112 protein-coding genes and 1 tRNA gene (2 of these 113 only partly in view) are annotated in these 114870 nt (G+C 68.6%); 75 read left to right on the top strand and 38 right to left on the bottom strand.

Features of this window, described 5'->3' with window-relative positions; translation table 11 throughout:
- The 9 genes from steA to AB0J62_RS30805 all read left to right on the top strand — a co-directional run.
- Positions 1 to 1162: the 3' portion of a putative cytokinetic ring protein SteA gene (gene steA, locus AB0J62_RS30845; RefSeq protein WP_363878361.1), read on the top strand. It extends 20 nt beyond the left edge of the window; 1162 of the gene's 1182 nt are visible here — the last part of the coding sequence; the start codon falls outside the window, past its left edge; the stop codon is at positions 1160 to 1162.
- Positions 1159 to 2106 carry a copper transporter gene (locus tag AB0J62_RS30840; protein WP_363878359.1) on the top strand — a complete coding sequence of 316 codons (948 nt, stop codon included), beginning with the start codon at positions 1159 to 1161 and terminating at the stop codon, positions 2104 to 2106. The genes steA and AB0J62_RS30840 overlap by 4 nt, the downstream gene beginning before the upstream one ends.
- Position 2107: 1 nt before the next feature.
- A complete protein-coding gene (locus AB0J62_RS30835; RefSeq protein WP_363878357.1) occupies positions 2108 to 2917 on the top strand; it encodes a hypothetical protein in 810 nt (269 codons plus the stop codon).
- A complete protein-coding gene (locus tag AB0J62_RS30830; protein ID WP_363878355.1) occupies positions 2896 to 4473 on the top strand; it encodes a lipid II flippase MurJ in 1578 nt (525 codons plus the stop codon). Before AB0J62_RS30835 ends, AB0J62_RS30830 begins: the two co-directional genes overlap by 22 nt.
- Positions 4470 to 5495: a glycosyltransferase family 4 protein gene (locus AB0J62_RS30825; RefSeq protein ID WP_363878353.1), complete on the top strand. Its 1026-nt coding sequence runs from the start codon at positions 4470 to 4472 to the stop codon at positions 5493 to 5495. Before AB0J62_RS30830 ends, AB0J62_RS30825 begins: the two co-directional genes overlap by 4 nt.
- Before the next feature lie 21 nt (positions 5496 to 5516).
- On the top strand, positions 5517 to 7226 hold the full coding sequence (locus AB0J62_RS30820; protein WP_134111108.1) for a CTP synthase: 1710 nt from the start codon (positions 5517 to 5519) through the stop codon (positions 7224 to 7226).
- Positions 7223 to 7903: an NUDIX hydrolase gene (locus AB0J62_RS30815; RefSeq protein ID WP_363878350.1), complete on the top strand. Its 681-nt coding sequence runs from the start codon at positions 7223 to 7225 to the stop codon at positions 7901 to 7903. Before AB0J62_RS30820 ends, AB0J62_RS30815 begins: the two co-directional genes overlap by 4 nt.
- A gap of 111 nt (positions 7904 to 8014) precedes the next feature.
- Positions 8015 to 11383, top strand: coding sequence for a GH92 family glycosyl hydrolase (locus AB0J62_RS30810; RefSeq protein WP_363878348.1), 3369 nt, complete (start codon positions 8015 to 8017; stop codon positions 11381 to 11383).
- Positions 11384 to 11396: 13 nt separating this feature from the next.
- Positions 11397 to 12122 carry a peptidylprolyl isomerase gene (locus AB0J62_RS30805; protein ID WP_363878346.1) on the top strand — a complete coding sequence of 242 codons (726 nt, stop codon included), beginning with the start codon at positions 11397 to 11399 and terminating at the stop codon, positions 12120 to 12122.
- A gap of 16 nt (positions 12123 to 12138) precedes the next feature.
- On the opposite strand, the gene AB0J62_RS30800 is transcribed toward AB0J62_RS30805, so the two are convergent.
- Positions 12139 to 12729, bottom strand: coding sequence for a hypothetical protein (locus AB0J62_RS30800; protein ID WP_363878344.1), 591 nt, complete (start codon positions 12727 to 12729; stop codon positions 12139 to 12141).
- 27 nt (positions 12730 to 12756) lie between these two features.
- Between AB0J62_RS30800 and AB0J62_RS30795 the strand changes: the two genes are divergently transcribed.
- Positions 12757 to 13161, top strand: coding sequence for a cupin domain-containing protein (locus tag AB0J62_RS30795; RefSeq protein ID WP_363878342.1), 405 nt, complete (start codon positions 12757 to 12759; stop codon positions 13159 to 13161).
- A 41-nt stretch (positions 13162 to 13202) separates the two neighbouring features.
- Here the strand turns inward: AB0J62_RS30795 and AB0J62_RS30790 are convergent, their stop codons facing one another.
- Entirely contained in the window at positions 13203 to 13898 is a 696-nt protein-coding gene (locus tag AB0J62_RS30790; RefSeq protein ID WP_363878340.1) for a hypothetical protein, read from the bottom strand.
- 80 nt (positions 13899 to 13978) lie between these two features.
- Positions 13979 to 14809: an LLM class F420-dependent oxidoreductase gene (locus tag AB0J62_RS30785; RefSeq protein WP_363878338.1), complete on the bottom strand. Its 831-nt coding sequence runs from the start codon at positions 14807 to 14809 to the stop codon at positions 13979 to 13981.
- A gap of 389 nt (positions 14810 to 15198) precedes the next feature.
- On the opposite strand from AB0J62_RS30785, the gene ald reads away from it, so the two are divergent.
- The 8 genes from ald to AB0J62_RS30745 all read left to right on the top strand — a co-directional run bounded on the left by ald (position 15199) and on the right by AB0J62_RS30745 (position 22866).
- The gene (ald, locus tag AB0J62_RS30780) at positions 15199 to 16314 is read left to right on the top strand and encodes an alanine dehydrogenase (RefSeq protein ID WP_363878336.1); all 1116 of its coding nucleotides are present in this window, start codon (positions 15199 to 15201) and stop codon (positions 16312 to 16314) included.
- Between the two features lie 26 nt (positions 16315 to 16340).
- Positions 16341 to 17255, top strand: a complete 915-nt coding sequence (gene xerD, locus AB0J62_RS30775) for a site-specific tyrosine recombinase XerD (RefSeq protein WP_363878334.1) — start codon at positions 16341 to 16343, stop codon at positions 17253 to 17255.
- 194 nt (positions 17256 to 17449) lie between these two features.
- Positions 17450 to 18517, top strand: a complete 1068-nt coding sequence (locus AB0J62_RS30770; protein ID WP_238160730.1) for a ParA family protein — start codon at positions 17450 to 17452, stop codon at positions 18515 to 18517.
- A complete protein-coding gene (locus AB0J62_RS30765; protein WP_350861269.1) occupies positions 18502 to 18891 on the top strand; it encodes a hypothetical protein in 390 nt (129 codons plus the stop codon). The genes AB0J62_RS30770 and AB0J62_RS30765 overlap by 16 nt, the downstream gene beginning before the upstream one ends.
- A gap of 50 nt (positions 18892 to 18941) precedes the next feature.
- Positions 18942 to 19883, top strand: a complete 942-nt coding sequence (locus AB0J62_RS30760) for a segregation/condensation protein A (protein WP_363878400.1) — start codon at positions 18942 to 18944, stop codon at positions 19881 to 19883.
- Positions 19880 to 21769: an SMC-Scp complex subunit ScpB gene (scpB, locus tag AB0J62_RS30755; protein ID WP_363878331.1), complete on the top strand. Its 1890-nt coding sequence runs from the start codon at positions 19880 to 19882 to the stop codon at positions 21767 to 21769. Before AB0J62_RS30760 ends, scpB begins: the two co-directional genes overlap by 4 nt.
- Positions 21759 to 22493 carry a pseudouridine synthase gene (locus AB0J62_RS30750; RefSeq protein WP_363878329.1) on the top strand — a complete coding sequence of 245 codons (735 nt, stop codon included), beginning with the start codon at positions 21759 to 21761 and terminating at the stop codon, positions 22491 to 22493. The genes scpB and AB0J62_RS30750 overlap by 11 nt, the downstream gene beginning before the upstream one ends.
- 37 nt (positions 22494 to 22530) lie before the next feature.
- A complete protein-coding gene (locus tag AB0J62_RS30745) occupies positions 22531 to 22866 on the top strand; it encodes a hypothetical protein (protein ID WP_363878327.1) in 336 nt (111 codons plus the stop codon).
- Between the two features lie 6 nt (positions 22867 to 22872).
- Here the strand turns inward: AB0J62_RS30745 and AB0J62_RS30740 are convergent, their stop codons facing one another.
- The gene (locus AB0J62_RS30740; protein ID WP_363878325.1) at positions 22873 to 24519 is read right to left on the bottom strand and encodes an APC family permease; all 1647 of its coding nucleotides are present in this window, start codon (positions 24517 to 24519) and stop codon (positions 22873 to 22875) included.
- A 189-nt stretch (positions 24520 to 24708) separates the two neighbouring features.
- On the opposite strand from AB0J62_RS30740, the gene AB0J62_RS30735 reads away from it, so the two are divergent.
- The 3 genes from AB0J62_RS30735 to AB0J62_RS30725 are packed head-to-tail and all read left to right on the top strand — an operon-like array spanning position 24709 to position 27856.
- Positions 24709 to 25812 carry a substrate-binding domain-containing protein gene (locus AB0J62_RS30735; RefSeq protein WP_363878323.1) on the top strand — a complete coding sequence of 368 codons (1104 nt, stop codon included), beginning with the start codon at positions 24709 to 24711 and terminating at the stop codon, positions 25810 to 25812.
- Complete coding sequence (locus AB0J62_RS30730) at positions 25809 to 26582, top strand: ATP-binding cassette domain-containing protein (protein ID WP_363878321.1); 774 nt, start codon at positions 25809 to 25811, stop codon at positions 26580 to 26582. Before AB0J62_RS30735 ends, AB0J62_RS30730 begins: the two co-directional genes overlap by 4 nt.
- Positions 26579 to 27856: an ABC transporter permease gene (locus AB0J62_RS30725; protein WP_363878319.1), complete on the top strand. Its 1278-nt coding sequence runs from the start codon at positions 26579 to 26581 to the stop codon at positions 27854 to 27856. Before AB0J62_RS30730 ends, AB0J62_RS30725 begins: the two co-directional genes overlap by 4 nt.
- Here AB0J62_RS30725 and AB0J62_RS30720 read toward each other — a convergent pair.
- The 5 genes from AB0J62_RS30720 to AB0J62_RS30700 form a co-directional block, all read right to left on the bottom strand.
- A complete protein-coding gene (locus AB0J62_RS30720; protein ID WP_363878317.1) occupies positions 27853 to 28206 on the bottom strand; it encodes a response regulator in 354 nt (117 codons plus the stop codon). The genes AB0J62_RS30725 and AB0J62_RS30720 overlap by 4 nt on opposite strands.
- A gap of 49 nt (positions 28207 to 28255) precedes the next feature.
- A complete protein-coding gene (locus AB0J62_RS30715) occupies positions 28256 to 29632 on the bottom strand; it encodes a CHASE3 domain-containing protein (RefSeq protein WP_363878315.1) in 1377 nt (458 codons plus the stop codon).
- A complete protein-coding gene (locus AB0J62_RS30710) occupies positions 29629 to 30282 on the bottom strand; it encodes a response regulator transcription factor (protein WP_363878313.1) in 654 nt (217 codons plus the stop codon). The genes AB0J62_RS30715 and AB0J62_RS30710 overlap by 4 nt, the downstream gene beginning before the upstream one ends.
- 349 nt (positions 30283 to 30631) lie before the next feature.
- Positions 30632 to 31558 carry a hypothetical protein gene (locus AB0J62_RS30705; RefSeq protein ID WP_363878311.1) on the bottom strand — a complete coding sequence of 309 codons (927 nt, stop codon included), beginning with the start codon at positions 31556 to 31558 and terminating at the stop codon, positions 30632 to 30634.
- A 5-nt stretch (positions 31559 to 31563) separates the two neighbouring features.
- Positions 31564 to 32496, bottom strand: coding sequence for a hypothetical protein (locus tag AB0J62_RS30700; protein ID WP_363878309.1), 933 nt, complete (start codon positions 32494 to 32496; stop codon positions 31564 to 31566).
- A gap of 143 nt (positions 32497 to 32639) precedes the next feature.
- On the opposite strand from AB0J62_RS30700, the gene pafA reads away from it, so the two are divergent.
- The 3 genes from pafA (at position 32640) to AB0J62_RS30685 (ending at position 36451) form a co-directional block, all read left to right on the top strand.
- A complete protein-coding gene (gene pafA / locus AB0J62_RS30695) occupies positions 32640 to 34001 on the top strand; it encodes a Pup--protein ligase (protein ID WP_130439232.1) in 1362 nt (453 codons plus the stop codon).
- A 51-nt stretch (positions 34002 to 34052) separates the two neighbouring features.
- Positions 34053 to 35339 (top strand): GNAT family N-acetyltransferase, encoded by a 1287-nt coding sequence (locus AB0J62_RS30690; protein ID WP_363878306.1) that lies wholly within the window; start codon positions 34053 to 34055, stop codon positions 35337 to 35339.
- A gap of 140 nt (positions 35340 to 35479) precedes the next feature.
- A complete protein-coding gene (locus AB0J62_RS30685) occupies positions 35480 to 36451 on the top strand; it encodes an FKBP-type peptidyl-prolyl cis-trans isomerase (RefSeq protein ID WP_363878304.1) in 972 nt (323 codons plus the stop codon).
- A 31-nt stretch (positions 36452 to 36482) separates the two neighbouring features.
- On the opposite strand, the gene AB0J62_RS30680 is transcribed toward AB0J62_RS30685, so the two are convergent.
- Together AB0J62_RS30680 and AB0J62_RS30675 are read right to left on the bottom strand one after the other, a co-directional pair.
- Positions 36483 to 36947: a hypothetical protein gene (locus tag AB0J62_RS30680; RefSeq protein ID WP_363878302.1), complete on the bottom strand. Its 465-nt coding sequence runs from the start codon at positions 36945 to 36947 to the stop codon at positions 36483 to 36485.
- Between the two features lie 31 nt (positions 36948 to 36978).
- A complete protein-coding gene (locus tag AB0J62_RS30675) occupies positions 36979 to 38079 on the bottom strand; it encodes a DUF3866 family protein (RefSeq protein ID WP_363878300.1) in 1101 nt (366 codons plus the stop codon).
- 98 nt (positions 38080 to 38177) lie between these two features.
- On the opposite strand from AB0J62_RS30675, the gene AB0J62_RS30670 reads away from it, so the two are divergent.
- Entirely contained in the window at positions 38178 to 39134 is a 957-nt protein-coding gene (locus AB0J62_RS30670) for a WYL domain-containing protein (protein ID WP_363878298.1), read from the top strand.
- A complete protein-coding gene (locus AB0J62_RS30665; protein WP_363878296.1) occupies positions 39131 to 40102 on the top strand; it encodes a WYL domain-containing protein in 972 nt (323 codons plus the stop codon). Before AB0J62_RS30670 ends, AB0J62_RS30665 begins: the two co-directional genes overlap by 4 nt.
- Here the strand turns inward: AB0J62_RS30665 and AB0J62_RS30660 are convergent.
- Complete coding sequence (locus AB0J62_RS30660) at positions 40099 to 41289, bottom strand: winged helix DNA-binding domain-containing protein (RefSeq protein WP_363878294.1); 1191 nt, start codon at positions 41287 to 41289, stop codon at positions 40099 to 40101. The two genes, AB0J62_RS30665 and AB0J62_RS30660, sit on opposite strands and share 4 nt — an antisense overlap.
- A gap of 162 nt (positions 41290 to 41451) precedes the next feature.
- Here AB0J62_RS30660 and AB0J62_RS30655 point away from each other — a divergent pair, with 162 nt between their 5' ends.
- From AB0J62_RS30655 to AB0J62_RS30635, 5 genes are all read left to right on the top strand, one after another.
- Positions 41452 to 41643 (top strand): hypothetical protein, encoded by a 192-nt coding sequence (locus AB0J62_RS30655; RefSeq protein ID WP_363878292.1) that lies wholly within the window; start codon positions 41452 to 41454, stop codon positions 41641 to 41643.
- 57 nt (positions 41644 to 41700) lie between these two features.
- Entirely contained in the window at positions 41701 to 41991 is a 291-nt protein-coding gene (locus AB0J62_RS30650; protein WP_130439214.1) for a twin-arginine translocase TatA/TatE family subunit, read from the top strand.
- Positions 41992 to 42013: 22 nt separating this feature from the next.
- Positions 42014 to 42832, top strand: a complete 819-nt coding sequence (gene tatC / locus AB0J62_RS30645) for a twin-arginine translocase subunit TatC (protein WP_363878289.1) — start codon at positions 42014 to 42016, stop codon at positions 42830 to 42832.
- On the top strand, positions 42832 to 43704 hold the full coding sequence (locus tag AB0J62_RS30640; RefSeq protein ID WP_363878287.1) for a YegS/Rv2252/BmrU family lipid kinase: 873 nt from the start codon (positions 42832 to 42834) through the stop codon (positions 43702 to 43704). The genes tatC and AB0J62_RS30640 overlap by 1 nt, the downstream gene beginning before the upstream one ends.
- Positions 43705 to 43818: 114 nt before the next feature.
- Positions 43819 to 44643 carry a chitosanase gene (locus AB0J62_RS30635; RefSeq protein WP_363878285.1) on the top strand — a complete coding sequence of 275 codons (825 nt, stop codon included), beginning with the start codon at positions 43819 to 43821 and terminating at the stop codon, positions 44641 to 44643.
- Between the two features lie 58 nt (positions 44644 to 44701).
- Here AB0J62_RS30635 and AB0J62_RS30630 read toward each other — a convergent pair whose 3' ends face one another.
- Entirely contained in the window at positions 44702 to 45166 is a 465-nt protein-coding gene (locus AB0J62_RS30630) for a MarR family winged helix-turn-helix transcriptional regulator (protein WP_363878283.1), read from the bottom strand.
- 71 nt (positions 45167 to 45237) lie between these two features.
- On the opposite strand from AB0J62_RS30630, the gene AB0J62_RS30625 reads away from it, so the two are divergent.
- From AB0J62_RS30625 to AB0J62_RS30615, 3 genes are all read left to right on the top strand, one after another.
- Positions 45238 to 46137 carry an alpha/beta hydrolase gene (locus tag AB0J62_RS30625; RefSeq protein WP_363878281.1) on the top strand — a complete coding sequence of 300 codons (900 nt, stop codon included), beginning with the start codon at positions 45238 to 45240 and terminating at the stop codon, positions 46135 to 46137.
- A 10-nt stretch (positions 46138 to 46147) separates the two neighbouring features.
- On the top strand, positions 46148 to 48964 hold the full coding sequence (locus AB0J62_RS30620) for a DEAD/DEAH box helicase (RefSeq protein WP_363878279.1): 2817 nt from the start codon (positions 46148 to 46150) through the stop codon (positions 48962 to 48964).
- An 84-nt stretch (positions 48965 to 49048) separates the two neighbouring features.
- Positions 49049 to 50317, top strand: a complete 1269-nt coding sequence (locus tag AB0J62_RS30615) for a serine hydrolase (protein WP_363878277.1) — start codon at positions 49049 to 49051, stop codon at positions 50315 to 50317.
- 8 nt (positions 50318 to 50325) lie between these two features.
- Here the strand turns inward: AB0J62_RS30615 and AB0J62_RS30610 are convergent, their stop codons facing one another.
- Positions 50326 to 50790, bottom strand: coding sequence for a MarR family transcriptional regulator (locus AB0J62_RS30610; RefSeq protein WP_363878275.1), 465 nt, complete (start codon positions 50788 to 50790; stop codon positions 50326 to 50328).
- A 62-nt stretch (positions 50791 to 50852) separates the two neighbouring features.
- On the opposite strand from AB0J62_RS30610, the gene AB0J62_RS30605 reads away from it, so the two are divergent.
- Entirely contained in the window at positions 50853 to 51218 is a 366-nt protein-coding gene (locus AB0J62_RS30605; RefSeq protein WP_363878273.1) for a cupin domain-containing protein, read from the top strand.
- Positions 51219 to 51221: 3 nt separating this feature from the next.
- Here the strand turns inward: AB0J62_RS30605 and AB0J62_RS30600 are convergent, their stop codons facing one another.
- Complete coding sequence (locus tag AB0J62_RS30600; protein WP_363878271.1) at positions 51222 to 52502, bottom strand: glycoside hydrolase domain-containing protein; 1281 nt, start codon at positions 52500 to 52502, stop codon at positions 51222 to 51224.
- Positions 52503 to 52585: 83 nt separating this feature from the next.
- Here AB0J62_RS30600 and AB0J62_RS30595 point away from each other — a divergent pair, with 83 nt between their 5' ends.
- The 3 genes from AB0J62_RS30595 to AB0J62_RS30585 all read left to right on the top strand — a co-directional run bounded on the left by AB0J62_RS30595 (position 52586) and on the right by AB0J62_RS30585 (position 55415).
- A complete protein-coding gene (locus tag AB0J62_RS30595; RefSeq protein WP_363878269.1) occupies positions 52586 to 53059 on the top strand; it encodes a GyrI-like domain-containing protein in 474 nt (157 codons plus the stop codon).
- Between the two features lie 48 nt (positions 53060 to 53107).
- A complete protein-coding gene (locus AB0J62_RS30590; protein WP_363878267.1) occupies positions 53108 to 54142 on the top strand; it encodes a DUF5937 family protein in 1035 nt (344 codons plus the stop codon).
- A gap of 70 nt (positions 54143 to 54212) precedes the next feature.
- On the top strand, positions 54213 to 55415 hold the full coding sequence (locus tag AB0J62_RS30585) for an MFS transporter (protein WP_363878265.1): 1203 nt from the start codon (positions 54213 to 54215) through the stop codon (positions 55413 to 55415).
- Here the strand turns inward: AB0J62_RS30585 and AB0J62_RS30580 are convergent.
- The 9 genes from AB0J62_RS30580 to AB0J62_RS30540 form a co-directional block, all read right to left on the bottom strand.
- The gene (locus AB0J62_RS30580) at positions 55396 to 56484 is read right to left on the bottom strand and encodes an FAD-dependent oxidoreductase (RefSeq protein WP_363878263.1); all 1089 of its coding nucleotides are present in this window, start codon (positions 56482 to 56484) and stop codon (positions 55396 to 55398) included. The genes AB0J62_RS30585 and AB0J62_RS30580 overlap by 20 nt on opposite strands.
- Positions 56485 to 56525: 41 nt before the next feature.
- Complete coding sequence (locus AB0J62_RS30575) at positions 56526 to 57008, bottom strand: 2,4'-dihydroxyacetophenone dioxygenase family protein (protein ID WP_134111195.1); 483 nt, start codon at positions 57006 to 57008, stop codon at positions 56526 to 56528.
- A 9-nt stretch (positions 57009 to 57017) separates the two neighbouring features.
- Positions 57018 to 57767, bottom strand: coding sequence for an SDR family oxidoreductase (locus AB0J62_RS30570; protein ID WP_363878261.1), 750 nt, complete (start codon positions 57765 to 57767; stop codon positions 57018 to 57020).
- An 87-nt stretch (positions 57768 to 57854) separates the two neighbouring features.
- Positions 57855 to 58472, bottom strand: coding sequence for a hypothetical protein (locus AB0J62_RS30565; protein WP_363878259.1), 618 nt, complete (start codon positions 58470 to 58472; stop codon positions 57855 to 57857).
- A gap of 60 nt (positions 58473 to 58532) precedes the next feature.
- The gene (locus tag AB0J62_RS30560) at positions 58533 to 59243 is read right to left on the bottom strand and encodes a hypothetical protein (RefSeq protein ID WP_363878257.1); all 711 of its coding nucleotides are present in this window, start codon (positions 59241 to 59243) and stop codon (positions 58533 to 58535) included.
- 80 nt (positions 59244 to 59323) lie between these two features.
- The gene (locus tag AB0J62_RS30555) at positions 59324 to 60850 is read right to left on the bottom strand and encodes a precorrin-2 C(20)-methyltransferase (protein ID WP_363878255.1); all 1527 of its coding nucleotides are present in this window, start codon (positions 60848 to 60850) and stop codon (positions 59324 to 59326) included.
- A complete protein-coding gene (locus tag AB0J62_RS30550; RefSeq protein WP_363878253.1) occupies positions 60850 to 61479 on the bottom strand; it encodes a precorrin-8X methylmutase in 630 nt (209 codons plus the stop codon). Before AB0J62_RS30550 ends, AB0J62_RS30555 begins: the two co-directional genes overlap by 1 nt.
- Positions 61476 to 62567, bottom strand: a complete 1092-nt coding sequence (locus tag AB0J62_RS30545; protein ID WP_363878251.1) for a precorrin-3B synthase — start codon at positions 62565 to 62567, stop codon at positions 61476 to 61478. The genes AB0J62_RS30550 and AB0J62_RS30545 overlap by 4 nt, the downstream gene beginning before the upstream one ends.
- 10 nt (positions 62568 to 62577) lie before the next feature.
- Positions 62578 to 63744, bottom strand: a complete 1167-nt coding sequence (locus AB0J62_RS30540; RefSeq protein WP_363878249.1) for an MFS transporter — start codon at positions 63742 to 63744, stop codon at positions 62578 to 62580.
- Between the two features lie 200 nt (positions 63745 to 63944).
- Here AB0J62_RS30540 and AB0J62_RS30535 point away from each other — a divergent pair, with 200 nt between their 5' ends.
- Positions 63945 to 64427, top strand: coding sequence for a MarR family winged helix-turn-helix transcriptional regulator (locus AB0J62_RS30535; RefSeq protein WP_363878247.1), 483 nt, complete (start codon positions 63945 to 63947; stop codon positions 64425 to 64427).
- Position 64428: 1 nt separating this feature from the next.
- Here the strand turns inward: AB0J62_RS30535 and AB0J62_RS30530 are convergent, their stop codons facing one another.
- Positions 64429 to 65379 carry a phosphotransferase gene (locus tag AB0J62_RS30530; protein WP_363878245.1) on the bottom strand — a complete coding sequence of 317 codons (951 nt, stop codon included), beginning with the start codon at positions 65377 to 65379 and terminating at the stop codon, positions 64429 to 64431.
- Between the two features lie 123 nt (positions 65380 to 65502).
- Here AB0J62_RS30530 and AB0J62_RS30525 point away from each other — a divergent pair, with 123 nt between their 5' ends.
- Together AB0J62_RS30525 and AB0J62_RS30520 are read left to right on the top strand one after the other, a co-directional pair.
- Entirely contained in the window at positions 65503 to 66915 is a 1413-nt protein-coding gene (locus tag AB0J62_RS30525; RefSeq protein ID WP_363878243.1) for a DHA2 family efflux MFS transporter permease subunit, read from the top strand.
- Positions 66916 to 66932: 17 nt separating this feature from the next.
- Entirely contained in the window at positions 66933 to 67571 is a 639-nt protein-coding gene (locus tag AB0J62_RS30520) for a TMEM175 family protein (protein ID WP_363878241.1), read from the top strand.
- On the opposite strand, the gene AB0J62_RS30515 is transcribed toward AB0J62_RS30520, so the two are convergent.
- The 5 genes from AB0J62_RS30515 to AB0J62_RS30495 form a co-directional block, all read right to left on the bottom strand.
- Positions 67525 to 69096 (bottom strand): carboxylesterase family protein, encoded by a 1572-nt coding sequence (locus tag AB0J62_RS30515; protein WP_363878239.1) that lies wholly within the window; start codon positions 69094 to 69096, stop codon positions 67525 to 67527. The two genes, AB0J62_RS30520 and AB0J62_RS30515, sit on opposite strands and share 47 nt — an antisense overlap.
- 56 nt (positions 69097 to 69152) lie before the next feature.
- A complete protein-coding gene (cobF, locus tag AB0J62_RS30510; RefSeq protein ID WP_363878237.1) occupies positions 69153 to 69920 on the bottom strand; it encodes a precorrin-6A synthase (deacetylating) in 768 nt (255 codons plus the stop codon).
- Positions 69921 to 69946: 26 nt separating this feature from the next.
- Positions 69947 to 71434, bottom strand: coding sequence for a glucose-6-phosphate dehydrogenase (gene zwf, locus AB0J62_RS30505; RefSeq protein WP_363878235.1), 1488 nt, complete (start codon positions 71432 to 71434; stop codon positions 69947 to 69949).
- Positions 71435 to 71532: 98 nt separating this feature from the next.
- Positions 71533 to 72549 (bottom strand): L-idonate 5-dehydrogenase, encoded by a 1017-nt coding sequence (locus AB0J62_RS30500; RefSeq protein WP_363878233.1) that lies wholly within the window; start codon positions 72547 to 72549, stop codon positions 71533 to 71535.
- 36 nt (positions 72550 to 72585) lie between these two features.
- Complete coding sequence (locus AB0J62_RS30495) at positions 72586 to 72963, bottom strand: VOC family protein (RefSeq protein ID WP_363878231.1); 378 nt, start codon at positions 72961 to 72963, stop codon at positions 72586 to 72588.
- Between the two features lie 61 nt (positions 72964 to 73024).
- On the opposite strand from AB0J62_RS30495, the gene AB0J62_RS30490 reads away from it, so the two are divergent.
- The 7 genes from AB0J62_RS30490 (at position 73025) to AB0J62_RS30460 (ending at position 79663) form a co-directional block, all read left to right on the top strand.
- Positions 73025 to 73354 (top strand): YciI family protein, encoded by a 330-nt coding sequence (locus AB0J62_RS30490; RefSeq protein ID WP_363878229.1) that lies wholly within the window; start codon positions 73025 to 73027, stop codon positions 73352 to 73354.
- On the top strand, positions 73351 to 74538 hold the full coding sequence (locus AB0J62_RS30485; protein ID WP_363878227.1) for an RNA polymerase sigma factor: 1188 nt from the start codon (positions 73351 to 73353) through the stop codon (positions 74536 to 74538). Before AB0J62_RS30490 ends, AB0J62_RS30485 begins: the two co-directional genes overlap by 4 nt.
- 18 nt (positions 74539 to 74556) lie before the next feature.
- Positions 74557 to 75183, top strand: a complete 627-nt coding sequence (locus tag AB0J62_RS30480) for a maleylpyruvate isomerase family mycothiol-dependent enzyme (protein ID WP_363878225.1) — start codon at positions 74557 to 74559, stop codon at positions 75181 to 75183.
- On the top strand, positions 75183 to 75566 hold the full coding sequence (locus AB0J62_RS30475; protein ID WP_363878223.1) for a VOC family protein: 384 nt from the start codon (positions 75183 to 75185) through the stop codon (positions 75564 to 75566). The genes AB0J62_RS30480 and AB0J62_RS30475 overlap by 1 nt, the downstream gene beginning before the upstream one ends.
- A 374-nt stretch (positions 75567 to 75940) precedes the next feature.
- Entirely contained in the window at positions 75941 to 78511 is a 2571-nt protein-coding gene (locus AB0J62_RS30470) for an AAA family ATPase (protein WP_363878221.1), read from the top strand.
- 103 nt (positions 78512 to 78614) lie between these two features.
- The gene (locus tag AB0J62_RS30465) at positions 78615 to 78866 is read left to right on the top strand and encodes a DUF4242 domain-containing protein (protein WP_363878219.1); all 252 of its coding nucleotides are present in this window, start codon (positions 78615 to 78617) and stop codon (positions 78864 to 78866) included.
- A 2-nt stretch (positions 78867 to 78868) separates the two neighbouring features.
- Positions 78869 to 79663, top strand: coding sequence for an alpha/beta fold hydrolase (locus AB0J62_RS30460; RefSeq protein WP_363878217.1), 795 nt, complete (start codon positions 78869 to 78871; stop codon positions 79661 to 79663).
- On the opposite strand, the gene AB0J62_RS30455 is transcribed toward AB0J62_RS30460, so the two are convergent.
- Positions 79660 to 81183, bottom strand: coding sequence for a serine hydrolase domain-containing protein (locus AB0J62_RS30455; protein WP_363878215.1), 1524 nt, complete (start codon positions 81181 to 81183; stop codon positions 79660 to 79662). The genes AB0J62_RS30460 and AB0J62_RS30455 overlap by 4 nt on opposite strands.
- A 99-nt stretch (positions 81184 to 81282) precedes the next feature.
- Here AB0J62_RS30455 and AB0J62_RS30450 point away from each other — a divergent pair, with 99 nt between their 5' ends.
- Positions 81283 to 81819: a helix-turn-helix domain-containing protein gene (locus AB0J62_RS30450; RefSeq protein WP_363878213.1), complete on the top strand. Its 537-nt coding sequence runs from the start codon at positions 81283 to 81285 to the stop codon at positions 81817 to 81819.
- A gap of 14 nt (positions 81820 to 81833) precedes the next feature.
- On the opposite strand, the gene AB0J62_RS30445 is transcribed toward AB0J62_RS30450, so the two are convergent.
- The gene (locus AB0J62_RS30445) at positions 81834 to 82880 is read right to left on the bottom strand and encodes an aldo/keto reductase (protein ID WP_363878210.1); all 1047 of its coding nucleotides are present in this window, start codon (positions 82878 to 82880) and stop codon (positions 81834 to 81836) included.
- A 114-nt stretch (positions 82881 to 82994) separates the two neighbouring features.
- Here AB0J62_RS30445 and AB0J62_RS30440 point away from each other — a divergent pair, with 114 nt between their 5' ends.
- Complete coding sequence (locus AB0J62_RS30440) at positions 82995 to 83855, top strand: AraC family transcriptional regulator (RefSeq protein WP_363878208.1); 861 nt, start codon at positions 82995 to 82997, stop codon at positions 83853 to 83855.
- Here the strand turns inward: AB0J62_RS30440 and AB0J62_RS30435 are convergent.
- Positions 83797 to 85728: a DUF1365 family protein gene (locus tag AB0J62_RS30435; RefSeq protein ID WP_363878206.1), complete on the bottom strand. Its 1932-nt coding sequence runs from the start codon at positions 85726 to 85728 to the stop codon at positions 83797 to 83799. The genes AB0J62_RS30440 and AB0J62_RS30435 overlap by 59 nt on opposite strands.
- The gene (locus AB0J62_RS30430) at positions 85725 to 86972 is read right to left on the bottom strand and encodes an FAD-dependent oxidoreductase (RefSeq protein WP_363878204.1); all 1248 of its coding nucleotides are present in this window, start codon (positions 86970 to 86972) and stop codon (positions 85725 to 85727) included. The genes AB0J62_RS30435 and AB0J62_RS30430 overlap by 4 nt, the downstream gene beginning before the upstream one ends.
- Before the next feature lie 96 nt (positions 86973 to 87068).
- Here AB0J62_RS30430 and AB0J62_RS30425 point away from each other — a divergent pair, with 96 nt between their 5' ends.
- Genes AB0J62_RS30425 through AB0J62_RS30410 form a run of 4 tightly spaced genes read left to right on the top strand, consistent with a single transcriptional unit; the run spans position 87069 to position 90785 of the window.
- Positions 87069 to 87947 (top strand): MerR family transcriptional regulator, encoded by an 879-nt coding sequence (locus AB0J62_RS30425; protein ID WP_363878202.1) that lies wholly within the window; start codon positions 87069 to 87071, stop codon positions 87945 to 87947.
- Positions 87944 to 89416, top strand: a complete 1473-nt coding sequence (locus AB0J62_RS30420) for an SDR family oxidoreductase (protein WP_363878200.1) — start codon at positions 87944 to 87946, stop codon at positions 89414 to 89416. Before AB0J62_RS30425 ends, AB0J62_RS30420 begins: the two co-directional genes overlap by 4 nt.
- Positions 89413 to 89850, top strand: a complete 438-nt coding sequence (locus AB0J62_RS30415) for an SRPBCC family protein (RefSeq protein ID WP_363878198.1) — start codon at positions 89413 to 89415, stop codon at positions 89848 to 89850. Before AB0J62_RS30420 ends, AB0J62_RS30415 begins: the two co-directional genes overlap by 4 nt.
- Positions 89847 to 90785 (top strand): SDR family NAD(P)-dependent oxidoreductase, encoded by a 939-nt coding sequence (locus AB0J62_RS30410; protein ID WP_363878196.1) that lies wholly within the window; start codon positions 89847 to 89849, stop codon positions 90783 to 90785. The genes AB0J62_RS30415 and AB0J62_RS30410 overlap by 4 nt, the downstream gene beginning before the upstream one ends.
- A 161-nt stretch (positions 90786 to 90946) precedes the next feature.
- On the opposite strand, the gene AB0J62_RS30405 is transcribed toward AB0J62_RS30410, so the two are convergent.
- Positions 90947 to 91018, bottom strand: a tRNA-Arg gene (locus AB0J62_RS30405).
- A 201-nt stretch (positions 91019 to 91219) separates the two neighbouring features.
- Between AB0J62_RS30405 and AB0J62_RS30400 the strand changes: the two genes are divergently transcribed.
- The 12 genes from AB0J62_RS30400 (at position 91220) to prmC (ending at position 106194) form a co-directional block, all read left to right on the top strand.
- Entirely contained in the window at positions 91220 to 91405 is a 186-nt protein-coding gene (locus tag AB0J62_RS30400; RefSeq protein WP_130448604.1) for a PspC domain-containing protein, read from the top strand.
- A gap of 43 nt (positions 91406 to 91448) precedes the next feature.
- The gene (locus AB0J62_RS30395) at positions 91449 to 91976 is read left to right on the top strand and encodes a hypothetical protein (RefSeq protein ID WP_363878193.1); all 528 of its coding nucleotides are present in this window, start codon (positions 91449 to 91451) and stop codon (positions 91974 to 91976) included.
- Positions 91977 to 92038: 62 nt separating this feature from the next.
- Positions 92039 to 93697: an arginine--tRNA ligase gene (gene argS, locus AB0J62_RS30390; RefSeq protein ID WP_363878191.1), complete on the top strand. Its 1659-nt coding sequence runs from the start codon at positions 92039 to 92041 to the stop codon at positions 93695 to 93697.
- The gene (gene lysA / locus AB0J62_RS30385; RefSeq protein WP_363878189.1) at positions 93694 to 95100 is read left to right on the top strand and encodes a diaminopimelate decarboxylase; all 1407 of its coding nucleotides are present in this window, start codon (positions 93694 to 93696) and stop codon (positions 95098 to 95100) included. The genes argS and lysA overlap by 4 nt, the downstream gene beginning before the upstream one ends.
- Positions 95097 to 96404: a homoserine dehydrogenase gene (locus tag AB0J62_RS30380; protein WP_363878186.1), complete on the top strand. Its 1308-nt coding sequence runs from the start codon at positions 95097 to 95099 to the stop codon at positions 96402 to 96404. The genes lysA and AB0J62_RS30380 overlap by 4 nt, the downstream gene beginning before the upstream one ends.
- A 4-nt stretch (positions 96405 to 96408) precedes the next feature.
- The gene (gene thrC / locus AB0J62_RS30375; protein WP_363878184.1) at positions 96409 to 97473 is read left to right on the top strand and encodes a threonine synthase; all 1065 of its coding nucleotides are present in this window, start codon (positions 96409 to 96411) and stop codon (positions 97471 to 97473) included.
- Positions 97474 to 97481: 8 nt separating this feature from the next.
- On the top strand, positions 97482 to 98474 hold the full coding sequence (gene thrB, locus AB0J62_RS30370) for a homoserine kinase (protein ID WP_363878182.1): 993 nt from the start codon (positions 97482 to 97484) through the stop codon (positions 98472 to 98474).
- A gap of 326 nt (positions 98475 to 98800) precedes the next feature.
- Positions 98801 to 101017, top strand: a complete 2217-nt coding sequence (gene rho / locus AB0J62_RS30365) for a transcription termination factor Rho (protein WP_363878180.1) — start codon at positions 98801 to 98803, stop codon at positions 101015 to 101017.
- A gap of 163 nt (positions 101018 to 101180) precedes the next feature.
- Positions 101181 to 103610, top strand: coding sequence for a bifunctional YncE family protein/alkaline phosphatase family protein (locus AB0J62_RS30360; protein ID WP_363878178.1), 2430 nt, complete (start codon positions 101181 to 101183; stop codon positions 103608 to 103610).
- A 108-nt stretch (positions 103611 to 103718) separates the two neighbouring features.
- A complete protein-coding gene (rpmE, locus tag AB0J62_RS30355) occupies positions 103719 to 103925 on the top strand; it encodes a 50S ribosomal protein L31 (RefSeq protein WP_134111279.1) in 207 nt (68 codons plus the stop codon).
- Positions 103926 to 104086: 161 nt separating this feature from the next.
- Positions 104087 to 105163, top strand: a complete 1077-nt coding sequence (prfA, locus tag AB0J62_RS30350; protein WP_363878175.1) for a peptide chain release factor 1 — start codon at positions 104087 to 104089, stop codon at positions 105161 to 105163.
- A 218-nt stretch (positions 105164 to 105381) separates the two neighbouring features.
- A complete protein-coding gene (prmC, locus tag AB0J62_RS30345; RefSeq protein WP_363878173.1) occupies positions 105382 to 106194 on the top strand; it encodes a peptide chain release factor N(5)-glutamine methyltransferase in 813 nt (270 codons plus the stop codon).
- A 24-nt stretch (positions 106195 to 106218) separates the two neighbouring features.
- Here the strand turns inward: prmC and AB0J62_RS30340 are convergent, their stop codons facing one another.
- The 3 genes from AB0J62_RS30340 to AB0J62_RS30330 form a co-directional block, all read right to left on the bottom strand.
- Positions 106219 to 107100 carry an endonuclease/exonuclease/phosphatase family protein gene (locus AB0J62_RS30340; protein ID WP_363878171.1) on the bottom strand — a complete coding sequence of 294 codons (882 nt, stop codon included), beginning with the start codon at positions 107098 to 107100 and terminating at the stop codon, positions 106219 to 106221.
- The gene (locus AB0J62_RS30335; protein WP_363878169.1) at positions 107097 to 107864 is read right to left on the bottom strand and encodes a hypothetical protein; all 768 of its coding nucleotides are present in this window, start codon (positions 107862 to 107864) and stop codon (positions 107097 to 107099) included. The genes AB0J62_RS30340 and AB0J62_RS30335 overlap by 4 nt, the downstream gene beginning before the upstream one ends.
- 243 nt (positions 107865 to 108107) lie before the next feature.
- Positions 108108 to 109133, bottom strand: a complete 1026-nt coding sequence (locus AB0J62_RS30330) for an adenosine deaminase (RefSeq protein ID WP_363878167.1) — start codon at positions 109131 to 109133, stop codon at positions 108108 to 108110.
- A gap of 109 nt (positions 109134 to 109242) precedes the next feature.
- Between AB0J62_RS30330 and AB0J62_RS30325 the strand changes: the two genes are divergently transcribed.
- The 9 genes from AB0J62_RS30325 to atpA form a co-directional block, all read left to right on the top strand.
- Positions 109243 to 110046, top strand: coding sequence for an L-threonylcarbamoyladenylate synthase (locus AB0J62_RS30325; protein WP_363878165.1), 804 nt, complete (start codon positions 109243 to 109245; stop codon positions 110044 to 110046).
- A complete protein-coding gene (locus AB0J62_RS30320) occupies positions 110046 to 111164 on the top strand; it encodes an MraY family glycosyltransferase (protein WP_134111291.1) in 1119 nt (372 codons plus the stop codon). The genes AB0J62_RS30325 and AB0J62_RS30320 overlap by 1 nt, the downstream gene beginning before the upstream one ends.
- A 204-nt stretch (positions 111165 to 111368) precedes the next feature.
- The gene (locus tag AB0J62_RS30315) at positions 111369 to 111833 is read left to right on the top strand and encodes a hypothetical protein (protein ID WP_363878162.1); all 465 of its coding nucleotides are present in this window, start codon (positions 111369 to 111371) and stop codon (positions 111831 to 111833) included.
- A 90-nt stretch (positions 111834 to 111923) separates the two neighbouring features.
- Complete coding sequence (locus tag AB0J62_RS30310) at positions 111924 to 112139, top strand: hypothetical protein (RefSeq protein WP_363878160.1); 216 nt, start codon at positions 111924 to 111926, stop codon at positions 112137 to 112139.
- Between the two features lie 130 nt (positions 112140 to 112269).
- Positions 112270 to 113052, top strand: coding sequence for a F0F1 ATP synthase subunit A (gene atpB, locus AB0J62_RS30305; protein WP_363878158.1), 783 nt, complete (start codon positions 112270 to 112272; stop codon positions 113050 to 113052).
- Positions 113053 to 113129: 77 nt separating this feature from the next.
- On the top strand, positions 113130 to 113354 hold the full coding sequence (gene atpE / locus AB0J62_RS30300) for an ATP synthase F0 subunit C (protein WP_130448646.1): 225 nt from the start codon (positions 113130 to 113132) through the stop codon (positions 113352 to 113354).
- A 33-nt stretch (positions 113355 to 113387) separates the two neighbouring features.
- Entirely contained in the window at positions 113388 to 113963 is a 576-nt protein-coding gene (locus AB0J62_RS30295) for a F0F1 ATP synthase subunit B (protein ID WP_363878156.1), read from the top strand.
- Positions 113963 to 114760 carry a F0F1 ATP synthase subunit delta gene (locus AB0J62_RS30290; RefSeq protein WP_363878154.1) on the top strand — a complete coding sequence of 266 codons (798 nt, stop codon included), beginning with the start codon at positions 113963 to 113965 and terminating at the stop codon, positions 114758 to 114760. Before AB0J62_RS30295 ends, AB0J62_RS30290 begins: the two co-directional genes overlap by 1 nt.
- A 48-nt stretch (positions 114761 to 114808) precedes the next feature.
- Positions 114809 to 114870, top strand: the 5' end (the start) of a protein-coding gene (gene atpA / locus AB0J62_RS30285) for a F0F1 ATP synthase subunit alpha (protein ID WP_363878152.1). The gene runs 1576 nt beyond the window's last position; the window shows 62 of its 1638 coding nt (coding positions 1-62); the start codon lies at positions 114809 to 114811; its stop codon lies off the right edge, out of view.

Genomic DNA, 114870 nt, shown 5'->3' with positions numbered 1-114870 from the left:
GAGAGCACGACCCACTGAACTGCCCGGCGTCACCGGAGTGGTCCGGCTGGATCGACGTACCAAGAATCTCACCAAACGTCTCAAACCGGGCGAGATCGCGGTCATCGACCATGTCGATCTGGACCGGGTGAGCGCCGAGGCGCTGGTCGACTGCAAGGTCGCCGCGGTGGTCAACGTGGCCGACTCGATCAGCGGCCGGTACCCGAACCTCGGCCCGGAGATCCTGGTCGAGGCCGGCGTCCCGCTCGTCGACGGCGTCGGTCGCGAGGTGTTCTCGATCCTGCACGAGGGCGAGCAGGTCCGGCTCGACGACGGCACGCTGTACCGCGGTACCGAAGCGGTCGCGAAGGGCATGACCCAGGACAGCAAGTCGGTCGCGGAGCTGATGGACGACGCCCGCGCCGGGCTGTCGACCCAGCTCGAGGCATTCACCGCGAACACACTGGAGTACCTGCGGCGCGAGAAGGACCTGCTGCTCGACGGCGTCGGCGTACCGCATATCCACACGTCGATGGAGGGCAAGCACGTCCTGATCGTGGTCCGCGGGTACGACTACCGCGACGACCTGGTCGCGCTGAAGTCGTACATCCGCGAGTACCGGCCGGTCCTGATCGGCGTCGACGGCGGCGCGGACGCGCTGGTCGAGAACGGGTACGTCCCGGACCTGATCGTCGGCGACATGGACTCGGTCAAGGACGAGACGCTGAAGAGCGGCGCCGAAGTGGTTGTGCACGCGTACCGCGACGGCCGCGCGCCCGGTTCGGAGCGGCTTCAACGGCTCGGCGTGGACTCGATCGAGTTCCCGGCGACCGGCACCAGTGAGGACGTCGCGATGCTGCTGGCCGACTCCAAGGGCGCCTCGCTGATCGTCGCGGTCGGCACCCACAACTCGCTGGTGGAGTTCCTGGACAAGGGCCGCTCCGGGATGGCGAGCACCTTCATCACCCGGTTGCGGGTCGGTGCCAAGTTGGTGGACGCCAAGGGCGTCGGCCGGCTGTACCGCAGCCGGGTCTCTACTCTTCAGGTCGTCGCGCTCGCCGCGGCCGGCCTGTTCGCACTCGGCATGGCGCTGGTCGCGATCGGCGCCGACGACGTGCTTTGGTCGATCCTGCGGGCGCGCTGGAGCGACTTCGTCTATTGGATCCGGGAGCTGTTCACGTGATCGACTTTCGCTACCACATCGTCTCGATCGTGGCGATCTTCTTCGCCCTGGGCGCCGGTGTGGTGCTCGGCGCGGGCCCGCTGAAGGGCACCGCCAGCGAGGTCGTCGCGGCCCAGGCCGACAAGGACCGCCAGCAACTCGCCGACGCGCGGGACGAGCTGACCCAGATGAAGGCCCTGGACAAGTACCGCGACGACTACGTCGCCAAGGTCACCGCCGGGCTGACCCACGGCAAGCTGGCGAACAAGAAGATCGCGATCGTCACGATGCCGAACGCCGACAGCGACCTGAGCGACGGCGTGCAGGGCGAGCTGGAGAAGGCCGGCGGCGTGGTGAACACAAAGGTCGCGCTGGACGCGAAGCTGTTCGACACCGGCCAGCGCCAGCTGGTCGAGTCGCTGGTCAACCAGCTCGTCACCGCGGACATGGACTTCCCGAAGGACAGCACGACGTACCAGCGGGCCGGCCTGCTGCTGGCGCGCGGGATCGCGGCGAAGGAAGAGGGCAAGACAGCCGACGCGGACGCGACCAAGGTGATCAGCGGGCTCACCGGCGCGAAGCTGCTGTCGCTGAAGCCGTCGCAGCCCAAGGACCGGGCCAGCCTGATCGTTGTGATCGCCGCCAAGCCGCCGACACCGGCGCCGGACAACTCGACGTACGGCGACGCGGTCGACTTCATCAAGGGCCTGGACATCGGCAGCGGCGGGGTCGTCCTGGCGGGTACGCCGGCCAGCGCGAGCGACGGCGGACTGATCAAGGCCTTGCGGAGTGACTCCGAGGCCACCAAGATCGTTTCCTCGGTGGACGTGGCCGATCTCCCCGCCGGGCAGATGACGGTCGTCTTCGCGCTGGTCGAGCAGGCCGCGGGCAAGGCGGGGCAGTACGGCGCGATCAACGCGAAGGACGGCGTCGCGCCGTCGGCCGTACAGACGAAGGACAACTGACGTGGGAATTCTGAGCGCCGTCGCTGCGGCGGCCGCTACTGCCGGTCTCGAGCGCGCAGCGGAGAAGCTGCCCAAGGAGAACCGGGAGCCGTTCGAGCGCACCAACCACCGCGGTGAGTCGGTCACGCTGCTCGAGGGCCCGGTCGCGGTTCTCGGCGCGCTCGCCGGCGTCGCCGCGTCCCGGGGCAACGGCAAGGTGAAGACTGCCGCGCTGGTGGCCGGAGCCGTGTCGGGTGCGGTCGGTGCGTACGACGATCTGCGCGGGACTACGCAGGCCAAGGGTTTCCGCGGCCACCTCAGCGCGTTGAGGCGCGGCGAGGTGACGAGCGGCGCGGTGAAGATCCTCGGCGTCGGCGCCGCCGGCCTCGCGGCCGCTGCGCTGCTGCCGCGCAAGTCCCGTGGTGTGAAGGCCTTCGCCGGGGTCGTTGCCGACGGCGCCTTGATCGCGGGTACGGCGAACCTCACGAACCTGCTCGACCTGCGTCCGGGCCGCGCGCTCAAGGCGGTCACGGCGCTGAACGCTCCGCTCGCTGTCGTCAGCGGTCCGGCCGGTGCCGTCGTCGGCGCCGCCGGTGCGTCCGCACCCTCCGACCTCGGCGAGCGGTCGATGCTCGGCGACTGCGGCGCGAACGGCCTCGGCGCGATCACAGGTACGGCGTTGGCCGCGTCGCTGCCGCGCCCGCTGAAGACCCTCGTCCTGGCGGCGGTCGTCGGGCTGAACCTGGCGAGCGAGAAGGTCAGCTTCACCAAATTCATCGCCGACACTCCGGTCCTCGACAAGATCGACCAATGGGGCCGACGACCCAGGTGAGTCGGCTCGCCCGCGCCGCACTGGTTGTCGCGGCGATCACTGTTCTGGCGCGGGTGGTCGGGTTCGCCCGGTGGTTGGTGTTCTCGAAGACCGTCGGCGCCGGGTGCCTGGCAGAGGCTTACACGACGGCGAATCAGCTACCGAACATCCTCTTCGAAGTCGTCGCCGGCGGGGCGCTGGCCGGGGCGGTCATCCCGGTCCTCGCGGGACCGATCGCGCGGGGGGATCGGGCCGCGCAGGGACGGATCATCGGGGCGTTGCTGTCCTGGTCGTTCGTGCTGCTGACGCCGGTTGCCTTGCTGGCTTGGGTTCTGGCGGGCCGGTACACCGACGCGATGCTCGATCCCGGCGCCGACTGCGCCGGCACGACAGGGACCGCGACCCGGATGCTCGCGATCTTCGTGCCGCAGGTCTTCGGGTACGCCGTGGCGGTGATCGCGACCGCAGTTCTCCAATCCCACAAGCGATTCGCGGCCGGAGCGTTGGCACCTCTGATCTCGAGCCTCGTGGTCGTTGCCACCTACATCGTCTTCGCGGCCGCGGCACCGAACGCCGACGCGGCCGCGCGCGGAGCGACCGACCTGCTGGCCTGGGGTACGACGGCCGGCGTCGCTGCGCTCGCACTCACGGTGCTGATCCCGATGCTGTTCCTCCGTCTTCCGATCAGGCCGACGCTGCGCCTCGATCCCGGCGTCGGCCCGGTCCTGCGCAGGCTCGCGCTCGCGGGTCTCGCCGTACTGGTCGCTCAGCAGTTGACCTTCGTCGTGACGACGTACCTGGCCAACCATCGTGGTGTGGCAGGCAGCATCGCGGTCTACACGTGGGCCAACGCTGTCTACCTGTTGCCGTACGCGGTTCTGGCCGTTCCGATCACGACCGCTGTGTTCCCGCGGTTGGCGGCCGCGTTCGACGCGGGGGAGCGGTTCGAGCACTACGCGGCGACCTCCTCCCGCGCGGTGATGCTGGCGGGCGGCGCGGGTGCCGCGCTGCTGGTGGGCACCGCCGTACCGGTCGCGAGGATCTTCGCGTACGACGACGGCGTCGTACAGGAGGCCAGAGCCACCTTGCTCGTCAACGGTCTGATCTTCTTCGCTCCAGCGGCAATCGGCTTCGCAGTGCTCATGCATGTCGGCCGGGTCCTGTATGCACGGCACTGCGGTCGTGAGGTGGCCGTGGTGACGTCTGGGGCCTGGGTACTGGTGGCACTGGCCGGTGTGGCGCTGACCGCACGGTGGGCTGCAGTGCCCGCACTGGCGGCAGCGATGTCGGTCGGCATGGTGATCGGCGCGGTTGTGCTGCTCGGAGTACTCCGACGGGAGGCAGGACCCGCTGTGCTGGCTGGATTCGCGCGTGCGACCCTTGCTGCGTTGGTCGGTGCCGCTCTGGCAGGAGCGGCGGGCTGGCTGGTCTCGGTGCCGGCCGGCGACGCAGGACCCGCGAAGGCAGTCGTGTTCGCACTCCTCTCCGGCCTGGCCGTTGTCCTGGTGTACGCCGGTGTCGTGCTTGCCTTGGATCGCGCGGACGCCCGCGCACTCGTTCGACGGGAGAAGCCATGAGGATCGGGCTGCTGCTCGCGGAGTCGCGGGGCGGCATCGGGCAGCACGTCGCCTCGCTGGTGCCGCGGTTCGTGAGTGCTGGGCACGAGGTGATCGTGTGCGCGCCGCCCGGCACGGCCGAGCACTTCGAGTTCGGTCCGGCGACGGTCGTCACACAGGCGGCCGGCCTTCGCGGCTGCGACGTGATCCACGCACACGGCTACCGGGCCGCTATGACTGCGCTGCGGGACCGGTCGCGTCTACGCCCACTGGTCGTCACGTGGCACAACGCGGTGATCGCACCCGGACCACGCGGCCTGATGATGCGGATGGGGCAGCGGTTGGTCGCCCGGGGCGCGGATCTGACCCTGGGCGCCTCCAGCGACCTGGTGGAGTTGGCGAAGAGTCTGGGCGCTCGCAACGCACAGCTGGCTCCGGTAGCGGCGCCCGCGATGCCCACGATCCGTACGCCGCGCGCAGACGTCCGGCACGAGCTAGGTATCGGCAACCGGCCCATGGTGCTGACCGTCGGCCGGCTGGCGCCGCAGAAGGACTACCCGACACTGCTGTCGGTCGCTGCGCGGGTCCACGAGTCCACCCCGCACGCAGTCTTCGTCGTGGTCGGTGACGGACCACTACGGGACAACCTGCAGGCGCGGATCGACGCCGAGCAGCTGCCGGTCCGGTTGCTCGGTCACCGCAACGACGTGGCCGACCTGCTCGGTGCGGCCGACGTGTTCTTGCTCACCTCGCACTGGGAGGCCCGCGCGTTGGTCATCCAGGAGGCCATGCAGGTCGGCGTACCGGTCGTGGCGACCGCGGTCGGCGGCGTACCCGAGCTGGTCGGGGACAGCGCCGTACTCGCGTTCCCGGGCGACGCGGACGGGCTGGCGGACGGTGTCCGGGCGGTCCTGGCCGAGCCGGAGACCGCGAACGCTATGCGGACACGAGGCCGGGAGTTGTCCGCCCGGTGGATGGACGAGGACGCGGTGGCAAAGAATCTGCTCGACATCTACGCGGGTCTCGTCGCGACCGGTGGTTGACAAGAGGTAGGCTGGAGACCCGTGGACAGGGCTTCGACTTCCCAGCAGACCAAGCACGTATTCGTCACCGGTGGCGTGGCATCCAGTCTCGGCAAGGGACTGACAGCGTCCAGCCTCGGCAGTCTGCTGACGGCTCGGGGCATCCGCGTCACGATGCAGAAGCTGGATCCGTATCTGAATGTGGATCCCGGCACGATGAACCCGTTCCAGCACGGCGAGGTGTTCGTCACCAACGACGGCGCCGAGACCGACCTGGATATCGGGCATTACGAGCGTTTCCTCGACCGCGACCTCTCCCAGGTCGCCAACGTCACCACCGGACAGATCTACTCCAGCGTCATCGCCAAGGAGCGCCGCGGCGAGTACCTCGGTGACACCGTGCAGGTCATCCCGCACATCACCAACGAGATCAAGGAACGGATGCTCGCAATGGCGGGCCCCGACGTCGATGTCGTGCTGCACGAGATCGGCGGCACGGTCGGTGACATCGAGTCACTGCCGTTCCTCGAGGCCGCGCGGCAGGTCCGGCACGACGTCGGCCGCGACAACGTGTTCTTCCTGCACATCTCGCTGGTCCCGTACATGGCGCCGAGCGGTGAGCTCAAGACCAAGCCGACCCAGCACTCGGTCGCCGCGCTGCGGTCGATCGGTATCGCGCCGGACGCGGTCGTCTGCCGGGCGGACCGGCCGATCCCGGACAGCGTGAAGCGGAAGATCTCGCTGATGTGCGACGTCGACCAGGAGGCCGTGGTGGCCGCCCCGGACGCGCCGTCGATCTACGACATCCCGAAGGTGCTGCACGCCGAGGGCCTCGACGCGTACGTCGTGCGCCGGCTGAACCTCCCGTTCCGCGATGTCGACTGGACCCGCTGGGACGAGCTGCTGCGCGTCGTGCACCACCCGAAGGACGAGGTCACGGTCGCGCTGGTCGGCAAGTACATCGACCTGCCGGACGCGTACCTGTCGGTCGCCGAGGCGTTGCGCGCGGGCGGGTTCGACAACGACGCGCGGGTGAACCTGCGCTGGATCGCCTCCGACGAGTGCGCCACGCCAGAGGTCGCGGCCCGGCTGCTCGGCGACGTCGACGCGATCTGTATCCCCGGCGGCTTCGGGGTGCGCGGTATCGAGGGCAAGATCGGCGCGATCCGGTTCGCCCGCGAACAGGGTATCCCGATCCTCGGACTCTGCCTGGGCCTGCAGTGCATGGTGATCGAGGTGGCCCGGAACCTGGCCGGCCTGGTGGACGCGAACTCCAGCGAGTTCGACCCGGACGCCGAGCAGCCGGTGATCGCGACGATGGAGGAGCAGAAGCACATCGTCTCCGGCACCGGCGACATGGGCGGCACGATGCGGCTCGGGCTGTACCCGGCGAACCTGGCCGACGGTTCGATCGTCCGCGGCCTGTACGGCGCTCCGTCGATCCAGGAGCGGCACCGGCACCGCTACGAGGTGAACAACGCGTACCGGGACAAGCTGGAGACCGCGGGCCTGGTGTTCAGCGGCCTGTCGCCTGACCACGAGCTGGTCGAGTTCATCGAGCTGGACCGGTCCGTGCACCCGTACTTCGTGGCCACGCAGGCGCACCCGGAGCTGCGGTCGCGGCCGACCAAGCCGCACCCGCTGTTCTCCGGTCTGGTGGCGGCGGCGCTGGACCGGCAGCGCGAGTCGCGGCTCCCGGTCGAGGAGCCGAAGGTGGCGGCCGCCAAGAAGACCCCGGTCAAGACCCGATGACGGACCATCCCGAGCTGCGGTTCGGCGCCGGTCTCGCCGACCGGCCCGAACACTGGCCGGTCTCCTCGTCCGAGGTCGTGCACGAGACCGGCCGGGTGATCTCGGTACGCCGGGACACCATCGACCCGCCCGTCGGCGAGTCGTTCGTACGCGATGTCGTCGTACATCCCGGCGCTGTGGGCGTGGTTGCACTCGACGAGAACAACCGGATGCTGCTGGTGCGCCAGTACCGGCATCCGGTCGGCTACAAGCTGCTCGAGCCGCCGGCCGGGCTGCTGGACGTCCAGGGGGAGCAGTACCGCCTGGGTGCCGAGCGCGAGCTGTGGGAGGAGACCGCGACCAAGGCCGCCGACTGGCGGATCCTGGTCGACGCGTTCACCTCGCCCGGCCTCACCAACGAGGCGGTCCGGATCTTCCTGGCCCGTGATCTGTCGCCCGCCGACCAGTCCTTCGAACGCCTCCATGAGGAGGCCGACATGGAGACGGTCTGGGCGCCGCTGATCGACGTTGTCGGTGCCGTCCTGGCCGGCCAACTCCAGAACCCGATCCTCGTGATGGGCTCCCTGGCCACCTGGACCGCTCTCAACGGTCCCGGCTTCGACACCCTCCGCCCGGCCGACAGCCCCTGGCCGGCGAAGGATCTGCCGGCACAGGATCTGCAGGCAAAGGATCACTGAGCGGAGTTCCGGAACTCCGCTGCGCTCTTGACCCGCGGGGTCGGGAGGGGTATTTGTTGCTGACAACGATGTCACGCCGCCCCTGTTCCGACGTCGAAGGTGGGGAACCCCATGCGCACCGCCCGGCGCAGTACTGCCGCTTTGCTTGTCACCACGCTCACTGCCGCCCTGGCGCTGACCGCGACGGCGCAGGCCGCGCCGAGTCCGCCGTCGCCGGCCGGCCCGACAGGTCGACCGACTACCGCGACACCCCCTGATCCTGCGGTCGCAGGACTGCGGGCGCCGGAGTCGGTGGGCAGCAGCCGCGTCACCACGAGCTCTCTCGATCCGACCGAGCAGGTCGATCCGTTGATCGGTACGTCGAATGCCGGGAACGTCTTCCCCGGTGCCGTCCTGCCGTTCGGGATGTTCTCGTTCAGCCCGGAGACGAGCCGTGGGAACGCGTACCGGACCGCCGCGCCCGGTGGGTATCTGTACAGCGCGAGCAAGATCCGCGGCTTCAGTCTCACGCATATGAGCGGGACCGGGTGTGCGGGCGGTTCGGGGGATATCCCGATCTTCCCGTTGGCGGGTGAGGTGACGAGCTCGCCGCAGAGCGATGCGAAGGACGAGACCTACGCGTCGACCTTCAGCCACGCGAACGAGGTCGCCAAGCCGGGGTACTACAAGGTCGGACTCGACTCCGGCGTGACGGCCGAGTTGGCCGCAACGACGCGGACCGGTTCGGCGGCGTTCACCTTCCCGGCCGACAAAGCCAAGACGCTGATGTTCCGTACGTCGAACTCGGAGGTCGGCTCGAGCGACGCACAGGTCAGCATCGACCCGGCGCACCGCACGGTCAGCGGATCGGTGACGAGCGGCAACTTCTGCGGCTACCTGGCCAGCGTCGGGCAGCGCAGCTACTACACGCTGCACTTCGTCGCAGAGTTCGACCAGCCCTTCAAGAACCAGGGCACCTGGACCGACACCACGGTCACGCCAGGGAGCACCCAGGCAAGCGGCGGTACGACGTACGGCACGGATGGCTGGATGCCGCCGAACAAGGGGTCCGGTGGTTATGTCGGCTTCGACAGCGACAAGGTCACGATGCGGATCGGCATCTCCTACGTGAGCACTGCCAACGCGCTGGCGAACCTTCGCGCCGAGAACCCGCGCGGTACGTCGGTCGCGATGAACGCCGCGAAAGCCAAGCAGGCCTGGCGGAAGCAGCTCGACCGGATCGAGATCACCGGCGGTACGACGGACCAGCGCACGACCTTCTACAGCGCGCTGTACCACGCGTCGCTGCACCCGAACGTGTTCAGCGATGTCAATCACCAGTACTGGGGCTTCGACCAGAAGCCGCATTCTGTGGTGCGCGGACAGGTAGCGCAGTACGCGACGTTCTCGGGGTGGGACGTCTACAGGTCGCAGCTGCAACTAGTTACATTGCTCGATCCGGACCGTGCCGGGGACATCGCGCAATCCTTGCTCAACCAGGCCACGCAGAACGACGGCATCTGGGACCGCTGGACCCATGCGTCCGGCAGTACGTCGGTGATGACGGGCGACCCGTCAGCGCCTGCAGTGGCCGGCATCTATGCGTTCGGTGGTACGAACTTCGATGCTCGTGGCGCATTGCGCTCGCTGGTGAAGGCGGCGACCGTACCGACCGCCAAGGACCTCAGTTCCGCCGGTAAGCCGGTCATGACGATCGGACAGCGGCCGTCGCTCGACACCTACCTCGCACTGCACTATGTCCCGACCAAGTCCAATGCGTGGGGCGGTGCGGTCGAGACGCTCGAGGACGTGACGGACGACTTCGCGTTGGCTCAGCTGGCACAGCGCACCGGCGACAAGGCGACGTACCAGCAGTTCCTGAGCAGGTCGCAGTACTGGCAGAACGTGTTCAACCCGGACAACGGCGGCTACGTGCAGAACCGCGACGACAACGGTGCCTGGCCGGCGTTCACGCCGTCGACGTACGACGGGTTCGCCGAGGGCAGCAGTGCGCAGTACACCTGGATGATCCCGCACAACCGGGCCGGTCTGGTCGACGCGATCGGCGGTGTGGACGCGACGAACCAGCGGCTGGACGCGTTCTTCAAGAACCCGGACGGGACGTGGGCGCTGACCGGTGCGGGCGAGCTGCACGCCGAGATGGACAACGAGCCGTCCATCAACACCCCGTGGATCTACAACTACACCGGCCGGCCGTACCAGACGCAGGAGACGTTGCGGCAGGCAATGAACCAGCTGTGGAACACCAGCACCGGCGGGATTCCCGGCAATGATGACCTCGGTGCGATGTCGTCCTGGTACGTGTGGACCGCGCTGGGGCTCTACCCGGACGTGCCGAGCCGTGCGGAGCTTCAGGTCGCCGCGCCGCTGTTCTCGCGAGCAGTGATCCACCGGGGCAGCCGGACGATCCGGATCAACGCTCCGGGCGCAGACGCGCAGTACGTGCAGTCGTTGAAGGTCAATGGGAAGTCGTCGACCAAACCGTGGCTGCCGGAGTCGTTCGTCCAGCAGGGTGGGACGCTGGACTTCAAGCTGGGTGCTACGGCCAACACGTCGTGGGGGTCCGCAGCCAAGGACGCACCGCCGTCGTGGCGGACCGGTGAGATCCCATTCCAAACGTCCACGGACACGAGCCGGGTCGTCGTTGCACCAGGCACCACCAGCGCGCCGATCGCTGTTCAGGCTCACCGACTGAGTGGGACCGCACAAGACGTCACCTACACGATCAACGCACCTGCTGGTCTCACTGCGACACCCACTACTGGCACCTTCCACGTTGACAAGGTCGGTAGTGCGTCGGTGACGATCACTGCTGCAGCTACGACGCCGGACGGCCGCTACCCGGTCACGGTGTCGATGAAGGCCGCGGACGGCACTGCGTTGCCACAGGTCGGTTTCACGGTGGTCGTCGGTCAACCGAACTCGTTCTTCGTACTGCGGGAAGGCGTGGGCATCTCCGACGACAACGGAGACCACACCGAGGCGGACTACGACGGCGGTGGCGTCAGCTACTCCCGCCAGGCGCTCGCGGTCGCCGGTCTCACACCGGGTGGTACCGGAACGGTGCAAGGCCTCACCTTCACGTGGCCCGACGTACCGGCCGGCGACCCTGACAACGTGCCCGCCGACGGTCAGCTGCTCAACCTGAACCTGCCTGCGGGTACGACGAAGCTGTCGTTCATCGGGAGCGCTGTCAACGGCAACCAGCAGACGACGGCGACGCTGAACTACGCCGACGGCAGTACGTCGCCGATCGACCTCTCCTTCAGTGACTGGACCCTGGGTGGTGGCGGCGACACGCTCCACTACGGCAACCTCATCGTCGCGACCACGCCGTACCGCAACGAATCCGGCGGCGGGAAGGACAACGTCACCACGCACATCTTCGCCACCGCGCCTGTGACCTTGACCCAGACGCCCGTGAGCATCACGCTGCCGGAGAACCGTGACTTGCGGCTCTTCACCGTGGCAGCAGGCTAGGGAGGGACTGTTCATGAGGAAGACAAGCGTGATCGCGTGCGCCGTGCTGGCGGTGGCCGGCATGCTGGTCGCCACCGCACCAGCCGACGCAGCCGGTACGCCGGGGACCACGAACGGCCCGTGCGGCTACATGGCGACTCCGGACGATCCGCCGGCCCGCCCTGTGTCGCTGCCGCCGGATCCGACGCCGACACCGAACAAGGGGATCGTCAAGGTCCTCGTAGCGACCAATCAAGGGCCGATGCTGCTCTCGCTGGACCGGGCGAAGGCGCCGTGCACGGTGCAGAGCTTCTTGCACCTGGCGAAGAGCCGGTTCTACGACTTCACCACCTGTCACCGGCTCACGCTCTACCCGACACTGAAGGTCCTGCAATGCGGTGACCCGAGTGGCACGGGTGAGGGCGGGCCGGGCTACTCGTACAAGGACGAGTTGCCGACCGGCCTGCCGAACTGGCCGACCGATCCCACAGGCGTCAGCAAGGTGTACGCGCGGGGCACGGTCGCGATGGCGAACGCCGGACCGGACACCAACGGGTCGCAGTTCTTCCTGGTCTTCGCGGACTCGCGGCTGCGCCCGAACTACACCATCTTCGGCTGGGTGGACCGTCTGGGCCTGGCCACGCTCGACCGGGTCGCGGCCGGCGGGATCACGCCGACGCCGGACGATCCGACCGGCGTGGACGGAGCGCCCGCCCGCAAGACCGACATCCTCGTCGCCCGCTCGCTGGGCAGCTGGTAATCAGCTGAGCTCGTAGTCAGCGACCGACAGCTTCGCCGCCGTCCTCCGCGAGGGCGGCGGCGACCTGCCGGGCGTTGGCGGCGAACTCGTCCTCGGGGATCTTCGGCAGCACGTCGTCCCAGGCAGCGATCATCGCGCCGCGGAGCTGCATCATCCCGAGCGGCCGCGCCATGAACCACAGGTGGAAGTGCTCGCTGCCGTCGCCCCACCGGTTGAAGTGCGTCCGCGCGACGCTGTCGATCCCCTGGATCGCCTTCGCGACCCGCTGGATCATCGGCCCGAGCGTCGCCGTCAACTCCACCGGCAGGTTGTCGAGCCGATAGTGCTCCTGCGGCTCCAGCATCGCGACGAACGGCAACCCGGTAGGACCGAACGCCTTCAACGACCACTGATCGTCCCGCCAGGTCACAAATCCGTCCGGATCCGCACACTTCGGGCAGGGCTTCCCACCAGCCTCACCGGCCCGCGGCGGCGCGGGCAGCACCGGCTCAGCCAACGGCACAACCTGCACATCCCCCTCGAACGGGAAGAACGGATGCCCGACCAACGGCTCGGGCGACATCCGCTCGCCGTACGGAAGCCTGCGGTGGTATTCGGAAGGCAGCATGACCGCACTCTGCCGCAGAATCGGTTCATGGAGAAGCCGGAGTTGGCGGCGTTGCTGGGGATGGAGCGGCATCCGGAGGGTGGGTGGTACAAGGAGACGTGGCGGTCCGGCATCGAGTTCGAGCCGGACGGGTACGACGGGGCGCGGGCCAGCGCTACCGCGATCTACTTCCTGCTGGCGCCGGGGGAGGAGTCTCGGCCGCACCGGGTGCGGTCGGCGGAGATCTGGCTGTGGCACTCGGGCGGGCCGCTGACGTTGGAGTACGGCGATCAGTCGGTCGTGCTCGGACCCGACGTACGAGCGGGGCAGCAGCCGCAGGTGGTGATCCCGCCAGGCGCGTGGCAGGCGGCGCGGCCCGCCGGTGACGAGGCCGTGCTGGTGTCCTGCGTCGTGTCACCGGGCTTCGACTTCGCCGACTTCACGATGCGGTAGCCGATGCCCCTGGCAACTGTTGCCAGGGGCACCGATCATGGCTACATCTGCGGTACGGCGGCCTCCCCGGTGCTCAGCTCCGGCAGGTGCTCGCGGACCATGAAACCGCCCGCGCAGACGATCCAGATGGCCGTCAGCAACAACGGGACAGTGGTCATCAGGAACCCGCCCGCAACCCACGTGCCACTGCTCGCGAACACGCCGAAAGCCCCGGCGAACGACACGACAGCGGCCAGCAGGGCGAGGTACCCGAGCCAGTTCGGCATCACGTGGGTGCGCATCACGCCGATCCCGGCAGCCGCCAGCGGCAGCGCGGCGGCGAAGCCGATCATCGTCGTCATCACCGCGCTCAGGTCGTACAGCATCATCGTGATCGCCGGGTCCCGCCCGCCGATCTCGAACGCGGTCGCGGCCATCAGTGCGGCGCTCACGAAGATCGCGCTACCGACGAGCACGGATCCCGCCAGCAACGCAAGGTGTACGTCGCTGCGCTCGGCGCGCTCGCGGATCGCCTCGGCGAAGGCCGACGCGAACCAGATGACCAGTCCGGCCGCGGCGGCCCACATCAGCGAGCTGAACAGGATCGTGGTCCGGTGGTCGGTGAGCCAGCCTGAAACCGTGCTGTCAGAATCACCGACCGTCGGAGGATTACCGGGCAGGAACCTGCCCAGCATTGCCAGGACGACGAAGGCCAGTCCGGCGAAGCCGCCCCATCGCAACTCGTGTCGCTCAGTCATGGGGAAACACCTCCAACGTGCACCGCGCCATGTGGTGCACCTACTGCTGATGTTCCCTCGATCCCGGGCGGAATCAAGCTCTACACGAGCACAGTTGCCAGCGCCTCGTATCCGGGCAGCAGGTCGATCCCTTCCCGCCCGAGCTGCTGGATCGCGACATGGTCCGCGCCCGCGTCCAGATGCGTCTTCAGCCCCTCCGCGACCTCGACCGCCGAGCCGTGCAGGACCATCGCGTCGACGAGCCGGTCGCTGCCGCCGTCGGCGAGGTCGTCGTCGGTGAACCCGAGCCGCTTGAAGCTCGAGGTGTAGTTCGACAGCTGCAGGTACGACGCGAGCCGGTCCCGCGCCGTCGCCCGGGCGACCTCCGGATCGGTCTCCAGCACGATCATCTGCTCCGGCGCGAGCAGCACCCCACCCCCGAGGATCCGCCGAGCTTCCTTCGTGTGCTCCGGCGTCGTCAGGTACGGCAGCGCGCCGGCGGTCCGGGTGCCCGCGACGTGCAGCACCTTCGGCCCCAGCGCGGCCAGCGCCCGCCGGTCGGCCGGCACCTTCGCGTCGTCGAGCTCGTCGAGGTAGCTGACGATCGTCTCGTACGGCGACCGGTAGTCGTCGTTGCGCTCGCGGTGACCGATCCCGACGCCGAGCAGGAACCGTGCCGGGTGCTCGTCCTCGAGCCGGTGGTACGACGCGGCGACGTCGGCCGCCGGCGACTTCCACATGTTCACAATGCTGGTGCCGACAGCAACCGAAGTCGTTGCGGCGAGCAACACCTCGGCGTCGCGCAGGCCGGTGTCGGGCGAGGCGCCCAGCCACAGCGTGCCGTACCCCACCTGCTCCAGCCCCGCCGCCAGCTCCGGGCCGAAGTGCTGGGGTCCGTGCCAGACCCCGTACCGTCCCAGTTCGACTGCCACGCCGTACTCCTCTCGTCGATCAACCTCAGCGTGCAACCCGGGGCGGACGGGCTCCGTTCCAAGCATCTCTGACGCCAACGAATGGCCGTCAATGATCGTTGCCATGTCAGCCGAGGTCAGCCGAGGTCTGAAGAGGCCTTCGAGGAGCTGGGACGAGGCCGGGTGATCGCTCCGTGTGGGGAAGCTCACCGGCCGTAGCCAGGTATCACTTCGTTCTCCGTCGCGTCATCTTCTGCGAAAGGTCGTGTCAAGATCAGACCATCCCGTCGGGTGGTATGAACCGCACGGGCTTACACTCGGCAGCGACCTGGCAGCACACCCCTCAACCGCCGGGCCTGCGGACACAACGACGTGAGCCGCACACCTGGAACGTGAAAGAAGGGCAAGTTGTGAAGGTCGGAGTACCGAAGGAAGTCAAGAACCACGAGTACCGGGTGGCGATCACCCCGTCCGGGGTGCACGAGTTCGTGCGCAGCGGGCACGAGGTGCTGATCGAGCAGGGGGCGGGCAACGGTTCGCTGATCCCGGACGAGGAGTTCGTCGCGGCCGGGGCGCGGATCGTGCCGACGGCGGACGACGTCTGGAAGGACGCGGAGCTGGTGCTCAAGGTGAAAGAGCCGGTGGCGGAGGAGTACCACCGGATGCGCAGGGACCAGGTGCTGTTCACGTACCTGCACCTTGCCGCCAGCCAGGAGACGACCGACGCGATGCTCAAGTCCGGCATCACCGGTATCGCCTACGAGACCGTGCAGCTTCCGGACGGCACTCTGCCGCTGCTGGCGCCGATGAGCGAGGTGGCCGGCCGGCTCGCGCCGCAGTCCGGTGCTTACCACCTGATGGCGCAGGGCGGCGGCCGCGGCGTGCTGCTCGGCGGCGTGTCCGGCGTACACCCGGCCCGCGTGGTCATCCTCGGTGCGGGTGTCTCCGGGATGAACGCGGCCGCGATCGCGCTCGGTATGCAGGCGCAGGTGCAGCTGTTCGACCGCAACATCGCTCGGCTGCGTCAGGCCGACCAGATCTACCAGGGCCACCTGCTGACGATCGCCTCGAACGCGTACGAGATCGAGCGCGCGGTGCTCGAGGCCGACCTGGTCATCGGCGCGGTGCTGGTGGTCGGTGCGAAGGCGCCGAAGCTGGTCACCAACGACATGGTCCGCCGGATGAAGCCGGGCAGCGTGCTCGTCGACATCGCGATCGACCAGGGCGGCTGCTTCGAGGACTCGCGTCCGACCACGCACGCCGACCCTGTGTACCGGGTGCACAACTCGCTGTTCTACTGCGTCGCGAACATGCCCGGTGCGGTGCCGAACACGTCGACGTACGCGCTCACCAACGTGACGCTGCCGTACGCGATCGAGCTGGCCAACCTGGGCTGGCGGGAGGCGTTGAAGTCCGACCACAGCCTGGCGCTCGGCCTGAACACGTTCGACGGTCACGTCACCTACGGCCCGGTCGCCGAGGCGCACGACCTGTCCCAGCTGAAGCTCGACGAGGTGCTGGTCTGAGCACCACTTCGGGTATCAGCAGAGCAGTGGGCACCTACCTGGACCACCTCACGGTGGAGCGCGGCCTGGCCGCCAACACTCTGGCGTCGTACCGGCGTGACCTGCGCCGGTACGACGGTTACCTCGCCTCCGTCGGGATCGACGACCTCGGCCGGATCACGGAGGCCGTCGTCGGCGACTTCCTGATGCGGCTGCGCGAAGGTGACGCGGACCATCCACCGCTGACCGCTTCCAGTGCCGGGCGGACGGTTGTGGCGGTCCGCGGGTTCCATAAGTTCTGCGTACGCGAGGGGCTGGCCGCTGTGGACCCTGCGGCGGCCGTGAAGCCGCCTGCACCGCCGCAGCGGCTGCCGAAGGCACTGTCTGTCGACGAGGTGACCCGGATCCTCACAGCGGCCGCTGGAGCCGAGGCCGAGCCCGCCGTACTCGCCACCCGGGACGCTGCACTGCTGGAGTTCCTGTACGGCACCGGAGCGCGCATCTCCGAGGCCGTCGGCCTCGACGTCGACGACATCGACCTGGACGCCGGTGCGGTGCTGCTGCGCGGTAAGGGCAGCAAAGAGCGGGTGGTGCCCGTCGGGTCATACGCCCGCGACGCATTGTCGGCGTACCAGGTCCGCGGTCGCCCTGACCTGGTGTCGCGCGGACGCGGCACCCATGCGCTCTTCCTGAACGCCCGCGGCGGCCGCCTGTCACGGCAGAGCGCTTGGACGGTACTGCGTCGTGCGGCGCAGCGGGCCGGCATCTCGAAAGAGATCTCCCCGCATACGCTGCGTCACTCCTACGCGACCCACCTGCTGGACGGCGGGGCCGACGTACGCGTGGTCCAGGAGCTGCTCGGACATGCGTCCGTGACGACGACCCAGGTCTACACGCTTGTGACGGTCGACAAGCTCCGTGAGGTCTACGCGACGTCCCACCCGCGAGCGCTGTCGTCCTGACCCCGGTGGCCGGACGCTGGAAACGGTGTGCGATCATCTGCTCACGGCTGGTAACTCGGAGTGGGTGATCGGCCAGGTTCGGAGCTTTGTCGACAAACAGCCCCACCCCGGTGCGGAGTGGCTGGTTGAGAGTGCTTGAATGCACGCTTACAGTCGCTGGGATCGCCCGTATCGGTTGAAAGGTTTGACGAGTCATGAACGAGTCGACATTCCCGGGCACCGAGCACGTGACAGACCACCTTTCGGGCCGTCTCCCGGGGCACCAACCGACCCCGGAGCCGGCCCAGCCGTTCAGCACGCCACCCCGCCCGGTGACGACGCCCCGGGCGCTGCCCGACAACTATGCGGAGATGCCGAAGCCGACGGCCAAGCTCACCGCGGAGGACCTTGCACCCGTGAACGACCCGAACGGCCCGCGTCACAAGATCGGGCCGACCGGCCGGCCGCTGCCGGACCTGCCGGTGCCGCAGCCACCCGCCAAGACCGGTCCGGCGCAGGTGATCGCGATGTGCAACCAGAAGGGCGGCGTCGGCAAGACGACGACCACGATCAACCTCGGTGCGGCGATCGCCGAGACCGGTCGCAAGGTGCTGCTGATCGACTTCGACCCGCAGGGGTCCGCCTCGATCGGCCTCGGCGTGCAGCCGCACGACCTCGAGCTGTCGGTCTACAACCTGCTGATGCAGCGCGACATCACGCCCGACGAGGTGATCCAGCCGACCCGGGTGGAGAACCTCGACCTGCTGCCGGCCAACATCGACCTGTCCGCGGCCGAGGTGCAGCTGGTCCAGGAGGTCGCCCGTGAGTACACCCTGCAGCGGGTGCTCGACCCGATCATCCCGAACTACGACGTGATCCTGATCGACTGCGCCCCGTCGCTCGGTCTGCTCACGGTGAACGCGCTGACCGCGTCGAACGGCATCGTGGTACCGCTGGAGTGTGAGTTCTTTGCGCTCCGCGGCCTGGCCATGCTGACCGACACGATCGCCAAGGTGCAGGACCGGCTGAACCCGAAGCTCGAGATCGTCGGGATCCTCGGCACCATGTTCGACGGGCGTACGACGCACGCCCGGGAGGTCCTCGACCGGGTGGTCCAGGCCTTCGACGAACGCGTCTTCCACACCGTCATCCGGCGTACAGTCAAGTTCCCCGAGACCACGGTCGTCGGCGAACCGATCACGACGTACGCCCCCTCGTCCCAAGCGGCTACGCAGTACCGCGACCTTGCCAAGGAGGTGCTCGCGCGTTGTCCCGCCGGGTGAGCCTGCCAGGTGCCAGTGAACTCTTCGGGGGTGCGGCACCGAAGCAGACCAGACCCGAGAAGCGCACCACCACTGACGGACCGTCCACCGTACGGTCCCGTACGACGGTCGTCGACGACCGGAAGTCGAGTGGTCGGATCCGCCACGACACGAAGATCACCGTGTACGTGACGGAGGAGGAGCTGCTCGGCTTGGAACAGACCAGACTTGCGTTGCGTGCGGAGCACGGCCTGACCGCCGACCGCGGCCGGATCGTCCGCGAGGCGATCGATGTCCTGCTGGCCGACTTCGTCGACCACGGGCCGGACTCGGTACTGGTACGGCGGCTTCGCGCGTCCGAGGACCGGGCCGCGGAGCTCAAGGGCACGGAGTGACCGTGTCCTCGGACTCGTTACCGCTGGACCTCTCGGCCGACTCGGGCAACTTGGGGGATGAACCGGCTGTTGCCGAGGGCAAGGGGTTCAGCGTTCACCTGGTGAACTTCGAGGGGCCGTTCGACCTGCTGCTGCAGCTGATCTCGAAGCACAAGCTCGACATCACCGAGATCGCGCTGTCGGTGATCACCGACGACTTCATCGCGCACATCAAGGCGCTGGGGTCGGAGTGGGATCTGGACCAGACGTCGGAGTTCCTGCTGATCGCGGCCACGCTGCTCGACCTGAAGGCGGCGCGGTTGCTGCCGAAGGGCGAGGTCGAGGACGACGAGGATCTCGCGCTGCTCGAGGCGCGGGATCTGTTGTTCGCGCGGCTGTTGCAGTACCGGGCGTTCAAGCAGATCGCGGCGCTGGTGCAGGAGCGGATGGCGGCCGAGTCGCGGCGGTTCCCGCGGGCGGTCGGCGTCGAGCCCCGGTTCGCGGAGTTGCTGCCCGAGGTGCTGCTCGGGATCGATCCGGCCGGATTGGCTGCGCTCGCGGCACGGGCGATGGCGCCTAAGAACGACGTACCTGAAGGGGTTTCGCTCGCTCACCTGCACGCGCCGGCCGTCACGGTGCGCGAACAGGCCATCGTGATCGTGGATCGGTTGCGGCGGCAGCGCAGTACGACGTTCCGTGCGTTGGTGTCCGACTCGCCGGACACGGTGACCACTGTGTGCCGGTTTTTGGCGTTGCTGGAGTTGTTCCGTGAGGCTGCGGTGTCGTTCGATCAGGTGACGCCGTTGGGTGAGCTCACGATCCGGTGGACGGGTACGGACGAGGGCGAGATCGACGTCAGCGACGAGTTCGACGAGGAAGCCAAACCGTCCGACGAGGAAGGCGAAGCGCCGGTAGTTGCCGAGGACACCGACTTCCTCGAACCCGGTGCCAGCGCCACCGACGAATCCGACATCGACCCCGCCCCAGAACCCGACGAGACGGCAAACCAGTGACCGACCAGACCAACACCCCCGAGACCCCCGCCGGCGTCGAGGAGGACGCCGCGCGCACTCCTCTCGACGCCAACGCGCAGGAAGAAATTGAGCTGGAGCAGCCGTCCGTAGTAGACGACACCGCCGACGAGCACGCAGACACCGAGGCCGCCTCGGACGAGCAGGCCGCTACAGGCCACTCCGCCCAGGAGGAAGCCACCGCGGCCGAGCAGCCTGGTGCCGACGAGCAGCCTGCCGGGGCCGAGCAGCCTGCCGGGGATGAGCTGGCTGGTGCGGACGAGCAGCCTGCGCGGGACGAGCTGGCTGGTGGGGACGGGCTGGCTGCCGGGGATGAGCTCGCTGCCGGGGGCGAGCAGCCTGCGGGGGGCGAGCTGGCTGCCGGGGACGAGTTGGCTGGTGCGGACCAGCAGCCTGGTGGGGATGAGCTGGTTGGTGGGGATGAGCTGGCTGCCGGGGGCGAGCAGCCTGCCGGGGACGAGTTGGCTGGTGCGGACCAGCAGCCTGCCGCGGATGAGCTGGCTGGTGGGGGCGGGGGGCTGGGGGAGGATGAGGAGCATCTGCCGCCGGGGCAGACTGAGGTGCCGGTGGGGGATGAGGTTGTTGTTGATGACGACACGATGCGGCGGGCGCTCGAGGCGATCCTGATGGTGACGGATGAGCCGTTGCCGGTGCTCACGTTGGCGCGTGCGGTCGGGCGGCCGACCGGGGACGTGGCGGATGCGCTGCAGGCGTTGGCGGGGGAGTACACCGATCAGGGGCGTGGGTTCGACCTGCGCGAGGTCGGCGGGGGCTGGCGGTACTACACGCGCGCCGAGGCAGCGCCGTACGTCGAACGCTTCGTGCTCGACGGCCAACAGGCCCGGCTCACGCAGGCCGCGCTGGAGACGCTTTCGGTGGTCGCGTACAAGCAACCGGTCAGCCGGGCCCGCGTGTCCGCCATCCGCGGGGTGAACGTCGACGGCGTAATGCGGACGCTGGTAGCCCGCGGTCTGGTCGAGGAAGCCGGCGCCGACACAGAATCCCAAGCCACCCTCTACCGGACCACCAGCTACTTCCTGGAACGCATGGGCATGCAGTCCCTGGACGACCTGCCGGAGCTGGCCCCCTACCTCCCCGACATGGACGACATCGAGGAGGAGCTCGCCGCCCAAACCCTCCCACCCGCCCCAAGCTCGGCAGACGACACCGCGCCCGACGAGACGACGCACTCCGACGAGTCCACGCAGCCCGCAGAGGCGACGGAGCCCGCCGAGACCGTGACAGACGCGGAGGCGGCCGACCCGCAGGAGGCTGACCCGGAGTCCACCCAGTCGGACGCGACGCCGGATCACCTGCAGGACCGCGAGGACGCGGAGGACCGCGAGGACGCGGAGCACGCCGCCCCCGCGCAGGATGCGGAGGAGACAGACGCAGAGTACGCCGGGACGGAGGAGCGCGCCGTCGACGTTGAGTACGTCGGGTCGGAGAACGCAGACGCTGCCGGCTCGGAGGAGATCGAGCCGGCAGCCTACGCCGAGTCCGGCGACGCGCCGGATGTGGCGTCGGACGAGGACGCGGAGGACCGCGAGGACCGCGAGGACGCGGAGGACCGCGAGGACCGCGAGGACGCGGAGGACCGCGAGCAGGCCGAAGATCCCGAGTCGGACGAGGACCCTGGGGAGGCCGAGTCGGACGGCTTGGTTGCTGCGGAGGACTTGTCCTTCGGCTCTACGGAGGTCGGCGAGGTTGAGGTGGCGGATGCCGACGGGTACCGCGAGGACACGGAAACCGATGTGCCCGCAGAGGAAACGGCGTACGGCGACGTGGGGGATGACGGGCGGGCGAGGGATGTGAGCTCGTCGGGTGGAGCTGTGCGGTTCGGGGAGGGTGTGCGGGATGGGGGATGAGGGCGGGGTCCGGTTGCAGAAGGTTCTGGCTCGGGCTGGCGTGGCTTCCCGGCGGAATGCTGAGCTTTTGATTGAGGAGGGGCGGGTCGAGGTTGACGGGCAGGTGGTGACGGAGTTCGGGGTTCGGGTGGATCCGGAGTCCGCGGTCATCCGGGTCGACGGCGAGCGGATCCCGCCGGTGAGTGCGAACGTCTACCTCGTCTTCAACAAGCCGCGCGGTGTCGTCAGCACGATGTCCGATCCGCAAGGGCGCCCCTGCATCACCGACTACGTGCAGGATCGTCCCGAGCGCCTCTTCCACATCGGCCGGCTCGACACCGACACCGAAGGGCTCCTGCTGCTCACCAACCACGGCGAATTCGCGCACCGCCTCGCGCACCCGTCGTACGAGGTCTCCAAGACGTACGTCGCGGAGGTCGACGGCAACGTCAAACCCGGCGTACTGCGGAACCTCCTCGACGGCATCGAGCTCGACGACGGCCCGGCCCGCGCGGACACGGTGAAGATCGTCTCCACCGTCCCCGGCCGCACGCTCGTCGAGATGAGCCTGCACGAGGGCCGCAACCGCATCGTCCGCCGCATGTTCGACGCGGTCGGCCACCCGGTCAAGCGCCTCACCCGCACCGCCATCGGTCCGGTCCGCCGCGGCAACCTCCACACCGGCGAGCTCCGCGACCTCAACCAGAAAGAACTGGGCCAACTCCTCGACCTCGTCGACCTGTAGCCCACAGACTGGGACCTTCCGACCAGGGGAGAGCGCCATGTGGGCAGTCATCGGGGTGTGGGACATCGATCCGGAGCTGATCGACGGCCTGCGTGACCAGGTCCCGCTGATGGCCGCGAGCAAGATCGCGTTGCCGGGCTTCGTCCACGGCACCTGGACCCAGGACGGCCACATGATGCAGGTGTACGAGAACGAGGCGAGCGCACGCGCCTACCACCAGGCGATGCTCGATCAAGGCGCCGTCGACCGCCCCGGCGTACGTAGTGTTGTCTGGCACGTCTCCGAGGTCGGCGCCGAGTCGGACACCACCGGCTGGACCGCCAGGGACGGCGAACGCCACGATCCTTCGGACCAGCCGGCGGGGGGCCACTGACAGGGCTCAGCCCAGGTTGGCTTCTTCGGGGAGGACGACCTGGTCGACCATGTGCTGGATCTGTTCGGCAGGGAGAGCGACCGCGAGGGCCCAGAAGTAGATGACCAGGCTGAAGACCGCCGTCACGAGCATGTCCCACCACAGCGGGAACCACGGGTGCTTCAGCGGGCCGAAGTCGCTCAGGTAGACGATCAGCCCCATCCCGACCAGGTACACCGGCAGCCACTGCGCCGCGCGCAGATCGAGCTGCGGCACGATCGGGTTGAGCTTGAAGACGCGGTTGCCGATCAGGATCACGTAGCCGAGCAGGATCGCCACCCCGAGCTTCCAGTCGGTCATCCACCCGGACCACAGGATCAGCAGGTTCGCGACCACGAAAGCCAGCGGCGACAGCCACGTTGCCCCAGGCAACCGGTACGGGCGGCGCGCGGTCGGCAGCCGCCGACGGAACACCCCGAGCGACAACGGCGCACCGGCGTACATCAGCACACTCGCGCTCGTGATCAACCCGACCAGCGAACGCCAGCTCGGGAACGGCAGGAAGCAGATGCACCCGATGATGAACGCCGTGATCAGTCCGACCCACGGGACGCCGCGCCTGTTGGTCCGCTCGAACGCCGACGGCACGTACCCGTTCCGGCTCAACCCGTAGGACACCCGCGAGCTCCCGGTGATGTAGATCAGCCCGGTCCCGCCGGGCGAGACCACGGCGTCGATGTACAGGATCGTTGCCAGCCACCCCATACTCAGCAACGTCGCGACCTGAGCGAACGGTCCTGTCATCGTCGTGTACGCCGCATGCGCCCACGTGCCCTGGATCTGGTCCTTGGGCAGGGCTGCGATGAACACGACCTGCAGCAGGATGTAGATGATCGCGCCGATCACGATCGACCCGATCACCGCACGCGGGATGTCGCGCCGCGGGTTGCTGCTCTCGCCGGCCAGCTGGTCGGCCTGCTCGAAGCCGAGCAGCGCGAAGATGATGCCGCTGGTCGACACCGCGGACAGGATGCCCTTGGCGCCGTACGGGTTGAAGCCGTCCGCGGCGGTGAAGTTGCTGCCGTGGAACTGGACCACGGCGAGCGCGAAGATCGTCAGCAGCGGGATGCCGACCTTCCACCAGGTCGCCGCGCTGTTGGTCCGCGCGAGCAGCCGGATGCTGAGGAAGTTGATCGCGGTGATCGCCGCCATCAGCAGCACCGCGACCACGATCCCTGACCCGGTCAGGATGTGCTGGCCGTTCTTGGTCTTCAGCCAGCCGCTCGCGAACGAGTAGTGCTGGCCGTAGGTGATCATCGCCAGCACCTCGATCGGCGCCACGGTGGCCGCCTGCAGCCAGGAGAACCAGCCGAACGACGCACCGGCCGCGCCGCCGAACGCGTAGTGCGGGAAGCGCGCCGTACCGCCGGAGACCGGGTACATGCCGCCGAGCTCCGCGTGCACGAGCGCAAGGATCAGGATCGCCGTACCGCCGATGACCCAGGAGATGATCGCCGCGGGGCCGGCGGTCGACAGGGCGCCCTGTGCGCCGAACAACCAGCCGGAGCCGATGATCGATCCCTCGGACGCCCAGATCAGACCGACGAAGCCGATGTCACGCTTCAGGCCCGGCCGGCTCTGCCGAGCGGAAGGTACTGCTGCGGATGTGGCCATACCCAGAACCATGGCGCGGTCCGGCCGGTCGATGCAGTGAAGGTGTCCGCCGTCCTGGCCCCCAGCCAGCCGGTATTCGCCGTACCCACTGGTGGGCAGAGGGGTTGGGTGCCTGCTGCGACGACGGGACGCGGCGCCGATCGCATGCTGGGCAGGAGAGAACCCTGCGGCGATCACGAAGGACGCGAGATGCGAACACCACCGAGAGCTGTCGCGCTGGCCGGACTCACGCTCACACTGATGGCGGGTCTGGTTGCCTGCGGCAATAACAACAACAGTTCGTCCGGGAGCAGCAGCGCGCCGCCACAGAACACGAAGGTCGGTGTGCTCCTTCCCGACACCGCGTCCTCGCCGCGCTGGGTTTCGGCCGATCCGAACGAGCTGCGCAAGCAGTGCGCGGCGAACAAGCTCACCTGTTACATCGACAACGCGAACAACAGCGCGACGAACATGGAGTCCCAGGCGCAGGCGCTGATCAACCAGGGCGTCGGCGTCCTGCTGGTCACGAACCTCGACTCGGGGTCCGGCAAGGCGATCGAGTCGCTTGCCAAGCAGCACAACGTGGTGACGATCGACTACGACCGCCTGACCACGGGCGGTACGGCGGAGTACTACGTGTCCTACGACAACGTGAAGGTCGGCGAGGACCAAGGTACGGCGCTGACCGCGTGCCCGCAGGTCGCCGGCAAGAGCGCCGTCGGGTACGTCGACATCGACGGCGCACCGACCGACAACAACGCGACGTTGTTTGCCCAGGGCTACAACTCGGTGCTGTCGAAGCAGAAAGGCTGGACCAAGCTCGGTGAGCAGACCGGTAACTGGGACCCGGCCACCGCACAGACCGTGTTCACCACGATGCTCGGCCGGCACCCGAACCTGAACGCCGTGATGGTTGCCAACGACACCATGGCGCAATCGGTTATCAACGTGCTGAAGTCGCAGGGTCTGGCCGGCAAGGTCGCGGTGTCCGGACAGGACGCCACCGCGGGCGGTCTGGACAACGTGATGGCCGGCACCCAATGCTTCACGATCTACAAGCCGGTCGCCGGTGAGGCCGATGTGGCGATCAAGCTGGCAGGCCAGATCCTGTCCGGCCAGAAGCCGACCGCCCCGGCGACGATCAAGGACCCGACCAACGGTCGCGAGGTCCCGTCGTACCTGGCCGATCCGACGGTGATCACCAAGAAGAACGTTGCGCTGCCGGTGACGGACGGCTACGAGACCGCCAAGTCGGTGTGTCCGACGCCCGCCCTGGTGAAGCTCTGCGGCGAGAACGGCATCCACACGCCGTGAAAACACTCGAACTACGAGGCGTCGGCAAGTCGTTCGGTCCGGTCGTGGCGCTGTCGGGAGTCGACTTCAGCGCCGAGGCCGGTGACGTGACCGCCCTGGTCGGTGACAACGGGGCGGGCAAGTCGACGCTGGTCAAGTGCATCGGTGGTATCCACCGCATCGACACCGGCGAGATCCTGGTGGACGGTACGCCGCAGCAGTTGCACGAGCCGCGCGACGCGGCGCGGCTGGGCATCGAGATCGTCCACCAGGATCTCGCCCTGGCCGACAATCTCGATGTCGTCGGCAACATGTTCCTCGGCCGCGAACGGGTCGGCCGGCTGCGCACCCTCGACGAGAACACGATGGAGCAACTGGCCTCGCAAACTCTTGCCTCGTTGGGAGTCCGGACGGTTCGCTCGGTCCGGCAACGAGTCGCAAGCCTGTCCGGCGGTCAGCGGCAGACCGTCGCGATCGCGAAGTCCGTGCTCTGGAGTTCGAAGATCGTGATCCTCGACGAGCCGACCGCGGCCCTCGGCGTCGCCCAGACCGAGCAGGTGCTGGAGCTCGTACGCCGGTTGGCGGATCGCGGCGTCGCTGTCGTCCTGGTCTCGCACAACATGAACGACGTCATGCAGGTCGCCGACTCGATCGCCGTCCTGTTCCTGGGCCGGATGGCCACCCAGGTACGGCGTAAGGACGTCACCCAGACCCAGGTCGTCGAGCTGATCACCAGCGGTCGCTCCGGGGAGCTCGGACTGCCGGCCGAGTCGAGGGGAGCGACCCAGTGAACGTGCACGCCGAACCGGTGGTCTCCGACGAGAAGCCGCAGCACGAGCCCGTGCCGGCGCCGTTGGTCGCTTACGTGCGCAACTACCTGGCGAGACTGCGCGGCGGCGAACTCGGATCGGCTCCGGCGATCGTCGGCCTGGTCGTGATCACCGCGTTCTTCGCGATCGTGCACCAAGGTTTCCTGAGCGCGTACAACCTCGAGGCGCTGGTGATCCAGGCCGCTCCGATCATCGTGATGGCGATGGGGCTGGTCTTCGTCCTGCTGCTCGGCGAGATCGACCTGTCCGCCGGCACGACCGGCGGTCTGTGCTCCGCGATCATGGCTGTGCTGTTGCTGCGGCACGGGCAGCCCTGGTGGATCGGCGTACTCGTGGGTCTAGCCGTCGGCCTGGTGATTGGATTCGTGATGGGATGGTTGCGGGCTCGGGCCGGCATTCCGTCGTTCGTGATCACGCTGGCGACGTTCCTGGCGTTCCAGGGGCTGACGCTGATCCTGATCGGCGGGCAGGGCTCGGTGATCCTGCCGACCGGTTCACCGCTGATCGCGTTGGAGAACAGCTTCGTTCCGATCTGGCTCGGCTGGACCTTGCTGGGGATCTTCGTCCTCGGGTACGCCGCCATCAAGCTGATCGACGCGCGCGGACGCCGTCAGAGTGGACTGCCCGCGACACCGGTCGTCGTGATCGTGGCGAAGGTCGTTGCAGTCGCGTTGCTGGGCAGCGCGTTCACGTACGAGATGGGGATCAACCGCAACCTGATCACCAACGCCTTCTTCAGCAACAAGGCGCAAGGCGAGCCGTGGGCTGTCGTATTGCTCGTTCTGCTGTTCGTGGTCTGGCACTTCACCCTCAGCCGCACTCGCTACGGCCGGCATGTGTACGCCGTCGGTGGTAACGAGGAGGCTGCTCGTCGGGCCGGTGTCGTAGTGTCGCGGATCCGGATCTCCGTGTTCGTGATCTGCTCCGGCATGGCGGCCGTTTCCGGCATTGTCGCGGCATCGCTCCTGCAATCGGTGCAGTCGAACGCGGGCGCCGGGAACACCCTGCTGCTCGCGGTCGGTGCCGCGGTCATCGGCGGTACGTCGTTGTTCGGCGGACGCGGCCGGATGATCGACGCCGTACTCGGCGGCCTGGTGGTTGCCGTCATCATCAACGGCATGAGCGACCTGATCCAGGGCTCGAACTCGTCCGGCTACGAATGGGTCGTCACGGGCGCAGTCCTCTTGCTGGCTGCCGGCTTCGACGCCGTCGTACGCCGCGGGCGCTCAAGCTAGACCCTGTCCAGCAGCCTCTGGATCGCAGCGGCCGACAGGTTCGTCTTGGGCACGAAACCGATCGCAGGGCTCGCGGCAATAAGGTCCGCGTAGTCCTGCTCGGCGTGCGTGGAGATCAGGATCATCGGCGGCGGCGAGCCGGCGGACCGCAACTGCAGGATCAGGTCGAAGCCGCTCTCGTCGCCGAGGTCGATGTCGACCAGTACGACGTCCGGACGCAGGTCGTCGACCAGCTGACCGGCCTCGGCGGCCGACGTCGCCGTACCGACGACTGTGACGCCTTCGCGCAGTAGCAGGCCGCGCGCCGCCTCGAGGAAGTGCCGGCTGTCGTCGACGATCAGGCACCGCATGGATCCAGGATTGCAGGCACGCAACGCGGTGGCATTCCTGCTGCCTGTACTACGGGGTGATAGGCAGCGCGACCGAGAGCGTAGTGCCTGCTCCTGTTGGGCTGTCGACCTTCAGCGTGCCGCCGAGAGCCTGGACACGGTCGTCGAGTCCGATCAGCCCGGAGCCGATCGTCGGGTCCGCGCCACCGCGGCCGTCGTCGCGGACCTGCAGGATCAGCCGGCCGTTGGTGATGTCGGCATCGATCAGTACGACGGACGCGTCGGCGTGCTTCGCCGCATTGGTGAGGGCCTCGGACACGACGTAGTACGTGGCCGCTTCGATCGGCGCCGGAAGCCTGGTGGTGAAGCCGACCGTGACTTCGGCCGGGACCTTGGACCGGCGGGCGAGCATCCGCAGCGCCGGGCCGATGCCGCCTTCGGACAGGATCGCGGGATGGATGCCTCGGGCAATCTCTCGGAGTTCGTCCAGCGTCGACGACAGCCCGTCGGCGATCTTGTCGAGCTCGGCCATGGGGGTGTCGGCCTGGATCGCCCGGACGTCCAGGGTCAGCGAGACGAGCCGTTGCTGGATCCCGTCGTGCAGATCGCGCTCGATCTGCCGCCGGGTCTCGTCCGCCGACCGCACGATGCGCGCCCGGGACGCGGCGACGTCGGCGCTGGCCGCACCGAGCGAGGTCGCCATCGTGTTGAACGTGCGTTCCAGCGTGCGGATCTCGCCGACTCCCGTCTCCGGCACGCGTACGCCGAGGTCGCCCGCGGCCAGCTGGTTCGCCATCTCGGCCGTGACCCGCACCGGCCGGACGATCGCCCGCGCCAGGTAGATCGTGAAGCCCAGGATGAGTACGACGGAACCCGCCAGCCCGATCGTCGCGGCGACGACCGCCTGATCGGCAACCGCGTCGGAGTGCCGCTGCTCGGTCACCGACAACTGCTGCTCGGAGCCGATCAGCTGGTCGAGCACCGAGCGGATCTGTGCGACCCGCTGCGCGCCTTCCGCGGTAGCGGCCTCGGTGCGGGCGGCGTCCGGGTCGAGACGCGCGGACTCGATCTCCGGCATCGAGTAGTCACGCAGGTACGACGTGACGCTCCGGCTCACCTGCTGCGCCCGAGTGAGCTCATCGGGGCTGCCGGCAACCAACTGCTGCAGCGCGGCGGTCTGCGACGGCAACTGCGTCTGCGCTGCCTGCCACGGCTGCAGGAACTTCTCCTGACCGGTGATGACGAAGTCGCGCTGCCCTGTTGCCAGGTCGGACACCAGACGTTCCACCTGGTGCGCACTGGTCAGCACGGCCGCCGTGTGGCGGGCCTGGTGTTCCGACGCACGCAGTCCCTGCACCGAGATCAGCAGTACGACGAACCCGGAGCCGACCAGCACCATCAACAGCCCGCTCGCGACCAGCACTCGCCGGGCGACTCCGCCGATCACGTCGCTGGACGCCGCACGCCGTCGAGGTAGGTCAGGACGGCCAGGACCCGGCGATGGTCGTCGTCGGTCTCGGGCAGGTCGAGCTTGGTCAGAATGCTCCGGACGTGCTTCTCGACGGTCCCTTCGGCGACCCACAGCCGCCGCGCTACGCCGGCGTTCGAGCGGCCCTCTGCCACCAGCGACAGGACCTCTCGCTCACGCTCGCTGAGGGCGGCCAGCGGGTCATGACGGCGTCGCGCGTCAACGAGCTCCCGGACCAGAGCGGGGTCGACCACCGACCCGCCGCGCGCAACCCGGCGCAGACTCTCGAGGAACTCGTCGACATCCGTCACCCGGCTCTTGAGCAGGTAGCCGACCCCTTGCCCGGCAGCCATCAGCTGGAGCGCATGCTCGACCTCCACGTGCGCCGACAACAGCAGTACGGCGGTCTCGGGGTGCTCCCGGCGGATGACGTCCGCCGCGTCGAGGCCCTCCGTGGAGAGCCCGGGTGGCATCCGGATGTCGACGATGACGAGCTCCGGCGCCTCGCGGCGTACCAGGTCGAGCAGCTGCTCGGCGTTGCCCGCAGTACCGAGGACGGCGAAGCCGGAGCGCTCGAGCAGACTGGCCAGACCTTCGCGCAGCAGCACGTCGTCGTCTGCGATAGCCACTCGGGTCCGGCTCACGTCTCGCCTCTCGATTACCCCGATGAGTCCAGGGAGTTCCAGTGTGGCACCGGAAACTCCTCAGACAATCGGCCTCACTCGCCGGACAGCTGGTCGTAGTCCTGCGTGTCGTCGTAGTACCACGAGTAGGCGACCTCACCGAACGTGCGCGGCACCTTGCCGAGACCCTTGATCACCGTCGCCGTCCCGTTGGCATGCCCGATCGTGTAGAGGTACGGCGCCCCAGCCGCCGCCCACCGCGGTCCGCGTCACCGAGCCCGGCTCGACCTCGCCGCCGAAGCCCATAGGTCCTTGCCGCCCCCAGCAGTCCAGCTGCAGGTTTCTTCATCCTTGTTCACTCGCCGTAGAGAAGGTTGTCGGCTTCTGAGCTGCCGGCGAAGTAGCGGAAGTAGGCCTTGTCCTCGGGTGCGACGAGTTGGTCGCCCACCTTGCCCAGGCCGTTGATGACCGTTGCGGTTCCGTTGGCGTGGCTGACGGCATACAGGTAGGCGGTGCGCGTGTCCTTGTCGATGCCCAGCAGCAGAGTGCTCTGCTTGCCGCACCTCTCGGCGATGAGCGTGTCAAAGGTCTGCCAGGTCGAGGTACGGACCTTCTTGACTATCGGAGCGCCGCTCACCGGGATCCGGATCGTGTAGAGCGCACCGCCTCGGGTGTTGGCCAGGAAGCTGTCGTACGTCGCGGTCTGGCTGATCAGCGCCATCGTCTTCACGGCCGAGAACCCGCCGTACGTCGCCTTGTTGCGCCAGGCCGATCCCGCCACGGTCCAGCGCGTGATCACGTCGCCCTGCAGGGCGTAGCTGTTGGTGCGAGGGCCGCTAGGGGTGAAGAACGTGGACTGGTCCAGGTACGTCTGATGGATCCAGCCGCCACCCACTTTGGACTTCTCGTACGACGACGGGTCGAGCTGGCCCGTGCCGTTGTCGATGGCGTAGCTGAAGCGGTAGAGGTCGGTCCCGATCGTCACGTAGCCGCGGCTGACCATGGCCGACGGTGGATCCGGCTCCCAGCCCAGCGACGTGGCCAGCCGCACCTGATCCACCGGGAACAGCCCCTTCGGGCGGACGACCGGCGTACCGGCGGTGATCGGTGACGTCGCCGTGATCCTCTGGAACTTGTGATCGCCCTGAACGGTCACCGTGCCCAGGGTGAGGCTGCAGGCCGCACTGGCCTGGTCAGCCCCGGCCTGAGCCGGCCCGGGCACCAATGCTGCCGCCGTCATCGCCGCGCCGAGCACACCGGCCGCGATCCGAAGTCTCGTCATTGTCGTCAGGCTCCAGTCAGGTTGGTGCCGGCGGTGTAGTAGCGGAAGTACGAGTCAGTGGCCGGGAACGTCGTCGGGACCTTGCCGAGGCCCTTGATGACCGTGGCGGCGCCGTTGGCGTGGCCAACGGCGTACAGGTAGCCGGCGCCGGTGTCCTTGTCGATGCCGAGGAGGAGGGTGCCGTAGTTGCCACACTTCTCGGCGATCAGGGTCTCGAAGCTCTGCCACGTCGACATGCGCACCTTCGTGACCACCGGCTTCCCGGAGCCGGTCGGAATCCGGACGGTGTAGAGCGCCCCACCGTTCGTGGTGGCCAGGAACGTGTCGTACGTGCTGCCCTGGCCGATCAGCGCCATCGTCTTGACCGCCTTGAAGCCACCGAACGTCGTGTAGTACTTCCAGCCGCTCGGGGTGACCGTCCAGCGAGCGATCAGTCCGTCGGTGAACTGGTTGATCAACGAGTAGACGTTGGAACGCTCGATTCCCCCGGATGTGGAATGGCTGAGCTCGACGTACTTGTGCAGGTCGTCCCAGCCGCCACCGATCAGCGTCTGCCTGAGAGTCCCCGGCACGATCGCCGTACCAGTGCCGTCGGTCATGTAGCTGGTGCCGTACATCCGTACGCCGACGACTGCCAGACCGGTGCGTTGCTCACCGGCCGGTACGACCAGCTCGGTGCGGACCGCGGTCGGCAGGTGCGCCTGACCGTCTGCATAGATGTCCTTCGGGCCGACCTGGCGGGCGCCGGCCGACGGCGTAGCGGTGATGGTCTGCTGGGTGTGGTCGCCACCGGGCGTGATCGAGCCCAGTCGTAGCGAGCACGCTGCGGATTGGCTGGTCGCGGTGGCCGGAGCTGCTCCGGCGGGTGCGCTGACAAGGGTGCCCGCGGCGAGCACTCCGGTGGCGATCGCGCCGAGCGCTCGCCTGTTCTTGGTCATCTGGAAGTCCTTCCTCGCGACAGCCTTGATGCGGGCGGACACCCGATTGTTGCGGCGTGCAGGTGCATCAAAGGGGTAACGCCGGACGACGGCGCGCCTGAGATCTGGCCCGCTTGTCGGAACCGCGCCGTAGTGTGGGTGATGTGAACCGGCGAATCTTCGGTCTGGAGAACGAGTACGGCGTGACCTGTACGTTCCGCGGGCAGCGGCGACTGACCCCGGACGAGGTGGCGCGGTATCTGTTTCGGCGGGTCGTGTCCTGGGGGCGGAGCAGCAACGTCTTCCTCCGCAACGGGGCCCGGCTCTACCTCGACGTGGGCTCCCACCCGGAGTACGCGACCGGCGAGTGCGACTCGGTCACCGACCTGATCGCGCACGACAAGGCCGGTGAGCGGATCCTCGAGGGACTGCTGGTCGACGCGCAGAAGAGGCTGCACGACGAAGGCATCTTCGGCGACGTCTACCTGTTCAAGAACAACACCGACTCGGCCGGCAACAGCTACGGCTGCCACGAGAACTACCTGGTCAGCCGGCACGGCGACTTCGCCAAGCTGGCCGACGTGCTGATCCCGTTCCTGGTCACCCGGCAGCTGATCTGCGGCGCCGGCAAGGTGCTGCAGACGCCGCGCGGCGCGGTGTACTCCGTGTCGCAGCGGGCCGAGCACATCTGGGAAGGCGTCTCCAGCGCGACCACCCGGTCCCGGCCGATCATCAACACCCGTGACGAGCCGCACGCGGACGCCGAGCGCTTCCGCCGGCTGCACGTGATCGTCGGCGACTCGAACATGTCCGAGACCACCATGCTGCTCAAGGTGGCCAGCACCGACCTGGTGCTGCGGATGATCGAGGCCGGCATCGTGATGCGCGACCTGACCCTGGACAACCCGATCCGGGCGATCCGCGAGATCAGCCACGACATGACCGGTCGCCGCGAGGTCCGGCTGGCGAACGGCCGCGAGGCGTCGGCGCTGGACATCCAGACGGAGTACCTGACCAAGGCGCGGGACTTCGTCGACCGCCGCGAGCTCGGGACGCCGGCGGTCGAGCGGGCGCTGTCGCTGTGGGAGCGGACGCTGAAGGCGATCGAGTCCGGCGACATGTCCGGGATCGAGCGTGAGATCGACTGGGTGATCAAGTACCGGCTGATCGAGCGGTACCGGGCGCAGAACAACCTCGGTCTGGCCAGCCCGCGGGTGGCGCAGCTCGACCTGGCGTACCACGACATCCATCGGCCGCGCGGGCTGTACTACCTGCTCGAGCGCAAGGGCGCCGTCACCCGGGTCGTCGACGACCTGCGGGTGTTCGAGGCCAAGTCGGTGCCGCCGCAGACCACGCGGGCCCGGCTGCGCGGCGAGTTCATCAAGCGCGCGCAGGAGCGCCGCCGCGACTTCACCGTCGACTGGGTCCACCTGAAGCTCAACGACCAGGCCCAGCGCACCGTCTTGTGCAAGGACCCCTTCAAGTCGCACGACGAAAGAGTCGAGAAGCTCATCGCGAGCATGTAGGTCCTGGCTAAATCAGGTGCTTGGTTGCTGTGCGCTGCTTAGAAAGGGCGCATGGCGATCGAGATCCGGCCGGTCACTCCGGCTGAGACCCAGGAGTACCTGCGCGTCCTGCCGTACGTGAACGGCTTCCCGCAGGAGGAGCCCGAGCCGTCGGCCTGGTACGCCGGAACCGCGGCCTGGCCACCGCAGGTCCCACCAACGGCGTCCGACCTCGAGCGGTACGCCGGGGAGCTCCAGGCGGACTGGTTCCGCCCGCAGGCAGCGTTCGTGGACGGCAAGATCGCAGGTGGGTCGGCGATCGTGTCGGTGCAGGTCACCGTCCCTGGCGGCCGGCAACTGGCCCTCGGCGGCGTGACGTCCACCGCCGTACTGCCGACGTACCGGAGGCGTGGTCTGCTGCGGAAGATCATGTCCGCGATGCTGGCGGACTGCCGCGAGCGCGGTGAGTTCCTGGCCGGGCTAAGTGCGAGCGAAGGGACGATCTACGGCCGGTACGGGTTCTCGCCCGGGACGTTCCAGCACCGCTGGGAGGTACGGCGTACCGATGTGGCCTTCCGGTCTGAGTTCTCGGACTCGGGTGCGCTCGAGCTGGTGGACGGCGTGGTGGCGGGCGAGGTGTGGCCGGTGCTGCATGGGCAGGTGCGGGCTGAGCGCGTGGGGGAGATCAGTCCGTTGCCGGGTAAGTGGGACGGGCTCCCAGCCGGTGAGTTGCCGGCGGACGGGTCCGGGCCGGCGCACCACCTCGTGCATCGCGCCGCGACGGGTGCGGTGGACGGTGCAGCGATCTTCCGGTTGCCGTGGTCGCCGGATCCGGCACAGGCCGGCGTACTGCAGGTAGAAGCTTTCGAGGCGCTGACATCGGACGCGTACCGGGCCCTGTGGGGATTGCTGCTCGACTTTGACCTCACCAAGCGCGTGGTTGCTGCACGGCGACCCGTCGACGAACCACTGCGGTGGATGCTGACCAATCCGCGAGCACTGAAGCTCACGCGGACGCGGGACAACCTGTGGCTGCGCATCCTCGACGTACAAGGTGCTCTGGAGGCACGCACGTACGCGGCGACCAATTCGCTCGTCCTGGACGTGTCGGACGACCTGTTCGGCTCCGGACGCTGGCGCCTGGACGCAGCGCCGGATGGAGCCACCTGCACCGCAACGGACCAGACGGCAGACCTGTCCCTCGGCATTGCCGAACTGGGATCGCTGTACCTCGGCGGCGTCCGTGCAAGTGAGCTGTCCCGCGCCGGCCGCATCGACGAGCACTCTCCAGGCGCAGTGTCCCGGCTGGACGCAGTATTGCGAACGGAGCATGCGCCGCACAACGCCGTCGGTTTCTGAGCGTGACTGTACGTGGTGTGACTCAACGGTGACGCAGCCAGCCGTCCACCCCTTTGAATCCGCAAGCTAGGGTGGGCGGCGTTGTTGACCGGAGGCTAGCGGCGCCCAGGTGCGCCGGGATGGTTCGAGGTGCGGGTTTCGTGCGCAAGTTGTTGAGTCTGGTCGTGGTTGCGGCGCTGGGATCGTCCCTGGTGGCGTGCGGATCGGACAAGAAGGACGAGTTCGGGGCCGGCGGTGTCAAGGTGACCTCCGACTTCGGGCAGAAGCCGACCATCACCCATCGCGACGGTGAGCCGGACAAGACCCTGGTGACCGAGGTCCTCAAGGAGGGCGACGGTCCCGAGGTGAAGAAGGGTGAGCTGCTCACCGCGAACTACCTCGGCCAGATCTGGCGCGACGGCAAGGTCTTCGACAACTCCTACGACCGCGGCGCGCCGTCGTCGTTCCCGATCGGGGTCGGCGGCGTCATCGCCGGCTGGGACGAGGGTCTGGTCGGCAAGAAGATCGGCAGCCGCGTGATGCTGTCGATCCCGGCCGACAAGGGCTACAAGTCCACCGGTAACGAGCAGGCCGGCATCAAGGGCGACGACACGCTGATCTTCGTCGTCGACCTGGTCGGCGAGGCCGCCAACGACACCCCGCTGGACGCGAACCCGGTCACCCCGTCGACGCCGACCAAGATCTCGGTCAGCGGCCCACTGAACGCCGAGCCGAAGGTGACGGTCGCGGCCGGCACCAAGCCGCCGGCGAAGCCGGGCAAGCCGGTCGTGTTCGCGCTCGGCAAGGGCAAGCCGATCGAGAAGGGCAGCCAGCTGATCGGCCGCTACGTCGTCTACGACTACACCGGCAAGAAGCAGGCCAGCACCTGGGACGGTCAGCCCGCCACCGCGCAGAGCCCCGCTCAGCCGGGTGCCCCGACCGACCAGCTCCAGGTCGGCCCGAGTCCGACCGGCCAGACCGGTGCCCTCGACGGCCTCGCCGGCATCCCGATCGGCAGCCGCGTCCTGGTCGAGCTCCCGGCCTCCAAGGACCAGGCCGGCAAGACGGTGAACGCCTTCGCGGTCATCGACATCCTGAACGCCTTCCCGGCCCCGAAGCAGACGGGCCAGTAGTCCCAGCTGTTCACGCGAAAGGCCGGTCTCCCTACCTGGGAGACCGGCCTTTCGCGTTGAACCAGCGGGCGGTGTCGCGGTGGAAGGTGAAGTACACCGCGCTGATCACCGCGGTCAGGTGTACGGCGCGGAGCGCGGCGATCGTGACGAAGCTGACGGACCAGTCGATCGTGGTGAAGTCGCCGTTGTCGATCAGCCAGCCGATCGGTTCGGTGACCAGCGAGACCACGCCGACCGTCCCGAGTACGCCGGCCAGCAGGTAGCGCGACCAGCGCACGCCGCGCCGGAAGTACCGGTCGATGATCACGAACAGCGCGCCGTAGATGACCGCGCGAACTGCGATCTGCCCGAGGACCGCGGACGTCGAGACGTCGTCCGCCAGCGCGAGCCCCACCTGGACCACGGTCTCCACGACCCCGGCGGCCACCGCCAGCAACCACAACATCGTCGCCGACCGGGCCGTCAGCGGCGGTTCAACCCGACTAATCGTTCTCATGCTCCCAGCGTGGCCGCGAAGGCCCGCAGGATCAGGAGTACTGCGTCCCCACTCCGGGTGGAGGTACATCCACCAGCCCCGCCGCGTGCCGGCCCGCCGCGGCGGCGGCCTCGAAGTACGCACGGTCCTCGTCGAGCCCACGACCCATCGTGGACAGCCTGACCGGCGCCGCCTCCATCGCCTCGTACAACCCGTCCACCCCGACCCGCACGACCCGGTGCCGCGCCTTCAACGGCTCGGCCGCATCCCGGACGGCGTCCCCGAAGTCACCGGCAAGATCCGGTACGACGACGTCCGCCGGCTGGAGTGCTACGCGGCCGTACGCGGTGAGGCTGTGGTGTGAGATGCCACGGTGGCGCGGACGCGGGTCAGCCTCGGAGATCCGGAGCGATGCGACAGCCCGGCCGCCGAGCGTGCCGACCGCGTTGACCGCCTCACCGGACTGCACACCGGAGAAGCCCCAGCGCGTTCCAGTGCCCAGATTGCCTGGCCCTTGCGTGATGACGACCACCTCCGCCGCCAGGACCTGCACGGCCGTCAACAGCCCGGTGTGGACGGTGACAGCCTCCCGGTCCCCGCCGTACGCCTGGCCGACGGTCACTGTCCCGCTGAGCCAGCCGGCGTCCCGCAGCGTCGCCACGGTCCTCGAGAACGCCAGCGGGAGCGCACCGCCGTCCGTCATGACGTAAACGACCCGAGTGGTTGGCCGGGCCTCGTAGACACCTGCCAGCACAGCAGGCAGCGCGGAGTGCAGGTCGGCGACGACGACCGGCGTACCGAAGAGGTCGTCCGCATCCCGCAGTACGTCGTGGTCGGGGGAGTCCTGTTCGTCGGCGCCCAGCACCATCGCCTGCATCGGCGTGTAGCGGGCCTTCACCAGATGTCCGCGCTCAGGTGGGTCCTCCGGCAGCCGGTCCGGGACTGCGACCACCAGCGCGTAGCCGCCCGTGCCCAGGCCGCGGTCCAGCGCGCTCACGTTGAGCAGCACGCGGTCGCCCGCCACCGGCGCGCCGACCAGGTCCGGGTAGGCCAGGGCGCGCACAGTCTGCGCACCGACCGTCACAGTCAGCTCAACTGCGCCGGCCCAGCTCCGGCCGACCTGCGCCACCACACCGTCCCGCCAGCGAATCACGCAGCGACCATAGCGTGTCCTCAGCGCGTCGAAGGTGTGTTCGAAGTTTCGGTGCGGAAAGGCGGGTTTTGGACGCCCGGAGGCCGTAAGGTGGTCGGGTGTCGGCGCGGAAGAGTGAGCGACTGCTCAATGTGGTCATCTGCCTGCTGGTCGCGCGCACCTACGTGACGAAGGAACGCATCCGCGAGGTCGTCGAGGGGTACGCGGGCCAGACCGACGACGCGTTCGAGAAGATGTTCGAGCGGGACAAGGACGAGCTGCGCGATCTCGGCATCCCGATCGAGATGGGCACGATCGACAAGTTCTTCTCCGACGAGGTCGGCTACCGGATCCGGCGCGACGTCTTCGAGCTCCCCGAAGTGCACCTGGAGCCGGACGAGGCCGCCGTGCTCGGCGTGGCCGCACGGGTGTGGCAGCACGCCGGTCTGTCCGAAGCGACCACGTCGGCGGTGCTGAAGCTGAAGGCGGCAGGCATCCAGACCGACCAGTCCGCGCTGAGCGCGATCGAGCCGCACGTTGGCGCGTCGGAGCCGGCCTTCGACCCACTCTGGTCCGCTGTCGTGGCGCGGCAGGTCGTGCGGTTCCAGCATGTGCGGAGTGGTGAGTCGGAGTCGACGACGCGGACGCTGGAGCCCTGGGGCATCGTCTCCTGGCACGGCCGCTGGTACGTCGTCGGTCGGGACCGCGACCGTCAGGCCACCCGCATGTTCCGGCTGTCGCGGATCGGCGGCAATGTGAAGACCGTGGGGGAGCCGGGCGCGTTCACCGTGCCCGAGGGGACCGACCTGCGCTCACTGGTGACCGAGCTCGCGCCGCCGCGTCCGACGTCCGAGGCGAAGGTGCGGGCACGGACCGGTTCGTGTGTGAGCCTGCGTCGCCGGGCGAACGCCATCGAGGAGTACGAAGAGGGTTGGGACCTGCTCCACGTCCCGTACGCCGACTCATCCGTGCTGGCCGAGGAGATCGCGTCGTACGGACCGGATGCGGTCGTTGAGGGACCTGGGGACGTGCTGGACGGAGTGCTGTGGCGGCTGCGGACGGTGGCCGGGGTATGAGTAGTGCGCGTGACCAGGTGCAGCGGCTGTTGGCATTGGTGCCGTACCTGCGGGAGAACGACGGCGCGCGCGTCGACGACGTTGCCAAGGAGTTCGGCGTACGGCCGAAGCAGATCATCGCGGACCTGAAGGTGCTGTGGTTCTGCGGGCTGCCCGGTGCGCAGATGGGCGATCTGATCGAGATCGACATCGAGGCGGCCGAGGGCGACGGCGTCATCCACATCAACAACGCCGACTACCTGGCGCGGCCGTTGCGGCTGGCCGCGGCCGAGGCCCTGGCCCTGCTGACTGCGCTGCGCACGCTGCGCGAGGTGACGGCCGGTCCGGACCGCGACGCGGTCGACCGGGCCATCGCCAAGCTGGAGCGGGCGGCGGGGGAGGCTGCGGCGGCGAGCGAGGGCGCCGCTGCGCACGTTCACGTCGAGCCGGCCGCGCCGGAGATTGCCGAGACCGTCAACCGCGGGCTGGCCGGGAAGCGGCGGCTCCACCTGACGTACGACGTACCGTCGCGCGACGAGACGACCGAGCGCGATGTCGACCCGATGCGGCTCGTCGTCTCCGAAGGCCGCACGTACCTCGAGGCCTGGTGCCGCCTGGCCGAGGACGTCCGCCTGTTCCGCCTCGACCGGATCGCTGCGGTCAAGCTTCTGGACCTGCCCAGCGAGCCGCCGGCCGAGGCCACGCCGCGTGACCTGTCGAACGGCATGTTCCAGCCCTCCGAGCAGGATCTCCTGGCCACCGTGAAGCTGGCGCCTCCGGCTCGCTGGGTAGCCGAGTACTACCCCAACGAGTCCGTCGAAGAAGGCCCCGACGACTCGCTGATCGTCAAACTTCGTGTCGCCGACACCGCCTGGCTCCAGCGCCTCGTCCTCCGCCTCGGTGGCGCCGCAACCGTCCTCGATCCGCCTGACCTCAGCACCCAGATCGCCGCCACCGCCCGCGACGCCCTCTCGGCGTACGACGACTAACCGTTGCTGAGCTGCTTCTCCAAGGGGGAGCGGAAGCGGGGAGTGATGCGGACACCGGCCAGCCAGGCCGTCCAGCGAGCTGCTTCGGACTCGACCAGCGCGGTGGTGTCGTGGCCGACGTCCTCGAGGAGCTTGTAGCGGACCTCGCCGGACTCGGGCTGCCCCCAGCCGCCGATGATGCGACCGTCGGCCCAGATCGTCGGGCCGATGTTGCCGGTGTTGTCGAAGAGCTTGGACTTGTGCGGACCGAGGAACCAGTCACGCTCCTTCCAGCCCATCGGCGTCGGGTCCAGGCCGGGGAGGAACGCGACCCACGGCTCCACCGGTACTTCGGGTGCCTCGTCGCCGGGCAGCACGTAGCCGACCTGACCGTCCAGGTCCACCTCGACCGCCTCGACCGCGGCCAGCGCCTTCTTCGTCTGTCCGCCCGTCCAGCCGGCCCACCACTGCAGGTCAGCCGCCGTGCCCGGGCCGAACGACGACAGCCAGGCCCGCGCGAGCATGACCCGCGCTTCCTCCGCCGCAGGCCTGTCACCGAGCCCACCGGGCAGCCAGTCGGCAGAAGGCGACCACTGGTGCTGTCCGCTCAGCCACGTCCCCAGTGGGCGTCCACGCACGATCCGTCCCTCTGCGGACAGCTGGAACAACACGCGGCTCGTCACGTACGGCTGAGCGGCGTACGTCTTCCCGGCCGCCATGCTCAGCCTGGTCCGCAGTCGCGGCTCGTCCGCGGACAGCTCCTGCGCCGTCGCAGACCCGCGCAACGCCAGTGCGGTCGCAGTCGACTCCTCGACGGCAGCAAGCCAGCGTCCGCAGGCCTCCGCGCCCTCTGCAACGCCGGCCTCGTTGAGGTGCTTCACGAGTAGCTTCCGTTGCTTGACGGCGATGTCGTCCGTGCACGCTGCCTGCACAACGGGCGCGAACGGCGTCGGGACGACGAAGACCGTACGGCGCATGCCGAGCATCCGGATCAGCGAGCGATCGTCGTACAACGCACGCTCCGTGGCTGCGACATCACTCCCTGGCACGCGCGCGGCGACGCTCAGGTGGACAGTTGCCGGATCGGTGGCGTGCAGCGCGACCATCGACGCTGCCGCCTCGACCGGGTCTGCCGCATGGCAGCCCGCCCCGAGCCGATGTCTCCGACCGAGCCGCGCCCGCCGCTCATCGACGCTGATCCGCGCCATCCACGCTCCCTTGCCGGCCGTTCCCAGCCGTTGTCGTACCAGCTGTCCCGCGCTGTCACACCGCGGAGACACTCGGTTTTACCATCACGTTCCGACACCGTTGTCCGCCGAGACGCCCCGGCGGGCGTGGGCGATGGCCAGGAACCGGCTAGGCTCCTGGGTATGTACTGGTTCCTGCTCTTCGTCGCGGTGGTGGCGGTGTGGCTGCTCGTCCTCGCCCTGCTCGCGAAGAAGCTCTGGGGTCAGGCCAAGGCACTGACGCGTGAGTTGGTCGCCGCCCAGTCCAAGCTGGATGCCGCGCAGTCCTCGTCCGGGTCTGGACAGACCCGCGAGGAAGTGCACGCTCCGGCGTAGTATTCGGCCACGAACTCAGGCTCGAGCTTCGAGTTGATGTTGGAAAGGGAGATCGACATGGCACCGCTCCTCGGTATGCCCCAAGGCGCAGAGTGGCTCGTCATCCTCGCGATCGTCGTGCTGCTGTTCGGATCGGCGAAGCTGCCGGCACTGGTGAAGCAGCTCGGCAAGTCGAAGAAGATCTGGGAGGAGGAGGTCGGCCCCAAGAAGAAGGACGGGGAACTGACCCAGGAGGCCTCGCAGCCTCCGGCGCAGCAGCCGGCCCCGCAGGCCCAGGCCGCGCAGCCGAACCAGGTGAACGGCCAGGCGCCGGGCGACGGTCTGCCGCCGACCCACACCGCCAACTGAGCCGAACGCCGCACCTGTGTCGATGGTGAAGTTCGGGCGGCGGAAGGGCAAGCAGGACCGCCACCCGAAAGACCCCGAGGGTCGCATGACCCTGCGCGAGCACATTGTCGAGCTCCGGAACCGGCTGCTCATCAGCGTGCTCGCGATCGTGGTGTGCACCGTGCTCGGCTGGATCTTGTACAACGACGCGTTCAAGTTCCTGACCCAGCCGTTCCACACCAGCGTCGGCGACCTGGCCCGGGAGCAGGGCAAGGAGCCGATCCTGACGTTCCCGGGTGTCGGCGACGCGCTCACCTTCCGGATCAAGATCTCCGCGCTGTTCGGTCTCGTGCTCGCCAGCCCGGTCTGGCTGTACCAGCTCTGGGCCTTCGTGGCGCCGGGCCTGCACCGCAACGAGCGGAAGTGGGCGTACATCTTCTCCTCGATCGCGGCGCCGCTGTTCGCCGGCGGTATGGCGGTCGCGTACTGGACGCTGCCGAAGGGCATCGCGATCCTGATCAGCTTCACCCCGCTCGACATCCAGAACCTGATCGAGCTGCCGACGTACCTGGACTTCGTGATCCGGACGATGCTGGTGTTCGGCGTCGCGTTCCTGATACCGCTGGTCGTCGTGCTGCTGAACATGGTCGGCGTGGTGCCGGCCCGGGCGCTGGGCAAGTTCCGGCCGTACATCATCCTGGTGATCTTCGTGTTCGCGGCCGTCGCGACGCCGTCCGGTGACCCGTTCACGATGTGCTTGCTGGCGATCCCGATGTGTCTGCTGTTCTTCGCGGCCGAGGTGATCGCCCGGGTCAACGACAAGCGGCGCGGCGAGCGTCAAGAAGAGCTGCTGGCCGACTGATGAGTCGACGGATCGCGCTGGTGGTCAACCCCACCAGCGGGCGCGGCCTGGGTGCCCGGATCGCGCCGGTGGTCCGGGATCGGCTGGCCGCGGCCGGGCTGACGGTCGACGTACACGCCACGACCTGCGCCGAGGACGTCGGCCGGATCGCCTCCGAGGTGGTCGCGTCCGGAGCGGACGCGGTCACGCTGATCGGCGGCGACGGCACGATCCACCTCGGCGCGCAGGTGCTCGCGAACTCCGGGATGCCGTTCGGCGTGATCCCGGCCGGCACCGGTAACGACTTCGCGCGCGGTATCGGCGTACCGCTCAAGGATCCGCTCGCGGCGGCGGACCTGGTGGTGTCCGGCAAGACCCGGACCGTCGACCTCGCCACGGCGAAGGACGTCTTCATCACCACAGTCGTCGCCGGTGGCTTCGACTCGCTTGTGAACAAGCGGGCCAATGCGATGTCGTGGCCCAAGGGAAGCTCGCGCTACACGGTTGCGACCCTGGCTGAGCTGCGCACGTTCAGCCCGCTCGAGTACGTCGTGACGGTCGACGGCGACGCGATCGAAACCAGCGCCATGCTCGTCGCGGTCGGCACCGGACCGACGTACGGCGGGGGACTGCAGATCTGCGCCGGCGCCACGATCGACGACGGCCTGCTGGACATCACGATCATCGAGCCGGTGTCCCGGCTGACGCTGCTGCAGCTGTTCCCGAAGCTGTCCAAAGGCACTCACGTCGGCCATCCGGCGGTCCGCACGCTCCAGGGCCGCTCGGTCCGGATCGAGTCGCCCGGCATCACGGCGTACGCCGACGGCGAGCCGCTGGGCCAGCTGCCGGTCGACATCGGCATCGCGCCGGGCGCACTCACGGTCTTTGCCTGAGCCCTCGCCGGAACCGCTGAAAACATTAACGTCCGAGGTATTCTCATTTGCGTCCTCCGTCTGATAGGAAAGCTTCCTAACAGTTAGTGCCCTCGGACGCCCCTCGGAGGAGTCATGGAGAACCGCCCCACCCGCAGGACCGCACTGATGCTCGGACTGTCGCTCGCGGCCGTCCCCGCCGGCCTGGCCATCTCCCGCTACGCGCCGCACGCCGACGCCGCCGTACAGGCGACCGGTCTGGACGATCCCGCGAAGAAGGAGATCGCGATGGAGATCGTCTGCAGCGCGGAGAACTCGTCACTGGACTGGAAGGCGCAGTACAAGTACATCGAGGACATCGACGACGGCCGCGGCTACACGGCCGGCATCATCGGGTTCTGCTCGGGCACCGGCGACATGCTCGACCTGGTCGAGCTGTACACCGACCGCAAGCCCGGCAACGTGCTGGCGAAGTACCTGCCGGCGCTGCGCAAGGTGAACGGCAGCGACTCGCACAAGGGCCTCGACCCGAACTACACAAAGGACTGGAAGACCGCCGCCAAGGACACCGTCTTCCAGGGCTGTCAGAACGACGAGCGCGACCGGGTGTACTTCAACCCGGCAGTGGCGCAGGGCAAGTCCGACGGGGTCCGCACCCTCGGTCAGTTCTGCTACTACGACGCGATTGTCATGCACGGTCCGGGTAACGACTCGACCAGCTTCGGCGGCATCCGCAAGCGCGCGCTCGGTAAGGCCAAGCCCCCGTCGCAGGGCGGCAACGAGACCACCTGGCTGAACGCGTTCCTCGACGCGCGCGTGTGGGCGATGAAGCAGGAGGAGGCCCACAGCGACACCAGTCGCGTCGACACCGCCCAGCGGGTCTTCCTCAAGAACGGCAACTTCAACCTGGACACCCCGCTCAGCTGGAAGGTGTACGGCGACTCGTACCACATCAGCTAGGCCCCCAGACGCGCAGCCGGGCTCCCATCGGACCACCAGGGAAGGGAGCCCGGCTGCGTCATGTCCTGAACACCTCGCGGCGGTCCGTGCGGGAGTCGGCCTCGGCGCGTTGTCTGAGCATCGACAGTCTGGTGGCGAGTTGCTCGAGGACGGCGGCCGGGAGGACGGAGCCGATCCAGGTGTTGAGTTCGGCCTCGACGGTGGGTGCTGCGGCGGCCAGGTCGCGTGCGCCGAGCGGGGTCAGTTCGACCAGGGAGGAGCGGCGGTCGTGGGGGTTCGCCGTACGGCGGACGCGGCCGGCGTACTCGAGCCGGTCGACGGCCTTGCTGGTGGCGCCGACGGTGATGGCCAGCTCGCGGGCCAGGTCGAAGACCCGGGTGGTCTCGTGGGCCGCGATGAAGCGGAGGAACTCGAACTGGCCGAGGGGGAGGTCGTGTTCAGCCTTCAGGCGCGCGTCGAGCACGTTGTAGAGGCGCGTTTCCAGCCGGACCAGGTCCGTGAACAATGCTGTGAGATCAGTCACGGAATTAGATTCCTCGGAACGTAGTTGTGGAGAACTATATTCCTCGGAATCTATCACCAGGAGACGGACCCATGAGCGCTGAAGAACGTGAAGCAGCACGCGGCATGATGCAGAAGGCCGAGCTCGGGCGGACACCGGAGGAGCAACGGGCCGGCTTCGACCAACTGTTCGCCAATCTCCCGCTCGGTGACGACGTCAAGTTGGTCGAGCGGACCCTGGGTGGAGTGCCGGCTCTGGATGTGCATGTCGACGGCGCCGATGCGGACGGCGTCATCCTCTACCTGCACGGGGGCTCGTACGTCGTGGGTTCCGCGCGGACCGGCGCCAACCTGGCGGCGCCGTTGTCCCGCCGCAGCGGCGTACCGGCAGTGTCGCTCGACTACCGGCTCGCGCCCGAGCATGCCTTCCCGGCCGCGATCCACGACGCGCTGGCGGCGTACCGGGAGCTGGTCGAGAGTGGTCAGAAGGTCGTCATCGTTGGCGATTCGGCCGGTGGTGGGCTCGCGCTGGCGACGATGATCGCTGCGCGGGCCGAGCGTCTGCCGCTGCCGGCGGGTGCGGTTCTGTTGTCGCCGTGGACCGACGTCTCGCTGAAGAGCCCGACCATGGACAGCCGTGACGAGGACGATCCGCTGTTCAGTCGCGCCAACATGGCCGAGTCTGCCGAGTTCTACCTGGGCGGTGCGGACCCGAAGAACGAGTTGGCGAGCCCCGTCTTCGCCGACCTGAAGGGCCTCCCGCCGCTGCTCGTCCAGGTCGGTACGGCGGAGATCCTGCTCGACGACTCGCTCCGCCTGGTCGCCCGCGCGGCCGAGCAGGACGTGGACGTCAGCCTCGACGTGGTCGCCGGCGCCCCGCACGTGTTCCAGTACTTCGCCGGAGTCATGTCCGAGGCCGACGAAGCACTCGACCACGCCGCCACCTTCGTCAAGAACCGGCTCCGGGACAAATCTGTAGGTGGCGTCGCATAGATTGGGGCCCATGAGTACCCCGTCCGAGAAGTACGCCTCGTTCCGCTCGGACCAGGAGCATCCGGCCGTGAAGGAGTTCCGGGGGCTCTACGACTTCGCGCTGGACGAGTTCCAGTTGCGTGCCTGTGCCGCCCTCGAGGACGGCCACCAGGTGCTGGTCGCGGCGCCCACCGGCTCCGGGAAGACGCTGGTCGGCGAGTTCGCCGTCCACCTGGCCCTCGAGCGCGGCCAGAAGTGCTTCTACACGACCCCGATCAAGGCCCTCAGCAACCAGAAGTACGGCGACCTCGTCAGCCGGTACGGCGCGGACAAGGTCGGCCTGCTCACCGGCGACAACTCGGTCAACTCCGAGGCCCCGATCGTCGTGATGACGACCGAGGTCCTCCGCAACATGCTGTACGCCGGATCGCAGACACTGCTCGGTCTTTCGTACGTCGTGATGGACGAGGTGCACTACCTGGCCGACCGATCCCGTGGCGCGGTCTGGGAAGAGGTGCTGATCCACCTGCCGGACTCGGTCTCGGTGGTGTCCCTGTCGGCGACCGTGAGCAACGCCGAGGAGTTCGGCGACTGGCTGGAGACGGTCCGCGGCAACACCGTCGTCGTCCTGGAGGAGAAGCGGCCGGTGCCGCTGTTCCAGCACGTGATGGTGGGCAAGCGGCTGCACGACCTGTTCGCCGGCGAGGCGCCGACCGCGCGTGTCGGTGCGCCCAGCAAGTCCGGCAACCCGGCGAAGGCGAACGCGCCGGTCAGGGCCGACGTCAAGGATCTGGTCAACCCGCAGCTCGTCCGGATCGCCCGTGACGACAACCGGATCTTTCGCGACGACTCGCGCAAACCCCGCCGGCGCCGCGACCTGCCGAAGAGCCGGCCGTCCCGCTCGCACTTCACGCCGTACCGCTCGGATGTGGTCGAGGAGCTGGACGCCGGTGCGTTGCTGCCGGCGATCTACTTCATCTTCTCCCGCAAGGGTTGTGAGGATGCAGTCGTGCAGTGCCTGCGGTCCGGTTTGCGGCTGACCAAGCCATCGGAGCGCGACGAGATCAAGCGAGTCGTCGCGGAGCGGACGGCGGACCTGCCGGACGAGGACCTCGGCGTGCTCGGGTACCACGACTTCGCCGAGGCGCTCAGCCGCGGGATCGCGGCGCACCACGCGGGCATGCTCGCGGCGTTCAAGGAGGTCGTCGAGGAGCTGTTCGCGCGCGGCCTGATCAAGGTCGTGTTCGCCACCGAGACGCTTGCCCTGGGCATCAACATGCCGGCGCGCACCGTCGTGCTCGAGAAGCTCTCGAAGTGGAACGGCGAGGCACACGTCGACATCACGCCGGGGGAGTACACGCAGCTGACCGGCCGGGCCGGGCGTCGCGGGATCGATGTCGAGGGCCACGCGGTCGTGCTGTGGCAGCCCGGGTTCGATCCGCGCGAGGTCGCGGGTCTCGCGTCGACCCGAACGTATCCGCTGCGGTCGTCGTTCTCGCCGTCGTACAACATGGCGGTCAACCTGGTTCGCCAGGTCGGGCGGACGCGGGCGCGGGACATGCTCGAGTTGTCGTTCGCGCAGTTCCAGTCCGACCAGGCCGTGGTCGGGCTGGCGCGGCAGGTGCAGCGCAACACCGAGGCGCTGGAGGGCTACAAGGAGTCGATCGAGTGCCACCTCGGCGACTTCCTCGAGTACGCCGCTCTGCGCCGGCGGATCGGTGATCGCGAGGCGTCCGGCTCGAAGCGGCGCAAGCTGGACCGCCGGGTCGAGGCGCAGGAGTCGATCGAGAAGCTCAGAACCGGCGACATCATCCGGATCCCGGCCGGCCGCAGCGCCGGTTGGGCGCTCGTGCTCGACCCGGGGATGCGGTCGGAGCGCGAAGGGCCGCGGCCGACGGTGCTGACGCTGGACCGGCAGGTGCGGAAGCTGTCGATGGTCGACTTCCCGACCCCGGTCGAGGCCATCGGCGTACTGCGGATCCCGCGCAAGTTCAACCCGCGCAACCCGCAGCAGCGTCGCGAACTGGCGCAGGTACTGCGGACGCGGACCGACCTGCTCGGTGAGGACGGACCGCCGTCGCGCACCCGCGGGAAGGACGCGATCAGTCACGCGGACGATCCCGAGCTGCAGGAGATGCGGGCCCAGTTGCGCGCGCATCCGTGCCATGGTTGCTCCGACCGCGAGGACCATGCGCGATGGGCAGAGCGGTACTTCCGGCTCGACCGGGAGAACCGTGAGGTCCAGCGGAAGATCGAGCAGCGGACGAACACGATCGCCCGCCAGTTCGACCGGGTCTGCCAGGTGCTGGACGCGCTGCACTACCTCGACGGCGACAAGACGACCGAAGCCGGCGATCGGCTTGCGCGGATCTACACCGAGCTCGATCTGGTTGCGGCTGAGTGCCTGCGGCAAGGAGTCTTCGACGACCTGACTGTGCCTGAGTTGGCCGCGTGCCTGGCTGCACTGGTCTACGAGTCGCGGTCGAAGGACGAGCCGACCTCGCCGCGCTTGCCGCGTGGCGACGTACGTGAAGCGCTCGAGCGGATGGGGTCGATCTGGCGCGACCTGTCCGCGCTGGAGCGGGACATGCGAGTGGACTTCCTACGCTCGATGGACCTGAACTTCTGCTGGCCCGCGTTCCGCTGGGCGTCCGGCGCCTCACTGGCCGAGGTGCTGTACGAGTCTGACCTCGCCGCCGGCGACTTCGTCCGCTGGGTCAAACAACTAATAGACCTCACCGAACAGATCGCCGACGCAGCAGGCGACACCCCTCTCCGCAAAACAGCCCGCACCGTGGTCGACCAGATCCGCCGCGGCGTCATCTCCTACGCCTCGATGGTCGAGTAGACCTCTTCGGGTGAAAGACTTCCTTCAGTGCAGTAAGCAGTTGTAAACCCCTGCCTAGCAACTGGTCTGAAGGAGAACACGTTCGTGGAGTTGACGCGCCGCAACTTCGGCAAGCTCGCCCTCGCTACCGGAGCGGTCGCGGCCGTCGGGACCGGGGCCGGTTCGGTTCTGGGTCGTTCCGCGGATGCGGCGGCGACCTGGAAGACCACCGGAACGGCGGTCTCGGCGCTGGCTGGTTTCGACAGTCAGATGAAGACGTTCATGCAGGCCCGTGGCGTCACCGCCGGGCAGCTGGCAGTCACCTACAAGGGTCGTCTGGTGCTTGCCCGCGGCTACAGCACGTCCACCGCGCTGACCGTGCAGCCGACCTCGTTGTTCCGGGTCGCGAGCCTGACGAAGTCGTTCACCGCGGCCGCGATCGTGAAGCTCGTCCAGGACGGCAAGCTGAGCCTGTCGACACCGGTCGGGAACATCATCTCGATCACGCCGCCGACCGGCCAGACCAAGGACACCCGCTGGTCCGCCGTGACCGTCAAGCGGGTCCTGCAGCACCTCGGTGGCTGGGACCGCGACATCTCGGGCGACCCGGAGTGGGAGGACGCTGTGATCTCCCGCGCGCTGGGCGTGCCGATGGAGCTTCACACCGCGGACGTGATCAAGTACCAGGCTGGCCGCAAGCTCGACTTCAACCCGGGCAGTAAGTACGCGTACTCCAACTTCGGGTACACCCTCGCCGGCCGGGTGATCGAGAAGGTCAGCGGGCTGAGCTATCCGGCGTACGTGCAGCAGAAGCTGCTGACGCCGTTGGGGATCACCCGGATGGCGCAGGGCTACTCGATCGCGAAGCACGCCGGCGAGGTGCCGTACGACTCGCAGTACTCCGGGCCAACCGTGCTGGACATGTCGGGCACCAAGGTGGCAGCGCCGTACGGGACGTTCAGCATGCGGATCCAGGACGCCAACGGCGGCTGGATAGCGAGCGCGCCCGACCTGGTGCGCTGGGCTCGCATGTTCGACAAGTCGTCCAGCGTGCTGAACGCCGCGTCGCTCAACAGCATCTGGGCGAAGCCGGAGATCGGCGTGAACTCCGACGGCTGGTACTACGGGCTCGGGTGGCAGGTTCGTCCGGTGACGGGCGGGACCGGACGCAACACGTGGCACACCGGGAGCATGCCGGGGACGTTCACGATCATGGTGCGGACCTACAACGGGATGAGCTGGGCGGCCCTGTTCAACCGCCGCGACGACGCGAGTGGCAAGTCGTACGGCGACATCGACGCGGCCCTCTGGACAGCCGCCAACGGCGTCAAGTCCTGGCCCACCAACGACCTCTTCCCCAAGTACTTCGCCTAGAACATCGCCTAGAACATCAATGCCCTGAAGTGCGGCGTGCTGACCTGGGCCTCGCCGGCCATGTCGGTCAGTACGCCGCGCAGGGTGTCGATCGCCTCGTCGCCGAACCGTTTGCGGAGGCGGCGTTCGTACGCCTGATGGAACTTCCGCGCCGTGGACAGCGCGGCCTCGCCGCGCTCGGTCAGGTGGAGCAGTTTCGCGCGCGCGTCCGACGGGTCCGGGCGGCGTTCGACGTACCCGCGGCGTTCCATGTCGTCGACGATCTGGCCGGCGCCCTGCTTGGTGATCTCCAGCCGCTCGGCCAGTCCGCTGATCGTGGTCGGCCCGGCGCTGAGCGTCCGGAAGACGAATCCGTCCGACCGGCCCTGGTCGTCGAACCCCTGCGCGGCCACGTGCTCGCGCAGCTCGCGAACGAACTCCTGGTCCGCCAGCAGTAACAAGATCCCGATATCCGGCTTGCCCGATCGCGTCATGCAGGCCATGATAGTCAAGTTGGCTTGGTCAAGTCAGCTTGTCTAAATGTTTGGGGGACGAGATGCACGTCATTCGCGCGGCCGAGGCGGAGCGGTTCCAGTTGCCGGGGGTGGAGTTCACCGGGCTCGCCGCGCCGAGCCGCGGGTCGGCCGGGTTGTGCACGTGGAAGCTCACGGTCGAGCCCGGGCACGGCGGCGACGCGCCGCACACGCTCGACCGGGACGAGGTCTTCATGGTGATCAGCGGGACGGTGTCGTTAGGTGCCGACAAGCTCGGCCCGGGCGACGCGGTCGTCGTACCGGCCGGGGAGCCGATCTCGCTGACCAATCTCGGGGAGGGCCCGGCCGAGCTGTACGTCGCCATCACCGCCGGCTTCACGGGCTACATGGCCGACGGCACCGCGGTCCAGCCGCCCTGGGCCCAGTAGAGGTCAGCAGCGGCGGATCGGTGCCGTGTACGTCGTCTGGCTCGCCGTGGCGACGTAGTAGTCAGTGACCCAGCTGCCGTCACTCAGCCGATCCCAGATCGACGTGGTGCCGACTTTGGATCCGGCTTGCTGGCAGGTGATCCACGCCAGCGACCCAGCGGGCAGAGTGCTCGGATACGTCGCATACGCCGTACCCGGGCCGTGCCGCCGACTCAGACCGCTGATCGTTGTCTGGAAGGGGAAACTGCAGCCGGGGAGCGGAGCGCTGTAGCCGGGCTTGCTCGGCGTGCGGACGTAGTAGTCGGTGACGTACGTGCCGTCGATGAGCTTGTCCCAGACCGAGCTGGTGCCGACCTTCGGCCCGAACGTCTGGCAGACCACTCGGACCCCGGCGTTCGCTGCGATCGTCGAGCGGACCGGATACGCCGTCGACGGACCGGAGTACGAGTGGATCGTCGTACGGACGGTGTAGTTGTAGGCGACGGACGCGACCGGTGCGTCGAAGCTGTCGTTGTCGATGTTGAGCGTCACGCCGCCGTACGTCTCGGTGTGGTCGCCCCTGTACTGCTTGCCACGCTGTCCGACCGCCCAGAAGGTGTTGGGGATACCCGCCCAGCCGGTGAGCAGGCTGCTGTTGTCCCAGCGTGCGATCCACAGGGCGTCCGGCCGGGCGTACGACGTGGAGTTGTACGCCGCCGCGAGGTCGGGCGCACCTGAGCTCAGGTTGGCGTACACACCGGAGACATAGCGCTGCAGGTGCAGCTCCTTCGTCCAGGAGGACAGGTAGTGCAGCACGGCGGACCGGCAGACCGCGTTGGTGCGGTCGTAGTTCTCCATGTCGTTGTAGAGCGCACTAGCCGGCAGGAGGCCAAGTGCCTTCGCCTTCGCGACCGCATCGTCGGCGTCCCTGACTGCGTCCCGGTTGGACGAGGCCGTGGACATCTTGTACTTCCGGGTGCCGCAGGGTGCCTGAAGACCCAAATAGATCGGCACTAGTCGCCAGCCCATCGCAGTGACCGCCGTGACCCACGCCGGCGTCAACTGCGGCTGCGCACAGCTCCGGTTGACGCCACCGAAGTAGATACCGACCGCTTTGTACGGCGAGGCCTTCCAGGCAGTCATCTGCGCCAGCGTCGGCGCCGTACACGTATCGAACGCCAGCCCGGTGAATCGCGTCGCCGTCGTACCCGCGTTGTACGTGATCGGCGTCGTCGGCTCGGCGTACGCCGGTAGGCCGGCAACCGAGAGTGCTACAGCAGCGATCAGGACCTTGAGTTTCAGCATGATGACCCCCTGGTCTCAGTAGACGCTCAGGAATCGCCACGCGGTAGGTTGAGGCCAACATCGAGTGTCGGAGGGTAGTCACCATGCCGGAGATCGTCGAGATCGGGGAACGGCCGTACGTCGCGTTGCGGGGCAAGGTCGCGATGGACGGGATCGGGGCGTTCGCGGACCGGATGCGGGAGGTGATCGACTGGCTCGCGGCCAAGGAGATCGCTCCGAACGACGCGCCGTTCTTCAAGTACGACGTGGTCGACATGGACGCCGGGCTGGTGATGGAGATCGGGTTCCCGGTCGACGACCTGCGCTCCGGCGAGGGTGAGATCGTCACCGGCGTACTCCCGGCGGGCCGGTACGCGACCGCCACCCACCACGGCCACCCCGACGGCCTGAGGGAGGCCACCCGCGACTTGCTGGCCTGGGGCGAGGAGCAGGGCCTGGAGTGGGACGCGAACGGCGACTACTGGGCCGCACGCCTCGAGATCTACCGCTCCAACCCCCGCGAGGTCCCGGACATGAACGACTGGGACACCGACCTCCAGTTCAAACTGAAGGATTAAGGGCGTGGGACCGGGAGACACGCCCTAGTGCCGACTGTCCTGGCCGGCGTGAGCCGGCTTGAGCCGGAGCGGATTCGGCATGTGGCGTCGCCGTTGATCGAGTTGGGTTGTGCGCTGCATGTGTTGGCTGAGCCCACTCACCACAACCGGGTCGAGTGGGCGGCGTCCGTGCCGCTGTCTCCCGAGCTGCGCTCCGAGCTGGCGCAGTGGTCGTGGACGGTGCGTGCGGTTCGGGCGCGCTTCTTCGCGACAACAGCTGCTACCGGCATGCCGTCGTGGTCCGATGAGCTGGCTGCGCTCCGGTCGGGTCCGCCGGAGGAGGTCGCCGCCGAGCTCGTCCGGCCGTTGCGCGGTCGCCCGTTGAGCAGCCGGTCCGTCGATACGGACGCAGTACTGCACTGGGCTCGCAGTCGCGGCCGTGCGGTGGCCGCATTGGTCGAGTCACTCGTGACGTCTCCTGCCGATCCGGTACGGCGCTTTTTGGACCTGCTGGATGCCTGCTGGCAGGAGTGGTTCTCTGACGTCTGGTCGGCATCACGCGACGCGTTGGCTGCCCGCGGCAGGCACGACCGCGACCTGGCGATCCGCGACGGAGCCGGAGCGATGCTGCGCTCGTTGGATGGCTCGATCGACCTCCGCGACGCGGACAGCGTCGTCGTACAGAAGGTGCAGAGCAAGCGCATCGACATCAGCACCCGCGGCCTGTTGCTTGTCCCGAGCAACTACATTGCCCCGCACCTGTTCGTGGGCGAGATCCCCGGCGAGCCGATCACGATGATCTACCCCGTGACCGGCCGCGGCAACGCCGTACCCACGGCGCAGCAGATCCGCGCCCGGCTGGACGCCCTCGCGTCCCCCGACCGCCTCCAGGTCTGTCGAGCCGTCGCCAGTGAACCCCGCACCGCCGGCGAGATCGCCGCCCTCTGGGGCCTCCATCCCACGCAGGTCACCCGTCATCTGAGAGCCCTCACCAGAGCCGGTCTGGTCACCGCCGAACGCCAAGGCCGCTTCGTTGCCTACCGCCTCGACAACCAGGCCCTCACCACGCTGGGCACCGACCTCCTGACCTTGATCATGCGCTGATCCCGCGGTTGGACTGACGGGATCCGTCAATTCACCACCCGGCCCCGGCCCTTGGGCTTTGGCTGACCACGTGACTTCTCTTCCACCTGCTGTGCGTCGGTTGATCCTGGCTACGTTGGTGAACACGCTCGGGAACGGCGTCTACGCAGCCGTCGGCGCGCTCTACCTCACCAGGGCGGCCGGCCTGTCCGTCGGACACGTCGGCATCGGGCTGACCGTGGCGGCGTTGGTCGGTCTGGTGACCAGCACCCCGCTCGGTGTCGTCGCCGATCGCCTCGGCCCGAACCGTGCGTACGTCGGATTCCTGCTACTGCAGGCCCTGACGATGACCGCGCTCACCCAGGTCCGGTCGTTCGTCCCGTACGTCGTGGTCGCCGCGCTGACCGCGATCGCGGACTCCGGGCAGCGCGGCGCAAAGGGCGCGCTGATCGCGGGACTGTCGCCGGCCGACCAGCGGGTCCGGACCCGGGCGATCCTGCGGGTCGCGACGAACCTCGGCATGGGCGTCGGCATGGGGTTGGCCGGGGTCGTGCTCGCGGTCGACCGGAGAGAGGTCTATGTGATCGCGTTGCTGGCGAACGCAGCGACGTACGTGGTGACCGCCGGACTGGTCCGTTTCGGGATGCCTGAGGTGGACAAGGTGGCTCGGGCCAGCGGGCCGTCGGGGTTGACGGCGCTGGCCGACCGGCGGTTCCTGGTGTTCGTGGCGCTGGACGGCGTACTGACCATGCACGCTGCGCTGGCGCAGGTCGGGATCCCGCTCTGGGTGGCGACCGCGACCGACGCGCCACGGTGGATGATCTCGGTGCTACTGGTGATCAACTCGGTAGCGGTGATCCTGCTGCAGGTCAGGGTCGCCCGCGGTACCGAACACCTCTCCGGCGCCGCCCGAGCCGGCCGCCGGGCCGGACTGCTGCTGGCCGGCGCCTGTGTGGTGCTGGCTCTCACCGGCGCGACGTCCGGCCTGGTGACGGTCGGCCTGCTGATCGTCGCCGCCCTCATTCACGTCCTCGGCGAGATGCTCCAGTCGGCGGGCGGTTGGGGCATCAGCTTCGAGCTCGCGCCGGCCGGTGCGCAGGGGCAGTACCAGGGCGCGTACGCGATGGGCCGCCAACTCGGCGATCTCGTCGCGCCCCTACTCCTGACCACGGTCGCGATCTCCTGGGGCTGGCCGGGCTGGCTCCTCGTCGCTGCCCTCTTCCTGATCGCGGGCCTGCTGATCCCGAGAACCGTCGCCGGCCACCGCGCGAAAGCTACGCAGCTTGCTCTTTGAGGAGGTCCCTCAAGGACCGGGCGGCCGCGAAGCCGGCTCTGTTGGCTCCGATGGTGCTGGCGGAGGGGCCGTAGCCGACCAGGTGGATGCGTGGGTCGGCGGCGGTGGCGGTGCCGTTCATGCGGATGCCGCCGGAGGACTCGCGGAGGTGGAGCGGTGCCAGGTGTGCAAGGTCGGCGCGGAAGCCGGTCGCCCAAAGGATTGTGTCGACGTGGAGACGGCCGTTGGCCGGCGCATCGATGCCGTCTGGCCACGCCGTGCCCTCTGCCCACTCCACGCCGTCCGGTGTGATCCGCGTGAACATCGGATAGCGGGTGTAGACGCCGCGATCCCAGGCAGCCTGTTCCTGCGGACGCAGGTGCAGGCCGGTCACGCTGACCACGCTCCGTGGCGGCAGCCCGGCGCGCACCCGCTCCTCGACCCGAGCGACCACCTGCCGCCCGTATTCGGGTGTGAAGTCGTCACCAGTCCGCCACTCCGGCGGCCGTCGAGTCACCCAGGTCGTGGTCGCAACAGCAGAGATCTCCGCCAGCAACTGCACCGCCGACGCGCCGCCGCCAACCACCAGGACATGCTGCCCGGCGAGCTCAGCAGCGCCCGCGTAGTCCGCGGTGTGTAGCTGCCGGCCCTTGAACGTGTCGATCCCCGGATACCAGGGAATGAACGGTCGGTCCCACGTCCCGGTCGCGTTGACGAGCGCGGCCGCGGAGTACACGCCCGCTGATGTCTGCAGCTCGAAGCCTCCGGCTGTCTCACGCACGCTCTCGACCGCCACCGGTCGCACCACCGGCAGGTCGAAGCGCTTCTCGTAGTCCGCGAAGTACGAAGGCACGAATGCGTTCGCCCGCTCAGAGTCAGAGCTCGGCGGCACCGGTACGCCGGGAAGATTCGCGATCCCGTGGACGTCGTGCATCGTCAGCGAGTCCCACCGGTGCTGCCAGGCGCCGCCGGGTGCCGGATTCCGATCCAGCACGACAACCTCGTCGTACGGCGTGAAGCCGAGCCGCACGAGGTGGTACGCCGCCGACAGCCCCGCCTGTCCCGCACCGATCACCGCTACCTCAAGCACACCCTGGTCAACGCCGGCCCCCGCCCGGCTCTTCCCGGAGGTCAGCGGATGAACTGGTCCACGTAGTCCGCGCCGAGGCCGTTGGCGCCGTAGTGGTCGCGGCACAGCTGGATCTTGGTGAACGTGTCCTCGTACCCGATCTGGTTGCCGGCCTCGTCGACGTAGATCATCGCGCCGGAGATGTTGAAGAACGTGATCATCTCGGTGCAGTCCTCAGGGACGCGCAGCGTGTGGATCTCGCCCGGCGGCTCGTACACGAACGAGCCGGTCTCGGCGACCCAGTCGTGTTCGTCGTACTGCCATTTGCCCTTGATCACATAGCCGAAGACCGCGCTGGGGTGGCGGTGCCGCGAGACGATGCCGGCGCGCGTGACCTTGAGCAGGTTGCACCACTGCCCGGTGATCGTGTTCAGCATCAGCGGCCGGAACCACACATCCGGCGCCTGCTGCACCCAGAGCCGATCGTCATCGGGCACCGCCTGTACTGCGATCTCGGCCGGCACACCTGCGGATACGGGGATCATCTGGTCTCCTCACATGCTCAGGTAGCCGCCGTCGACGGGTACGACGGTACCCGTGACGAAGCCCGCGTCGGGGCCGGACAGGAAGGCGATCACGCCCGCGACCTCGTCGGGCGTGCCCCAGCGGGCCATCGGCGTACGGGACAGGATCCGGTCGGAGGCGACCGGGTCCGACTGCAGTGCGGCGGTTAGATCGGTGGCGATCCAGCCGGGCGCGACCGCGTTCACCCGGATGCCGTCGGCGGCCCACGCGACGGCGAGGGACTTGGTCAGCTGGACGATCCCGCCCTTGGAGGCGCTGTACGCCGGGACGAGCGGACCGCCGAAGTAGCTCAGCATCGAGGCCACGTTGACGATGCAACCGCCGCTCGCGGCGAGCAGGCCGTGTGCGGCCTCAGCGGCTCGCATCGCGCCGGTCAGGTTGATCTCCACGACCTCACGGAACACATCGGGTTGATGCTCGTCGCCACGCCGGATGATGCCGGCCGCATTGACCAGTACGTCGAGAGTCCCGAGCGAGCTGATCAACCCCTCGATCTCACCCGGCCGTCGAAGGTCCAGCTCCACCCGCACCGGATGCGGCGCGGGCGCACCGGGGCTCGTCGCGGTGGGCGAGGACGCAATGGCGTCGGACGCGCTCGCGTCGGGCGGGTTGGCCCCGAGGCCGGCTGCGATGACATGCAGACCGTCCGCCGCGAGGCGGCGTGCTGTGGCCGCGCCGATGCCGCTGGTGCCGCCGACGACGAGCGCGGTGCGTGTCATGCCTCGCATCCTGGCTGTCGTTCGGTGGCTGGGCAAGGGCGACCCGGACGACGGATCACGGCTGTCCGCCGTCCGAGTTGCCGCTTGTCAGCTCGCGTCGATCCGCTTGTGGTACCGCTGTCCGGCCATGCCGCCGATCAGCGCGGCCAGCAGCGTGAGCACCACAGCCGCGATCATCACGACCACTCCGCCGGTCGTCAGCGTGTGGTCATCGATCGGCACCGACGGCAGGTTCACCCGGTCCAGTACGTCGTACTGCGAACCGGCCAGCGCCGCGAGCCCTGCGACGACTGCCGTCACGATGACGCCGATCATCCAGACACCGAATCCCTGCCGCGCGCCGTCGAAGCGCGCCAGCCGTCCGGCGACATACCCGCCGTTGTAGTAGGCGATCGCCAGGATCACCAGCAGGACTGCGGCGGAGGCGATGCCGACCGTGCCGGCGGAGCCGTTCCAGTCGATCGTGAGGGCGTAGTCGGCTGCGGCCGCGAGCGCGCTGACGATCCCGGTGAGCAACGCGATCAGTCCGATCGCGACGATCCAGCCGAAGAAGGCCGCGCCGCCCTTGAATCCGCGGTACGACGGATCGACCCGATCCTTGGTCGGCAGCGTGCTCCGGTCGGACGTGGTGGTTCGATCGTCGGCATACGTCTCCGACGGACCCACCCGGTCAATACGTGTGTCTTCCTGATGCTGCTGGGTCATAGCAATGTCTCCTCACCAGACAGCCCCGTGTAGCGGTCCGGTACCCCGCAGTGAAACCCTCTAGTCCAGGAGTTCGTCGATCCGGTCGTGGTACCGCCGGCCGTTCTTCCCGCCCACGATCGCCGTCAGCAGCGTCAGGACGAGCAGCGCGGCCGTGGCGGCGATGCTGCCCAGCAGGAGCGTGTTGTCACTCAGCGCCACATCCGGCCAGTTGATCTTGCCGATCAGGTCGTACTGGTTGTCCAGCAGCCAGCCGGCGCCGCCGGCGAGCACTGCGACCACCAGTGCGATGGTCCACACGCCGAAGCCCTGCCGTCCGCCGTCGAAGCGCGCCAGCCGGCCGGCGACGTACCCGCCGGTGTAGAAGGCGATCATCAGCATGAACGTCGACACCGCAGCCGCCGTGATCAACGCCGCGCCGGGCTGGGCCTTCGCGTCGCTGGTGGTGTAGTCGAGGATCTCGGCGGTGCCCAGCGCGGCCGCCGACACGGCTGCCAGCAGCAGGACCGACATCGAGATCGCGATCAGCCAGCCGAAGAACGCCGCACCGAACTTGAATCCGCGGTACGACAGCAGCTCCGGCGCGACCTCCGGCTCCGCGGCAGCCGCGGCAGGCGGGTCCGGGATCGTGATCGTGCTCATGGCCCGGCTTGCCGCGGCCCGAGCCTCCTCGTAGCGCTGCGTGGTGGTGTCCTCGCCGGCGGGTGTCGCGATCGTCGCTGTACTGCCTGCGCCTGCGTTGCCTGCGTCGCCCGGGTACTGCTGACTCATCTCCGCTGGCTCCTCACTGGTCGGCTTCCGCGCGGGTCCCTACCCGGACGGATCCCGCCTGACACAGCCGGGGAGCGGATTTAACCGGCTCCTGGGGTGACCTCACTCACCGTCGCGGGGTAGCGACGCGGGGTGAAAACCAGCGGGCCGTCGGGGCGGGGCACCGTGCGGGTCTGTGACGAGCCGATCAGGAGCAGGCACCGCATGTCAACCGTTTGTACGTCGAGTTCGGCCAGAGTTGTCACGGTGATCGCTTCCGCCGGACCGCCGACGTCACGCCCGATCACAACCGGCGTACCGGGGGAGCGGTGCTCGAGCAGGAGGTCGCGGGTCGCCGCGACCTGCCACGTGCGGGACTTCGAGGCGGGGTTGTAGATCGCGATGGCCAGGTCCGCGGCGGCCGCCGCGGTCAGGCGCTGGGCGATGACCTCCCACGGCTTGAGGCGGTCCGAGAGCGACAGGACGCAGTAGTCGTGCCCGAGCGGTGCGCCGACCCGGCTGGCCACGGCCTGGGCTGCGGTCATCCCGGGCAGGATGCGTACGGCGATGTCGGCGTACTCCGGCTCCGACGCAACCTCGGTGACCGCACTGGCCATCGCGAACACGCCGGGGTCGCCGGACGAGACCACAACGACGTTGGAGCCCTTGCGGGCGAGGTCGAGCGCGAAGGCGGCCCGCTCGGACTCAACGCGGTTGTCGGAGCCGTGCTTGCGCTGACGGGCGCGGTCCGGCAGTCGGTCCACGTACGTGGTGTAGCCGATGACGTCGTCGGCGCTGGCTATCGCAGCGCGGACCTCTGGAGTCATCCACTCGGGTCCGGCTGGTCCCAGGCCGACGACCGTCACCGAGCCTTCGGTCGCGGTCTTGGTTGTCGGGGGCGTGAAGGTGTTGTTGATCGGGCTGGGGAGGAGGGCGAGGGAGAAGTACGGGACCTCGTCCGGGTCGACCTCGTTGAGCGGGGCTGTGCGCTGGGCGTCGGTGGTGGCGCGTTCGACGTACCAGGCCTCGTCTGCTCGTCCGGCCAGCTCGAAGGCCTCGCGGACGTTTGCGAAGGTCCGGCCGAGCTTCATCACGGCGGCAGCGTCGGTTTGTCTCAGGCGCTCTGCCAGCACGTCCGGCGGCAGGGTGCCGGGGAGCACGGTGAGGATCTCGTCGCGCTCACACAGCGGCCGCCCGAGCACTGCGGCTGCCGCACTCACCGACGTCACGCCTGGGACGACCTCGCACGGGTAGCGATCCGCGAGGCGTTTGTGCATGTGCATGTACGACCCGTAGAAGAGCGGGTCGCCCTCCGCGAGTACGACGACGTCGCGGCCGGCGTCGAGATGCACGGCGAGGCGGGCGGCGCAGTCGGCATAGAAGTTGTCCATCGCGCCCTGGTACCCGCCAGGGTGGTCCGTCGTCTCGGTGGTGAGCGGGTAGACGAGGTGCTCCTCGATCTGCCCGGCCGTCAGGTACGGCGCGGCCACCCCGCGGGCGATGCTCCGCCCGTGGCGTGCGCTGTGGAAGGCGATCACGTCGGCGGCGCCGATCAGCCTGGCAGCCTTGACCGTCACCAGCTCGGGGTCACCCGGCCCGAGTCCGACACCCCAGAGTCTGCCGGTCATCACTCCTCCTCGCTGGCGATCGCGTTGACGGCGGCGGCGGTGATCGCACTGCCGCCGCGGCGGCCGCGGACGACCAGGTGCTCGAGGCCGAGTTGGTTCGCCGCCAGTGCGTCCTTCGACTCGGCCGCGCCGATGAAGCCGACCGGGATGCCGAGGATCGCCGCCGGTCGCGGTGCGCCTTCGGCGAGCAGGTCCAGCAGGTGGAACAACGTCGTCGGAGCGTTGCCAATGGCAACAACCGCCCCGTCCAGGTGTTCATCCCATAGCTCGACCGCCGCCGCGCTCCTGGTCGTGTGCAGTTCCTGCGCGAGCCCGGCCGTCCGTGGGTCTTGCAACGTGCAGATCACCTCGTTGTCCGCGGGCAGCCTCCGCCGGGTGATGCCGGCGGCAACCATCTGCGCGTCACAGAGAATCGGTGCACCGCCTTGCAGCGCGGCACGCGCGTTCTTCACGACGTTGGGCGACCAGGCGAGGTCGGCGACGAGGTCGGTCATCCCACAGGCATGAATCATCCGCACGGCGACCTGCGCCACGTCCGCCGGCAATCCACCGAGCTCCGCTTCGGCCCGGATCGTCGCAAACGACCGCCGATAGATCTCCGAACCGTCCCGCACGTACTCGTAACTCACACCCGTTCCCCATCCACCAAGTAGCCATCGCCCACCGCAACCACATCCACAAACCCACCCCCCGGCTTCCCACACCGCCGCCCACACCCCGACCAGTGCACCCGCTGTCCGTCGTGGTCGAACGTAGGCATCAACCGGGCAGCGTCCGCGCGCACATCGGCCAACGCCTTCGCACATCCCGGCTTCCCGGCACAGGCAGTCACACCTTCCCAGACCGAATCGGCCGCAGTGACCAACCCAACCTCTTCCAGCCCTTCAGCCCCCACCGGCACCACCACAGACCGCCAAGGCGTAATCCGCACTCCAGCCCCCGCAGCGGCAACAAGCGTGGCTGCCTGGTCTTGGGTGAGGCTTCCTAGGGGGACGGGCACGACCAGCGCCTGGCCGTGTGTGCCGGCTGTCACTCGGGTGGTGCTGGGGTCTAGCGGCTCGTCTGGTGTCAGGCCGAGGTGTGCCAGGATGCGCTCCTCGCCTTCAACGAGCTCGGCGATTCGCCACTCCTGGTCGCGGATGGACAGGAAGGTCTCCGCGGCGGCCAGCATCAGCTCGGGCACCTGGGTCCACGGCACCCGTGCGCCGCGACTGCCGAGAGACAGCACAGCGCTCTGGTCGTCCAGCGCGCGCACCGCAACGTCGGCCTTCACGTCCGCCAGATCGCCCCGCCCGTCGTCCAACGCGAACAAGAACCGCCCCGGCAGCTCTGCCAGCTCCCGTCGGGCACACAGCGCCCGGTCCAGCGCAGCGGCTACCGGGAGTACGTCGTAGCGCGACTGCTCATCCAACCCGGACAGCGGCGACGCCAGGATGTTGCGGACTCGCTCGTGGGCGATCGACGGCAGCAGACCGGCGGCAAACAGCCGGTCCGACAACTCCCGCGGCCCACGCGCGTCCAGCCCGCGGATCTGGACGTTCGCGCGGGACGTGAGCTCGAGCCGCCCGTCGCCCAGCTCGGCGGCAGCAACTCGCAGTACTTCGAGCTGCTGCGCGCTCAGCCATCCACCCGGCAACCGGACGCGAGCCAGACCGCCGTCTGCCGCCTGGTGCACTGCCAGCACACCAGGGCATCGATCGGTCTCGGTCCGCGCCATGCCCGCGATGCTACGTCCCCGGAACCTGCTGTGTTCTGGACCACAGCAGCATCGCCACCGCGAGCACCGCACACCCGCCGCCGGCCACCATCGCCACCGGTACCGACCACGCGTCGACCACCAGCCCGCCGAGCAGCGCACCGATCGACAACACGGCCTGGTACGACGACGTGAACCACACCGTCGCCGCTTCACGCGACTGCGGCGCCGCCTGCGCGAACATGGTCATCGAGCAGACCGGGATTCCGCCGTATCCGAGACCCCACACCACGAGCAACACAAGCGCCCCAGCCGCGGTATGCCCCATCAGCGGCAGCAGCAGCGTCGCAGCCGCGATCAGCCCGGCGCAGGTGGCGAACGTCGCGTTGAGGTTGCGCGCCGCCGCCGTACCAGCGATGACGTTGCCAACCAGACCAGCGGCCCCGTAGATGAGCAGAAACAGTCCGATGAACTCCGGCCGTACGACGTCGCGCAGGAACGGCGTCACATAGGTATAGGTCGCGAACTGAGCCGTCACGATCAGACAGGTCACGATGAGCGCGTTCCGACTGCCACGGAGCGCGTCGCGGAGTACGGCTGCTCTTGTGACCTGCAGCGGCGGCAGCGGAGGCACAGTGGCACGCAACGCGACCAGCGCCACGAGAGCGAGTACTCCGAGCGCAGCGAACGACGTACGCCAACCAGCGAACTCCCCGACGAACGTGCCTGCCGGTACGCCGAGCACCGACCCGAGCGGCACCGCGGAGAAGATGACGGCCGTCGCGCGCGGCGCCCAGCGCTCCGGGACCAGTCTCCCGGCCAGGCCGGCGCCGATCGACCAGAAGCCGCCGATGGTGAGTCCGACGAGGAATCTGGCAACCAGTTCGAGCCAGAACACCGGTGCGGTGGCCGCGAGGAAGCCCGCGATGGCCAGCAGCACCATGAGGACGCAAAGCATCAGGCGGCGGTCCAGCCGAGCTGTCGCGACCGTGATGACCGGTGCGGCGACTGCCGCAACCAGGCCGGGCATGGTCATCAGCCAGCCGGTGCGGCCGGGCGTGAGCGCGAAGTCCGCGCCGATCGGGGTGAGGAGGCCGATCGGGAGGATCTCTGTGGTCACGATCGCGAAGATCCCGAGCGTCACGGCGACGACTCCGAACCACCGGACGGTCGGCGTACGGGTTTCCAGAAGAGTCATAGTGTCGAGCGAACTAGTTGCAGTTACGCCAGACTCGCGGTTTCGCGACACCGAGGTGATCATCGAGCAAGCCGTCGCATTTCCGCGACTGTCGGCGCGGGGTGACAGGCTGCGGCACATGGCGCTGAGAGACCGCCCGCGGGGAATGATCTAGCTGCGGATCATCTGCGGACAGACGATCCCGCGCTACTCTCGGAGGTATGGCGCAACCTCCGGAACGTACCGTGCCCGACCTGACCGGCTACCTCACGCACGCCGGCCATGTCCTGGAGACCCAGCTGTCCGCTGCGCTGGCGGAGATCGGCCTGACCCTGCGGATGCAGTGCGTACTGCGGCACGCGCTGGAGGCGGAACGCACACAGATCCAGATCGCCGAGCTCGCGTACATGGACAAGACCACGATGGTCGTCACCGTCGACGCGCTCGAGGAGGCCGGGTACGCCGAACGCAAACCCTCCGCGACCGACCGCCGCGCCCGCATCATCGCCGTCACCGACGCCGGCGCCAAGATCGCCGCCGAAGGCCAGAAGATCGTCGACCAGGTCCACGCCGACGCCCTGAACACCTTGACCGCGACCCAACGCAAGACCTTCATCGACGCCGTCACCACCCTCGTCGACGGCCCGCTCTCCACTCCCGTCACAGCCCAGCCGGTCCGCCGCTCCCGCCAGCGCGCCAGCTGAACTATCCGGCCAGGTACTCCGTCAGCTCCTGCCAGGATTCCTTGCTGTCCGCGGAATCGACGTGCGGCTGCCGGAACAGCTCGACGTACGACGCGATCTCGGCCAGCGACCACCAAACGTCGAAGAGCTCCAGCGCAGCGGGCTGTGGGGTGATCGGGCCGGCCTCTGACTGGTACGCCGGGAGCGCGTCGGCCGACCCATCGAGGATCCCGGCCAGGTCGCGCTCGCGCGGCGCGAGCCGCACAGTCTCCCAGTCGACGAGGCGCATGCCGTCGGCGGTGCGCAGGACGTTCGCGCTGTGCGGCTCGCCGTGCGTCACGACCCACGGGTCGTCCGACGCCTCGACCTCGCGCACAAGCGTGTCGTAGTACTCCAGTCGGCTGCGGACGTACGACTCCGCGCCGGCCAGCCGCAGCCGGGTCGGCTCGGCGTACGGCCCACCGGACCAAGGCTGATCGAGATCGGCGAGTGCTGCCATCAGTCCATCGCGGTCAGGAATGGCGAAATCCCAACGCTGCAAGGCTTCCGGGACCGGGGCCGCATGCAACCGGCCGACGATCCGCGCGATCTGCTCGCGCTCCGCGGGGTCTTCCCATGCGCCGTCTGCAGTGCTCCACCCGTGCAAGTACGGCAGGACGGTCAACATCCAACCTGGCAGCACCTCGCGGGCGAGTTGCCCCCGACGATCGGGTAGCGGCGCCACGGCGAACTCGTACCCGCGGTCGGCCAGCTCCTTGCTCGTCCGCATGGCCGCCTCGATCGCATGCCCGCCCGCAGCCCCAACTCGGTCCGCGGTGACGAACCAGCGCGAGCCGTCGCCCTGGGCCGCGATCCAGTGGTAGCTGCCGAACCCCACTGGCGCATAGGTCACCTCAGCGGCCCGGAACTCCCAATGCTCGTTGAGGATCCCGGCCACCAGCTCGCCCGAGATGTCCGTCGGCTCGTCCCTCACCCCGCGACCCTAACCGCGCGCCGAGCAGCGGTCAGCCCATTTTCATGAGTCGTTCGATAAAAGATCGTCTATTACGGGACTATCTGTTATGGTCTTTCCATGCGACCGACAGAGGAGAGACCTGTGAGTGTGGACGTGGTGGAGACAGCCGTGCGGGGGCGTGGCAGAGCGCTTGTCGTGCTGTGCGTGATGCAACTGATGATCATCCTCGACGGAACCGTGGTGACCGTGGCGTTGCCGACGATCCAAGGGGATCTAGGGTTCTCGCAGGCAGGGCTGGCGTGGGTGATGAACTCGTACCTGATCGCCTTCGCGGGCCTGCTCCTCCTGGCGGGGCGGATCGGCGACCTGATCGGGAGTAAGCGGATCTTCGTCGCCGGCCTCGCCCTCTTCACCGCCGCGTCGCTCCTGTGCGGAGTGGCGGGCAGCGCCGAGGTGCTGATCGCCGGACGGTTCCTGCAGGGCGTCGGCGGGGCCCTGGCCTCGGCGGTGATCCTGGGAATGATCGTGAACCTGTACCCGGCTCCCGGGGAGCAGGCGCGGGCGATGGGCGTCTACAGCTTCACGGCGGCCAGTGGCGCGTCGATCGGCCTGATCCTGGGCGGCGTGATCACGCAGACCATCGGCTGGCACTGGGCGTTCTTGATCAACGTTCCGATCGGCGCGCTCGCGCTGGCGTTCGCAGTACGGCTGCTGTCCCACCAGCCCGGACTCGGCCTCGCCAAAGGTGCCGACGTACTAGGTGCGGTGCTCGTGACCGCAGGCCTCTCTTTGGGTGTCTACACGATCGTCCAGACCGCAGAGCCCAACGCGACGCTCAGCCGCACCCTCCTCCAGGCCGCCGCGTCGATCGTGCTGCTGGCTGCGTTCGTCGTACGTCAGGCGCGGATCAAGAACCCATTGCTTGCCCTGCGCATCTTCGGTCGCCGTCAGCTCAGCGTGGCGAATGTCGTGGTCGTACTGCTCTTCGCAGCAGGATTCGGCTTCCAGTTCACTACTGCGCTCTACGTCCAGCGTGTGCTCGGCTACGACTCGCTCACCACGGGCCTGGCGTTCCTGCCCGCGCCGCTCATGAACGCTCTGATGTCGCTGTCCATCGCCCCACGGCTGACCGTCCGCTTCGGCCCGCGCAAGATGCTGATCGCCGGACTGGTGGTGTTCCTGCTGGCGCTGCTCTGGATCAGCCAGGCGCCGGTCGACGGCTCGTACGTCGTCAACGTGGGTCCTGTGCTGGCGGTGATGGGCGCCGGTATCGGGGTCGCCATCCCGGCCTCGATCATGCTCGCCATGTCCGGCGCGGACGCCAGTGACGCCGGCCTGGCCTCCGGACTGAACAACACTGCGCAGCAGGCCGGCGCAGCGATCGGGACCGCGGTACTGGCAACGCTCGCAGCGTCCACCACCGCGCACCGAGCGACCGAGGGCACCCTCCAAGCCCTCAGAGACGGGTACGGCGCCGCCTGGCTCGCGGCGGCCGGATTCGTCTTCGCCGCGGCCGTCCTGTCGATCAGCTTGCTCCGTCAGCGACACACCTGACCGCTACTGTGTCCGCCGTGAGTACGTCGAGAGACCCCCACCGGTTGGTCCTGTTCACCGATGCGGTTGTCGCGATCGCCATCACGCTGCTGGTGCTGCCGCTGGTCGACCTGGTCCCCGAGATCAAGGCGCACGGCGGTAACGCGACCAGTGTGATCACCGAGCACCGGCAGGAGATCTTCACGTTCCTGCTGAGCTTCGTCGTGATCGCGAACTTCTGGATGGGACACCACAGGATCTTCGAACACGTCCGCGTCTACACCACGGGCATCATCCGGCTGAACCTGCTCTGGCTGCTCACGATCGTCGTGCTTCCGTTCACGACCGAGATCATCGGGGCGTTCGACAGCAGCCGGTTCGTCGCCGGTCTCTACATCGGAACCATCCTCATGCTCAGCATCTGCCAGTCCGCGCTCGTCTTCATGGTCCGCGGACACCGGGAGCTCGAAGCGCCGGACAACCCGGTCAGCTACCGGGAGCTGGTCGGCTCCCTGGTGCTGACCGGGTTGACCCTGATCGCCTTCTTGTTGGCGTCCCTCGTACCAGGCATCAACTTCTATGCGATGTTGCTACTGCTCCTGCCATCGGTCGTGATGCGGGTCTGGCGCGCTAGGCACCCAGAGCAGCCCAGAACCCACACTGGTGCTCAGAGCTGATGTTCACCTGGTGGATGCCGGTCTGGTCCGTCGGCGCGAGTGAGAGGCCCTTGACCTCGCGTACGCCGGTCGGTGACCAGTGCGGTCGGCCTGCTCCGTTCGGATTGCCGGTCCGGGCGAACGCCGTCCAGTAGTCGATCATCTGGTTCGACAGCGTCTGCTGGGTCTCGGACATCGGGAAGTCGTACCCGCCGAGCCGGAACAGGTACGGCAGCTCCATGGCGTGCGCGGCTCCGAGTCCGGGCGCGGCGATCGGGGAGTGCTTGTCTGCGAACTCGTACGCGTACACAGGTACCTTCGCGACCGCCTGCTGGTCCGACGCGACCTGTGTGCAGGACCAGATCCGGTCCGTGGTGACAGCGCCCCACGCTGCGGCGGGCGACTCGTAGTTGCTCTCGGGGTAGTGCTTCAGCACCTGCGGAGCCTTCTGAGCGCCGACCATGTTCCTCACGAGCTGCGGGTAGTCCTTGATGTCACCGAACGTGGCCAGCCAGCCGTTGGCCTCGTCGTGGTTGTTCCCGGAGATGATCGGCACCCGGTGGAACAGCCCGGCCTTCAGCGCGCGAGCGGGTGACAGCGGTACGACGGGAGTCTCGCCGTACCCGATCTGGATGAACTCGAGCGTGTCGTCGACCAGTACGTCGGACTTCGTGGCGCGAAGGCAGTCGAGCATCGACTGTCCGGGCTTACAGCCGAACTTGGCCTTGTTGTCGGCGGCCCACTCCTTGCCGTGCGCCTTCACCGCGCTCGCAGGAAGCCAGAAAGAGCCCGCGGTCTGACCGGGGTACTGGCTGTTGTCGGCCCAGTTGAACGCGCAGGAGCCGCTCTGCATGATCGCCTTCGAGAACAGGCCGGTGGAGGTCGGAGAGGTCAGCTGGGCGCACACGCTCATGCCGCCGGCGGACTCACCCGCGACAGTCACGTTGCGCGGATCGCCGCTGAACGCGCGGGCGTTGCGCTGCACCCAGCGCAGCGCTGCCTGCTGGTCCTGGAGGCCGTACGTGCCGGATCCGGGCAGGCCCGGGTATCCGAAGAAGCCGAAGATGCCGAGCCGGTAGTTGACCGTCACGACGACCACGTCGCCGCGGGCGGAGAACTTCGACGCCTCATAGCTGCTGCCGGCGCCGGAGAAGAACCCGCCACCGGGGATCCACACCACGACCGCCCGTGGTTTCGTGGACGGCTTGGTCGGGGTGGTCACGTTGAGGTAGAGGCAGTCTTCGGTGGACGATCCGTCCGGAGCCTCTGAGTTCGCCTGCTGCGGACATACGTTGCCGAGCTTCGACTCGCGTACGCCGGTCCACGGCTTGGCGGGCTGCGGCGCCTTCCAGCGCAGCGCGCCGACCGGGGGAGCGGCGTACGGGATCCCGTCGAAGACCTGTGCGTCCCCGACCGTCTTACTTGCCACCAGCCCGGTGTCTGTTCGTACGACGTCCTGCTGAGCCGCGTCACTCGGTCCGGCAAGGCCCACCAGCAGCCCGACCGGCGCCAAGGCGGCCGTCATCGTCACCAAGAGTCTCTTCATACCTGCAGCGTCGCCGAGGCCACAGCAGCGACGCGTCGGTCCGAAGTCCAGGAGACCTACACCTTTGGTCTAGGTCTCCGGACCAAGTAGGTGTCCATGATCCAGCCCTTGCGGTCGCGGGCTTCGGCGCGCGCTTTCTCGATCTCGGCGGCGACCTCGCGCAGCGGGCCGGAGATGAGGATCTCGTCCGGTGTCCCGAGGTACGCGCCCCAATAGATGTCCGCGTCCTGGTCGAGATGCTCGGTGAACGCCGTCTGCGCGTCGAGCATCACCACCACGTCGTCCACATCCTCCGGCCAGCCGGCCGCGAGCCGTCGCCCGGTGGTGATCTGGATCGGGCGACCTACCTGGTTCAGCCCGACCTTGTGCCGCGCGGCCAGTGTCGACACGCTGCTGATCCCGGGGATCACCTCGACCTCGAACGCGAGCTCACCGCGCGCCAGGATGTCGTCGAGAATCGCCAGCGTGCTGTCGTACAGCGACGGATCACCCCAGACCAGGAAAGCGCCCACCTGGTCCGGACCCAGCTCGGACGCGATCAGCTCCGCGCACACATCGGCCCGGCGACGGCGCCAGTCGTCCACGGCCTCGACGTACGCCGAAGTCGTGCGGTCCCGCTCGGGGTCGCGGCCGACGACGACGCGGTAGTCCTTCGACGTCGCGTACCGGCGCAGGATCTCGGACCGCAGGTCGACGAGCTCCTGCTTCACCTCGCCCTTGTCCAGCACGAAGAACACGTCGACCCGGTTCAGCGCCGACACGCCCTGCATCGTCACCTGCTCCGGATCGCCCGCACCGACGCCGATGACCAGAATCTCCCGCATGTGCCGCAGCCTAGCTAAGGTCCTGCCTACTCCCGCCACTCGCGTTCGAAGGGGAGGCGCCAGGCGCGCGGAGCGATCAGCTGGTGGATCGCGTTCGGGCCCCAGGTGCCGGCCTGGTACGGCTTGACCGGCGGCGGGTCGTCGAGCAGCGGGGCCGAGCGATCCCACAGCGATTCGATGCCCTCGGCGGTGGTGAACAGGGTGTGGTCGCCGCGCATCGCGTCCAGGATCAGGCGCTCGTACGCCTCGAGGACGTCGGCCGCGCTCTCGGTCTCCTGCGTCGAGAACTGCATCGACAACTTCTCCAGCCGCATACCCGGTCCGGGACGCTTGCCGTAGAACGACAGCGACACCCGGGATGAGTCGGCCAGGTCGAAGGTCAGGTGGTCCGGACCCTCCGAGCCGACACCGGACCCGGTCGGGAACATCGTCTTCGGCGCCTCCTTGAAGGCGATCGAGATGATCCGCTGGCCCTCGGCCATCTTCTTGCCGGTGCGCAGGAAGAACGGCACGCCGGCCCAGCGCCAGTTGTCGATCTCGACCTTGAGCGCGATGAACGTCTCGGTGTCGGAGTCCGGCGCGACGCCCTCCTCGTGGCGGTAGCCGGTGTACTGACCGCGTACGACGCAGGTCGGGTCGATCGGCAGCATCGACCGGAAGACCTTGTTCTTCTCCTCCGAGATCGCCCGCGGTTCCAGGGCCGTCGGCGGCTCCATCGCCACGAACGACATCACCTGCATCAGGTGGGTGACGACCATGTCCTTGAACGCGCCGGTCGGCTCGTAGAAGGTGGCGCGCTGGTCCAGCCCGAGCGACTCCGGGATGTCGATCTGCACGTGGTCGATGAAGTTGCGGTTCCAGATCGGCTCGAACAGGCCGTTCGCGAACCGGAACGCGAGGATGTTCAGCGCCGCTTCCTTGCCGAGGAAGTGGTCGATCCGGAAGATCTGCGACTCGTCGAAGGTCTCGTGGACGAAGTCGTTGAGCTTGATCGCGCTGGCCAGGTCGTCGCCGAACGGCTTCTCCATCACCACCCGGGCCCGGTCGACCAGGTCCGCGTCGCGCAGCATCGCGATCACCGACTGGGCGGCCTTCGGGGGCACCGACAGGTAGTGCAACCGGCGTACGTCGGGGCCGAGATGCTCCTCGGCCGCCTTCACCGCGTTCGCCAGCGCCTCCGGCCCGGCCGTGACCGGCACGTAGTCGAGCGTCTCGGAGAACTGCGCCCACTGCTCGTCGGTCAGCTTGTGCATCCCGAACATCTCGACGGCCTCGCGGGCTCGAGCGCGGAACTCCTCCGTCGTCATCTCCTCGGTCGCCGTGCCGATGATGCGTACGTCGGGCGTGAACCGGGACTGCTGCAGGTAGGCCAGCCCCGGCAGCAGCTTGCGCTTGGCCAGGTCACCGGTCGCCCCGAACAGCACGATCACATGCGGCGCGAGCGGATCCGGGTCCCGCCGCGACGGCCGGGATCCCGGCGCCGGATACGCAATGGTCTGGATACGGTCAGGCATTCAGTCCTCCCGAGGACACCACCGGAGCCAACACACCTCGCAGTCTAGGCACTCCACGATGAACTACTGGTGTACGCGGAACCTAGGCGTAACTGTCATCAATCCGGAAGCCACAGCGACAGCAGGACCTTGCCGGAGGCGTTGGAGTCGGTCGCGGTGGCGAAGGCTTCGACGGCCTGGTCCGCCGGATACTCGTGGGTGACGACCCGCTCGAGCCCTGGATTCGCGTCCAGGAGCTGGATCGCGTGGTCGATCTCGTCGTTGAAGCGGAGCGTTCCGCGGACCTGCAGTTCGCGGGATACCACCGGCGCGAGGTTCACGCCGCGCGGCTCGTCGGCGGGGATGCCGACGAGTACGACGATCCCGCCGCGGCGCGCTGCGTCGATCGCGGTACTGATGGCGGCCGGTACGGCGGTGCACTCGAGCACGACGTCGAAGTACCCGGACGGGATCTCGTCCGTGCCGACCTGCAGCGTGCGATGCGCCCCGAGCTCACGGGCCCGCCGCAGTGGGCCCGGGAGGACGTCGGTTGTGACCACCTCGGTCGCGCCGGCGGCCAGCGCTGCCGACGCGGTCAGCAGACCGATTGCGCCCGAGCCCGAGACCAGCACGCGCCGGCCTTCGACGCCGCCGGCGATCTTCAAGGCATGCAGCCCGACCGCGAGCGGCTCGGCGAGCGCGGCCCGGCGTAGCGGCAGCGACGGCGGCAGTGCCCGGAGCATGTGCTTGCCTACGACAACGAACTCGCTCAGGCCGCCCTGCGTGTGCGGCCAGGTGGACGCGCTGCCGAGGTAGGCACCGTTCGGCCACAGGTGCGGACGGTCTTCGATGCCCGGCTCCGGAGTGCCGAAGGTGGCCGGATGAATGGTCACCGGTGTGCCGGGCGCCAAGTCCCCGGACGGGTCGAGGTCGACGGTGCCCGACAGTTCGTGACCGGGCACCAGCGGCTCGCGGACGACGAACGAGCCGTTCGCGCCGTCGTGGTAGTAGTGCAGGTCGGACCCGCAGATCCCGCCGTACGCCATCCGGAGGCGAACCTCGCCGGCCCCCGGTTCCGGGGTCGGCAGTTCGGTCGCGATCAGGTCGAGCTTGCTCCGGATGACGATCGCTCTCAAGGCACTCCTTCGGGCCGCCGCTGCTCCTACTGGAGCCTAGGCGGTCTGCCAGAGTCCCAGGATGTTGCCCTCCGGGTCCTTGAAGTACGCCGCGAAGCCCATGTCGCCGACCGGCAGTTTCTCGCCGACCCGCTCACCGCCGAGGCTCTCGATCGTCTTCCAGGCGGCGTCGATGTCCGGGACGTCGACGGTCAGGATCGGGCGGGTCAGCTCGCCGGTGCGCTGGTACATGCCGCCGTTGATGAAGCCGGGCTCGGACGGCATCGACTGCTCGTTCACCGGCCCGGTCGACACCATCGTGTAGTTCATCTCGGGCATTTCCATCAGGTTCCACCCGAACGCCTCGCGGTAGAACGCTCGCGCTCGCTCGCCGTCGTCGTACGGCACCTCGAAGTGCACGATCCGTCCGGTCATCACACGCCCCTCCCGAGAGAAGTTCCCTTGATGTCGACGCTAGACCTGCGACGATGGCCTGGTGAAGTACCTGCTGATGATCTGCGGTGACCCCTCCGGAACCGAGTACGCGAACGACGGCTGCGGCGGGTGGTCCGAGGAGATGGAGGCCCGCGGCGTGGTGGCGGGCGGGGCGGGGCTGCATCCGCCGCACGAGGCCACCACCGTGCGGGTGCGCGACGACGAGCTTCTGCTCACCGACGGGCCGTTCGCCGAGACGAAGGAGCAGATCGGCGGTTTCGTGCTGATCGACTGCGCCGACCTGGACGAGGCGATCGAGATCGCGTCGAAGCACCCCGCGGCCGGCTACGGCACGATCGAGATCCGCCCGGTGCTGGAGCCGCCGGTGTGACGTTGGAGGACATCTACCGGCAGGAGTGGGGCCAGGTGGTCGCCACTCTGATCCGGGTGACCGGTGACTGGGAGCTGGCCGAGGAGTGCGCGCAGGAGGCCTTCGCCGCGGCGCTCCAGCGGTGGCCGGTCGACGGCGTACCGGACCGGCCCGGTGCCTGGCTGACCACGACCGCGCGCAACCGTGCGGTCGACTGGCTGCGTCGTGAGGCGGTGGGCGCCGCCAAGCTGCGTCAGGTTGCTGTTCTCGAGGACGATCAGGACCCGCCGTACGACGTACCGGACGACCGGCTGCGATTGATGTTCACCTGCTGCCATCCCGCACTGGCAATGGAGGCGCGGGTGGCGTTGACGCTGCGCACGCTGGCCGGTCTGAGTACTGCGGAGATCGCGCGGGCGTTCCTGGTGCCGGAGACGACCATGTCGAAACGACTGACCCGCGCGAAGCAGAAGATCCAGCACGCCCGCATCCCGTACCGCGTACCGCCCGCGCATCTCCTGCCGCAGCGGACCCCCGCCGTACTCGCCGTGCTGTACCTGCTCTTCAACGAGGGGTACTCCGATGTCGTCCGAACCAATCTGAGCGGTGAAGCGATCAGACTCGCCAGACTGCTCGTGCAGCTCATGCCATCCGAGCCCGAGGCTGCCGGACTCCTCGCCCTGATGCTGCTGCACGACGCGCGACGCGACACCCGGCTCGCGGACGACGGTGCCCTCGTCACCCTCGATGAGCAGGACCGCTCCCGGTGGGACCACGGCCGGATCAAAGAAGGCGTCGACTTGCTGGAGTCAGCTCTCGACCGTGGCGCTCCGGGTCCGTACCAGATCCAGGCCGCGATCGCCGCCTGCCACGCAACCGCCCGCACCGCAGGCGACACAGACTGGCCGCAGATCGCCGCTCTGTACTCGCGGCTCCCACAGACCCCAGTTGTCACGCTCAACCGCGCCGTAGCCATCGGTATGGCGGACGGCCCAGCTGTCGGCCTCCGCCTCGTACAGGAGCTCGCCGAAGGCCCTCTGGCCGGTTACCACCTTCTCCCGGCCACCCGTGCCGACTTCCTCCGCCGGCTGGAGCGCTGGTCCGACGCACAGACGGCGTACGAAGAGGCCCTCGAACTGGCGACCACGGACGCGGAACGGCTGTACCTCCAGAAAAGATTGCGAGAGGTGTCTGTGCGGTCCTGAGCCGTTCGTCGGTGGGGTATGACGGATATCAGAACTGCGGTTGCGGCCGAGCGCACCGAGCTGGCGGAGGTGCTGGCCGGACTGCCGGAGGACGACTGGGACCAGCCCACGCTGTGCAAGGAGTGGCGGGTGCGGGAGCTGGTCGCGCACATCACCATGCCGTACCGGATCTCGACGCCCCGGTTCCTGGCCGGGCTGATCCGGGCCGGCGGCAAGTTCGACCGGTACGCCGACCGGCAGGCCCGCGCGGACGCTGCCGCATTGTCATCGACCGAACTGCTCGAATGCCTTCGCCAGAACGTCAACCACCCGTGGAAGCCGCCGGGCGGCGGCTACGTGGGCGCACTGTCCCACGACGTGATCCACGGCCTCGACGTGACCGTTGCACTGGGGATCGATCGCCAGGTGCCCGCTGAGCGACTGCATTACATCCTCGACGACATGAACCCTCGGCAGGTCAAGTACTTCGGTGTCGAACTCGCCGGCATCCAGCTGCGGGCCACCGACCTGGACTGGACCTACGGCACCGGCACACCGCTCACCGGCGCAGCCCAGGACCTCCTGCTGGTCCTGTGCGGCCGCACCCTCCCACCGAACCACCTGACCGGCGCCGACGCCGACTGTTTCACCGCTGGAGTGACCTGATGATCATCAGCCTCCCGATCGAGGACCGGCCGCGGTCGCACGTCTTCTACCAGGAAGCGCTCGGCCTGACGCCGGTCGGCGAGCTGGACGAGGAAGGAATCCCCGAGCCCTTGCAGTTCGCCCTGGCGGACGGCGTCCGCCTGATGCTCATCCCGACCGGAGGCTTCGGCTGGGTACTCGGCGACCAGCCCGCCGCTCCGCGCGGCCAGAGCGAATGCATCCTCACTGTGAGCGTCGACACCGAAGAGGCTGTCGACGCGCTGGCCACCCAGGCGGTGAAGGCCGGGGCCACGATGGTCACCGAACCGATCCGCCAACCGTGGGCGTATATGGCGACCTTCACCGACCCGGACGGCCATCTCTGGATGGTCGAAGCACAGTAGGAACAGGAGGAACAGTAGGAACTGCCGTAGGCCGGACGCGTCTTGCGCGCAGCGTGAGCAGTCCGTGCAGCCGGCGACTGAGCCAGGACGGCCGGCCGGATCGCGCCGAGCGGACGAGGCGATGCTGCTCCGCCTGCCGTAGCAGCTCGTCCTGACGGGCCTCGGCGAGAGCCTTGCCGATGTAGGGATGCATGAGTTCCTCCGTAACTGACAGGAGCGACAACCGCTCCCACGAACGAGCCTCAGGCAGAGGCACTGCGGCGCGGATCGGCGGCGAATGCCTATCTCGGCGAGCGAGCCGCCTACCTTTCGCGCTCGTCGCCCATTCCCGATTTGCTGTTTACGGTGGTCTGAACCGGTCCCACACTGGCCTCATGCTCTTGCTCGAGCGCGACAGCGCCCTGGAGGCGTTGACGCAGTACGCAGCACAGGCCAGGGCCGGCGAGGGACGGGTGGTACTGGTCTCGGGCGAGGCCGGCGCCGGGAAGTCGGCGTTGCTGGAGCAGCTCCGAGACAATCTCGACGACGTCTGCTGGGTCGGCGGAACCTGTGACGGCCTGATCACTCCCCGGCCGCTCGGTCCGTTGTTCGAGATCGCCGAGCAGTTGGAGGGTGAGCTGCTCGCGGCGTGCAACCGCGGGGCGGGGCGTGACGAGCTGTTCGCCGTCCTGCTGCGCCGCCTGTCCGCCCCCGGTCCGCCGGTCGTCGTCGCGATCGAGGATCTGCACTGGGCCGATGAATCCACGCTCGACCTGGTCAGGTTCCTCGGCCGCCGGGTCCGTATGACGCGGTCGTTGCTGCTCCTCACCTTTCGCGACAATGCGATCCGGTCGGACGAAGCGCTGCGGATCGCCCTGGGCGGACTCGCCGCCGAACGCGCGACGCGCCGGGTGACCGTTCCCGCATTGTCGGCGGCCGCGGTCGCGGTCCTTGCTGCTGGTTGCGGACTTGCGGTCGAAGACGTGTACCGGCTGAGCGGTGGGAACGCGTTCTTCGTCCAGGAGATCGTGCAGTCCGCGAGCGAGTTGCCCGCTTCCGCGCGTGACGCCGTACTGGCTCGTCTCGCGCGGCTGAGCCGGTCGGCCCGGGCGGTGCTCGACCTTGTGGCCGTCGCCCGCTACCGCGTCGATGTAGGTCTGCTCGAGTCGCTGGACGTGCCCGTTCGCGATCTCGACGAGCTCGTCGCCGCCGGAGCGCTGGTCAGCGAATCGCGATCGCTGCGCTTCCGTCACGAGATCAGCCGGCGTGCCGTCGAGAGCGAGATCCCGGTGTATCGCAAGGCTGCGATCCACGCCCAGCTCCTCGCCGCGATGCAGCGCCGAGGCGACGTCGACGGGGCGGTGCTTGCCTTTCACGCCGACGGTGCGGGGGACCGGGACGCCGTACTGCGTTATGCACCGGCAGCCGGCGAGCGGGCGGCTGAGCTCGGCGCGCATCGGGAGGCCGTCGAGCATTTCCAGGCCGCGTTGCGGTTCGGCGACCAGCTCGCGCCCCGAACGGCTGCGGATCTGTATTCCAGGCTGGCGACCGAGGCATCGGTGGTCGAACGCTGGGAGTTGGCGCTCGACGCAGGCCGCCGGGCGCTGGAGCTGTGGACCGAGGTGGCGGATCCGGCCCGTCAGAGCGGTGCGATGCGCGCGCTCTCCGCGACGATGTGGCGCCTGTGCCGTGGGCCGGAATCAATGGAGCTCGCCACCGCGGCCGTTGACGTCATCCGCGACGGCGGTGCGACGCCCGAGCTCGCCCGCGGTTACGCGCATCTGGCGCAGCTGCAGAGTCACTACGGCGAGATCGAGGCGGCCTCGTCGTTGCTGAGCCAGGCGGGCGATTTGGCCGACGTACTCGACGTCTCAGATATCCGTAGCGAATTGGCGAACACCGCAGCCGTGGTCGCGTGGATGTCTGGCGACGCGTGGATGCCTCTGCTGAGCCGCGCGCTGGATATCGCGAGGGAGCAGGGACCGCGCGAGCAGACCGCACGTGCCTACGCGAACATGTGTACTGCGCTGTGCGACTTCGGCCGGTACGCCGAAGCCGAGTCGTACTACACGCAGGGAGCGGCCTTCTGCGAAGAGACCGGCATGATCCGGCTCGGGCTTTCCCTGCGTGCCACCTGGGGTGAGATTCTGCTGGGCGTCGGCCGGTGGGACGAGGGCGTCGAGGTGTGCCGGCAGGTTCTCGCGAGCGGCGCATCGCCGCTCAACAGGCTGTCCGCCGCGATCGTGATCGGCCGGATCCTCGCCCGGCGGGGAGACGGCGACCCGTGGCCGTACCTTGACGAAGCAGTGGCCGACGCCGACGCGACCGGGCGCCCCGACCTCGTGGGACTGACGCGCTGTGCCCGGGCCGAGGCGCACTGGCTGGCGGGGAAGCCTGGTGCGGCACTACAGGACATCGCCGTCGGAAGTGTCCACATCGACCGGGCACACAGCTGGATCCGGGGCCAGGTCGCGGTCTGGCAGGCACGTCTCGGGGCCACCGTCACGCCGGCCGGCCTGGAGCCGCACACCTTGTCGATCAGCGGGGACTTCGACCGCGCCGCCGAACTCTGGGACGGCATCGGCAGCTCGTACGACGCCGCGCTGGCCCTCCTCGATTCCGGTTCGGAGCAGGGCCTGCGAGACGCCCTCCGTCGCTTCGACGCCGTCGGCGCGGTCGCGGCCGCGACGCTGACCCGCCGGCGGATGCGACGGCTCGGCCTGCGCGCGATCCCGTCCGGTGCCCATCCGTCGACCCGGTCCGACGCGGCCGGCATGACGCGGCGCGAGCGCGAGGTGATGACGCTGGTTGCTGCCGGCCAGTCGAACGCGACGATCTCCGCACAACTGGTGATCTCGCCCCGCACCGTCGAGCACCATGTCGCGGCCGTGCTCGCCAAGCTCGGGGTCGGATCGCGAACGCTGGTCGCGGCCGAGGCGCGCCGTCGCGGCCTGCTCGAAAACTAGGTCGTCGCCCGCGGAACCTGGGCAATCACTACGGATCTCCCGCAGGCCGCTGCCGCCATACGTTCGTTGCGGAACGAACCAACGAACGGAAAGAGAGCGAATCATGCCGCTGTACATGGACATCCACACCATCGCCGACGGTGTCTCGGCCGAGGACGTCGCCAAGGCGCACGCCGCCGATCTGCAGACCGAAAGCGGCTACGAGGTGAGTTACCTTCGGTACTGGGTGAACGAGCCCCACGGCAAGGTGTTCTGCCTGGTCGAAGCCCCGTCGGCCGAGGCGGCCTCGACAGTCCACCGCGAAGCGCACGGTCTGGTCGCGGACCAGATCTTCCAGGTTCAGGAAGGGGCCTGACAATGACGGGACTTGCTTACCGTCGGACCGGAACCGGACCGCCGCTGGTGTTGCTGCACGGCATCGGGTCGTCGCACCGGGTGTGGTTCCCGGTGATCGACGCGCTGGCCGAACACTTCGACGTCATCGCTGTCGACCTTCCCGGCTTCGGGGAGTCGCCGCCGGCCGCCGGGGTGGAACCGCATCCGGCCGCGCTCGCGGATGAGGTCGCCGGCTTTCTCGATGCCCTCGGCATCATTGCGCCGGTCGTCGTCGGGAATTCGCTCGGCGGCTGGGTCGCGCTCGAACTGGCCGAGGTCCGGCCGATCGCCTCGCTCGTGCTGATCTCCCCGGCGGGCTTGTGGCCCGGGGGTACGCCGACGTACAACCGGCTCAGCCTGCGGGCCACGCGATGGCTCGCGTACCACTGGGCCGAGCCGGTCTCGCGGCTGGTGAACCATAAGCTCGGCCGTGCTCTCGTGATGCGGCAGATCATCGGCCGGCCGTTCCGGCTGAGTCCTGAGCTGGCCCGGGAGATGGTGTGGGACATGGCTGCGGGTCCCGGGTTCGACGCCACCCTCGAGGCCACCCGCAATCGGCACTACCTGGCCCAACCGGGGCCGGAGGTGCCGATCACGGTCGCCTTCGGTACGCGGGACCTGCTGCTGCGGCGCCGGTCGCGTCACGTCGAGCAACTCCCGCCCGGCGCTCGACTCGAGCTGTTGCCCGGTTGCGGCCACGTCCCGATGAGTGACGACCCGTGCGCCGTGGCCGATCTCGTCATGGCCGCGGCGCGCCGGGTCGGGACGGTCGTCTAGAGCAGCCGGAGGTTCGCTGCGCGAGCGGTGGCCGGCACGGTCCCAGTGGGGTGGTGACGGAACAGGCGTCCGCCGTACCTGAACCACTCCACTTGGCCGGCCGTGCCACGGACGAAGTTGGCGCGGATGTGGGTCGAGGTGCCGTCCGGGTTCAGGGCGAGCACGTAGTCCTTGCGGTAGAAGGCGAGACGGAGGAGCGGCTCCCCACCCGCGCCGGCGACCAGTTGGCCCTTGTCGGCGGTCACGTCGAGCGCCAGGTCCGCCGGTTTGCCGTCGACACCGATCTGTTGCGAGACGTAGGTGCCTTCGTACTCCGCGAGCCGGCGCGGCGGCAGCTCACGCGGTACGGCGGGAAGGTTGTTGAGGCCGGCGAATTCCTGCAGCGCCCAGTCGTCCGCGAACAGCTCCGCAACCAGCAACGGACCACTCTCCGAGTTGGTCAGCAGGGTGATCGCGAAGTCCCGCTTCGGCACGAACAGGAAGCCGGAGTGCTGACCGGACCAGTCACCACCGTGCTGCACCACCGTCGGACCCTGCGCGGTCGGACGCAGCATCCAGCTGACGCCCACACCGTTCAGCTCCACGAACAGAGTGCCGCCGGGACCGGGGTGAGACTGCATCGCCAACCGGCTGCGGTCGCTGAGCAGGCGGGGGAGATCCCGGTGACCGAGGTGGTACCGCGCGTACCGCAGCTGGTCGCGGGCGCTCGACATGAGTCCACCGATCGACTGCAGGCTGCGCGGAATCGCATCGAACGACGGCTCCACAACCGCCTTGCCGTCGACGATGTTGTGCGACGCCGCGACGCTGAAACCGCCCAGCTCGCTGCGGAAGAAGCGGCTGTGGTACAGCCCGAGCGGATCCACGACGAGCTCGCGGGCGGCGATCTCGTACGGCTTGCCGGTCACCACCTCGATGATTCGGCCGGCCACCCCGAGCGAGGCGTTGTTGTACGCGAACACCTTCCCGAGCGGGGTGAGTTGCGGGACCTTCGTCATACCGGCGACGTAGTTCGCGAGTGCGTCGTCGCCCTCCCCGTAGTCCTCGAGGTAGTCGCCCTGCCAGCCGGCGGTGTGGTTCAGCAACTGGCGCACGGTCACCCGCGCGGCGACCGAAGGGTCGGCCGTCTCGAAATCGGGCAGGTACGCGCGCACAGGCCGGTCGAGGCTGACCCGCCCGCGCTCGACGAGCCGCATCAGCACGGTCGCGGTGAACGTCTTGGTGGTCGAGCCGATCCGGAAGACGGTGTCGCCGGACACCGGCTCGTTGGTGTCGACGCTGGTGACGCCGAAGCCGCGGACGTACTCGCGACCACGGTGCCAGAGACCGAGACCGACACCGGGGATCGCGTACTTCGCCATCCCGGCCTCGATCTTGTCGGCCAGCCGCCCGATCGCGACCGGTTCACGGGTCGTGGTGCCGGCTGGTGCGGGCAGAGCTGATGCAGGCAGAGAAGGGAGCGCGGCGACCGGCACGGCGGCAGCGGCGGACTTGAGCACGGTACGACGGGTGAGCGACACAGCACGTTCTCCTTGGGCGACGGGGAAATGCTTCCGTTCACGCTATTATTACCAAACTTGGTATCAATGGTGACCCGTGAAAACCCTGGAGCGACCCTGATGGACGAGCCGTCATCCACTCCGGTGTCGGACCTGCTCCTGCACCCGATCCGCTGGCGGATCGTCCAGCGCGTCCTCGGCCGCGAGGTGACCACGACCGACCTGAAGCGCGACCTCCCCGACGTCCCGAGCACCTCGTTGTACCGCCACGTCGCCGTACTGATCGACGCCGGTTTCCTCACGGTGGTCCGGGAACGGAAGGTCCGCGGTACGACGGAGCGCACGCTCAGCCTGGACCAGACCAAGGTCGGCCGGATCGACGAGCGCGAGGCGCGGGCGATGACGCCGGAGCAGCACCGCCAGGCGTTCCTGATGATGCTCACGCGCCTGGCCGCGGACTTCGACCGCGCGGTCGAGCGCGGCGATCTGGAGACCCGGCTGCCCCAACTCGGCTACAGCCAGCTCGCTCTGTACGTCGCTCCCGAGGATCTCGACGCGATCCGCGAAGGGATCAACGCTGTCATCGAGCCGCACCTGACCGAAGCCCCCGGCAAGGACCGCGTGACGCTGTCGCTGATTGCACTCCCGGACGTGTAGACGCACCCAGACGGCTAGACGTTTCCGGACGTCTGGACGGACGTCTGGACCCGACGACGGAGATGGGCGTGCTCGATCGCGGGCGGCGTGGCGGCGTAGTTGTCGGCCGGATCGAGCTCGGTGCCGGGCGGGACGATCTCGTCGATCCGGTCGAGGATGTCGCCGGTCAGCTCGAGCCCGGCGGCCGGCAGCAGGCTGTCGAGTTGTTCCTGCGTGCGTGGGCCGATGAGGACCGACGTGACCGCGGGGTGGGACCGGACGAAGGCGACGGCCAACTGGGGGAGCGTGACCCCGACCTCTGCGGCCAGCGTGGACAGCTTCGCGACCGCAGCCGCCTTGGCTTGGCCGGTGGGGCTGGACGGGTCGTAGTGGCTCGGCCGCCCGCTGGCCCGGTGGCTCGACGACAGGTCGGTCCGCCCGGACAGCCAGCCCCCGTTGAGGGGGCTGAACGTCAGTACGCCGAGGTTGTGCCGCTGCGTCACCGGGAACACCGACGCCTCCGGCCGCCGGGTCAGGATCGAGTACATCGTCTGCTCGGTCAGGAACCTGGTGGTGCCGCGACGCTCGGCGGTCCACTGCGCCTCGACGATCGTCTCGGCCGGGAACATCGACGAACCGAACGCGAGGATCTTGCCCGCCTGGACCAGCTCCGAAAGCGCCGACAGCGTCTCACCGGGATCGGTGTCGTGGTCCGGACGGTGCAACTGGTACAGGTCGAGGTGATCGGTGCCGAGCCGCCTCAGACTCGCCTCGACCGCTTGCCGGATCCAGCGGCGGGACGCGCCGCGCTGGTTCGGGTCCTCGCCGCGCGGCAGGCCGAACTTGCTCGCCAGTACGACGTTGTCGCGCCGGCCGCGGATCGCCGTACCGACGATCTCCTCGGACTCGCCGGCGGAGTAGACGTCGGCGGTGTCGATCAGGTTGATCCCGGCGTCCAGGGCGCGGTGGATGATCCGGACCGAGTCCTCGTGGTCGGGGTTGCCCATCGCGCCGAACATCATCGCGCCGAGGGCCATGTCGCTGACCGAGATACCGGTGCCGCCGAGGATTCTGCGATTCACGGGTGGTGCCTTTCTCGTGGTGGTCCTTTCATCAGAGCACCGCACGGCGTCCGGGCGTGAGCATCATCCTGGCGCCGGCTTGCGCGATCCTGTCAAAGTCGCTCCACTGGAGAGGTGGACCTGCTCGACGAGCTCAAGACGCTGATCATTCGGCATGCGGCCGGCCAGCGCGGGCACAGCGTGCACCTGATCGACGGGGTCCAGGTCAGCCGGCGCGACGAACCGACCGAGCTGACCGCGGGCATCGCCCAGCCGTCGGTCGCGATCGTTGCCTCAGGCGTCAAACTGACGCTGCTCAACGGCGTCGCCTACGAGTACGGCGTCGGCCAGTTCCTCGTCACGTCGCTGGACCTGCCCGTCGTCGGCCAGGCGCTGAAGGCGAGCCCGGACGAGCCGTTCGCGGTGGTCAGCCTGCGGCTCGACCCGGTCGAGATCGCCCCGCTGCTGCTCGACGCGCCGCCGCGACCGCCGCAGTACGCCGGTCTGGTCGTCAGCGACGCGACTCCGGACTTGCTCGATCCCGTCGTGCGGCTGTTGCGGATCGCCGACCGCCCGGACGACGTGCGGGTGCTTGCACCGGGCATCCGGCGGGAGATCCTGTGGCGGCTGCTGACGGGTGAACAGGGCGGACTGGTCCGGCAGATCGGTCTGGCCGACGGCATGCTGGCGCACATCTCCCGGGCGATCAGCTGGATCCGCCGCCACCACAACGAACCCCTTCTGGTCGCGGACCTCGCCGAGCTGGCCGGCATGAGCCCGTCGACGTTCCATCGGCACTTCCGCGCGGCGACCTCGATGACACCGATCCAGTTCCAGAAACAGATCCGTCTGCAGGAGGCGAGGGTCCTGCTCCGCACGCAGTCCCTCACCGCGGCCGAAGTCGGCTTCCAGGTCGGCTACATCAGCTCGGCCCACTTCACCCGGACCTACCATCAGGCGTTCGGCCGGACTCCGGGCGAGGATCGGACCGCCTGAGCAGCAACTGGCCCACGTCGAGATAGCCGGACGCGAAGCCGGCCTCACTGTAGGCCAGATAGAACTCCCACGTACGCCGGAAGCTCTCGTCGAACCCCTGCGCGCGGACGGCCGGCCAGTTCGCGGTGAAGTGCCGCCGCCAACGGCGCAGCGTCTCGGCATAGTCGGGACCGAACCGATGATCGGCCTGCACCGCCAGGCCGGTGTGGCGGGCCAGCGTCTCGTCGATCGCGGTCCGCGACGGGATCAGGCCACCCGGGAAGATGTACTTCTGGATCCAGCTGTACGAGTTCCGGGTCGCGAGCATTCGGTCGTGATCCATCAGAATCGCCTGCAGTGCAACGGATCCGCCGGGTGCCAGCAGCCGGTCGAGCGCGCCGAAGTATTCCGGCCAGAACTCCTCGCCGACGGCCTCGATCATCTCCACGCTGACGATCGCGTCGTACGAACCGGTGACCGCGCGATAGTCCTGCAGCCGCAGCTCGACGCGATCGCTCAGCCCGGCGTCGGCGACCCGCTCGCGCGCGAGTGTCAGCTGCTCTCTGGACAAGGTGATGCCGGTGACGTGGGCGCCACGGCGCGCGGCGGCGATCGCGAGCGTGCCCCAGCCGATACCGATCTCCAGCACCTGACTGCCTCGCCGGACCCCGGCCAGATCGAGGATGCGCTCCACCTTGCGCGTCTGGGCGTCCTCCAGGGACTGCTCGGCGCTGTCGAACATGGCTGAGCTGTACGACATTCCGCGGTCCAGGAAGGCCGCGAACAAGGCGTTACTGAGGTCGTAGTGCGCGCTGATGTTGCTGCGGGCACCATTCGGCGTGTTGCGCAGCCGCTCGGGGACGCGTTGCTCGACCAGCCGACGGAAGCGCAGCATCCAGCGCGGCACGAGCTGAGCGAGTTGTGCGGCGAACGGGGTGAGCAGCTCGCCGAGGTCCGTGCCGGCGGCGGCCGTCCAGTCGCCTGCCGTGTAGGCCTCGCCGAGACCGATCTTGGGGTTGTGCACGAGCCGCTCGAACATCGTGTCAGGCCGGGCGATCCGTAGCATCGGCGCGTCTGGGCCACCGCCCCCGCGGACGGTGCCGTCCGGGTAGACCGCACGGACCGGCACGCGGTCCAGCACCCGGTCGACGATCGTCCGGGCTACGCGACCGCGCAGGGTCTTCCGCGTCTTCCGCTTCACGACCGGCAGGCGCCGGGCCCACAGATACAAGCCGTGCAGCCGGATGAGCGCAGTGACCCGCTGTGGCATCAGTGGCATCCTTACGGCGGCCGTGAGTACCGCCCACCGGGTGGCTGGTCGCGGTACACCTTCGAAGCTCGCACCGAAGACCGTGTGGTGGCCGCGGGACAGACTGACCTGGACCCGCACCCGGCTGCGATCGAGCTCGAACCGAAGGCGGTAGTCGCCGGACACGTCGTTGAACGGCGAGACGTAGAATTTCTTCGCCGTCTGCGCGCTGCCGTCGGCGTCCGGCGTCAGCAGGTACGTGTGCCGTTCGCCGTACGTGTTGTGCACCTCCGCAACGACGTACTGGCTGTCGATGCACCAGAAGACGGTGATCGGGTCGAAGACGTGGCCGAGCACTCGGGCGTTGGACAGCATCACGATCCGGCCGTCGTACTCGATGCCCTGACTAGCCAGGTAGCGGCGTACCCCGGCCTTGATCGTCGGGCCGTCGCCGCCGAGATGGTCGCGTACGTCGAATCCGCCGAACGGCCGCAGGTACCACGGCAGGCGCGGCAGGTCGTCGAGGTCGACGAGCCATTGGTAGACCCGGTGCCGGAACGCGTGCCGGATCGGGATCGACCGGGCGTGCCGGACGAAGCCGGTGACGACCGCCGGGAGGGTGGGGAACTCACCGACTATCGTCACCAGCGCACCCCGAAGGACTCGGCCGCCGCGACGCCGGCGCGACAGCCGTCCTCGTGGAAACCCCAGCCGTGATATGCCCCCGCGAACGCGATCCGGCCGGTGTTCAGCGCTGCCAGCTTGCTTTGCGCGGCCACCGCCTTCGGGGTGTAGATCGGATGCTCGTACTCCATCCGCGCGATCACCGTCGCCGGATCGACCGCATCGGCGCCGTTCAGCGTGACCAGGTACGTCTCCTCGGTCTCGAGGCCCTGCAACCGATTCATCCAGTACGTCGTCAGCGGTGCGTCGTCGCGGACGACGTAGTTCCAGCAGGCGCGCGCGTTCTTCGTTGCGGGAAGCAACGATGCGTCGGTGTGCAGGACGGTCCGGTTCCGGCTGTACTCGAACTGGCCGAGCAGCGCCTTCTCCGCGGGCGTCGCGTCCGTGAGCAGGTCGAGCGCCTGATCGGCATGCGTCGCCAGCACGACCCGGTCGAAGTCTATTGTGTTGCCGTTAGCAACGGTCACCGTGACGCCGTCGGGATGGCGGTGTACAGCACGGACAGGAAGTCCGGTCCGGATCGCATCCAGCCGCTCGGCAAGGGCATCGACGTACTGCCGGGAGCCGCCGGTGACGGTCAGCCACTGGGGTGAGCCGCTCACCGAGAGCATCCCGTGGTGGTCGAGGAACCGGAACAGGTAACGAGCCGGGTAGCTGAGGGCCGAGCCGCCGCCGCAGGACCAGACGCACGAGACGACAGAGACGGCGTACAAGCGGATGAAGGCCGGGCTGAAACGCTCCGCCTCGAGGAACTCGCCGAAGGTCACGAGATCGTCGTCGCCGGTCCGCTCGACGTAGGCGGCGGCGCGGCGGTGAAAGCGGCGTACCTCGGTCAACAGGCGGAGGAAGTGCGGGTCCGACAGACGGCGGCTCTGGGCGAAGATGCCGGTCAGCCCGCGACCGCCGGCGAATTCCAAACCGCTGGCCGGGTCGCTGATGCTCATGCTCATCTCGGTCGGTCGCGTCAGTACGCCGAGCTCCGCGAACAGCCGGCGGAGCAGCGGATAGGTCCGGGCGTTGTGCACGATGAAGCCGGTGTCGATCGCGAGCGCGCGGCCGGCGGGGTCGGTGACTTCGTGGGTGTGGGCGTGCCCGCCCAGCCGCGGTTCGGCTTCGAACAGCGTCACGTCGTGCCCGGGGGTCAGTAGATACGCGGCGGTCAGGCCGGACACTCCGGCGCCGACCACGGCCACGGTCTCTCGCATCGGCGGTACCTCACTCTTTGTCTAACGTTTGTCTAGAGATTAGGCAGGAAGTCTCAAACTTGTCAAAGGACTGTCGAGAGTTTGTATAGTGTCCTTGTGGAGACTTCGGTGCCCGGCGGTCTGCGGATCGGTGCGTTGAGCAAGCGCGCCGGCGTCAGTGAGCACGTCCTCCGTGCCTGGGAGACCAGGTACGGGCTGCTGTCGCCGACCCGCTCGGCCGGGGGCTATCGGCTGTACTCCGAGAGCGACGTACGCCGGGTGCAGCGCATGCGGGCGTTCCTCGCCAAGGGGCTGTCCGCGGCGGAGGCGGCTCGCGCCGTGCTGTCCGAACGCTCGACCGTGGCTGCCGATCCGGTCTCCGTACGCAAGGCGGAGGCCGGCGGTGTAGCCAACCTGAGAGCGGCGCTGGACGACTTGGACGAGCGAGCGGCGCACCACGTGCTGGACGAGCTGTTCGGTGCGCTGACCATCGAGGCTGTCATCCGGGACGTGCTGATTCCTTACCTGCACGAGCTGGGTGACCGATGGGGCCGGGGACAGGTGAGCGTTGGGCAGGAGCACTTCGCCAGCAACCTGATCCGGTCCCGGCTCGCGGGCCTGGCTCCTGGGTGGGGTGGGGGCCAAGGTCCGCGGGCGCTGCTGGCCTGTCCGCCGGGTGAGCTGCACGACATCGCTCTGCTGTCCTTCGGCCTGGTACTGCGGCGGTCCGGCTGGCGGGTGATCTACCTCGGTGCGGATTCGCCGATGGCCGATGTCGAACACGCCGCCACGGTGCTCGGACCCGATCTGGTGATGCTGTCCGCGTCCGACCCAGCGCGCTTCGACTCCGTCCGTACCCAACTCGTCCAGCTGGCGCAAACCACGTCCCTTGCGCTGGCTGGACCAGGAGCCTCCACCGAGCTCGCGGCCGCCGTCGGTGCGCAGTACGTGGACTCCGACCCGGTGACCGCCGCCGAGCAATGGACGGACCGATGACCCGGGTTCTCGTGACCGGAGCCACCGGCTACATCGGCGGTCGGCTGGTGCCGGAACTGCTCGCAGCCGGGTGTGACGTCCGCGTCCTGGCGCGGCAGCCGCAGCGGCTCGACGCGCGTCCGTGGCGGAACCGGGTCGACGTGGTCGAGGGTGACGCCTCCGACCCCGCCGTGCTGACCAGGGCACTGGATTGCGTCGACGTCGCGTACTACCTGATCCACTCGATGGGCACCGGCCGGCGGTTCGAGGAGCGCGACCGGCGTACGGCGTTGGCGTTCGGCGCGGCCTGCCGCGAGTCCGGTGTCGGGCGGATCGTGTACCTGGGCGGTCTGCACCCCGACGGCGAAGAGCTGTCGCCGCATCTGGGCTCTCGCCGTGAGGTCGGAGAGATCCTACTGGCTAGCGGCGTACCGACGACGGTGCTGCAGGCGGCCGTGATCATCGGCTCCGGCTCCGCCTCGTTCGAGATGCTGCGCTACCTGACCGAGCGGCTGCCGGTGATGGTGACGCCGCGCTGGCTGGACACGCGGATCCAGCCGATCGCGGTTCGCGACGTACTGCACTATCTCGTCGGTTCCGCCCGGATGCCGATCGAGGTGAACAGGGGGTTCGACATCGGCGGACCAGACGTGCTGACGTACCGGGCGATGATGCAGCGGTACGCCGCCGTTGCGGGCCTGCGTCCTCGCCGGATCCGGACGGTGCCGTTGCTGACGCCCAGCCTGTCCAGTCACTGGGTCGGTCTGGTCACGCCGGTGCCCAGTGGCATCGCACGGCCGCTGGTGGACAGCCTGGTGCACGAAGTCGTCTGCAAGGACCACGACATCGACAAGTACGTCGAGCCGCGTCCGTCCGGCGGGATCGGGTTCGACCGCGCGGTCGCGCTTGCACTGAAGAAGGTGCACGACCTGGACGTCAGTACGTCGTGGGCGTCGGCTTCGACACTCGGTGCGCCGAGCGATCCGTTGCCGAGCGACCCGGACTGGTCAGGCGGCTCGCTGTACGTCGACGAACGCGACTGTGCGGTCGATGCGTCACCGGAGCGGCTCTGGAAGGTCATCGAGGGCATCGGGGGTCGCCGCGGCTGGTACTCGTGGCGTCTGGGCTGGTGGACCCGCGGACTGCTCGACCGGATCGTGGGTGGGCCCGGGCTGCGGCGTGGCCGATTGCACCCGGACACCTTGTCGGTCGGCGATCCGCTGGACTGGTGGCGGGTCGAGACGCTCGAGCGCGGCCGGTTGCTGCGGCTGCGCGCCGAGATGCGGTTGCCGGGGGAGGCCTGGCTCGAGCTGCGGGCCGGGACCGACGAGCACGGGCGCACGCTGTTCCGGCAGCGCGCGCTGTTCCATCCCCGGGGTCTGCCCGGGGAGCTGTACTGGGCGGCCATCCGGCCGTTCCACGACATCGTCTTCGGCGGCATGCAGCGCAACATCGCGCACGCCGCCGAACGAGCCGAGGAGGCCCGATGATCGTCATCGAACGTGAAGTGGTCGTCGCGGCCACTCCGGAGAGGGTCTTCGACTACCTCGCCGACTTCCGCAGTACGGAGGAATGGGATCCCGGCACGGTCCGGACCGTGCTGCTGCAGGGCGACGGCGGCATCGGTACGACGTACCGCAACACCTCGCGCTTCGCCGGCCGGGAGACCGAGCTGATCTACGAGGTCGTGGAGCGCATCCGGCCGGACCGCATCGTCCTGCGGGGTGAGAACCGCGCAGTCGTTGCCCACGACACCATGTCGTTCCGCACCGAGGCGCACATCACCCAGGTCACCTATCGCGCCGAGTTCCGGCTCAAAGGCCTGGCCCGCTTGGCGGAACCCTTCTTCCGCAGGCCGTTCGACCGGCTCGGCGAGGAAGCCGAGCAGGGTCTGCGCGACGCTCTGGGGAAGTTGGCGGCATGAGCGTCCTGGATACGCTCCTGGACCGGACGGTCATCCCTGGCTACAGCAAGCTGGGCTACCGGCTCCGCAGGCGCAACTGGCCCGACAACGACCCCGCACGCGACGCCCTGCAAGGCAAGACCGTCGTGGTCACCGGTGCGCGCAGCGGGCTCGGCAAAGCCACCGCATCCGGACTCGCTGGGCTGGGCGCCACCGTCCGCCTCGTGGTCCGCGACGCCGGCAAGGCGGCCGGCGCAGTCGCCGAGCTGCGCGGTGAGGTTCCTGACGCCAGGTTTGTGGTCGACGAGTGCGACATCTCCGATCTGGACGCCGTACGCCGCTATGCGGGCGGACTGAGCGAGCCGATCCACGCGCTGATCCACAATGCGGGCGTCATGCCGCCGAAGCGCACCGAATCACCCCAGGGCCACGAGTTGACGCTGGCCACCCACGTGCTCGGCCCGCTACTGCTGACAGAGCTCTTGAAACCCCTGCTGGTGAACGGCCGCGTCATCTTCGTCGCGTCCGGAGGCATGTACACGCAGCAGCTGCCCGCCGACGATCCGGAGTACCGCCACGGCACCTACCGTGGTGCGACCGCCTATGCGCGCTCCAAACGCATCCAGGTAGCCCTGACCCCACTGCTGGCCACCGAGCTGGCCCCCACCTTCGTAGCCACCATGCACCCCGGCTGGTCCGAAACCCCAGGCCTGACAGACTCCCTCCCAGGCTTCACCCGCCTGACAAAGCACCTGCTACGAACACCAGCCGAAGGCGCCGACACCACCATCTGGCTCGCAGCCACCGAACCAAAACCCCCCACAGGCCAGTTCTGGCACGACCGCGAACCCCGCCCCACCCACTACCTCACCCGAACCCAGGAACCCGAAGCCGACCGCCGCAAGATCTGGGCCCACTGCCGAGCAGCCGCAGGCCTCCAGCCACAAGCCGGGTGACCACCACGCCGCAGGCGCCAGAAAGGGCGCAGACGCTACACATACGGGGGGGTCCGGGGGGCGAAGCCCCTCCGGCCGGGGTGTGGGGGCTTGGCCCCCACAAACACAACGACCGATCCACGTTCGCGCTCTCCGCGAACACAGATCGGCCAGATCGGTCGCGCCCCCGGCAGGATTCGAACCTGCGCACCCGCCTCCGGAGGGCGGTGCTCTATCCCCTGAGCTACGGGGGCTCAGGAACGTGCAGAACAGTAGCAGGAAGTTCACCCAAATCCCGAATCAGGGCAGCCGTGTCCGGGGGCGAGCCGATCGTCGTACGGGGGAGCCCTGAGCGGACCCTGGAAGCGTGGTGCGGCGGGATCAGATCGGGCACAGGCACCGTCATAGTGGTTGTAGGCCCAACAGCGCACAGGGAATGGAAAGGAAGGGTACTCATGGCTAGCTCTCTGGTCCGCCCGTCAAATGATCGCTGGATCGGCGGTGTCTGCTCCGGACTCGCTCGCCGGTTCGGTATCTCGTCCAACACGATGCGCCTGATCTTCGTGGTCAGCTGCCTCCTGCCCGGCCCGCAGTTCCTGATCTACATCGTCCTGTGGGTGCTGATGCCCTCGGAGCGCTGACCCTCCGGCAACCTGAGCCGCGCCGCATGGCAACCTGCTCTGCATGGGAGCAGGCAGCTGGCGGACGGCCGTAACGGCAGCTGTCCTGCTGCTCACGAGCAGCGTGGTGGGCGGCTGCCAGGTCGGTCCCGCGCCGCCGGCCGCCGCCGTACTGCGGACCGGCGCGCCGCCCTGGGACGCCCCGCGGGACGCGGTCTCGTACATCGACAAGGCAGGCTTCGAACGCCTCCCGCTCGACTTCTCCGGCCCCTCGCCGTACACCGTGCACATCGCCGTCAGCGTGGACGGCAAACCGGTCCAGGTCCCGGCCGGCATCGGCATCGACAAGCTCCGCGCCGAGCAGGCCGCCGTACACACCCACAGCACCGACGGCCTGGTCTGGGTCGAGGCCAAAACGACCTCCGACCACCCCACCCTCGCCCAGTTCTTCACCCTCTGGGGCATCAAGTACGACGCCAACTGCCTGGCGGATGCCTGCGCCGGCCTGAAGGTCGCGGTGAACGGTGAACCCGCCGCATGGGACACCCCGCTGGTCCGTAACGGCCACATCACGGTGAGCGCGCGGCGCTGATCGCGTACCGGGCTGTGGATAGCGAGTCAAGGGTTTGGGTGCAGGCCCATTAGGCTGAGGCGGTGACTCCGGAACAGCTCGCTGAGAAGATCCTGCAGGCCCTGGCCGCGCTCGCCGACGACGGCGCCATCACCGTCGAGGGCGGGCTGCCGCGCGAGCTGAAGGTCGAGCGCCCCAAGAACCCCGAGCACGGGGACTACGCCACCAACGTCGCGATGCAGCTCGGCAAGCGTGCCGGGATGAATCCGCGGCAGTTCGCCGAGCTGCTCGCCGCCCGGCTCCGCGACGACGAGGCGATCACCGCGGTGGACATCGCCGGACCGGGATTCATCAACCTCCGGGTCGCCGCGGACGCCCAGGGCAAGGTCGCGCAGGCGATCCTCGACGCCGGCCCGACGTACGGGACGAGCGACAGCCTCCATGGCCGCACGATCAACGTGGAGTTCATCTCGGCCAACCCGACCGGCCCGCTGCACCTCGGCCACACCCGCTGGGCGGCCGTCGGTGACGCGCTCGCCCGGGTGCTGTCCGCCGCGGGCGCGAGCGTGACCCGCGAGTTTTACATCAACGACCGCGGCAACCAGATGGACAAGTTCGGCGCCAGCCTGCAGGCGGCCGCGCACGGGCAGCCGATCCCGGAGGACGGCTACCACGGGGAGTACATCCTCGACCTGGCCAAGCAGATCGTCGCCGAGGTGCCCGGCATCACCGAACTGCCGGACGACGAGCAGCTGATCGCCTTCCGCGAGGCGGGGTACGAGCGCCAGCTCAAGGAGCAGCAGTCCCAGCTCGAGCACTTCCGGACCAAGTTCGACGTGTGGTTCTCCGAGCGCAGCCTGCACGAGCAGGACGGTGTCGGCCACGCGATCCAGAAGCTCCGCGAGCAAGGCCATCTGTACGACGCGGACGACGCGCTGTGGATGCGAACCACGGATTTCAGCGACGACAAGGACCGCGTGCTGATCCGCTCGAACGGCGAGCCGACGTACTTCGCCTCCGACGCGGCGTACTACGTGAACAAGCGCGAGCGCGGGTTCGAGACCTGCGTCTACATGCTCGGCGCGGACCACCACGGGTACGTGAACCGGCTGAAGGCGATCGCGGCCTGCGCCGGCGACGACCCCGAGCACAACATCGAGATCCTGATCGGCCAGCTGGTGAAGATCCTCAAGGGCGGCGAGGAGATGAAGCTGTCCAAGCGGGCCGGCACGATCGTCACGCTCGCCGAGCTGGTCGAGGAGGGCGGCGTCGACGCCCTGCGGTACACACTCTGCCGCTATCCGACCGACTCGCCGCTGACCCTGGACATCGAGGAGATGACCCGCCAGGCCAGCGAGAACCCGGTGTACTACGTGCAGTACGCGCACGCCCGGCTCGCCTCGATCCTGCGCAACGCGGACGAGCTCGGCATCAAGCTGGACGAGTTCGACCCGGGCCTGCTCAGCCACGAGCGCGAGGGCGACCTGCTCCGCGCGCTGGCCGAGTTCCCGCGCGTTGTCGCGACCGCCGCCGAGCTGCGCGAACCGCACCGGATCGCGCGGTATCTGGAGGACACGGCGTCGGCGTTCCACAAGTTCTACGACAGCTGCCGCGTGCTGCCGCGCGGCGACGAGGAGGTGGAGCCGGTGCACAAGGCTCGCCTGACCCTGGTCTCCGCGACCCGGACCGTGTTCGCCAACGGGCTCGACCTGCTCGGCGTCTCCGCACCGGAGCGGATGTGAGGGCGCACGAGGCGGGCGCGCTGCACGCCGACATCGGCCACCGGGCTCCGCCTTGGCTGCGCGCGCCGCGGGACCCCAACGACCTGGTCACCTCGCTGTGGTCGATGTCGGCCAAGAAGACGGCCGAGGGCTCGCTGGTCGTCGGCGGCGTCCACGTCCGCGACCTGGTCGCCGAGCACGGCAGCCCGGCCTTCGTCCTGGACGAGGACGACTTCCGGGCCCGCGCCCGTGCCTTCAAGACCGCGTTCAAGGACTTCGACGTCTACTACGCCGGCAAGGCGTTCCTGTGTACGACGATCGTCCGCTGGGTGATGGAAGAGGGCTTGAACCTCGACATCTGCAGCGGGGGAGAGCTCGCCGTTGCGCTCCGGGCCGGTGCCGACCCGAAGCGGCTGGGGTTCCACGGCAACAACAAGTCCGAGTCCGAGCTGGCTCGCGCGCTCGACGCCGGCGTCGGGCGGATCATCGTCGACTCGCAGTACGAGATCTCCCGGCTGATCGAGCTGGCGGGGGAGCGCAACGTCGTCGCGCCGGTGATGATCCGGGTGACGGCGGGCGTCGAGGCGCACACCCACGAGTACATCGCGACCGCGCACGAGGACCAGAAGTTCGGCTTCTCGATCACGTCCGGCGCGGCCTTCGAAGCCGTTGCCCGGGTCAACGAAGCGCCGGAGCTCGAGCTGCTCGGCCTGCACTCGCACATCGGTTCGCAGATCTTCGACTCGTCGGGGTTCGAGGTGGCCGCGAAGCGCGTGATCGCCTTGCACGCAAGGGTTTCCGACGAGCTCGGGGTGGACATGCCGGAGCTCGACCTCGGCGGCGGGTTCGGGATCGCGTACACGACGCAGGACGACCCGTCCGACCCGGCGCAGCTCGCGACCGAGATGGGCAAGATCGTCGAGCACGAGTGCCGCGCCTTCGAGGTCGACGTGCCCAAGGTGTCGATCGAGCCGGGCCGCGCGATCGTCGGTCCGGCGATGTGCACGGTGTACTCCGTCGGCACGGTCAAGGAGGTCGAGCTCGACGCCGGCGCCATGCGGACGTATGTGTCCGTCGACGGCGGGATGAGCGACAACATCCGCGCCGCGCTGTACGACGCCGACTACTCCTGCACGCTGGCCAACCGGTACTCCGACACCGAGCCGACGCTCGCCCGCGTGGTCGGGAAGCACTGCGAGGCCGGGGACATCGTCGTGAAGGACGAGTTCCTGCCGGCCGACGTCCAGCCCGGTGACCTGATCGCGGTTCCGGGGACCGGCGCGTACTGCCGCTCGATGGCGAGCAACTACAACCACGTGCCGCGGCCGCCGGTGATCGCGGTGAAGGACGGCCGAACGCGGGTCGTCGTACGCCGTGAGACCGAAGACGACCTGCTTCGCCTTGATATGGGGACCGCCGAATGATCGACACCGCCAACGACAAGAAACCTCTCAAGGTGGGCCTGCTCGGTTGCGGAGTGGTCGGCACCGAGGTGGTGCGGATCCTGACCGAGCAGGCGGACCATCTCGCGGCCCGCGTCGGCGCCCGCCTGGAGATCGCGGGCATCGCCGTACGCCGTCCCGGCCGCGCCCGGGACATCGCGGTCGACCCGGCGCTGATCACGACCGACGCCCAGGCGCTCGTGTCGCGCGGCGACCTGGATCTGGTGATCGAGGTGATCGGCGGCCTCGAGCCCGCCCGCAGCCTGATCCTGACCGCGCTCGAGCACGGCGCCTCCGTCGTCACGGCGAACAAGGCGCTGCTCGCGGAGGACGGCCCGACGCTGTTCGCGGCCGCGGAGAAGTACCAGCGCGACCTGTACTTCGAGGCTGCCGTCGCCGGCGCGATCCCGATCCTGCGGCCGCTGCGCGAGTCGCTCGCCGGTGACGACGTGATCCGGGTGATGGGCATCGTCAACGGCACCACGAACTACATCCTCGACAAGATGGACACCACCGGCGCCGGCTTCGACGAGGCGCTCGAGGAGGCCCAGGCACTCGGGTACGCCGAGGCCGACCCGACCGCGGACATCGAGGGATTCGACGCCGCCGCGAAGGCAGCGCTGCTGGCCAGCCTGGCGTTCCACACCCGCGTCTCGATCGCCGACGTACACCGCGAGGGCATCACCGAGGTGAGCGCGACCGACATCGCGTCGGCCCGCGAGATGGGCTGCGTGGTCAAGTCGCTGGCGATCTGCGAGCTCGACGAGACGACCGATTCGGTCAGCGCCCGGGTGTATCCGGCGATGATCCCGCTCACGCATCCGCTGGCCAGTGTCCGGGACGCCTACAACGCGGTTTTCGTGGAAAGCAAAGCAGCCGGGCGGCTGATGTTCTATGGTCGTGGTGCCGGCGGCGCCCCGACGGCCAGTGCAGTCCTCGGGGATCTGGTGTCCGCCGCGCGCAACCGGCTCAAGGGCGTGCCGGGTGTCGGCGAGTCGTCGTACACCCAGCGGTCCGTGCGGCCGATGGGCGACGCGATGACCCGCTACCACGTGTCGCTGGATGTGGCCGACAAGGCCGGCGTGCTGGCGGCGGTGGCCCAGGCCTTCGCCGAGCACGACGTGTCGATCCAGACCGTCCGCCAGGAAGGCCGGGGCAGTGACGCGGAGCTGGTGGTGGTCACTCACACCGCGACCGACGCCGCGTTGTCCGCGACCGTGGACGCCTTGCGCGACATGGACATCGTTCGGGAAGTCAGCAGTGTGATGCGGGTGGAAGGCGAGTAGATCTATGGCTCACCAGTGGCAGGGCGTGATCGAGGAGTACCGGGACCGGCTTCCAGTGTCGGCGGACACGCCGGTGGTCACGCTCGGCGAGGGCGGTACGCCGCTGGTGGCCGCGCAGTGGCTCAGCGAGCAGACCGGCTGCGAGGTCTGGCTGAAGGTCGAGGGCAACAACCCGACCGGCTCGTTCAAGGACCGCGGGATGACCGTGGCGATCTCGCTTGCCGCGCAGGCCGGCGACAAGGCGGTCGTCTGCGCGTCGACCGGCAACACCTCGGCCTCGGCCGCGGCGTACGCCGTGCGCGCCGGGATGGTCCCGCTGGTGCTGATCCCGGCCGGACGGATCGCGAAGGGCAAGCTCGCGCAGGCGGTCGTGCACGGCGCCAAGCTCGTGCAGATCGACGGCGGCTTCGACGACTGCCTGCGGATCGTCCGTGAACTGGGCAAGCACTACCCGGTCGCTCTGGTGAACTCGGTCAACCCGGTCCGCCTGGAAGGGCAGAAGACCGCGGCGTTCGAGGTGTGCGATGCGCTCGGCGACGCCCCTGATCTGCACCTGCTCCCGGTCGGCAACGCGGGCAATATCGCGGCCTACTGGAAGGGATACCAGGAGTACGCGAAGGACAAGCTCGCCACCCGGACCCCGCAGATGTGGGGGTTCCAGGCCGAGGGCGCGGCGCCGATCGTGCGCGGCGCGATCGTCGAGAAGCCCGAGACCGCGGCCACCGCGATCCGGGTCGGCAACCCGGCCTCCTGGACTTTGGCCGAGGCTGCCCGCGACGAGTCGGGCGGCCGGATCGAGATGATCACCGACCAGATGATCCTGGACGCGCAGCGTGAGCTCGCCGCTCGTGAGGGTGTGTTCGTGGAGCCGGCTTCGGCCGCTGGGGTCGCCGGTCTGTTGCACGCCAAGGCGCAGGGGTGGCTGCCGGGTGGCTCGACCGTGGCTATCACCGTCACAGGCCATGGCCTGAAGGACATCGACACGGCGCTCGACCACGTCAGCATGGACGAGTCGCCGGTGACCGCGGCCGACACCGACGCGGTCGCCCGCGTCGCCGGCCTGGCATGAGCGCGGCCGTGCCACCCTCGACCGCCGAGCAGTCCAGCGCCTCGGCCACCGAGCAGCGCCGGCCGTGCGACCAGGTGCGGGTGCGGGTTCCGGCGACGAGCGCGAACCTCGGCCCGGGATTCGACGCGTTCGGCCTCGCGCTGACGTTGTACGACGACCTGGTCGTGACGCCCGGCGGGTCCGGCGTGACCGTCCAGGTGAGCGGCTGCGGCGAAGGCGAAGTACCGCTGGACGAGTCGCATCTCGTGGTGCGGTCGATCCGGTCCGGGCTCGAGGCGCTCGGTGCGGCGGTGCCCGGGTTCACGTTGCGCTGTGAGAACCGCATCCCGCACGGTCGCGGGCTCGGTTCGTCGTCCGCGGCGATCGTCGGTGGCCTTGCGGCGGCGTACGCATTGGCTGGCGAGCCGGTCGATCGCGAGCGTCTCGTCGTACTGGCGAACGAGCTCGAAGGGCATCCGGACAACGTCGCGGCTGCAGCCCTCGGTGGGTTCACGATCGCTTGGACGGAAGGCGCAGAGACAGCAGAGCCAACTGAGGGGCGTGGCCGCGCGGTTCGTTTGGAACCGGCGGACGGATTGGCTGCGGTTGCTTATGTACCTGACAATCGCGTGCTGACCAAAGAGGCGCGCGGACTGCTGCCGGGCGTTGTTTCCCACACCGACGCGGCGGCGAACGCGGGCAAGGCCGCATTGCTCGTCGCGGCGATGACCGGTCGGCCGGAATTGCTGCTGACCGCGACCGAGGACCGGCTGCACCAGGAGTACCGCGAGCCGGCGATGCCCGAGAGCCTCGCGCTGGTGCACAAACTGCGCGGCAGCGGGCTGGCCGCGATCGTCAGCGGAGCCGGCCCGACGGTCGCCGTACTGGGCGTCCAGGACGGTAAAGGCCCAGGTCACGGCAATCTTTTCGGCGCTACGCCGGAGCCGCCGGACGGCTGGACGAAGTACGAGCTGGAGATCGATCCAGTCGGCGTACAGGTCTGGTCCATGGAAGCCGGTTGAGCCGGGGAATCCTGAGCCGCTGACACGCGTTGTACCGACCGAGTCAACCGGACGACCCGTAGTGGTGCTAGTCTCGACTCACCCGATCCCCTCCAGGTGATCGGTGAACTCTCGTCACGATCCGGGCTGTGCTCCCGGCACCCTGTGTTGTGTGGCGACCCTCCTGTGGATGTGACCTTGCGCCGCCTGCGTCGGAGAAGTCCGGGGGGACTCAGATCGAGCGAGAGCCTCTTGTACCCCGCGTGCCCGTTGTGCGGTCGTGGGTGGAATGAAACTGGTCGATGAGCCGTGCAGGCCTTCGACGATCCGTGTGGGAAGGACCTCACGTGACAGAAACTGTTGAAGCCTCCAGCGCAGGAGACGCCGCGGCTACCACCGCGCCGCGTCGCCGCAAAGCTGGTGGCGGCCTCGAGGGCATGCTGCTCCCCGAGCTCAAGCAGCTCGCCGGGACGCTCGGCATCAAGGGCACCGGCGCACTGCGCAAGGGCCAGCTGATCGAGGCGATCAAGGCCGCTCAGGCCGGTGGTTCCACCGCCGGCGGCGGCTCGACCGGTGGCTCCCGGGCGAAGGCGACGCAGCCGACGCTGGACGAGGCCGCCGACTCAGCGTCCTCAGCGCCCGCGGCAAAGACCGCTGAGGCGCCGGCCAAGCGCGAGGGTGGCAGCCGCCGGACCCGCGCCGCGGCCCAGAAAGAGACGCCGCAAGACACTCCGAAGGACGAATCGGCGCAGAACGGCGCCGCTCCCGAGGTGACCGCTCCGGCCGCCGCGACCGTCACCTCCTCGGCTCCGGCCGAGGCGCCGGCCGCCGCCCACGCCGGGACCGCCGCTCAGAACGGCGCCGCCGAGCGGGTCGAGACCCGTGGCGACGAGCGCGCCGACGACCGCGGCGACAACCAGAGCCGCAACCGCGCCCGGGACGGCCGGGACGGCCGGGACGGCAGCCAGAACAGGGACCGCAACCGCGACGCCCAGAACCGGGACACCAACCGGGACGGACAGCGCGACAGCCAGCGTGAGACGCAGCGCGACGGTCAGCGGGACGGCCAGGTCAACCGGGACGGCAATCGGGACGGCGGCCGCGACGGCAACCGGGACCGGAACCGCGACACGAACCGCGACGGTCAGCGTGACGGTCAGCGTGACGGTCAGCGTGACGGTCAGCGTGATGGCCAGGGCGACAACCAGCGGAACCGCCAGGACGACCGCGGCGAGGAAGGCGACGGACGTCGTCGTCGCCGCCGCGGACGTGACCGGGACCGCAACCGCGACGGCCAGCCGGGCAACCGCGACGGTGGCCGGGACGGGCGTGACGGCGGCCGCGACAGCAACCGCAACCGTGGTCGCGGCGAGCGGTTCGACGCCGAGCCGACGATCAGCGAGGACGACATCCTCGTCCCGGCCGCCGGCATCCTCGACGTACTCGACAACTACGCGTTCGTCCGGACCAGCGGCTACCTGCCCGGCCCGAACGACGTGTACGTCGCACTCTCGATGGTCAAGCGCTACGGCCTGCGCAAGGGCGACGCGATCACCGGTGCGGTGAAGCAGCCGCAGGAGGGCGAGCGCAAGGAGAAGTTCAACCCGCTGGTCCGGATCGACACCGTCAACGGCGCCGACCCGGAGATCGCCAAGCAGCGGCAGGACTTCAACAAGCTCACCCCGCTGTACGCGACCGAGCGGCTCCGGCTGGAGACCGAGCCGGGGATCCTGACCACCCGGATCGTCGACATCGTCAGCCCGATCGGCAAGGGCCAGCGCGGCCTGATCGTCTCGCCGCCGAAGGCCGGTAAGACGATGGTGCTGCAGGCGCTTGCGAACGCGATCACCACGAACAACCCCGAAGTGCACCTGATGGTCGTGCTGGTGGACGAGCGGCCCGAAGAGGTCACCGACATGCAGCGCACGGTCAAGGGCGAGGTCATCGCCTCGACGTTCGACCGGCCGGCCGACGACCACACCACGGTCGCGGAGCTGGCGATCGAGCGGGCGAAGCGGCTGGTCGAGCTCGGCCACGACGTCGTCGTACTGCTCGACTCGATCACCCGGCTCGGCCGTGCGTACAACATCGCGGCGCCTGCCAGCGGCCGGATCCTGTCCGGCGGTGTGGACTCGTCCGCGCTGTACCCGCCGAAGCGGTTCTTCGGTGCGGCCCGCAACATCGAGGACGGCGGCTCGCTGACCATCCTCGCGACCGCGCTGATCGAGACCGGCTCGAAGATGGACGAGGTGATCTTCGAGGAGTTCAAGGGCACCGGCAACATGGAGCTCCGGCTGCGCCGCGAGTTCGCCGACCGGCGGATCTTCCCGGCCATCGACGTCGTCGCCTCCGGCACCCGCCGCGAGGAGCTGCTGATGTCGAAGGACGAGACCCAGGTCGTGTGGAAGCTGCGCCGGGTGCTGTCGGCACTCGACGGTCAGGCGGCGCTGGAACTGCTGATCGGCAAGCTCAAGGAGAGCAAGTCGAACATCGAGTTCCTGCTCCAGGTCAACAAGACCACGCCGTCGACCGGCGCCGGCCACAGCACCACCAACGGCGACTGACCCGACTGCTCGCGGCGACTCTCGGCTGGCTGAGGATGTTCTCAGCCAGCTGAGAGAAGCTGAGAAAAGCTGTTCCCGGGGTTCATCTCGACCTCATCGAAGGTTTCTCCCCGGAGGAATGCTCCAACCCGTCAAGTAGTCACAGACTTCGGCGGGAGTTGGAATGCGCACACACTGGCGATTCACGGCGGTGGTCGGAATCGCGCTGGTCGCGGCCACCGGCGTCGCGGCGGCGAAGGTGCTGCCCGAGCGGCACGCAGGCCCGGCGCCGGACGGTTCGGCGGTCACGACGTACGGCTGGCGGGTCACTCCGGCCGGCGACCAGACCAAGCTCGGTGAGAAGCCGTTCGGTGCGGTGCTCAGCCCCGACGGCAAGTACCTCGCGGTCAGCAACGACGGCACCCGGACGCAGAGCCTCTCGCTGGTCGAGGCCGCGACCGGCAAGGTGCTCCAGACCCTGCCGTACACGAGTCCGGAGGCGCTGTTCATCGGCCTCGCCTGGAGCCCGGACGGCACGAAGCTGTACGCCGCCGCGGGTGGCAACGACAAGATCCGGGTCTACACGCTGGCCGACGGCCTGCTGACCGAGACCAGCCCGATCACGATGCCCAAGGGCTCGTTCCCGGCCGGCCTCACGACCAGCGCGGACGGCTCCAAGCTCTACGTGGCCGACAACGGCAGCGGTGGTCTGGCAGCGGTCGACACCGCGACGGGCAAGGTGTTCGGTACGGTCGCGACCGGCGCGAACCCGTTCACGGTCGGCCTGACCGGCGACGGCGCGACGGCGTACGTGTCGAACTGGGGGACGAACACGGTCTCGGCCGTCGACACCGCGACGCTGAAGGTCCGCGCGACGCTGACCGTCGGCAGCCACCCGACCGCGATCGTCCGCAACCCGGCCACCGGTGAAATGCTGATCGCGGTCACCGACGCCGACAAGGTCATCGGCGTCAACCCGGCCACGGACGCGATCACGCGGACGATCGACCTGGCGCCGTACCGGCACGCTCCGGTCGGCTCGAGCCCGCAGGGTCTGGCGATCGACGGGAAGACGTTGTACGTCGCGAACGCCGGCAACAACGACGTCGCGGTCGTGAACCTCGCGAACAACCACGTCACCGGGCTGATCCCGACCGGCTGGTACCCGACCACGGTCACCGTCACCAAGGACAAGCACCGGCTGCTGGTCACGAACGCGAAGGGACTCGGCGCCGGCCCGAACCCGGGCGGTCCGCAACCGACGAACCCGGTCGTCGACTATTCGCAGTACGTCGGCTCGATGATCATGGGCACGCTGTCCGACATCGCCGTACCTCGCGCGGCCGAGCTGGCGCGCTACACCAAGCAGGTCCGGCAGAACGACGGGTTCGACACGGCGATGCACCCGAACGGCCCGGCGAACGTCGTACCGGCGCGGCCGGGCGACCCGAGCCCTATCAAGCACGTGATCTACGTGGTGAAGGAGAACCGGACCTACGACCAGGTGTTCGGCTCGCTCGGCAAGGGCGACAGCGATCCGGCGCTGAACCTGTTCGGCGACGAGTCCGCGCCGAACCACCGGCAGCTGGCCCGGCAGTTCGTCACGCTGGACAACTTCTACGCCGACGGCGCGGTCTCGTCCGACGGCTGGGAGTGGGCCACCGGGTCGGAGTCCAACGCGTACAACGAGCACCTCTGGCCGGTCGCGTACAGCAGCCGCGGACGCAGCGACGACGTGTACACCAACCAGGCAACGGATCCGGGCAAGCTGACCGGCGACTCGCGGATCTGGGACCGGCTCGACGACGCGGGCATCTCGTACCGCAACTCCGGCATGTGGGCCGGCGGTCCGCTGCCGGCCAAGGTGTTCGCGACCGAGCCGCGGCTGGCCGCCCACACCGACCCGAACTACGCGGCGCAGAACGGTGACATCAAGGACATCACCCGGGCCGACGAGTGGATCCAGCAGTACCAGGCGGCCTCGGCGGCAGGGACCGTGCCGACCATGCAGTTCATCCGGCTGGCCAACGACCACACGTTCGGTACGTCGGTCGGCAAGCCGACGCCGAAGGCCGCGGTGGCCGACAACGACCTGGCGCTCGGGCGGATCGTCGAGGCGGTGTCGCACAGCAAGGAGTGGAAGGACACCGCGATCTTCGTCACCGAGGACGACGCGCAGAACGGGCCCGACCACGTCGACGCGCACCGGACCGTCGCGCTGGTGATCAGCCCGTACACGCAGACCGGCGAGGTCGACTCGACCATGTACAGCACGGTGGCGATGATGCGGACGATGGAGCTGATCGCCGGGATCGGGCCGCTGACCCAGTTCGACGCCGCGGCGACCCCGATGACGGCGAGCTTCACCGCCAAGCCGGACTTCACGCCGTACGACGCCCGGACGCCGGCGCAGTCGCTCGACGAGAAGAACACCGCGGCCGCACCGCTGGCGGCGGAGTCGTCGAAGATGAACTTCAGCGGCGCCGACCTGGCGCCCGAGCAGCAGCTGAACGAGGCGATCTGGAAGAGCGTCAAGGGCGCGGACAGCCCGATGCCGGCGCCGCGGGGCGTCCCGGCGAGCGGGACCGAGGCGGCCGAGGACGGTGGGCGCTGACCCGGATTTCCGCCGGATCGGCGGGTCGTGGCACACTAGATGGTCGGTTCCGGTTCACGTTCACACCGTGTGGACGACCCGGGACACCTGATTCCTAGGAGACCTGTTGTGAAGGCTGATATCCACCCGACGTACGTCGAGACCACGGTGACCTGCACCTGTGGCGCCACGTTCACCACGCGCTCGACCGCGGAGAACGGCGTGATCCACGCCGATGTGTGCTCGCAGTGCCACCCCTTCTACACCGGCAAGCAGAAGATTCTCGACACCGGTGGCCGGGTCGCCCGCTTCGAGAAGCGGTACGCCAAGAAGTAGCGGCGAAAGCTCTGGGCGAGGTGTGCCTGCGGAAAAGCGCAGGCCACCTCGCTTTCGCGTGTTGTGCGGCTGCGCTCCGCTTGCTGCGAGCGGGGGCTTCGCCATCCGCACCCGCGTGTGCGGGGCTAGCGTTGGTTCGTATCTGAAGGGAGGAGTGCGGCATGTTCGAAGCAGTTGAGACGCTGAAGGCGGAGTACGCCGAGCTGGAGCGGCAGATGGCTGAGCCGGAGCTGCACTCCGACCAGGCCAACGCCCGCCGGGTCGGCAAGCGGTACGCCGCGCTGGCGCCGGTGGTTCGCACGTACGACGAGTGGCAGCAGACGGGCGATGACATCGAGGCCGCGCGGGAGCTCGCCTCGGAGGACCCGGCGTTCGCCGAGGAGGCGACGCGGCTGACCGCACGCCGCGAGGAGCTGGCCGAGCGCCTGCAGACGCTGCTCGTGCCGCGGGACCCCAACGACGACAAGGACGCGATCCTCGAGATCAAGGCGGGCGAGGGCGGCGACGAGTCGGCGCTGTTCGCCGGCGACCTGTTGAAGATGTACCTGAAGTACGCCGAGTCGCAGAACTGGAAGACCGAGGTGCTCGACTCGGCCGAGTCCGACCTGGGCGGGTACAAGTCGATCACGGTCGCGGTGAAGGCGAAAGGTACGCCGGAGCCGGGCGATGCGCCGTACGCGAAGCTGAAGTTCGAGGGTGGCGTGCACCGGGTGCAGCGGGTGCCGGTGACCGAGTCGCAGGGGCGGATCCACACGTCGGCGGCCGGGGTGCTGGTGCTGCCGGAGGCCGAGGACGTCGACGTCGAGATCGACCCGAACGACCTGCGGATCGATGTCTTCCGGTCGTCGGGCCCGGGTGGGCAGAGCGTCAACACGACGGACTCCGCCGTACGCATCACGCACCTGCCGACGGGCATCGTCGTGTCGATGCAGAACGAGAAGTCCCAGCTGCAGAACCGCGAGCAGGCGATGCGCGTACTGCGTGCGCGGTTGCTGGCCGCTGCACAGGAGGCCGCCGACCAGGAGGCCTCCGACGCCCGCCGCTCGCAGATCCGCACCGTCGACCGGTCGGAGCGCGTCCGCACCTACAACTTCCCCGAGAACCGCTTCTCCGACCACCGGGTCGGCTACAAGGCACACAACCTCGACCAGGTCCTCGGCGGCGAGCTCGAGCCAGTCATCACAGCTCTGACCGAAGCCGACCTCAACGCCCGCCTCGAGGCCGTCGAATCCCAGTGAACGAAAAAGAAACCCGCCCCCTCGCTCCGCTCGGGGGCGGGGGAGTAGATGAGAGCCCGCCGCGGTCTGAGGGTGGGAGCGAGGGCTTGGTCCGGCCGGAGGCTGGCGGAGAGGCCTTGGGTCGGGCTGGGGGTGCGCGCGAGGGCATAGTCCGGCCGGAGGCTGGCGGAGAGGCCTCGGCGCGGGCCGGGGGTCGGGATGCCGGGGGAGTTCGGGGGTTGGTTGCTGGGGCGGCTGGGCGGTTGGCTGCTGCGGGGGTTGGTTCGGCTGAGTATGACGCGGCGGAGTTGCTTGCGTTTGTTACTGGGTCGAGTCGGATGCGGCTGGCTGAGCCGAGTGAGGAGCAGCGGCGGATTTATGGCGAGTTGATCGACCGGCGGGCGGCTCGGGAGCCGTTGCAGCATCTGACTGGTACGGCGGGGTTTCGGTATCGGGAGCTGGTTGTCGGGCCCGGGGTGTTCGTGCCGCGGCCGGAGACCGAGGTGATGGTCGGCTGGATTCTCGAGCGGATCGCCGGCGTGAAGAACCCGCTGGTGGTCGACCTCTGCTCCGGGTCGGGCGCGATCGCCGGCGCGGTGGCGACCGAGCGCCCGGACAGCGTCGTACACGCCGTCGAGCTGTCACCCGAGGCATGCGTCTGGGCCCGGCGGAACCTCGACGGCACCGGCGCGATCCTGCACGAGGGCGACATCGACGGTTGCCTGCCGGAGCTCGACGGTCAGGTGGATGCGGTGATCTCCAACCCGCCGTACATCCCGTTGACTGCCTGGGAGTCCGTGACCGCCGAGGTACGCGACCACGACCCGGCGCTCGCCCTGTGGTCCGGTGAGGACGGCCTCGACGAGATCAAGGTGGTCGCCGCCACCGCGGCCCGCCTGCTCAAACCCGGCGGCTGGTTCGCCTGCGAACACGCCGACGTCCAGGGCGAGTCAGCCCCCGCCATCTTCACCGCCACCGGCTCTTTCACCGAGGTCCGCGACCAACTGGACCTCTCCGGCCGCCACCGCTTCACCACCGGCCGCCGGATCTGACCTTCCGGCAGGCCAACCGCTGAATCAGCCGCGCGAGATGCCGCGGGGGCGGGAGGTTGGGCGGGCCGGCGGTCGGGCTAGATCCTGTGAGCGGACGCGGTCGGATGCAGGTACTTCGGGACGCCGGCGGTCGACGCGGCAGACGACCGGGAAGTGATCCGCGCCGGGCAACCGGAGTACCTCGACCTCGCGGGCGACGAGGTCGGGGGTGGTGAAGAGGCGGTCGATCGAGCGGCCGTCCGGGGTGGTGGCGGGCGGTTGGTTGCCGAAGGCATCTACCAGGCCTAGGGATTTGCCGAAGAAATCCTCAGGATTCGGCATGTTGAGATCGCCGGCGACGATCGCGCGCCGCACACCGCGCGCCGCGAACGCCTCCCGCAAGTACTCCGCCAGCTGCTCGCCGGCCTCCCGCCCCGGCCCCTCGCGATACGTGTACTCGACCCCCTCGGCGCTCCGGAACATGTGGATCGGACACACCTGTCCGCCCACGATGTCGACCTCGCCGAGCGCCCCGAAGTCGCCGCGCACCACCAAGAATCCCTTGCCATGGGCAACAAGCGGTTCGCCCGTTCGCCAATGCAGGAAGTCGATCGAGGGGTTCGGCAGGTCGATCCGGTCCAGTTCGACCAGCGGGTATGATGACGCGATGCCGACGCCCAACCGGCGTACACCCGGGATATGCGAGTCCGAGAACGCGTGCCGTACCAACCGCGCATCGGGCATCGCGGCCGCGGTGAGCCGTTCGAGCTGATCGCCGGAAGGGTCGAGCTCGGTCACGATCAGCACATCCGGCCGCAACCTCGCGAGCGCGCGGCCGAAGTCCGCCGTCCGGTCCTCGTCCACGTAGTTGCCGGTGGAGTCGACGAAGCGACCGCCGGCGACGTTCGCGAAAGCGATCGAGATCACTCGTAGATCACCAGCTCGGGCCGCGGCTTGAGCGCGAGCACCTGCGGCGGCGTCATCAACGGACCGTGCCGCGTGTCCTCGGTGTAGAAGAGTTTGAACCCGGCATGCACGGCCGGCGACAGACCCGTCGTCAGCTTTGCCCACGTCTTGAGCTTGTCCTCGCGCGCGCCGATCCCGTCGACCGACTTGATCGTCACCACGCCCGGATGCGGCTTCAGCGCCTTCTCGTTGCTGACGATCCGCGCCGACAGCTGATGGAACACGAACACCTTCTCCGGCAGGTCGTTCGCCGTCACCAGCCCCGAGAGGTACGCCGCGATGCTGTCGAGCTCCGCGCCCGTCGTATGCCCGAAGACCCGTCCCGGCACCTGCCCTGGACCGACCGCCCATTCCGGATCGAACGCCAGCCCGACGTCCGGCTCCTTCAGCCATCGCTCGAGCCGCTTCACCTCGGGCAGGATCTTCGCCCGCCCCGGCTGGATGTCGAGCAGCAACAGCATCTTGTGCTTGCGCGCGACGGTCAGGTACCTCTCGATCGCCGCGTCGTCCAGCCGCCCGCGATACAGGCCGTCCTTGCCGCGCGACCCGCGTGCGACGACGGCGATCAGCTCCATCACCGGCTGCGGAGTCCGACCGCCCGCGTACGCCTGTGCCAGCTTCTCGAGCTTGGCCGCCTTCGCGTCGAGGTCCTTGTCCAGCGGCCCGAGCGCAGGCGATCCCGGCAGACCGACGTACCCGACCAGTTGGTACTTCGGGAAGATCACCCGCCCGCCCCGCGGCAGATCACCATTCGCCGGCGGGGGCGGGGGAGTCGGCGTAGCGCGCACAGGTGTCGGCGACGGTGAGCCGGCCGGAGCGGGTGACGGCGTATCGCTGCAGGCCGCAAGGCACAACAGGCCGACGGCCACCGCCCCACAGACTCTCCGCACCGGACCAGCCAATCACACGCCAGCCGCCGGACCTGACCCGATCCAGCCCGCGCTCCGACGCGGGCTGGAGCGAAGTAGCTACTCCTTGTTCTGCTCGACGTAGGCGTCGATCTCGGTCAGCAGGGAGTCCTTCACCGCGTCGTCGGCGAACGACACCCGGACAGCGGTCTTCGCCAGCTCGGCGGCGCCGGTCGCGTCCAGATCGAGCAGCCGCGACGCGACGACGTACTCGTTGGTGAGGTCGGTGCCGAACATCGGCGGGTCGTCGGAGTTGATCGTGACCACCAAGCCGGCATCGACCATCGCGCGCAGCGGGTGGACGTCGTACGACGCGACCGCGCGGGTGGCGATGTTCGACGTCGGACTGACCTCGAGCGGGATCCGGTGCTCACGCAGGTACTCGACCAGCTGCGGGTCCTGCATCGTCGACGTACCGTGGCCGATCCGCTCGGCCTTCAGCACCCGGACCGCGTCCCAGATCGTCTCCGGCCCGGTCGTCTCGCCCGCATGCGGCACGCTGTGCAGCCCCGCCGCGATCGCCGCGTCGAAGTGCGGCTGGAACTGCGGCCGCGGCACGCCGATCTCCGGGCCGCCCAGCCCGAACCCGACCAGTCCCTCCGGCCGGATCTTGGTCGCGATCCGCAAGGTCTCGTCGGCGGCCGGGATCCCTGCCTCACCGGAGATGTCGAAGATCCATCGCAGCACGAGACCGAACTCCTTCTCGGCCGCGACCCGTGCGTCCTCAATCGCCTCGCAGAACGCCTCCGCCTGGATCCCGCGCACCACCGAGGTGTACGGCGTGACCGTCAGCTCGGCGTAGCGCAGGTTCTGCTGCTCGGCCATCTCGCGGGCGATCTCGTACGTCAGCAGCCGCACGTCCTCCGGCGTCTTGATCAGCTCGACGACGGACAGGTAGATGTCGATGAAGTGCGCGAAGTCGCTGAACTTGAAGTACTCCGTGAGCGCGCCCGGGTCGGCCGGCACCGGCGATCCCGGGTGCCGCGCGGCGAGCTCGGCGACAATCCGCGGCGACGCGGATCCGACGTGGTGGACATGCAACTCGGCCTTCGGCAATCCGGCGAGGAACTCACGCGACACAGTCATGACCGGGATCTTAAGGAGGGCCGGGAGCGTTCGGGGGTAAAGCTGACAATCGTTTGTCAGCAACGCCCCGGTTGGAGTCCGGGCCCGCCCGAGTGGCACCATTCACCCCGTGAGTGAGCGCTTCGACTTCACCGGGGACGAACTGGCACCGGCGTACCGCGCGGCGGTGGACGCCATCGAGGCCGGCGACCTGGTCGTCCTGCCGACCGACACCGTGTACGGCATCGCCGCGGACGCCTTCAAGGCCGACGCCGTCCAGCGGCTGCTGGACGCCAAGGGCCGCGGCCGGGACATGCCGCCGCCGGTGCTGATCTCGGTGGCCGAGTCGCTGGACGCGCTCGCCACCGACGTACCGGAGAACGGGCGCAAGCTCGCGCAGGAGTTCTGGCCCGGGCCGCTGACGCTGATCTGCCACGCGCAGACCTCGCTGATGTGGGACCTGGGGGAGACCAAGGGCACGGTCGCGCTCCGGGTGCCCGACCACGAGAACACCCGCGAACTGCTGTCCCGGACCGGGCCGCTCGCGGTCAGCTCGGCGAACAAGTCCGGTCAGCCGGCGGCGATGGACGTGTACGACGCCGAGGAGCAACTGGCCGAATCGGTCGCGGTGTACCTCGATGGCGGCCAGGTCAGCGGCGGCGAACCGTCCACGATCGTCGACATCACCGGCGAGACGCCCCGGGTGGTCCGCGTCGGCGCTCTCTCGATCGAGCAGCTGCGCGCCGTCGTCCCCGAGGTCAGCACCCAGGACGACGAAGCCAAGCCGGACGAACCGACGACGGACGAGCCGAAGACTGACGAGCCGACGACGGACGAAGCGAAGACGGACGCGGCGAAGCCAACTGACGAGCCGGTCGCGGCGTCCAACGAGGGCGACGAGAAGCCCGATCCAGATGCGAGGCCTGCCGACTAGTGCGCGAGTACCTGCTGGTCCTGTTCGTGGCGATGGCCACGACCTTCTTGCTGACCGGCGTCGCCCGGCAGATCGCGCTGCGGTACGGCGCGGTCGCCAAGGTCCGGGCCCGGGACGTGCACAAGGTACCGATCCCGTACTTCGGCGGCCTGTCGATCCTCGGCGGCCTGATCGCGGCGTACATCGTCGCGTCGAACCTGCCGTTCCTCGGCAACAGCCTGCAGGTCGCACACGACGCCCGCGCCATCCTGGTCGGCGGCGTGGTGATCTGCGCGGTCGGCGTGGTCGACGACCTGTACGAGCTGGACGCGATCACCAAGCTGGCCGGCGAGGTCCTGGCGGTCGGCGTACTGGTTGTCCAAGGCATCCAGTTGTACTGGCTGCCGCTGCCCGGCGGTGTGATCTCACCATCGCCCGCGCAGCTGGCCGTGCTGACCGCCGGCATCCTGCTGGTCTCCTGCAACGCGGTGAACTTCGTCGACGGCCTGGACGGGCTCGCGGCGGGGGTGACCGCGATCGGCGCGACCGCGTTCTTCGCGTACTCGTACCTGCTGAACTTCCACGAGAACCTCGACCGCGCGACCACCTCGACCCTGATCACGGTCGCGCTGGCCGGCGCCTGCCTCGGTTTCCTGCCGCACAACTTCTTCCCCGCAAGGGTCTTCATGGGCGACTCCGGCGCCCTGCTGATCGGCCTGATGCTGGCGGCGTCGACGATCAGCCTGACCGGCCAGATGGACCCGAACGCCGTCCCGTACGAGGTCGGCGGCTCGAGCCTGCTGCCCGCGCTGCTTCCGTTGGTGCTCCCCATCGCCATCCTCGCGATCCCCGCACTGGACCTGACGCTCGCCTACATCCGCCGTACCAAGGCCGGCCGCTCGCCGTTCGCGGCCGACAAGCAGCACCTCCACCACCGCCTGATGCAACGCGGCCACTCGCACCGCCGCGCCGTCCTGCTGATGTACCTGTGGACCGCGCTGATCGCGTACGGCGTCGTGGTGCTCGGCCTCGTCCTGTACTGGTGGACCGCCCTGATCGTGCTGGCCGTCGCGGTCACCGCGGTCCTGCTCACGACCGGTCTCCCGAGGCGTTCGCGGAAACCGCTCGCCAAAGTTTGATCCCCACGGGCTGGGACCAGACCACTCGCCTTCCTGGCATACCGATAAGGTGTGGCTGTACAGCGGGAAGGACGCTCGTTTTGCTGACGGTGCAGACTTTGTGCTAGTTTTCACAAGCACCAGCAAAGAACAGCGACACCCCTGACCCCGCCCACCCGACGAATTGGCCGCGAGCCAGTTTCGCCAGCAGGACGGAACCACCAGATGGCTCCTACGGACCACAGCCCCAAACCCGCCGGACAAGCGACAAAGCACCCGGCGCTGGCAATGCTGCGTGGCGCTCTGATCGCCGCACTGGTCGTCGGAGTCAATGCGACCGCGGTGTCCACGGTCGCGGCCGGTGCCGCCGGTCTCTGGGGCGCACTGCTCGGCCTGCTGATGGTGATCGTCTTCTCCGGCGCCGGCCTGATCGCGCTGCACCTGTCCCGCAAGACTTCTCCGACCATGCAGCTGGCCGTCGCGATGGCGTCGTACACCGGCCGGATCGCGATCTTCGGCGGTCTGCTCGCGGTCGCGCTGAGCTCGGACAGCCTGGCCAGGCACGTGAATCTGACCGTGCTCGGCCTGGTCGCCCTGGTCGTCGTGATGGGCTGGATGGCAGGCGAGATCTGGGCCTGGTCCCGGCTGCGGGTGCCGATCTACGACCTCGACAAAGAGGTGACCGCATGAGCACGTTCGGTAACGATTCCCTTGGTGTGGTGGAGATCGCGGGCCCCGATGTGACCGCATCTGTCGCCAACTGGTACGTTTCGGGTGCCAATGAGCGAGCATCAGGATCCGAAGCCATCACCCCCGAATTCGGGCGACGGCTGGCGGGTCCTGTCCTACTTGATCGGCGGTGTCCTGCTCTACGGGGGCATCGGCTTCGGGCTGGATCGCCTCTTCGGCACCGAATTCTTGCTTCCGGTGGGCATCGTCCTCGGTGCCGGGCTCACCATCCTGCTGCTGCACTTCCGGTACGGATCGCGACCTTAAGATCCGGCCTGATCCCCTCGGGGACTGGCGCGATCCGCACCGGGTCTGACGTTGTTGACCGCCATGCCCTGAGCCGCCCTGCCCTTACGTACAAGGCGTCCGACTTGAGCACGACGCGAGAGGAGACCCGGTGATTGCCGGCGTTCCGACCGAGTTCATCCCGCCCGGTCCCCAGAACTTCGAGACCCCGCCCATCATCGACGGCGTGGACTGGTTCACCAAGCCTGTGCTGGTGGCCGCGCTGTCCGTCGTCGTGATCGCCTGGTTCTACTGGGCTGCGTCCCGCAAGGCCGCCATCGTCCCGAGCAGACTGCAGTTCGCGGGGGAGTTGGGCTACAACTTCGTCCGCAACTCGATCGCCCGGGACGCGATCGGCAGCCAGGAGTACATGAAGTACGTGCCGTACCTGTGCGGCCTGTTCTACTTCATCCTGCTGAACAACGTCGCCGGGACGATCCCGCTGGTCCAGTTCCCGACCTTCAGCCACATCGGCTGGGCGTACGTCGCCGCGATCATGAGCTGGATCATCTACAACGCGGTCGGCATCAGGAAGCACGGCCTCTGGGGTTACTTCAAGCACCAGACGATGCCGGCCGGTGTCCCGGTCTGGCTGATGCCGCTGATGATCCCGATCGAGTTCATCTCGAACATCGTGGTCCGGCCGATCTCGCTGAGCCTGCGGTTGTTCGCGAACATGTTCGCCGGTCACATCCTGCTGCTGGTGTTCGTGCTCGGCGGCCACTACATGGTGTTCGAGTCCGGGAACATCCTGCTCGGCGGCGTCGGCGTCATCACGTTCATCTTCGGTCTCGCCATCGCCGGGCTGGAGCTGTTCGTCCAGGCCATCCAGGCCTACATCTTCGTGGTGCTGACCGCGCAGTACATCGGCAGCGCCATCGCCGACGACCACTGATCCGCAGTACCTCCACATAGACCCGTAGTAACGGAAACCCGGATAGTCCCTATCCGTACCGAAAGGAAACACCTGAAATGGCTCTCGAGATTGCCGGCAACATCGCAGTCCTCGGCTACGGCCTCGCCGCGATCGGCCCGGGCGTCGGCGTCGGCCTGATCTTCGCTGCCGTCATCAACGGCACCGCGCGTCAGCCGGAGGCCCAGAGCAAGCTGCAGTCGATCGCGTGGATCGGCTTCGGCGTCACCGAGGTTCTGGCGATCATCGGTATCGCGCTCGCCTTCGTCTTCAAGGCCAGCTGACCCTCTTTCCAGACTGACTGACAGGACGCAGACATGACGACGTTGGTGCTACCGCTCAGCGAGGCAGCAGCCGGTGAGGACGTGAACCCGCTGCTGCCGCACACGCCGGAGATCATCTTTGGCTTCGTCTTCCTGGTCCTGCTGGCCATCCTCTTCGCCAAGGTCGTCGTCCCGAAGTTCGAGAAGGCGTACGCCGATCGGACCGCGGCCATCGAAGGCGGCATGGAAGATGCCAAGCAGGCCCAGGCCGAGGCGAAGGCTGCTCTGGACAAGTACAACGCGCAGCTGGCCGAAGCCCGCCAGGAAGCTGCGAAGATCCGCGAGGACGCCCGCGAGCAGGGTGCCCAGATCATCGCGGAGATGCGCGAGCAGGCGAACGCGGAGGCCGAGCGGATCGTCACGCACGCGCGCACCCAGATCGACGCCGAGCGGGCCCAGGCGGTCGCCTCGCTGCGCAGCGAGGTCGGCACGATGGCGACCACCCTGGCCGGCCGGATCGTCGGTGAGTCGCTCGAGGACGAGGCGCGCCAGCGCCGGACCGTCGAGCGTTTCCTGGCGGAGCTGGAGGAGTCGGAGTCGGCTCGTCAGGCCGTCGGAACGGACCGCTGATGCGCGGCGCGTCGCACGAGTCACTCGCCCGGGCCGAGGAGGCCCTGGCGGGTGTGAGCCCGGCCGAGGCGCTGGGCGGCGAGCTGTTCTCGATCGCCAAGCTGCTCGACAGCAACGGCGCGCTCCGGCGCGCGCTGACCGACCCGGCCCGTCCGAAGGACACCAAGGTCGGCCTGGCGCAGCAGCTGTTCGGCGGCAAGATCTCCGCCCAGGCGTTGGAGATCCTGTCCGTCGCGGTGTCCGGCCGCTGGGTCAGCGGTCGTGACCTGGCCGACGCCCTCGACCAGCTGAGTGTCGAGGCCGAGGTGGCGTACGCCGACAGCCGCCGCAAGCTCGACGAGGTCGAGGACGAGCTGTTCCGGCTGGACCGCGTGGTCGCGGTCGAGCGGGCCCTGGCCGACAAGCTGGGGGACCGGGTGATCCCGGTCGAGCACCGCCAGCAGCTGATCCGCGGGTTGCTGCAGGGCAAGGCCGACGTCAGCACGGTGCGGCTGGCCGAGCGGGCCGTGGACGGGCGGGGCCGGAGCTTCGCGGCGTCGATGCGGAGCTACCAGGTCGCCGCGGCGGCCCGGCGCAGCGCCAGCATCGCGACCGTGCGGGTGGCCACCGACCTGTCGGAGGCGGAGCGCACCCGGCTGGCCGACGCGCTCAGCCGGCAGTACGGCCGGCAGATCCAGCTGAACGTGATCGTCGACCCGCAGGTGGTCGGCGGCGTCCGGGTGGACATCGGCGACGAAGTGATCGACGGAACCATCGCGGCCCGGCTCGACGAAGCGCAGCGGCGCATCGCGGGCTGACGGCTCACAGACAACAGGCCAGCAAGGTCAAGGAAGCAGGATATAGAGATGGCTGAGCTCACGATCAGGCCGGAGGAGATCCGGGACGCCCTGGATCAGTTCGTCAACGA

Source organism: Kribbella sp. NPDC049584, from assembly GCF_040675555.1.
GTDB lineage: Bacteria > Actinomycetota > Actinomycetes > Propionibacteriales > Kribbellaceae > Kribbella.
The sequence above is the reverse complement of the archived record's forward strand: the minus strand, read 5'-3'. Positions and strand labels throughout refer to the sequence as shown.

Coding starts and splice junctions, on each gene's coding strand:
- AB0J62_RS30770 (WP_238160730.1), top strand. CDS start 17,450: ATGAACGAGTCGACATTCCCGGGCACCGAGCACGTGACAGACCACCTT.
- AB0J62_RS30810 (WP_363878348.1), top strand. CDS start 8,015: ATGCGCACCGCCCGGCGCAGTACTGCCGCTTTGCTTGTCACCACGCTC.
- AB0J62_RS30535 (WP_363878247.1), top strand. CDS start 63,945: ATGGCGCAACCTCCGGAACGTACCGTGCCCGACCTGACCGGCTACCTC.
- AB0J62_RS30330 (WP_363878167.1), bottom strand. CDS start 109,133: ATGACTGTGTCGCGTGAGTTCCTCGCCGGATTGCCGAAGGCCGAGTTG.
- AB0J62_RS30720 (WP_363878317.1), bottom strand. CDS start 28,206: ATGCGGTGCCTGATCGTCGACGACAGCCGGCACTTCCTCGAGGCGGCG.
- AB0J62_RS30660 (WP_363878294.1), bottom strand. CDS start 41,289: ATGGCGCGGATCAGCGTCGATGAGCGGCGGGCGCGGCTCGGTCGGAGA.
- AB0J62_RS30415 (WP_363878198.1), top strand. CDS start 89,413: ATGATCGTCATCGAACGTGAAGTGGTCGTCGCGGCCACTCCGGAGAGG.
- AB0J62_RS30595 (WP_363878269.1), top strand. CDS start 52,586: ATGCCGGAGATCGTCGAGATCGGGGAACGGCCGTACGTCGCGTTGCGG.
- AB0J62_RS30540 (WP_363878249.1), bottom strand. CDS start 63,744: ATGACTCTTCTGGAAACCCGTACGCCGACCGTCCGGTGGTTCGGAGTC.
- AB0J62_RS30465 (WP_363878219.1), top strand. CDS start 78,615: ATGCCGCTGTACATGGACATCCACACCATCGCCGACGGTGTCTCGGCC.
- AB0J62_RS30430 (WP_363878204.1), bottom strand. CDS start 86,972: ATGCGAGAGACCGTGGCCGTGGTCGGCGCCGGAGTGTCCGGCCTGACC.
- AB0J62_RS30410 (WP_363878196.1), top strand. CDS start 89,847: ATGAGCGTCCTGGATACGCTCCTGGACCGGACGGTCATCCCTGGCTAC.
- AB0J62_RS30310 (WP_363878160.1), top strand. CDS start 111,924: ATGAGCGAGCATCAGGATCCGAAGCCATCACCCCCGAATTCGGGCGAC.
- AB0J62_RS30450 (WP_363878213.1), top strand. CDS start 81,283: ATGGACGAGCCGTCATCCACTCCGGTGTCGGACCTGCTCCTGCACCCG.
- AB0J62_RS30290 (WP_363878154.1), top strand. CDS start 113,963: ATGCGCGGCGCGTCGCACGAGTCACTCGCCCGGGCCGAGGAGGCCCTG.
- AB0J62_RS30545 (WP_363878251.1), bottom strand. CDS start 62,567: ATGGCGCGGACCGAGACCGATCGATGCCCTGGTGTGCTGGCAGTGCAC.
- prfA (WP_363878175.1), top strand. CDS start 104,087: ATGTTCGAAGCAGTTGAGACGCTGAAGGCGGAGTACGCCGAGCTGGAG.
- AB0J62_RS30570 (WP_363878261.1), bottom strand. CDS start 57,767: ATGACACGCACCGCGCTCGTCGTCGGCGGCACCAGCGGCATCGGCGCG.
- AB0J62_RS30400 (WP_130448604.1), top strand. CDS start 91,220: ATGGCTAGCTCTCTGGTCCGCCCGTCAAATGATCGCTGGATCGGCGGT.
- AB0J62_RS30790 (WP_363878340.1), bottom strand. CDS start 13,898: ATGACTGAGCGACACGAGTTGCGATGGGGCGGCTTCGCCGGACTGGCC.
- tatC (WP_363878289.1), top strand. CDS start 42,014: ATGGTGAAGTTCGGGCGGCGGAAGGGCAAGCAGGACCGCCACCCGAAA.
- AB0J62_RS30680 (WP_363878302.1), bottom strand. CDS start 36,947: ATGAGAACGATTAGTCGGGTTGAACCGCCGCTGACGGCCCGGTCGGCG.
- AB0J62_RS30395 (WP_363878193.1), top strand. CDS start 91,449: ATGGGAGCAGGCAGCTGGCGGACGGCCGTAACGGCAGCTGTCCTGCTG.
- AB0J62_RS30315 (WP_363878162.1), top strand. CDS start 111,369: ATGGCTCCTACGGACCACAGCCCCAAACCCGCCGGACAAGCGACAAAG.
- thrC (WP_363878184.1), top strand. CDS start 96,409: ATGGCTCACCAGTGGCAGGGCGTGATCGAGGAGTACCGGGACCGGCTT.
- AB0J62_RS30830 (WP_363878355.1), top strand. CDS start 2,896: ATGGGGCCGACGACCCAGGTGAGTCGGCTCGCCCGCGCCGCACTGGTT.
- AB0J62_RS30360 (WP_363878178.1), top strand. CDS start 101,181: ATGCGCACACACTGGCGATTCACGGCGGTGGTCGGAATCGCGCTGGTC.
- AB0J62_RS30640 (WP_363878287.1), top strand. CDS start 42,832: ATGAGTCGACGGATCGCGCTGGTGGTCAACCCCACCAGCGGGCGCGGC.
- AB0J62_RS30610 (WP_363878275.1), bottom strand. CDS start 50,790: ATGACGCGATCGGGCAAGCCGGATATCGGGATCTTGTTACTGCTGGCG.
- AB0J62_RS30740 (WP_363878325.1), bottom strand. CDS start 24,519: ATGGCCACATCCGCAGCAGTACCTTCCGCTCGGCAGAGCCGGCCGGGC.
- AB0J62_RS30565 (WP_363878259.1), bottom strand. CDS start 58,472: ATGACCCAGCAGCATCAGGAAGACACACGTATTGACCGGGTGGGTCCG.
- AB0J62_RS30380 (WP_363878186.1), top strand. CDS start 95,097: ATGATCGACACCGCCAACGACAAGAAACCTCTCAAGGTGGGCCTGCTC.
- AB0J62_RS30515 (WP_363878239.1), bottom strand. CDS start 69,096: ATGAAGAGACTCTTGGTGACGATGACGGCCGCCTTGGCGCCGGTCGGG.
- AB0J62_RS30295 (WP_363878156.1), top strand. CDS start 113,388: ATGACGACGTTGGTGCTACCGCTCAGCGAGGCAGCAGCCGGTGAGGAC.
- AB0J62_RS30705 (WP_363878311.1), bottom strand. CDS start 31,558: ATGACGAGACTTCGGATCGCGGCCGGTGTGCTCGGCGCGGCGATGACG.
- AB0J62_RS30805 (WP_363878346.1), top strand. CDS start 11,397: ATGAGGAAGACAAGCGTGATCGCGTGCGCCGTGCTGGCGGTGGCCGGC.
- AB0J62_RS30560 (WP_363878257.1), bottom strand. CDS start 59,243: ATGAGTCAGCAGTACCCGGGCGACGCAGGCAACGCAGGCGCAGGCAGT.
- AB0J62_RS30825 (WP_363878353.1), top strand. CDS start 4,470: ATGAGGATCGGGCTGCTGCTCGCGGAGTCGCGGGGCGGCATCGGGCAG.
- AB0J62_RS30655 (WP_363878292.1), top strand. CDS start 41,452: ATGTACTGGTTCCTGCTCTTCGTCGCGGTGGTGGCGGTGTGGCTGCTC.
- AB0J62_RS30665 (WP_363878296.1), top strand. CDS start 39,131: ATGAGTAGTGCGCGTGACCAGGTGCAGCGGCTGTTGGCATTGGTGCCG.
- AB0J62_RS30605 (WP_363878273.1), top strand. CDS start 50,853: ATGCACGTCATTCGCGCGGCCGAGGCGGAGCGGTTCCAGTTGCCGGGG.
- AB0J62_RS30460 (WP_363878217.1), top strand. CDS start 78,869: ATGACGGGACTTGCTTACCGTCGGACCGGAACCGGACCGCCGCTGGTG.
- AB0J62_RS30625 (WP_363878281.1), top strand. CDS start 45,238: ATGAGCGCTGAAGAACGTGAAGCAGCACGCGGCATGATGCAGAAGGCC.
- AB0J62_RS30480 (WP_363878225.1), top strand. CDS start 74,557: ATGACGGATATCAGAACTGCGGTTGCGGCCGAGCGCACCGAGCTGGCG.
- AB0J62_RS30815 (WP_363878350.1), top strand. CDS start 7,223: ATGACGGACCATCCCGAGCTGCGGTTCGGCGCCGGTCTCGCCGACCGG.
- atpE (WP_130448646.1), top strand. CDS start 113,130: ATGGCTCTCGAGATTGCCGGCAACATCGCAGTCCTCGGCTACGGCCTC.
- AB0J62_RS30795 (WP_363878342.1), top strand. CDS start 12,757: ATGGAGAAGCCGGAGTTGGCGGCGTTGCTGGGGATGGAGCGGCATCCG.
- zwf (WP_363878235.1), bottom strand. CDS start 71,434: ATGCCTGACCGTATCCAGACCATTGCGTATCCGGCGCCGGGATCCCGG.
- AB0J62_RS30600 (WP_363878271.1), bottom strand. CDS start 52,502: ATGCTGAAACTCAAGGTCCTGATCGCTGCTGTAGCACTCTCGGTTGCC.
- AB0J62_RS30495 (WP_363878231.1), bottom strand. CDS start 72,963: ATGACCGGACGGATCGTGCACTTCGAGGTGCCGTACGACGACGGCGAG.
- AB0J62_RS30470 (WP_363878221.1), top strand. CDS start 75,941: ATGCTCTTGCTCGAGCGCGACAGCGCCCTGGAGGCGTTGACGCAGTAC.
- AB0J62_RS30620 (WP_363878279.1), top strand. CDS start 46,148: ATGAGTACCCCGTCCGAGAAGTACGCCTCGTTCCGCTCGGACCAGGAG.
- AB0J62_RS30635 (WP_363878285.1), top strand. CDS start 43,819: ATGGAGAACCGCCCCACCCGCAGGACCGCACTGATGCTCGGACTGTCG.
- AB0J62_RS30475 (WP_363878223.1), top strand. CDS start 75,183: ATGATCATCAGCCTCCCGATCGAGGACCGGCCGCGGTCGCACGTCTTC.
- cobF (WP_363878237.1), bottom strand. CDS start 69,920: ATGCGGGAGATTCTGGTCATCGGCGTCGGTGCGGGCGATCCGGAGCAG.
- AB0J62_RS30750 (WP_363878329.1), top strand. CDS start 21,759: ATGGGGGATGAGGGCGGGGTCCGGTTGCAGAAGGTTCTGGCTCGGGCT.
- AB0J62_RS30700 (WP_363878309.1), bottom strand. CDS start 32,496: ATGACCAAGAACAGGCGAGCGCTCGGCGCGATCGCCACCGGAGTGCTC.
- AB0J62_RS30800 (WP_363878344.1), bottom strand. CDS start 12,729: ATGCTGCCTTCCGAATACCACCGCAGGCTTCCGTACGGCGAGCGGATG.
- AB0J62_RS30745 (WP_363878327.1), top strand. CDS start 22,531: ATGTGGGCAGTCATCGGGGTGTGGGACATCGATCCGGAGCTGATCGAC.
- AB0J62_RS30735 (WP_363878323.1), top strand. CDS start 24,709: ATGCGAACACCACCGAGAGCTGTCGCGCTGGCCGGACTCACGCTCACA.
- AB0J62_RS30575 (WP_134111195.1), bottom strand. CDS start 57,008: ATGATCCCCGTATCCGCAGGTGTGCCGGCCGAGATCGCAGTACAGGCG.
- AB0J62_RS30690 (WP_363878306.1), top strand. CDS start 34,053: ATGGCGATCGAGATCCGGCCGGTCACTCCGGCTGAGACCCAGGAGTAC.
- AB0J62_RS30555 (WP_363878255.1), bottom strand. CDS start 60,850: ATGACCGGCAGACTCTGGGGTGTCGGACTCGGGCCGGGTGACCCCGAG.
- AB0J62_RS30420 (WP_363878200.1), top strand. CDS start 87,944: ATGACCCGGGTTCTCGTGACCGGAGCCACCGGCTACATCGGCGGTCGG.
- AB0J62_RS30650 (WP_130439214.1), top strand. CDS start 41,701: ATGGCACCGCTCCTCGGTATGCCCCAAGGCGCAGAGTGGCTCGTCATC.